We start from the raw sequence: 115343 nt of genomic DNA on the forward strand, positions 1-115343 counted from the left end.
GCGCAGGCGGCCAAGCATGCCGCCGCGGAAGAGCAGGCCCGCCGGCAGGCCGAAGAGGCCGCCGCCGCGGCAGCCCGGCAGCCGAAGGCACCCCCGGCTGCCGCCCCCGCTCCGGCACCCCCTGGAAGTCCCGCCAACCCCGTACCGGACCCATCTGTGCCGGACGCACCTCCGGTGGCGGCGGTGCCAAGCCCGCCGCCCGTCGTCGTACCTTCCCTTCCCGGCAGCGCTGTCAATGATCCGGCCGGCGCGAAGAACTATGCCTCCGGGCGCCTGGGCGCGTACGGCTGGGGCCAGGAACAGTTCCAGTGCCTGGCGCAGCTCTGGACAAAGGAATCCGGCTGGCTGACCACTGCCACGAACCCCTACTCGGGTGCCTACGGCATCGCGCAGGCGCTGCCGCCGGGCAAGTATGCAAGCGCCGGCAGTGACTGGCTGACCAGCTACCGGACGCAGGTCGACTGGGGACTGGGCTACATCCGCGACCGCTACGCGACCCCCTGCGGTGCCTGGAGCCACTCCGTCGCCCTGAACTGGTACTGATGTGGCGCTAGGCTTTCCCTATGCCAGACGTTGAACGCTTCCGGGTGCTCCTGGAGCAGGAGCGGGAACGGAGGTCGGCTTTGCTGCCGGCTCTCCGGGCCGACATCGCGGCGGCGAATTCGGCGCGGCAGGACTCGAATGTTGACGACGAGCACGACCCCGAGGGCGCCACGATCGCCTTCGAACTCTCCCAGGCGTCGGCCCTCCTGAAGCAGAGCACGGCAGGGCTGGACCAGGTGGAGGCGGCTCTGGCAAGGATCGACGCCGGCACCTACGGCGTGTGCGCGGTATGCGGGGACCCCATCGCCGAAGGCCGGCTGGAGGCGCGGCCGTGGACCCCGTTCTGCATCCGGCACGCCGCGGCGGGGCGCGGACGGTGACCGGCGCCGCGGACACCGTGGCTGCGGCGGCGGAGTTCATCGACCGGACGCTTCGGAATGAGGGCACCTGGTACCGGGCGGACGACGTCGGCAACCGGCTGGGCGGCACCCTCGCCTCCTACGGCTCGTCCGTGGGGGCGGTCCGGGGAACAGTGCGCGACGCCCTGCGCAAATTCAAGGACCTGGACCACGACACCCTGGTCATGCTTGCCTCAGCCCTCTGGGCCCAGCCGAAACCCGGCGCCCGGCCCGTCTTTGAACGCCGCCTGGCCGCCGTGGTGCTGCTGCAGTCCAGCGTCCGCCTGCTCCGGCATTCGGACCTGACCCGCCTTGAGGGGTTCCTCCGCTCGGTACGGGCGCAGGAACTGGTGGCGCCGCTGCTCGCGGACGTCCTGGTTCCCCTGCTGGCGGGGCTGGGTGGGCGCGAACGGCAGCGCGCCGACGTTATCCTGTCGAGATGGCGGGAGGACCCGGAGCCGCAGCTGCAGGCCGCGGCGGACGCCCTTGCCAGGGAGCCGACCCTTTGAAACCTGCGTGGAGGATCCAATGAATGAGCCGTTTGACCTTGACCGCTTCGTCAGCGCCCAGAACAGCGGGGAAACCTATGGGCAGGCCCTGGAAGAGCTGCGGGTCGGCAACAAGACCGGACACTGGATGTGGTTCATCTTTCCGCAGATCGCCGGCCTGGGGCGCAGCGCCACGTCGCGCACCTACGCTATTTCGTCCCTGGCCGAAGCCCGCGCCTACCTGGACCACGACGTCCTCGGCCCCCGGCTGCTCGAATGCGCACAGGCCCTCACCAACCACGCCGACCGGTCCGCGGCGGACATCCTGGGCGGCATTGACGCGCAGAAACTGCGTTCGTGCATGACACTGTTTCTCCGGGCGGCGCCCGGAGAAACAGTGTTCAAGACGGTCCTGGCCCAGTTCTTCGACGGCCAGCCGGATGAAGCCACCGACGCCCTGCTTGCCGAGCAGGAACCGGCCGGGTAGGCAGCCGTTTACGGGGTGGGGCTGCCGCCGTTGACGTTCAGCGTCTCGCCCACCACGAAGCTGGATTCCGGCGATGCCAGGAAGACGTAGGCAGGAGCGAGTTCGGCGGGCTGCCCGGCCCGGCCCAGGGGAGTGGACTGGCCGAACTCCGGCAGCTCCTCCTTGGGCTGGCCGCTGCTGACTTGCAGCGGGGTCCAGATGGGGCCCGGCGCCACCGCATTGACCCGGATCCCCTTCGGTGCCAGCTGCTGGGCCAGGCCCTTGGTGAAGTTGTTGATGCTGGCCTTGGTGGTGGCGTAGTCCACAAGCGTGGGTGACGGGTTGTAGGCCTGGATCGAGGTGGTGTTGATGATCGTGGAGCCCGCCGGCATGTGCGGTACGGCAGCCTTGGTCAGCCAGAACATGGCGTAGACGTTGGTCTTGAGCGTGTGGTCGAACTGTTCGTCGGTGATGTCCTCGAGGTCCTTTTGAGCCACCTGCTTCCCGGCGTTGTTGACCAGGATGTCCACGCCGCCCAGGACGGCCACGGCCGTGTCCACCAGGTCCCGGCACGCTGCCGCATCCTTGAGGTCGCCGGGCACCTTCACCGCTTTGCGGCCGGCGGCCTCGATGATCCCGGCGATCCGGGACGCGTCTTCCTCTTCCTGCGGCAGGTACGACAGGACGACGTCGGAGCCCTCGCGGGCGAAGGCGATCGCCGTCGCGGCCCCGATTCCGGAGTCGGCGCCCGTGACGATGGCGCGTCGGCCTTCCAGCCGGCCGGTGCCGCGGTACGTTTCCTCGCCCAGGTCGGCCTTTGGTTCCAGGTCGGCGTCAAGCCCTGGCTCGGACTGGTGCTGCTCGGGCGGGGAAATCTTTTCGTAGGCAGTCACGGGGTTGCGGAACGTGTACTGGTCGGTCATGCGGTCCTCCTCTTCGTGCGGAACAACTAAGCATGCTTATGTTTTCCAGCCTAGGCAATCATTCCGTCACTGCCAACCCGCCCAGCCGCGCTGCACCTCCACCAGCCGGACTTCGGCGAGCCGGCCGCCGTCGAGCACGGCTTCCAGGTAGGTGCAGGCGGGCTGCCTGCGGCGGTCTGTGGGGGAGCCGGGGTTGAGCAGCCGCAGCCCGGCGGGGGTGGTGGTATCCCACGGGATGTGGCTGTGCCCGAAGACCAGGACGTCGGCGTCCGGGTACAGCGCCTCGCAGCGCAGTTCGCGGCCCTTGGCCGGCCCCGTGTCGTGGACCATCGCAAAGCGGACACCGTCGAGGGTGATGCGTGCCGTCTCCGGAAGCCGCCGGCGCAGTTCGTGTCCGTCGTTGTTTCCGTGGACGCCCAGCAGCAGCCTGCTCCGCGCCTCGAACGCGTCCAGCACCGACGGTTCCACCCAGTCACCGGCGTGGAACACGACGTCGGCATTTTCGACGGCGGCCCACACCTGCTCCGGCACGCTCCGGGCACGCTTGGGCACATGGGTGTCGGCGATGATGACCAGTTTCAGCGGCATACCGGAATCCTGCCACGCCGCCCTGTTCCCGCAGGCCGCCGAGTCGTAATCTGGGGGCTGGAGGTGATTGCCATGGAGGCAGCCCAAGGCGACCGCATCATCGTGCACGGAAGGACGGTGGGGTCCTCGGACCGGCACGGGGTAATCCTGGAAGTCCGCGGCCAGGGCGGGGCCCCGCCCTATGTTGTCCGCTTCGACGACGGGCACGAGACCGTCATGTATCCCGGCGGTGATTTCGCCGTCGAGCGCGGCAACAGCACCTGACGCCCGCCGGTTCGTAGCACCCGCCAGGCAGGTGCTCCTGCCAGCGGGGCGCACCTGTCAGACTGGAGCCATGGAACATTTTCCGGCTTCCGCCGCGTCCCCAACACCTCCGCACCGCGCGGGTCCCCGCGACCCGGGCGATGCCTGGGTGGAAGGCGACCGCGGCCGGTACTGGGGCAGGTTTGGTGCGGCCGGGGTGCTGGCCTACGACCCCGCCAAGGGCGTCCTCCTGCAGCACCGCGCAGTGTGGAGCCACAACGGCGGAACATGGGGCCTGCCAGGCGGGGCCCTGCACGAAGGCGAAGAAGCCGTCACCGGTGCGCTCCGCGAAGCCTACGAAGAGGCTTCGGTGCCGTCGGAGAGCGTGGAGGTCCTGTTCACCTCGGTGCTGGACCACGGCTATTGGTCCTACACCACGGTGGTGGTCCGGGTCCGGGAATCTTTCGACCCCGTGATCAGCGACCCCGAAAGCATCGCGCTGCTCTGGATTCCGGTCGCCGAGGTGGACGGGCTGGACCTGCACCCCGGCTTTGCCGCGTCCTGGCCCGGCCTGCTGGCCAGGCTGGACGTGGATGATTCCTGGTAAGCAGGTCAAGCAGCAGCACGAGGGAGCATAGTGAGCGACGAGAGCATTGCCCGGCCACAGACGCCCAGGGGCGTGGTGTTGATTACCGGAACGTCGACGGGGATCGGCCTTGCCACAGCGGTCGAGGCCGCGCGGGCAGGCTGGACGACCGTTGCCACCATGCGCGACCTGCAGCGTGCGGAGGCGCTGCGGTCTGCCGCCGACGCCGCGGGAGTGGCGGTGGATATTCGCCGGCTGGACGTCACGAACGCTGCCGACATCGACCGGGAGGTTGCCCACTGCATCAGTGCCTACGGCCGGCTGGACGCGCTGGTCAACAACGCCGGGAGTGCAGCGGTGGGGACGGTGGAGCTGCTGCCGGTGGAGGATTTCCGCGAGGCCATGGAAGTGAACTTCTTTGGCGTGGTTGCCCTGACCCGTGCCGCCATGCCGCACCTGCGTGACAGCGGCGGACGCGTGGTTACCATCAGTTCGGTGGGCGGGATCGTGGGCCAGCCGTTCAATGAGGCGTACTGTGCCGCCAAGTTCGCCGTGGAGGGGTTCATGGAGAGCCTGCAGCCCGTGGCCAGGACCGTGGGCGTGGGCGTGCACGTCATTGAACCCGGTGCGGTGTCCAGCAACTTCGTCGAGAACGCCGGGATCGACGTGCCGGCCCTGATGGCGTCGGCCGGCAGCTACGGTCCCGCCATTTCAGCCTACCTGGCACGGACCAGCTCACAGTTCGCCAGCAGCAACGCCCAGCAGCCGGCGGACGTTGCCGCCGTGGTCCTGGCCGCCCTGGAGGACGGCAATCCTCCCTTCCGGATCCAGACGTCGGACTGGGCGCGCGGTTTCGTGGGCACCAAACTTGCCGATATGGACGGAAGCCGGGTCACTGGCCTGACCGCCGGCTGGGTGGCCCGGACGGCCGGATGATGCCCTAGACGTCGGCGACGGCGGGCGAGTTGCGGAAGTGCCCCACCGTGATCAGGATTGCTCCGGCGATGGCCCAGCCGGCCAGCACCAGCCAGGGAAACGCCGTGGCGGCATCGGGGAAGTACGAGAGATCGCGCAGCAGCGTCCCGGAGGCCCCGGGGACCAGCCACTGGCCCACGTCACCCCACGGCGCGGGGAGGAATTCCTTGGGCTGGGTCAGCGAGGACAGCGGGTTGCCGATGAACAGGGTGATGACGGCGCCAACGGCGATGCCCGGCTGCCCGATGAGTGCGTTGAGGCCTACGATGATGGCGGCGGTGGCCATGATGCCCAGCCCGATGGCGGCGGTGTTGGTCCAGTAGTTCCCGTCCAGAATGTGGAACCAGCCCTGCAGGATCCCGGCCAGGCCCAGCCCTGCGATGATGCCGTAGGCGAGGATGGCGCCCAGGCGGCGCCACGTTCCGGAGACGAGCAGGGAAATGAGGACGCCGCCGATCATGCCGCCCATCGCCAGGGGGAGTCCGGCAACCGCGAGCCCGGTGCCGCGCGGATCGTCGGTGGAGAGGGGCACGACGTCGGTCACGGTCACCTGGGGGACGGCGCTTGGCTGCGCGCCGTTTTGGCCGCCCTGGGCCGGTTGTGTCCCTTGGGCCTGGGCATTCGCCGGGGCCTGCGCCTTCGCTGCCGCCTGGGCCAGGGCGTCCTGGAGCCTGGCGATGGCCTGGGTCTGGATCTGCGACTGCATCTGGGCGCCCATCTGGGTCAGGGCCTGCGATGCCACCGGGCTGCCGGCGCTGGCGACGAGGATTTCCGGGGAGGCGCCCAGGACAATCGCGCCGTAGACCTCGCGCTGCCTGATGAGGTTGACGGCGTCGTCCCGGCTTGATGCCGTCCGCACGTCCAGTGTCCCTGCAGGCGCCTTGGACGTGATCTGGGAGATCTGCTCTGCGCTGCCCACGGCTGCGATGGGGACGTTCTGGACTTTTGCGGTGACGCTCGGCCACGCAAAGGCAAGCAGGACGGTGCAGACGGCCGCTGCCGCGAGCAGGGCGGTGCGCAGCGCGTGCGGCCAGGGGGTGTGCGGGCCCGCTGCCGGCTCCTGCCGGCGACCGGGAGCGTGGGTGCGTTCAGTGGTGGACATGGAACTGGTGACCTCCCGGGGCGAAGAAAAAGAATGCTCGTTCTCCATTCTCGGCCTATTGTGATTTGGCGTCAAGAATGATCATTCGTTTTCTTTCGCTATAGGATGGATCCATGCCGAAAGTGAGCGAGGAGCACCGGGTCGCCATGCGCGAGCGCATCCAGCAGGCTGCGCTGGCGTGCGTGGCGGAGAAGGGCTTCTCCAACGTTTCCATGGGTGACATCATCGCGGAGGCCGGCCTCTCCGCGGGAGCCGTCTACGTGTACTACCGCAGCAAAGAGGAATTGATTGTCGACGCCGGCCAGCGCGTTTTCGCCGAGCGGATGGCGGCGCTTGAGGAGCTCGGCGGACAGGGTTCCATCGCGCCGCCGGAACAAGCCATTGTGGCGCTCATGGCTGGCCTGATGCAGATGGATTTCTTCCCGGGAGTCGCGGTGCAGGTCTGGGGTGAAGCCGTCCGCAACGACCGCCTTGGAGAGGTGGCGCGCAGCATCCTTGCCCAGATCCGGGGGCACATCGAGGCATACCTGGAGGCCTGGCTGCGTGCCACGCGGCCGGCCGAAGACGCGGAGCGGAAAGCCCGGCTGCTCGCCCCTGCGGTCATGGGCCTGATACAGGGCTGCGCCATCCAGTCGGCGCTGGCGGGAGAGGATGTTGAAGCCGCATACCTCGAATCCGCCCGGACCCTCCTCGCCGCTATCTAGCCTGCTGGCCTAGTAGCCCTCGCCGTATTCGGCCGTCACCAGGATGGGCAGGTGGTCGGAGTTCCCGCGGGGCAGGGTCTCCACGCTTGCGATATCCAGTCCCAGCGAGGTGGCGAAGTCGAAGTGGCCCTTGAACACCTTGTAACGGGTGTAGGTGCGGCGGTTGCTCAGGGACAGCGCGTACCCGGAGTTCTTCATGTGCATGTCCAGGTTCTTGGTGAAGAACGGGTAGTTGAAATCCCCCACCATCAGCGTCATCAGGCCCCGGCCCATGCTCAGCAGTTCGGCGTGCGCCGCGTGGATCTGCTTGCGCCGCAGGGAATTGGAGGCGGTCAGCGGCGCGGCGTGGAACGAGCCAATGACCAGTTCGTGCTGGGTATCGTTGTCCATCACCCGCGTCCCGATCAGGCGCTCATGGGCGGGCGCCAGGACGCGGTCGTGCATGGACTTCTTCAGCGCGAACGACTGCGTGTCCAGGGCCGTGAACCGGCTTGTCCGGTAGTAGATGGCCAGCCCCAGCCGGTTGCCCTTGGTGGCATCCGCCAGGTGCAGCGGCCCCAGTGTCTCCGGAAGGTCGCTGGCGTCCACCTCCTGGAGGCAGAGCGCATCGATGTCGTGATTCCGTGCCAGGGCGAGAAGTTCGCCGCTCGCCTTGTGCTTTCGGAGGTTGTAGCTGATGACGCGCATGAAACACCTCTTTTGAGGTTGCTGACAGGACCAGTTCCTGAGTCTAGTCCGATGCCTCCGCACAGGCCCCAACATTTCGCCGTCTGCCCGGCGTGCCGTTCGGGCGCGGGATAGAGTTAGGGCCAATTCACCGAAAATTTGAAGGGGTCAGTGTTGACTGCAGATCTGCCCGGGCTCGCCGAAGGCAACTCTTACTACCAGTCGCTGGGGGACGGGCGGTTCCGCTCGACCATCCACGCGCAGGGGGCCTGGAATGCCCACGAACAGCACATGGCTCCCGCCTCGGGACTGATGGCAGAGGCCCTGGAACGGCACGAGCCGCGGGCGGACATGCGGATGGCGCGGCTCAGCTACGAGATCCTGGGCCTGATCCCCGGCGGGGAATTCCACATCGGCACCACCACCCTGCGGCCGGGCAGGACCATCGAACTGGTGCAGGCTGAACTGGTGGCCGGTGGCCGGACGACCATCCGGGCCACCGCCTGGCGGATGGTCACCAGCGACACCGGTGACGTTGCCGCCGTCGAGGACCCCGCGATTCCGGGCCCGGACGAATGCAAACCCTATGACGGCTCCGCCGTCTGGCCAGGAGGATTCATTCGCTCGCTGGAAATGCGGGTGGCCGAAGGCCACCGGCCGGGCGCTGGCAAAGTGTGGCTGCGCACTGAACATCCCCTGACGGACCGCGCCGACAGCGGCGATACTGCCCGGCTCATGGGACTGGTGGACACCGCAAACGGCATCGCCGCGCGGGTCCCGCCCGGGAAGGACAGCTATGCCTTTCCCAACCTGGACCTGCAGATCCACATGTACCGCAGGCCCGAGGGGGAATGGCTGGGACTGGACAACGCCGTGTCATTCGGGCGTGACGGCATCGGTCTTACCTCCACCGTGCTGCACGACCGCCAGGGGCCGTTTGGCCGGGCTGAGCAGATCCTGACGCTGCGCAGGACCTGAACCTGCAGCGGCAACGCGGCGGATGTATCGTTGTATATCGTTGGCGTTTCACAGAGGAGATCACCATGCGTGGTTCATTCCCGGCAGGCGGATTCGGCGGCAACAATATCGAGGGCATGTGGCAGGCCGTCGAAGAGCTGCGCTCACGGTTTGAAAAACGCGGCGCCCCCGGCGCCACCAGGGCCGGCAAGGGCGAAGTCCGCGCCGCCGTGCTGGCCCTGCTCGCAGAACGCCCCATGCACGGCTACCAGATCATCCGCGACATTGAAGAGCGCAGCCGAGGCGCCTGGAAGCCGAGCGCCGGTTCCGTCTATCCCACCCTGCAGCTGCTCGCCGATGAAGGCGCCATCAAGGCCGAGGAAGCCAACGGCCGCAAAGTCTACTCCCTGACCCAGGCCGGCCGGGAGGAAGCCGCCGCCCACCACGGACCCGCCCCCTGGGACGCCGCGGCGGCCGGCCCGGGATCCCTGCCCAGGGCCGCCGTCGAGCTTGCCCAGGCCACCGCCCAGGTGGGCCGGACAGGCTCGCCGGAGCAGGTGCAGGAGGCGGCCGCGGTCCTTGATGACGCGCGCCGCCGGATGTACGCGATCCTCGCCCGGAACTGACCCGGGTGGGGCCAACCGTCCAGGACCCCGGCGCGCCGGTTCCCGGGGACATGCCTGCGCCGGTGCCCGCTGGCGCCGGTGCCCAAACCGGCGGCACCCGTGCCCGCTACCGCCGTATCCTGCGCTTCGCCGCCCTGAACCTGGCCGCCATCTGGTGGTTCGAGCTGTTCCTGCCCAGGATCGGGCTGGGCAGGGTGGCCGAACGGAACCGGTCGCGCCGGATGCAGCAGTTCGCCCGGCGCTTCCATGACCTCGCGGTGGAACTCGGCGGCCTGATGATCAAAGTGGGCCAGTTCCTCTCCTCCCGGCTGGACGTCCTGCCGCCCGAGATCACGAAGGAACTCGAAGGGCTGCAGGACGAGGTGCCCCCGGTACCGTTTCCCGCCATCCGCGCCCTGGCCGAGCAGGAACTCGGCGCATCCCTGGCCACGGTCTTTGCCGCACTGGACGAGGCACCGATTGCGGCGGCGTCGCTGGGACAGGCGCACCTAGCGCGCCTGAATGCCCCGGACCGCGCGGACACGGGGCTGGACAGGGTGGTGGTGAAAGTGCAGCGCCCCGGCATCGGAGCCATTGTCGACGTCGACCTGGCCGCCCTGCGCAGGGTAGGCGGCTGGCTGAGCCGGTTCCGGGTGGTTTCCGAACGGGCGGACGTTCCGGCCCTCGTGCGAGAATTCGCCCAGACGAGCCTCGAAGAGATCGACTACCTCCACGAGGCAGCCAACTGCGAGCGCTTCGCGGAGGATTTCGCCGGGGACGCGAAAGTGGCCGTGCCGGGGGTCGCCTGGGAGCGCTGCACGCGCCGCGTGCTGACCCTGGAGGACGTCACCGCCGTCAAGATCACCGATACTGCGGGGCTCCGGGCGGCGGGAATCGACCCCGTGGAGGTGGCCCCGGTCTTCGCAGCCGTCATGTTCGACCAGTTGTTCACCAACGGCTTCTTCCACGCTGACCCGCACCCAGGCAACATCTTCGTGACACCCGTCGCTGCCCGGCCCGGGGAACGCCCATGGAAACTGACGTTCATCGACTTCGGCATGATGGGCCAGGTGACGCCCGCGACGCGCAGCGGCCTGCGGAAACTGCTGATTGCCGCCGCGGCCCGCGACGGCAAGGGGCTCGTGGCCGCCATCCGCGAAGTGGGAGTCCTGGTGCCCACCGCGGACACGGTGGAACTGGAACGGGCCATGACGCGCCTCTTCGCACGGTTTGGCGGGATGGGCTTCGCCCAGCTGCGCGAGGTGGATCCGCGGGAGTTCCGCGACTTCGCCATGGAGTTCGGCGATGTTGTGCGTTCGCTGCCTTTCCAGCTGCCGGAAAACTTCCTGCTGATTATCCGCGCCATGTCCCTGACATCGGGGGTCTGCAGTTCCCTGGACCCACAGTTCAACCTGTGGGATTCGGTGGAACCCTATGCCGCGCAGCTGCTGCGGGACGAGCGTGGCAACTTGCTCCAGGACGCGGCCCGGCAGGCCGTCGACGTCGCCGGGATCGCCCTGGGCCTGCCCCGCCGGCTGGACGCCCTCGCTGCCCGTATCGAGGAAGGATCGCTGCCCCTGGCCGTCCCCCGCCTGGAACGCCAGGTGGCGCGGCTGGACCGGATGGCCAGGCGGTCGGCGTCGGCCATGGTGTTCGGTGCCCTGCTGATCGCAGGGGCCGTGGTCCGCGGGGCGGATCCCGTGCTGGGCAGCGTGCTGATGATCGCGTCGGCGGTTCCGTTGCTGCACGGCGTGTGGGCGGGCCGCCGGGGTCGCTGACCGGGCGAGGGTGGCGGAGACTGGCGGGGCCACGGCGTAACCTAGGGTTGGTTGTCCGGCCGAACGGCGGCCAGGACCACGAACAGGAGCTGGGCAGGATGCACGACGCCGGAACAGGCCGGACAGCTGAACGGACGGCCGACATGAACGCACTGCCGGCTTTGACCGTCGTGCGGCAGGATGTGTCCCTCGGCGCGGGCCGTGACCTTGAGTTCGGCCTGGAACTGCTGGCGCGGGCAAAAAACGGGGAGATCGGGCCAACCCTGCGGCTGTACCGGCCGGCCCCGACCGTTGCCTTCGGGCAGCGGGACACCCGACTTCCGGGCTTCGAGGCAGCGGCCCGGGCATGCGCCGACAACGGCTTTGAGCCCTTGGTCCGGAGGGCCGGCGGGCGTGCCGCGGCCTACCACCAGGGGACCCTGGTGGTGGACCACATTGAGCCGGACGCCGACGCCATCGCCGGATCAAAATTGCGCTTCGGCTATTTTGGCGAAATGTTCGCGCAGACCCTCAGGGCCGTGGGGGTGCAGGCCGGTGTGGGCGAAATCCCGGGCGAGTACTGCCCCGGGGAGTTCAGCGTGCACGGCACCGACCCAGCGGACAGCACGCGCCAGATCAAGCTGGTCGGCACCGCGCAGCGGGTGGTGTCCGGCGGCTGGCTCTTCAGCTCCGTGATCGTGGTGGAAGACTCAGCGCCGATCCGCAAAGTCCTCACGGAAAGTTATTCGGCCCTTGGCCTGGAATGGGACCCTGCCACCGCCGGCGCCGCCAACGACCTGGTGCCCGGCCTCAACGTGGACGTGGTGGAGCGGGCCCTCCTGGAAACGTATGCGGGCCATGCCACCCTTGGCTCTGCTCCATTCAGCAGCCTGGGGGCATGACCCGCATCACGTGGTGTCCGGTGGGTGCCTATGCGGCCAGCCGGGTTTTGACCTCGGCCGCCGACGGGTTGGTGGCCGCCGTGCCATCCGGGAAGAGGACCGTGGGGACGGTGCGGTTGCCGCCGTTGAGCTGCTCGACGAGTTCGGCAGTGCCATCGACCTCTTCGATGTTGATCTCGGTGTAGCCGATGCCCTGCGCGTCCAGCTGCTTCTTCAGGCGGTTGCAGTAGCCGCACCAGGTGGTCGAGAACATGGTGATCGTGCCGGATTCGGGAGTGAAGTCCACAGGGCTCTCCTAAGGTTGCGTGAAAGGTTTCCTTACCGTCAACGGTAGCGTGCAGGCCCGTATTCCCCGTCCTCTGCGGCGCGATCGGCCGCCTGCATGACACTGTATGGCGCCGGTGGCATGCTGGTGCCATGTGTGGACGCTATGTGATGGCACGGGCCGTGGGGGACCTCCTGGCCGAATTCGACGCCGAACTGGAGGAGGAGGTCAGCATTCCGCCCTCGTGGAATGTGGCGCCCACCGATGCGGTCCCGATCGTCCTGGAGCGTGTCAAGGACGGCCAGGACGTCCGCCAGCTGCACGTTGCCCGCTGGGGGCTTGTTCCGTCCTGGGCCAAGGATCCCGGCATCGGCTCCCGCATGATCAACGCGCGCAGCGAAACCGTGCTGGAAAAACCCGCATTCCGCAAAGCCGCACAGTCCCGGCGCTGTGCCGTGCCGGCGGACGGGTACTACGAATGGAAGCAGGGCCCCGGAAAGTCGAAGCAGCCCTACTACGTGCATCCGGGCCAGGGCCGCGGCCTGGTGTTCGCCGGCCTCTACGAGTGGTGGAAGGACCCCTCGGTGCCGGAAGGCGACCCCGCGCGGTGGCTGCTGTCCACCTCCATCCTCACGGCGGACACGCCGCCGCCGGGAACAGAAGCCACCGTCTTCGGGAAACTCACGGCGCTGCATGACCGCGTTCCGCTGCCCATGGACAAGGCCACGATGGAAGCGTGGCTTGACCCGCAGGCGGACGACGCCGCCGCACTGGTGGACCTGGTCCGTGCCGGGGTGAAGGACGCCGCGGCGGACTGGCAGGTGGAATCCGTGGGCAAGGAAGTGGGCAACGTGCGCAACAACGGGCCGGAACTCATCCGCCCCGTGGAGGCCCTGTTCTAGCAGCCCTGCCCATGGCGGGCTGGCCTCAGACGGTGACCGTACCGGCGTCGTCCACTGTCCAGTTGGGGTTGTACGCCACTTCCCAGCGGAAGCCGTCCGGGTCCGCGAAATACCCTGTGTAGCCGCCCCACGGCTGCGTGACCGGTTCTGCGATGATTGGGGCGCCGGCCGCCGCGGCCTCTTCCATCACCCGGTCCACGTCTGCTGCGCTGGCCACATTGTGGCTCAGGGTGATGCAGGGAATGCCGTCCGGCGGGCTGACCCCCGCCTCGGCCCGCATCTGCCGCACGTCCCAGAGCGACAGCACCAGGCCATGGTTCACCTGGATAAACAGGACTTCATCGGCAACTTCACGGTGGACCGGCCAGCCAAGGCCGTCCACATAGAACGCCCGCGAGCGGGAGACGCTGCGGACGCCGAGGGAGATAAAGTCGACTCTGGGCTTCATGCTTCGATAGTGTCAGATGATGGCGACAATTCAAGGAAACGATAGGGATGCCCGTGCCGACAGGGAACAGCTCGCTGCCGTTCGGATTGCCGTGGACGAGGTCGATGAACAGATCGTCACGCTCATTGCCCGCCGCGAACGGCTGATCCGGATTGCCGGAACCCTCAAGGGGGACGACGCCGAGGTGCGGGCGCCTGGCCGGGTGGAACGGATCATTGAGAACGTCCGGGCCGCAGCGGAGAAAAAGGACATTGACCCGGACATCGTTGAATCAACCTACCGGGCCATGATCTCCGCGTTCATCGAACTGGAACTGCGGATCCACAAGGAAAGCAGCTGACGCTACAGCGCTTCCTCCACCGGAACCCCGTGCTGGAATTCGCGGCCGTCAGCCTCGCTGAAGGCTGACAGCACGTGCCCTTTGCCGAGCCCGTTCAAGGCCGTGCGGGGAAAGCTTCCCGTGATGGTGGAATCGGAGTGCGTTACGCCCGACAGGTCGTAATCCTCTTCGATTCCCTGGTCACGGTTGAACGAGTAGCAGGCGATGGCCTTCCCGTTCATGAATTCGATGCACAGGCGGCGCTGCGCGGAATAGTCCGGTGCTGCCCCCATCAGCCCCACTACGTAGGCGCCGGAACCCGGAATGGTCCCGTCGATGTCAAACGTGGCCAGGAGGGTGGAGTCCTGGGTTTTGATGGTTGCCTGCTTCAGAAGTGCTTCATCGCTTTTCATGCCATCATCCTGCTCCCTGCCGGACGGTCCGTCCACCCCTGCCTAGGTTTAACCTCCCGCCCGGCGTAGACTTGAACTGTTCGAACATATTTTCGAATAGTGGTTTTGGCAGAGGTTCCATCCGGGGAGGCGCTTATGGGCATGTTCAGCGAATCCGTGGAGGTGCTGTGCTCCGTCTCGGGCCAGCCGGAAACCATCACCTGGGCGGGGACTGACTACAGGGTCTGCGCCGAACCCCTCCGCTGGTATGAACGCCGGCAATGGTGGGCAGAGGACAGCAGGGCCCCCTTGGGCACGGGCCCGGGCGTGGTGGACCATGAAATCTGGCGGGTTCAGGTCCTGCCTTCTTCCGCCCCTGCCGGTGCTGAAACACTCACCCTTGACCTCACCCGGCACATCCGCAGCGGACGCTGGCGGCTGCTGCGGATCCATGACGCCCTTCGGCCCAGAACTGCGTGAACCGGAACAGCATGAGCTTCACCCACCTGCACGTCTCCACAGCATTCAGCGCCCACTACGGCGTCTCCTGGCCGGAGGAACTGGCAACGGCTGCCGCCGCCGACGGCGCCACGGCACTCGCCTGCACCGACCGTGACGGCCTGTATGGCACCATCAAGCACCTGAAAGCGTGCATGGCGGCGGGCATCGACCCCATTGTGGGCGTGGACCTTGCGGTCTTTGACGACGACGGCGACCACCGCACCCTGGTCGCCGGCCGGGTGGTGGTGCTGGCCCGCGGGCGGAACAACGGCGCAGGCTACCGTGCCCTGTGCCGGCTGGTGTCGGATGCCCACGCCAGGACCTCCGGGAAAGCCGGGGGAGCAGTTCCGGCCGCCGTCACCCGCGCCGAACTGGCGTCACGGACCCTTGACCCCCACACCCTCAAACCGGTGCTGACCGTCCTCCTCGGGCCTGATTCAGACGTCGGTCGTGCCATGGGCGGCAGGCGCTACCTTCGCCCCCGGACCCTGTTCAAGCAATGGCTTGACGCCATGCCCCGCGGCACGGTGGTGGCCGAAATCGTCTCCCAGCTCAGCGCCCCGGGAACCGCCCTCAGCACTTCCCACGCGGTCCGCATGCTGCGCCTCGCCGAAGAACACCACGTCCCGGCCGTCCTGACCAACGCCGTGCGGTACAGCGCGCCTGACGGTGCGCCCACCGCCGACGTCCTGGATTCGGCAAGGACGTTGAAGTCCCTCCCCGAACTGGCAGGCGAGCCGCTGCTGCAGCCCACCGGCCAGGGCTGGCTTAAAACCCCGGACCAGATGCTGGGCCTTGGCAGGGAAATCATTTCTGCCGCCGGTTACGGAACCGCGGACCTCAAACAGCTGATGGCGCAGACCGAGGCGCTCGCCGACCTTTGCCGGATCGACCCCGTGGCAGACATGGGGTGGAAACAGCCGGTGGTCCCCGAGGCCTCGGTCATCGGCATCAGCCAGGATCCGCACGTCGAACTGGTCCAGCGCTCCCGGGCAGGAATCGGCAGGCGGTTCCCCGGAATCGCGGGATCGGACGAAACCGCCATGCAGTCCCGCCTGGACCATGAACTGCGCATCATCAGGAACCTGGGCTTCTCCTCCTATTTCCTCACCGTTGCGGAGGTGTCACGGATGATCCAGGACATGGGGGTCCGGGCAGCGGCCCGCGGTTCCGGGGCATCCAGCCTGGTCAACTACCTGATCGAGGTCAGCCATGTGAACCCGATGCAGCACGACCTGATTTTCGAACGGTTCCTTTCCAATGACCGCGCAACGCTTCCGGACATTGACATCGATGTCGAAAGCGCGGAACGGCATAACGTCTACCGCCGGATCTTTGAACGCTTCGGCTCCGAACGGGTCACCCTGATGAGCATGCAGAACGGGTACCGGGCCAGGGGAGCCGTGCGCGACGCCGGGCTGGCGCTGGGCATGGACGACGGCGAGGTGGGGGAGATCGCCAAGCAGTTGTGGCGCTTCTCGGCCCGTAAGTTCCGCGAAGCGCTGCAGGAAAAACCCGAACTGCGGGAGTTTGCCGGCCGCGTGGAACACCGCGACGCCGAAGGCAACCAGCAACTGGACCTGCTGGTGGACCTGACCGAGCGGCTGGACCGCCTGCCCCGCCATATCTCCATGCACCCCTGCGGGGTGATCCTCGGCGACGCCACCCTGCTGGACAGGACCCCCGTCCAGCCCAGCGGCCTTGGCCTGCCCATGAGCCAGTTCGACAAACACGACATGGACCCCATGGGGATGCTCAAGCTCGATGTCCTGGGCGTACGGATGCAAAGCGCCATGGCCTTTGCCGTCCGCGAGATCATCCGGATCCATCCCGGCAAAAAGGAAGTGGTGGCAGCAGGCGGCCACCAGCCAGGCCCGGACGGGGCGGGGCCCGACTACATTGCTGCGGACGGACGCATCGACCTCAACGCCGTCCCGCTGGACGACGAGGCAACCTACGAACTGATCAGGAGCACGCACACCCTGGGGTGCTTCCAGATCGAATCCCCGGGGCAGCGTGAACTGATCGGCAAAATGGCGCCCAGGGAATTCAATGACCTCATCATCGATATCTCCCTGTTCCGCCCCGGCCCCATGAAATCGGACATGGTGCGGCCCTTCCTGGAACACCGGCACGGATTCGCGCCCGAGGTCTACCCCCACCCGGACCTTAAGCCGGTGCTGCAGGAAACCCACGGTGTCACGGTGTTCCATGAACAGATCCTGAAGACCTTCGACATCATGACCGGATGCGGCCTGGCGAAAGCCGATGAGTTCCGCAGGGCGTTGAGCAGCGAGACCGGTGAGGCGCAGGTCGAGGAATTCTTCCGGCGCGAAGCCAAAGCCAAGGGGTACTCGCCGGACGTCGTCGACAAAGTGTGGGGGACCCTGAAGTCCTTCGCCAGTTTCGGCTTCTGCAAAGCCCACGGCGCAGCATTCGCCGTCCCCACCTACCAGTCCGCCTGGCTCAAAACCCACCACCCCGAGGCCTTCCTCGCCGGCCTGTGGGAGCACGACCCCGGGATGTACCCCAAACGGCTGCTGGTGGCGGAAGCCCGCCGGCTTGGCATCCCCATCCTTCCTTTGGACATCAACCTGAGCAAGGCCGAATACCGGGTGGAGCGGGTGGAGTCCGGTCCGGATGCCGGCAAGCTGGGCATCCGGCTCAGCCTCAACGGAATCTATGGCCTTTCCGGGGCGGAGCTGAAGCGGATAGTGGCCGGGCAGCCCTATGACTCCCTCGCAGACCTCCGGGAACGTTCCCGGCTCAGCAAACCCAGCATTGGCCGCCTTGCCCAGCTCGGTGCCTTCGATTCCCTGCACCGCGACGCCGGCGGAACGGCGAACCGGGCGGACCTTGTGCAGTACCTGCAAAAGCTGCAGTCCTCCACCAGCACGCGGAAAGGCGCGGAAGTCCTGGAAGGACAACTTGCCCTGCCACTGGGCGACGTCGAACTGCGGAACATCAAGCCAGGCCTGCCGGCACCCACCCTGGTGGACAACGTCCGGGCGGAACTTGACCTGATGGCCATCGATGTCAGCACCCATCTGATGGACAGCCACCGTCCCATGCTGGACCGGCTGGGCGTCACCACTGCCGACAAGCTCCTCGGGCTCCGCAACGGTACGGAGGTGCTGGTGGCGGGGGTGCGTGTTGCCACCCAGACGCCGCCCATGCGCGGTGGCAGGAGGGTGGTGTTCATCAGCATCGACGACGGCACGGGCTGCGTCGATTCCGTCTTCTTCCATGAGGCGCAGGAAAATGCCGGGCCGCTCCTGTTCGGAACGCGGCTGCTCCTGATCCGGGGCACCACGAGAAGGACCGGCCCCCGCGGCATCAGCCTGAGTGCGAGCATGGCCTGGGACCTCAGCAGGACCGAAACGCTGCCTTTCCCTGATCCCGCCACCCCTCCTGCCGCCGACGGCCCGCACCCGCTGGACGGGATCAGCAGGACACTGGCCATCACCGGTTTCAACGGCTGACCGTCCCGTGTGCCGCGTTGGTCGGCCTCTGGGGGAACCGATAGCATTGACGGTGGCTGGCTGTGGTCCCCGTATGCCACAAGCTATGAAGCCTCAACTTTGAATAGGAGACACCCGTGTCAGATGCCCAGCAGATCACCCTCGTCGTCGATGGCGAAGAGACCAAGGTGACTACCGGGACAACCGGTGCGGAACTCTTCTTTGAGCGCCGCGACGTCGTCGTTGCCCGCGTCAACGGTGAACTCAAGGACCTTGACCAGGAACTTCCCGAAGGCGCCGAAGTGGAAGGCGTCACCATCGGCTCGCCTGACGGCCTGAACGTCCTGCGCCACTCCACCGCCCACGTCATGGCCCAGGCCGTGCAGCAGCTGCGCCCCGACGCCAAGCTGGGCATCGGCCCCTACATCACGGACGGGTTCTACTTCGACTTCGACGTTGCCGAGCCGTTCACCCCCGAGGACCTCAAGACCCTCGAGAAGATGATGCAGAAGATCATCAACCAGAACCAGAAGTTCGTCCGCCGCGTGGTCAACGAGGATGAGGCCCGCGAAGCCATGAAGGACGAGCCCTACAAGCTCGAACTGCTGGGCAAGAAGAACGATGCCGCCGAGGCCGGCGAAGGCGTCAACGTCGAGGTCGGCGCCGGCGACATCACCATCTACGACAACGTGGAACGCAAGGAAGGCACCACCGTCTGGTGCGACCTTTGCCGCGGCCCGCACCTGCCCAACACCAAGCTGATCTCCAACGCCTTCGCCCTGACCCGTTCGTCGTCGGCCTACTGGCTGGGCAACCAGAAGAACCAGCAGCTGCAGCGCATCTACGGCACAGCGTGGCCCACGAAGGAAGACCTCAAGGCTTACCAGGAGCGCATCGCCGAGGCCGAGCGCCGCGACCACCGCAAGCTTGGCTCCGAACTGGACCTGTTCTCCTTCCCCGACGAACTGGGCTCCGGGCTGCCCGTCTTCCACCCCAAAGGCGGCATCATCCGCAAGGAAATGGAAGACTACTCGCGGCAGCGCCACGTCGAAGCCGGCTACGAATTCGTCTACACCCCGCACATCACCAAGGGGCACCTGTACGAGGTTTCGGGGCACCTGGACTGGTACAAGGACGGCATGTTCCCCGCAATGCACGTGGACGCCGAACTCAACGAGAACGGCACCGTGCGCAAGCCCGGCCAGGACTACTACCTGAAGCCGATGAACTGCCCCATGCACAACCTGATCTTCCGTTCCCGCGGCCGGTCCTACCGCGAACTGCCGCTGCGGCTGTTCGAATTCGGCTCCGTCTACCGCTACGAGAAGTCCGGCGTGGTGCACGGCCTGACCCGTGTGCGCGGCATGACACAGGACGACGCCCACATCTACTGCACCCGCGAGCAGATGAAGGACGAGCTCACCAAGACCCTCACCTTCGTCCTGGACCTGCTCAAGGATTACGGCCTGAACGACTTCTACCTGGAGCTTTCCACCAAGGACCCGGAAAAGTATGTCGGCGAGGACGCTGCCTGGGAGGAAGCCACCAGGACCCTGGCCGAGGTGGCCCAGGAGTCCGGCCTGGAACTCGTGCCGGACCCGGGCGGAGCCGCTTTCTACGGCCCCAAGATCTCTGTCCAGGCGAAGGACGCGCTGGGCCGCACGTGGCAGATGTCCACCATCCAGCTGGACTTCAACCTGCCTGAGCGCTTCGAGCTCGAGTTCCAGGCCGCGGACGGCTCCCGCCAGCGCCCCGTCATGATCCACCGCGCCCTCTTCGGGTCGGTGGAACGGTTCATGGGCGTCCTCACCGAGCACTACGCCGGCGCCTTCCCCGCGTGGCTGGCTCCGGTCCAGGTGGTGGGCATTCCGGTGGCGGAGGCCTTCAACGAGTACATGTTCGACGTCGTCGACCAGCTTAAGGCGGCCGGGATCCGCGCGGAGGTGGACACGTCCTCGGACCGTTTCCCCAAGAAGATCCGCACTGCGAGCAAGGACAAGATCCCGTTCGTGCTGATCGCCGGCGGCGACGACGCCGAGGCGGGCGCTGTTTCGTTCCGGTTCCGCGACGGAAGCCAGGACAACGGGGTGCCGGTCACGGAAGCCGTCAAACGGATCACCGAGGCCGTCCGGAACCGGACCAGCTAGCGGAACGGAAGCAGACAGTGCAGGAGAACACAGGAGCAGGCTATCCGGGGGATGCCGGCGTTACCGACGACTTCGCCCTCGCCGGTGTTCCGGACGCCTTCCAGCGCCTGTGGACTCCGCACCGAATGGCCTACATCAAGGGCGGCCAGCACCAGTTCAAGAACGAAGACGACTGCCCGTTCTGCGTGGGCCCGGCCCGCAGCGATGAGGAGGCCCTCATCGTCTACCGCGGGAAGACCTGCTATGTGGTGCTGAACCTCTTCCCGTACAACCCAGGGCACCTGCTGGTCTGCCCGTACCGGCACGTACCGGACTACACCGACCTCACGCTGGACGAGACCGCGGAGTTCGCCGACCTCACCCAGACGGCGATGCGGGTGCTGCGGAAGGTCTCGAACCCCGGTGGCTTCAACCTGGGCATGAACCAGGGCGTGGTGGGCGGCGCCGGGATCGCCGCGCACCTTCACCAGCACATCGTTCCGCGGTGGGGCGGGGACGGGAACTTCTTCCCCATCATCGCCCAGACCAAGGCCATCACCCAGACCCTCGATGAGGTCAGGCAGCAGGTGGCCGACGCCTGGCCCGGGGAGTCGAATGCTGAATAGGCATGCCCGCGGCTTCTTCACCGCATTGTTCACCCCGCTGGCCCGGTGGCTCCTTCGGATGGGCGTTTCCCCGGATGCGGTAACCATCCTCGGCACCGCGGGCGTAGCCGCCGGAGCCCTCCTGTTCTACCCGCTGGGCCAGCTGTTCTGGGGGACGCTGTTCATCACCGCGTTCATTTTCTCCGACGTCCTGGACGGGATCATGGCCCGGATGCAGGACGTGAAGAGCCGCTGGGGCAACTTCCTGGACTCCACCCTTGACCGGATCGCCGACGGCGCCCTCTTTGCCGGGCTGGCGGTCTGGTTTTTCACCGGCGGCAACAACACGGCAATCGCCACGGCAGCCCTGCTGTGCCTGGTGCTGGGCATGGTGGTCTCCTATGCCAGGGCCAAGGCGGAGTCGCTGGGGTTCGCAGCCAACGTCGGGATCGCCGAACGGGCCGAACGCCTCGTGTCCGTGCTGGTGGTCACCGGCCTGACCGGCCTTGGGCTGCCCCCCGTGGTGCTGCTGGTGACGCTGGTGCTCCTGGCCCTGGCGAGTCTTGTCACCGTGGTGCAGCGCGTGGTTTCCGTGCGCCGGCAGTCGCTGCAGGAGCCATCCCCAGCCGATTAAGCATGATTAAGCCGGGCGGGCGGCGGGGGACTAGTATATAAGTGCCCGGTCAAGCGACCCGGCAATCCGTGCGTGCACTTCCGGCAGCTGCCGCCGCATGCCCGGCGAAGATCATCTGTCTACCCATAGGGGTTTTTGTGTCTACACCTGATGTAAGCAACGAGGCCGGTTCGTCCGCGAACAGCGTCACGGGCAGCAGCCGCGTGAAGCGTGGCATGGCCGAGATGCTCAAGGGCGGCGTCATCATGGACGTCGTCAACGTCGAGCAGGCCCGCATCGCCGAAGACGCCGGTGCCGTGGCAGTCATGGCGCTGGAGCGTGTTCCTGCTGATATCCGCGCCCAGGGCGGCGTGTCCCGCATGTCCGATCCCGACATGATCGACCAGATCATCGATGCCGTGTCCATCCCGGTGATGGCCAAGGCCCGGATCGGCCACTTCGTCGAGGCCCAGGTCCTGCAGTCCCTCGGCGTGGACTACATTGACGAGTCCGAGGTCCTCACCCCGGCCGACTACATTAACCACATCGACAAGTGGAACTTCAAGGTTCCCTTCGTCTGTGGCGCCACCAACCTCGGTGAAGCGCTGCGCCGCATCAACGAAGGCGCGGCGATGATCCGGTCCAAGGGCGAGGCCGGCACCGGCGACGTCTCCAACGCCACCGGCCACATGCGCCAGATCCGCGCCGAGATCGCCAAGCTCTCCGCACTCCCCGAGGACGAGCTCTACGTTGCGGCCAAGGAACTGCAGGCCCCGTACGAACTGGTCAAGGAAGTCGCCGCGGCCGGCAAGCTTCCCGTGGTGCTGTTCACCGCCGGTGGCATCGCCACCCCGGCGGACGCCGCGATGATGATGCAGCTCGGCGCTGACGGCGTCTTCGTCGGCTCCGGCATCTTCAAGTCCGGCAACCCCGCCCAGCGCGCCGCCGCCGTTGTGAAGGCCACCACCTTCTACGACGACCCCGACGTCATCGCCAAGGCCTCCCGCGGCCTCGGCGAAGCGATGGTCGGCATCAACGTCGACGAAATCCCGCAGCCGCACCGCCTCGCCGAGCGCGGCTGGTAGGTTGCTTTCGGCGCCCGGTGGGCGTCGGGCGGCGCCAGTGGTCGCCTGCGTTTTGTTGTAACTGACGACGCCGGTTCCTCACCTTTGCCTGGTGGGGGACCGGCGTCGTCCGTTTTTAAGCTTTTGGAACCGTCGATTGCTCCGTAGCTGCCCTTTTGGAGGTCAAAAGGGCAGTTACGGAGCAATCGATGGGGTTAGTCCAGGCCGCGGCGCTTCAGCAGCGGGTCGAGCCGGGCGTCGCGGCCGCGCAGGATCCTGAAGGATTCCAGCGGGTCCCGGCTGTTGCCACGCGAGAGCAGCTCCCGGCGGAAGCGTTCGCCGTTGGCCCGGGACAACCCGCCGTTTTCGGTGAACCAATCCACCGTCTCGGCGTCCAGCACCTCACTCCAGATGTAGGAGTAGTAGCCCGCGGCATAGCCGGCGCCGGCGAAGATGTGCTGGAAGTATCCGGTCCGGTAGCGCGGCGGGATCAGCGGATGCGCGATTCCCACCCCGGCGAGGGCCTTGGCTTCGAACTCGAGCGCGTCATCCGGAACCTGGTCCGCTTCCAGCGTGTGCCACGCGAGATCCAGCAGGGCTGCGCCAAGGTATTCGGTGGTGGCAAAACCTTCACCCCAGAGCCGCGACCCGTTGAGCCGGTCAATGATGTCCTGGGGGAGCGGCTCCCCGGTGACATGATGGCGCGCATAGTTGGCCAGCACCTCCGGCCACATGATCCACATCTCGTTCACCTGGGACGGATACTCCACGAAGTCCCGGGGCACGGCCGTTCCGGAAAACCGGGGATACGCCACCAGGGAAAGGAGCCCGTGCAGGGCATGCCCGAACTCGTGGAACAGCGTCCGCAGCTCGTCCAGCGTCAGGAGCGCCGGTTCACCGGCGGCGGGCTGGGAAATGTTGAGCGTATTGATCACCACCGGTTTGGTGCCCAGCAGTTTCGACTGGTCAACGAGCGAGTTCATCCAGGCACCACCGCGCTTCGATTCGCGGGCAAAGTAGTCGCCAAGGAACAGGCCCAGTCCGGTGCCGTCCCCGTCGCGGACCTCCCAGATCCGCACGTCGGCGTGGTACGCCTGCAGGTCGGGCCGCTCGTGGAACGTGATCCCGTACAGCGAGGTGGCTGCGAAGAACACCCCGTCGGTGATGACCCGGTCGAGCTCGAAGTAGGGGCGCAGGGCCTGTTCGTCGACGTCGTACTTCTCCCGGCGGACTTTAGCCGAGTAGTAGGCCCAGTCCCATGCCTCCAGCGGGTGGCCCGCCACGTCGGCCAGGGCGGCCGCTTCGGCGTCGGCATTGCGCATGGCCGCGGGCGCCATTCGGTCCAGCATTGCCTGCACGGCTTCAAAGTCCGGCGCGGTCTGGCGGTCCATCACCAGCCCGGCATAGTTGGCGAAGCCCAGCAGGGCCGCCTTTTCGGCCCGCAGGCCGGCCATGGACCGTGCCAGGTCCAGGACGTCCAGGCTGCCGCCGTCGCTGCCCCGGCCTACGGATGCCTCGAACAGGCGACGGCGGACGTCCCGGTTCCCGAGCGCAGCCAATGCCGGCTGGTTGCCGGGCTGGATCAGGGTCAACAGGAACTTTCCGTCGTGTCCGGCAGCGCGGGCGGCCTCCGCAGCCGCGGCGACTTCGTCGGACGGCAGGCCTGCCAGGTCGCCCGCGGACTCCAGCAGCAGGGCCGCGGACTTCATGCCTTCCTTGACCCGCTGCCCGAATTCGGTGCCCAGCCGGGCGAGTTCGGCGTTGATGGCCCGCAGCTTCTCCTGCCCTGACGCGTCGAGCTGGATGCCGGACTGCCGGAACTCCTTGAGGTACTCCTCCACCAGCCGCGTGGACTCGGCGTCGCAACCGGCGGTGTCGATGGCCGTGAACCGCTCATACAGGGCCCGGTCCAGGTAGACCGCGTCCTGGTGGGCGGAGAAGAGCGGCGACAGCTCCGTTTCGAGGGTCCGGATCTCCTCTGAAGCGTCGGACGAGACCAAGGTAAAGAATGCCGCCGCCGCGCGGTTCAACACCTGCCCGGAGCGCTCCATGGCCACGGCAGTGTTTTCGAACGTGGCCGGCTCCGGGTTGTCCGTAATGGCGCGGATTTCGTCCAGGTGTTCGGACAGCCCGGCCTTCACCGCGGCACCGTAATCCGCGGCCTTAAGGCCGGCGAAAGGTGGAAGGCCGTAAGGCAGGGAACTGGCGGCGAGGAGCGGGTTCGTCATGGGGTAAACCTTTCACAGCAGGCCACGGTTCTCAATTGCCGCAAAATGTCCCCGCCGTCCGGACTGCCTCCCTAGAATTGCCGCTATGGGGACTATTTCGGGCCGGCTTTTCGCGCGCGGCCGGGCAGCCATCATCGGCGCGGCCTGTGCCGCGGCCCTGTTGTGTGCCGGCGGGTTGGCAGGCTGCGGGCTCGTCGCCGAACAGGGAGCAACACTGTCCCGGCCGGCCTCCAGCGCGAACTCAGCCCAGGATGCCACCGCCGCCACTGGTTCCGCCGCTCCGCCGCCTACCCCCACCCCGACGCCCACCCCCGGAAAGGGGCCTGCGTGCCCGACGCTCCGGTGCACAACAGTCACTGCTACCGGGGACATGCTGGTCCACGCCCAGCTGTGGCAGCAGGCCCAGCAGGATGCCGCAGCGGCCGGCAAGCCCGGCATGGACTTCCTTCCGCTGCTTGAAGGGCAGCGCCGCTACCTCAGCAGGAGCGACCTGGCCATCTGCCACCAGGAAACGCCCGTGGCGGGACCGGACGGCCCGTTCTCCGCCTACCCGTCCTTCAACGTGCCGCCGCAGATCATCACGGCGGCAAGGGACGTGGGCTACCAGGCCTGCACAACCGCCAGCAACCACACCATCGACCGCGGCACCGACGGCCTGCTGCGCACCCTGGACCGCATGGACGCCGCCGGACTCAAGCACACCGGCTCGTACCGGACGGAAACAGAATCCCAGGGGATCCTCATCCTGCAGACCCCCGCAGCCAAGGTGGCCGTCATCGAAGGCACTTACGGCCTCAACGGAGTCACCGCCGACCACCCGTGGCAGGTGGACATGCTGGACCCTGCAGCCATGATCGCCAAGGCCGCCAAGGCGCGGTCGCTGGGGGCCGACCTTGTGGTGGGTGTGATGCACGCGGGAGACGAATACTCCAGCACCCCCAACAGCCAGCAGCAGGACGTGGCGCACGCCCTCGTGGACAGCGGCCAGTTCAACCTGGTCTACGGCCACCACACCCACTCCGTGCAGCCCATCGAGAAGTACAAGGACGCGTGGATCGTGTATGGCCTGGGCAACGGCGTCACCGAGCTTTCGCCCTGGTACCCCGTCAACAACGAAGGCCTCCTGGTCCGCGTGCAGTTCAGCCAAAACGCGGCGGGCGGGTGGGCCGCGGATGACCTGGCCTGGGCGCCTTCGGTCATCGTCCGGGACCCCTACAGATGGTGTTCGGTCGCCTCCGACGCGCCGCAGGGATCCTGCGCAGGCGCCGAAGCCGACGCCGCGACCCGCCAGCGCACGGCAGGTGTTGTGGAGTCGATGGGAGCCGCTACAGCCGGGGCCCATGAACTGCTGATCACGAAGGAGCCCTGACCCATGGACACCCCAACAGCCGCCACGCGGCCAAGGACCGCACTGCTGGGCGTTCCCGTACGGTGGATGGGGCCCGGGGCCATCGTGTTCCTCTTTGGACTGTACGGGGTGTTCTGGTTCCTGGAACGCCCGGCCGGCGAACCTCTCCTCGGGCACCTGGGGCAACTCTTCGGCGGCGAATCCATCCTGCTGTTCTCCATCGCCCTGGTCCTGATCAGCACCCTCCCGCATGTCGAACCGGTCTTCGGCGGCATCGACCACGCCGCCATCTGGCACCGGCGGGCCGCGATCACCGCCACCGTGCTCCTGCTGCCGCATATCGGGTTCGCCGCCAACCCGGCGGCCACCAGCGTCGGGAAGACGCTCGCCGTGATCGCGGCGACCGGCCTGGCCGCGCTGGTGGTCTGGGCCATCCTGCCGCGCTGGCGGACCATGCTCCCGGCACCCGCCCGCCGCTGGGTGGTCACGGTGCTTCGGACCCGTCCCCTGCAATTGGCGGGCCGGCTGCTGGGCGGCTACGAGCGGTGGCGGGGCTTCCATCGCCTGACCGGCCTCTTCGTGGCGGCCGGCTTCCTGCACGGCCTGCTGGATGCCAGCTCCTTCGCGGCGGTGCCCGGGCTGCGCTGGAGCTACGTCGTCATCGGCGGCACGGGACTGGCGTTCTACGCCTACCGGGAACTCCTCGCCCGGCACTTCCTGTCCCACCATGACTACCAGGTGGCAGCCGTGCGTCCCCTGACGGCGGACCTTGTCGAGGTCACGCTCCGGCCCCTGGGCAAGCCGCTGGTCTTCAAGCCGGGCCAATGGGCCATGATCTACCTGGAGACGGCGGACGGCTGGCAGCGGCATCCCTTCTCGATGTCAGGGGCAGCCCACGGGGACACCATCGGGATCACCGTCAAGGCGCTCGGGGACCATACCACCAAGCTTCCCGACGTCGTCCAGACCGGAATGCCCGCGGTGGTCGGCGGCCCCTACGGCCGGTTCGACCGGCACGGCGGCACCGCGGACCAGGTCTGGATCGCCGCCGGCGTGGGCATCACGCCGTTCCTGAGCTGGCTGCGGTCACTGCACGGTGAACTGCAGGAAAACGTCGATCTCTTCGTCACCTCGGCAGGGCCCTCGCCGTTCGCCGGGGAGATCACCGCCATTGCCCGGACCCAGCCCCATCTGAAGGTGCACCTCGTGGACACCGCCGTCGACGGCCGGCTGACCCCGGAACAGATCCTGGCCTCGGTGGGCACCGAGCCGCGCCGGCTGTCGGTGTTTATGGGCGGCCCGGATGCCATGCTGCGGCAGTTCCGGAAGGACTTCCGCGCCGCGGGCGTCCGCCGTGCCAACATCCACCGGGAATACTTCCAGTGGCGCTGAGGAGACGGCCGCAGGGCACAGCCCGGGGCGTGGCCCGCGGCCGGTTGAAGGACCGTCAGCGCGGACGACGCGCGGCGTGTTCGCGCGCCAGGACGGCGAAGGAATCGTCAGGGGTGCCGGGAGTGAAGCTGCCGAACTTGCGCTCCGCCGCGGTCCGGATCAGGAAGTCGGCGATCGCCGGGTTCTTCGGCAGCAGCGAGCCGTGCAGGTAGCTGGCCACGATGTTGCGGTAGCGGGCGCCCTCATGGCCGTCGTTGCTGTTGTTGCCGGTCCCCTTGGCGGTGCTGCCCAGCGGACGCACGCCGCTTCCCAGGGTGGTCTGGCCGCTGTGGTTTTCATAGCCAAGGACCTCGCCGAACTCCGGGGTGGCCACCTTGACGTTGCCGATCAGCCGCTCGTCCCCGCCGTAGGTTTCCACGTCCAGGACCCCAATGCCCGGAATCACCGCACCCGTGCGGGTCTTGAAGAAGCGGCCGAAGAGCTGGTACAGCCCGCAGATCAGCAGCATCGGCGCCCCGTCCTCCGCGAGGTCCTTGAGGACCCCGGCCCGCGCCTGCAGGTCGTCCTGGATAACGAGCTGCCCGCTGTCCTGCCCGCCGCCGCCGACAATGATGTCCACGCCGTCCGGGAAGGGATCGCCCACGTTGTATTCCAGCAGTTCCGGCGTGTAGCCATGCCAGGCAATCCGGCGCTGCAGGACCAGGGCGTTGCCCCAGTCGCCGTAGATGTTCATGTCCCGCGGATACAGCTGCACCACACGGAGTGTGCCTTTGGACTGTTCCGCCGTTGCGGCTCCTGCCGGGTTCACGAGACAACCTCCACGGTGATGATTTTGGACAGTTCGCGGCGGATGGCCAGCATCGCCGTGTAGGTGCAGAAGATCCGCTTGGGCCTGCCCTGGCCTTCCCGGATGAAGGCCGCCAGGGCCGGGGCGATCTCCGGCTGCACGGCGCCGACCCGCACGTCGTCGTACTGCAGGCGCAGTGCCATGTCATAGGCCCGGGATCCGGTCAGCACGTCGACTCCGGCGTCCCGAAGGGAATCGAATTCCACGTCCCAGAGCCAGGACATGTCCCGCCCGTCGGCGTAGTTGTCGTTGATGGCGATCATGGTGGCGTAACCGGTGGGGGGAAAGGACTTCAGTCCCAGCCGGAAGCCGCTGGGGTTCTTCACCAGCACCAGGTCCAGCGGCTGGCCTTCCACCGTGAGGCTTTCCCCGCGCCCGAACGCCGGGGCAACCTGCGACAGTGCCTGCAGCAGCGTCTCGTGGTCTGCGGCGGCGGCGCCTGCGCCGCAGATGCTCCGCGCCAGCGTCAGGGCGGCCGCGGCGTTGAAGATGTTGTACACGCCGCGCAGCTTCATCGCGGTACTGACGGTGCCGCCGTCGTACTCAAACTCGGCGCTGTCCGCGCCCACGGAGCGAAGTACGACGTCGGCCCGCGGCTTTTCCGGCAGGCCCGCCGGGGTGGGGCTGCCGGGAGCGGCGCGCATGTCATCGTCGTTGGGGAACGTCCCGAGCAGCGCTTCGTCGAGGCCGAAGTACTTGACGTCCTGCCCGGTGAGGGTGTCGGCGATCCTGGCCACCCGCGGATCCTCGCGGTTCAGCACCACCGTCCCTGTGGTCTTGGCAGCGATGTGCTGGAGGAGTTGTGCAGTCTTGTCGATCTCGCCGAACCGGTCCAGCTGGTCGCGCAGCACATTCAGGAGCAGGCAGTACCGGGGCGGGACACTGTTGACGAAATGCACGGCGTGGGCTTCATCGAGTTCCAGGACCGCGACGTCCGCATCAAGCCTTCCGCGCCAGTCGACCTCGCCCAGGAGGGCTGCCGCCACACCCCTGGTGAAGTTGCTGCCGGTGCGGTTGGTGAAGACCTTCAGGCCCTGGCTTTCGAGCAGTTCCACCACCATTTTGGTAGTGGTGGTCTTGCCGTTCGTTCCACTGACCACGGCCACGCCGTGGGGGAGCGTGCTCAGGGTGCGCCGCATGAAACCCGGGTCGATTTTCTCGACCACCAGGCCGGGCAGGGCAGACCCGCCGCCCCGGAGCCGCGACACCCTGCGGACCAGCTTGCCGAGCGGGACACTGAAGAAGACCATGTTTTGAATATATCCCAGCAACGGCATGCAACCCCTGCGCGGTCGTGGCAGGCGGAATCCGGGCCGGGGAACTGCGCACGTATGCTGGAGGAATGACAAACTTCCCTTCAGCAGCTCCCGCGCGCCCGGGCTCAGGCCTGCGGATCGGTGTCCTTGCGCTTCAGGGCGATTTCCGCGAGCACCTCCGGGCGGCGGCCGGGAGCGGGGCCGAAGCGGTTGGCGTACGCCGGCCTGCCGAGCTCGACGGACTGGACGGGCTCATCATTCCCGGCGGCGAGTCGACAGCCATCGACAAGCTGGCCCGCGCCTTCGACCTTGCCGAGCCGCTGCGCAAGCGCATCCACGAGGGCCTTCCGGTCTACGGTTCCTGCGCCGGAATGATCCTGCTGGCAGCGGATATCGCCGACCCGGCGACCGATCTGTCCGGCGCCCCGCAGCAGACCTTCGGCGGCCTGGACATCACGGTGCGCCGGAACGCGTTCGGCCGCCAGCGCGAGTCCTTTGAAACGGACCTGGATTTCAAGGGGCTGGAGTTCAGTGCCACCGAGTCCGGTGTCGCGCCGGTCCACGCCGTCTTCATCCGCGGCCCGTGGGTTGAGCGGGTGGGCCCCGGCGTCGAGGTCCTCGCGCAGGTGGAACCGGCGGACCCGGAACACGCGTCCCACGCTGTCCCGCTGCCCGGGGCGGCTAGAATTGTCGCAGTGCGTTCGGGCCAGCTGCTGGCCACCTCCTTCCATCCGGAAGTGACCGGCGAGAAACGCGTACACGAACTTTTTATCCGCATGATCAGAGGAGAAGCGTAAAGCATGTCAGGCCACTCCAAATGGGCGACGACCAAGCACAAGAAAGCCGTCATCGACGCCAGGCGTGCAAAGTCGTTCGCCAAGCTGATCAAGAACATCGAAGTCGCCGCCCGCATGGGCGGGCCTGACCTCGCCGGCAACCCCGGCCTGGAACTGGCGGTGACCAAGGCCAAGAAGACCTCGGTTCCCAACGACAACATCGACCGCGCCATCAAGCGCGGCGCCGGCCTGACCGGTGAAGTGATCGACTACACCGAGATCATGTACGAGGCCCGCGGCCCCCAGGGCTCGGCCCTGCTGATCGAGTGCCTTACGGACAACAAAAACCGGGCGGCCTCCGAAGTCCGGCTGGCCATCTCCCGCAACGGCGGCACCATCGCCGACCCGGGTTCCGTCAGCTACCTCTTCACCCGCAAGGGCGTGGTAAACCTGCCCAAGAACGGCCTGGCCGAGGACGACGTCCTGATGGCCGTCCTGGACGCCGGTGCCGAGGAAGTCAAGGACAACGGCGAGACCTTCGAGATCCACTCCGAGCCGGGCGACCTGCCGGCCATCCGGGAAGCACTGAAGGAAGCGGGCATCGAATACGACACCGACGAGGTGGAGTTCGTGCCGTCCATGCAGGTGGAACTGGACGTCGACGGTGCACGCAAGTTCATGAAGCTCGCCGATGCGCTGGAAGACCTCGACGACGTCCAGAACGTCTACAGCAACGCGGACTTCAGCGACGAGGTCCAGGCGGCCCTGGAATCCGAGTGACGTCCCGCCTTGGCTGCTGAACCGGTCCGGGAGCCCACCCACCGGGCGCGCGCCGCAGTGGATAGTCCGTGACGCTCCGTGTCCTGGGGGTGGACCCCGGCCTGACCCGGTGCGGCATCGGCGTCGTGGACGTCGAACGGAACCGCCGGGCCACCATGGTGGCAGTCGGAGTGGTGGGCACCTCCCCGGACGAAACCCTGGACCAGCGGCTGCTGGTCATCGCCACGGCAATTGACGACTGGCTGGACCGGTTCGAACCCGAGGTGCTCGCCGTCGAACGCGTCTTCTCGCAACTGAACGTCAGCACCGTGATGGGTGTGGCCCAGGCGTCCGGCGTGGTGATCGCCGCGGCCGCCCGCCGCGGGATCCCGGTGGCGTTGCACACGCCGTCGGAAGTCAAGGCCGCTGTCACCGGCAGCGGCTCCTCCAACAAGGATGCCGTGACCAAACTGGTCACCAAGATTCTCCGCCTCGATGCCCCGCCCCGCCCGGCGGACGCCGCCGACGCCCTGGCGCTGGCCATCACGCACGCCTGGCGGGCGGGAAGCGGGGCCGCCGTGGCCACCACGGGGCCCGGCAGTTCGTCCCTGACGCCCGCCCAGCGCGCGTGGGCGGAGGCGGAGGCCAAGGCGCGCCGCGCACGGTGAATGTCCCTGCCGCTTGCTAGGGTATTCGTAGATATGTTCGGATAGCCGGTCCCTGTCTCGGGGCCGGCGGTACATCGGGAGCCCGGCCTTGATCAGTTTCCTCCGCGGAACCGTAGCCCACGTTGGCCTGTCCACGGCCGTGATCGACCTCAACGGCGCAGGGATGAGCGTGAATGCCACCCCGCAGACGCTCAGCCGCCTGCGCGTGGGCGAGGAGGGACAGCTGTTCACGTCCCTGATTGTCCGGGAGGACTCGCTCACCCTTTTCGGGTTCGCCTCCGATGACGAGCGCGAAGTCTTTGACGTGCTGCTCAGCGTGAGCGGCGTCGGGCCGCGCCTGGCCCTGGCCGTCCTGGCCGTCCACGACCCCGAGGCCATCCGCGTCGCGGCGCACACCGGGGACAGCAAGACCTTCACCAAGGTCCCCGGCATCGGCCCCAAGGTCGCCGGCCGTATTGTCTTGGAACTGGCAGGAAAGCTCGTCCCGCATGGCACGGCAGCCGCCGGGGCGGCCCCGACCGCCGCGGAGGCCGCCTGGAAGCCGCAGGTGGTGGCCGCCATGACCAGCCTGGGCTGGTCGGAGAAGGACGCCTCATCCAGCATCGACAAGGCCTTGGCGGAGGACCCCGAGGTCTCCTTCCGCGGCAATGTTCCCGAGATCCTGCGGACCACGCTCCGCTGGCTCGGCCAGGACGGCGCCCGGGCCGGCAACCGCGTAGGCAGCCGTGGCTGAACCGTCATTGGTGGCTGCGGGGGAGGAGCCGGAGGAACGGGCCATCGAGGCCGCCCTCCGCCCGAAGAACCTGGACGACTTCGTGGGCCAGCACCGGGTCCGCAAGCAGCTGTCCCTGGTCCTGCAGGCATCGAAAATGCGCGGCCGCACGGCCGACCATGTGCTGTTCTCCGGCCCCCCGGGCCTGGGCAAGACCACCCTGGCCATGATCGTGGCCGCGGAGATGAACGCGCCGCTCCGGCTCAGCAGCGGGCCCGCCATCCAGCACGCCGGCGACCTCGCCGCCATCCTCTCCTCCCTGTCCGAGGGCGAAGTCCTGTTCCTCGACGAAATCCACCGCATGTCCCGGCCGGCCGAAGAGATGCTGTACATGGCCATGGAGGACTTCCGCGTGGACATCGTGGTGGGCAAGGGCGCCGGCGCCACCGCCATCCCGCTGGAGCTTCCCCCCTTCACCCTGGTCGGTGCCACCACCCGCGCCGGCCTGCTGCCCGGTCCGCTGCGCGACCGCTTCGGCTTTACCGGGCACCTGGAGTTCTATTCGGTGGCGGAGCTTGAGCTGGTCCTGCGCCGTTCCGCGGGCCTGCTGGACCTGAAGGTGAATTCTGCCGGGTTCGCCGAAATCGCCGGACGCTCCCGGGGAACACCCCGTATCGCCAACCGGCTGCTGCGGCGCGTGCGGGACTGGGCGCTGGTGCACGGGGTCGAGCAGATCGATGCCCGGTCAGCCTCCGCCGCGCTGGACATGTATGAGGTGGACAAGAAGGGCCTGGACCGCCTGGACCGGGCTGTCCTGGACGCCCTGATCACCAAGTTCGGCGGCGGCCCCGTCGGTCTTTCGACGCTGGCGATCGCCGTCGGCGAAGAGACCGAAACCGTCGAAACCGTGGCGGAGCCATTCCTGGTCCGCGAGGGGCTGCTGGGCCGCACCCCGCGGGGGCGGATCGCCATGGCGCCGGCCTGGACGCACCTGGGGTACGCCATCCCGTCCGGAGTCTTCGCGCAGGAGCAGCTGGAGCTTTTCGACCCCGGCGACGACGCCGCCGACGCAGCAGGGCAGGCTCCGCGCAGCCAATAGCAGGCTCCCTTCAGCTTTTCCCTTTAGACTGGTATGACGCTCGGCACGTTCGGGTCTTTGTTTCGCGGGTGGCCCTGCCGCCCCCGCTGCTGGGGAAGGCAGGCTCCTGCCTGCGTGCCTGTCCCGCCCCGGCCGAAACGAAGCCGGCGCCGCCGGAAAATCTGCCAGGCACGTAAAGGAACGGAATTCCCCTTGGATCTAATGTCAATTCTCCTGTTCGTCATGCTGGGCGTGTTCATGTTCATGATGTTCCGCCGCAACAAGAAGACGCAGCAGCAGCAGGCGGAGCTCCAGTCGAAGTTCGGTCCCGGCGTCGAGGTCATGACCAGCTTCGGGCTGTTCGGCCGGATCGTGGCCATCGACGACGCCGAGAACAAGGTCACCCTTGAGCTTTCCCCCGGCAACACCGCCACCGTCCACCGCCAGGCCGTCACCAAGATCATCGAACCGGCTGCAGAGCCCGCAGCGGCGGCACCGGCCATTCCCGACGACGCCTCCTCGCTCACTGCCCCGGAAGACGGAAGCACCGTTACCGGACCCGAGACTCCCGAGGAAACCCTGAAGCGCCTCAACGACGAGGGCAAGAAGGACAGCTAGGCCCGCTGGCCCCTTTTACCCTCTACCGGTGCGGAGAACCGCCGGCGCGGGCTGCAACCCGCACCGGCGGTTTCTCCGCGACTAAGAGAAAGATCGACAATGGCACGAACTGGCCGCAAGAAACCAGGGCTGCGCGTCCTGGTCTGGCTTGGTGTACTCCTGGCGGCACTGACCGCCGTCCTGGCCGGCGGCACCATCGCCGGACAGGCCAGCTGGGCACCCAAACTGGCCCTTGACCTCGAAGGCGGGACCCAGATGATCCTGGCCCCCAAGGTTGAGGGCGGTTCCGGCATCACCGAGGAACAGCTCAACCAGGCCGTGGCGATCATCCGCCAGCGCGTGGACGGCTCCGGCGTCGCCGAAGCGGAAATCAGTACCCAGTCGGGGCGCAACGTGGTGGTCAGCCTGCCCGGCACACCTTCGGCGCAGACCCGCGACCTGATCCAGGCATCAGCGGACATGAACTTCCGTCCCGTCCTGCTCAACGGTGACGGCGCGGCAGTTCCGGCCGAGTCCCGGGTGCCCGACGACCAGCTGCCCAAGCCCACGGCCGAACCGGCCAACAGCAGTGACACCAACTGGATCACCGCGGACGTCTACAAGCAGTTCGAGGCCCTGGACTGCAACAGCGCCGACGCCGAGAAGCCCGAGCGTTCGGACCCCACCAAGCCGCTGGTGACCTGCGAGCCCGCCACCGCCAAGACCCCGGCGATCAAGTACATCCTCGGTCCGGTGGAGGTTAAAGGCAGCAACATCGTCACGTCCTCCTTCCAGCTGCAGCAGGGTGCCCAGGGTGCGGTGACCAATGACTGGGCCGTCAACATCCAGTTCGACGCCGAAGGTACGGCGAAGTTCAAAGAGGTCACCGAACGCCTGAACCAGTTCTACGTGGCCGCCGGGGGCGAGTCCGGCACCGACCCCAAGTCGCAGTTCGCCATCGTGCTGGACGACCAGGTCATTTCCGCGCCGCGGTCCCTGGCCGTCATCACCGACGGCCGGCCCCAGATCACCGGCGGGTTCACCGAACAGACTGCCAAGGCCCTGTCCGACCAGCTGCGGTTCGGCGCCCTTCCCATCAGCTTCGACATCCAAAGCGAGCAGCAGATCTCCGCCACCCTCGGCGGCGAGCAGCTCCGGATGGGCCTGCTGGCCGGACTGATCGGCCTGCTGCTCGTGGTGGTCTACTCCCTCTTCCAGTACCGTGCCCTGGGCTTCGTCACCATCGCCTCGCTGGTCGTGGCAGGTGCCCTGACGTACCTGGCCATCGCCATCCTCGGCTGGACGGAAAATTACCGGCTCTCACTCGCCGGCGTCGCAGGCATCATCGTCGCCATCGGCCAGACCGCCGACTCCTTTATCGTCTACTTCGAGCGCATCCGCGACGAACTCCGCGAAGGACGCGGGCTGGTGTCCGCCGTCGAAAACGGCTGGAAGCGTGCCAAGCGCACCGTCCTGGCCTCCAAGGCCGTCAACCTGCTCGCCGCTCTGGTCCTGTACTTCGTGGCCGTCGGCAACGTCCGCGGGTTCGCCTTCACCCTCGGCCTGACGGCCATCGCCGACCTCATCGTCGTGTTCATGTTCACCCACCCGACCCTGCAGCTCCTGGCACGCACCAGGTTCTTCGGCGAAGGCCACAAGTTCTCGGGCCTTGACCCGGAGCGCCTGGGTGCCGTCCCGTTGTACCGCGGCGCCGGCCGGGTCCGGACACCGGAGGACCGGCCAGCGCCGGTCCGCGCCAAGAACGCCGGAGCGGCGGCCGAAGCGGAGCGCCGGATGACCATCGCCGAGCGCCGGCTGGCGGAGAAACAGGACCAGCTCGCCGGCTCGTCGAAAACTTCTGCGAAGGAGAACAAGTAATGTCAGGCTTCGCGAGCTTCGGCAACGAGCTCTACACCGGAAAGCGCTCCTACGACTTCGTGGGGGCCAAGAAGATCTGGTTCATCATCGCCGCGGCAGCGGTGGCGCTGTCCATCCTCCTTCCCATCGCCAAAGGCGGTTTCAACCTTGGCATCGAGTTCCGCGGCGGGTCCGAGTTCACGGTCTCCAACGTCAGGACCACGGACGCCACGGTGGGCGAGCACGCCGTCACCGATGTTGTCCAGGGCAGCGTTCCCCGGGTGGCGAACGTGGCCGGCAACACCATGCGGATCCAGACGGACAAGCTCACCGACGACGAGACCCTGCGGATCAAGCAGGGCCTCACCACGGCGTACGGCGTCACCGACAACGAAGTGACCTCCACGTTCGTCGGCCCCACGTGGGGTGCCGACGTGACCAAGCAGGCGCTGATCGGCCTGGCGGTGTTTGTGCTCCTGGCCGCCCTGCTCATGGCCCTGTACTTCCGCACCTGGAAGATGTCGCTGTCCGCCATCGCGGGCATGGCGGTGACGATGTTCATCACCGCGGGTGTCTACGCCCTCAGCGACTTCGAGGTGACGCCCTCGGCGATCATCGGGTTCCTCACCGTCCTGAGCTACTCGCTGTACGACACCGTGGTGGTGTTCGACAAGATCCGGGAAAACACCTCCGGCATCGACGCCTCCACGCGCCGTACGTTCGGTGAGGAGGTCAACCTGGCCGTGAACCAAACGCTGGTGCGTTCCATCAACACCATGATGGTGGCTATCCTTCCCGTTGGGGCCATCCTTTTCATCGGCGCCGGCCTGCTCGGCGCCGGAACCCTGCGCGACCTCTCGCTCGCCCTGTTTGTCGGAATCCTCATCGGCACCGCAGCAACCATTTTTGTGGCTGCGCCGATGTACGCGTGGCTGCGGCAGAACGAACCCGAGCTGGTCAAGCAGGCCAAGCGGGTGCAGCAGCGCCGTGCCGGCACGGCGGAACGCAATGTACCGGCGGCTCAGGCCAAGGCCTGATCCTGCCGCCGGCGGGGTACCGCCGGCATCCGGACCGGACGAGGGGCCGGCCCCTGCAGATCATGCGGGGGCCGGCCCTTCGCCGCAGTGGAGCCGGTTACAAAAGTCGCAGCCGTGGGGAATAGACTGGAGGAATTAAACGGTGGTGAGGGGTGCTTCATTGGAAGAACGTTCGGCGTCGGCGCCAGCGGCAGAGGGTGCAAACAGTCCTGCCGGTGCACAAACCGGTGTTGCGTCGTCCGCACGCCCCGGGTCGCTGGTTCCTGTCGACAACTCGGGCTCCCGCCCGACGTTCCCCGGCCGCCGGGAACGCACCCGGTCCCGGCTTGCCAGGCTGACCGGCCGCGGAACCACCACGTACTCTCCCATTCTTGAACCGCTGCTGCGCACCGTCCGGGCCAACAACCCCAAAGAGGACTTCGACCTCATCCAGCGCGCCTTCGACGTTGCCGAGCGAAGCCACCGCGGCCAGAAGCGCAAGAGCGGGGACCCTTACATCACCCACCCGGTGGCCGTGGCCACCATCCTTGCCGAACTCGGGCTCAGCGGCACCACCCTGGCCGCCGCCCTGCTGCACGACACCGTCGAGGACACCCCCTACACGCTGGCCGACCTGAAACGCGACTTCGGGCCGGAAGTGGCCATGCTGGTGGACGGCGTCACCAAGCTGGACAAGGTCAGCTTCGGCGAGGCGGCCCAGTCCGAGACCGTCCGTAAAATGGTCGTCGCCATGGCCAAGGACATCCGTGTCCTGATGATCAAGCTCGCCGACCGCCTGCACAATGCCCGCACCTGGCGCTTTGTTTCCCCGGAGTCCTCAGCGCGGAAAGCCCGGGAAACCCTGGAGATCTTCGCGCCGCTGGCCCACCGCCTCGGCATGAACACCATCAAGTGGGAACTCGAGGACCTGTCCTTCGCGGCGCTGTACCCCAAGGTCTACGAAGAGATCGTGCGGATGGTGGGGGACCGGACCCCCGAGCGCGAAAAGAGCCTGGCCGTCATCCGCGACCAGATCACGGAGGACCTGCGCGCCGCACGGATCAAGGCCACGATCACGGGCAGGCCCAAGCACTACTACTCGATCTACCAAAAGATGATCGTCCGGGACAAGGACTTCGACGACATCAACGACCTCATGGGCGTGCGTGTCCTGGTCGACTCCGTCCGGGACTGCTACGCCGCCCTGGGCACCATGCATTCGCGCTGGAACCCGCTGCCCGGCCGGTTCAAGGACTACATCGCGATGCCCAAGTTCAACATGTACCAGTCGCTGCACACCACGGTGATCGGCCCGGGCGGCAAGCCCGTGGAAATCCAGATCCGGACGCACGAGATGCACCGCCGCGCGGAGTACGGCGTGGCCGCCCACTGGAAGTACAAGGACCAGCCGAACCGCACCGCCGTCGGCCCCGGCAGCCCCCGCGACGGTGACATGGGATGGCTCCGCTCCCTGGTGGACTGGCAGCAGGAAACCTCAGATCCCGGTGAGTTCCTGGATTCACTCCGCTTCGAGATCAACGCCCGCGAAGTCTTTGTGTTCACCCCCAAGGGTGAAGTGATGGCGCTGCCGGCAGGGTCCACCCCCGTGGACTTCGCCTACGCCGTGCACACCGAGGTGGGGCACCGCACCATCGGTGCCCGGGTCAACGGCAAGCTGGTCCCGCTCAACAGCGAACTGAACCACGGCGACTGGGTGGAAATCTTCACCTCCAAGGCTGAGGGCGCCGGTCCCAGCCAGGACTGGCAGCACTTCGTCAAGAGCGCCCGGGCGCGGAACAAGATCCGCCAGTGGTTCAGCAAGGAACGCCGCGAGGAGGCGATCGACCGCGGCAAGGAGCTGCTGACCCGCGCCATGCGCAAGCAGAACCTTCCGCTGCAGCGCCTGATGACCCACGAGGCCCTGGCCGCCGTCGCCGAGGAGTTCAAGTACGCCGATATTTCGGGCCTGTACGCCGGCGTCGGGGACGGGCACACGTCAGCCCAGTCGGTGATGGAAAAGCTCATCGAGAGCCTGGGCGCCAACGAAAGCGCTGACGACGACGTCGCCGAGGTCAGCATCCCCACGCAGGTCACCAAGACCCGGTTCTCCGATTCCGGTGTGGTGGTCCGCGGCGTGGGGGACGTCTGGGTGAAACTGGCACGCTGCTGCACCCCGGTGCCGCCGGATCCCATCCTGGGCTTCGTGACCAGGGGCTCGGGTGTGTCGGTGCACCGGACGGACTGCACCAACATCTCCGACCTGAAGGACCAGCCGGACCGGATTGTCGACGTGGACTGGGCGCCGACGCAGTCCAGCGTCTTCCTGGTGGAAATCCAGGTGGAGGCACTGGACCGGAAGTCGCTGCTGTCCGATGTGACGCGGGTGCTGTCGGACAACCACGTCAATATCCTGGCCGCCAGCGTCCATACCTCCACGGACCGCGTGGCGATTTCACGGTTCGCCTTCGAGATGGGCGATCCCAAGTACCTGAGCCACGTCCTCAGCGCCGTCCGCCGGATCGATGGCGTCTTCGACGTCTACCGCACCACCGGCAACAAGCGCCGGAGCTAGCCGGCCCAGCTTCTCCAGGGCGGCCCGCTTGTGCGGTACGCGGGGTGTAGCCTCGATGGCGCGGACCAGGAGCCGGAGGCGGACGTCCTGCTGCGGCCGGGCCAGCAATGCCGCGAGGGCGGGCACCGCCCGTTCCGGCTCGACGTGCAGGGCGATGTCCAGGGCTGTCCGCAGCGGACTGGATACCATCAGGCCGCCGAGGCTGACGACGTCGAACGGCCCAAGCTTCACCTCGTGCAGGGTGCAGCCGCGCGTACTGCGCAGGCTGGATACCCTCCGCTTGGCGTCCACGAGCAGTGCCAGCCGGTCCGGTTCCGGTGCGCAGCCGTAGATCCAGGCCGCTGTCATCCGCCCGGCGACAACCCGCTGCCGGATGGCCGCCGGTACCGCGCCGGCCGCCGCCCGCGCCCTCAGCTGCGGGGAGGCTGCCAGGCCGGGGAGGGTGTAGCCGTGCTGGTGGAAGCGGGCCAGCAGGCCATCAGCTGCAAGGGACTGGAGTTCGGGGCCGGCGAAAGGGCTGCCTGGCGCGTACAGCTCGGGGAAGCGTGGCGGCGGGGCAGGATCCGGGCCGGCCGCCGGCGCGCCGTGGCAGGGTGCGGAACCGTTCAGGTCCCTGCCCGGGCGGGCGGCGGGGGAAGCGGCTGGTATCGGCATCTCCCCATCCTGCCGCTGACCGGCACAACAGAAACAGGCCCGGTCCCGGTTATGTGGATAACCGGGACCGGGCCTGTCGCCATGCGTGAGGTCAGGAGAGCTACGTCAGTTCGCTGGCCGACCGCTGGATCTGGTCAAGCCAGGCCTGGCGCGCCTCGAGGGCTTCCCGGGCGGTCTTGATCTTGCGCTGGTCACCGCTCTGCTCGGCCTTGGCAAGGTCATCCTGCAGGCCCGCGATCGCGGACTCCAGCTGGGAGAGCGCACTGTTGGTGCGGGCCTTGCGTTCCGGGTTGGACCGCTGCCACTGCTCTTCCTCGGCGTGCCGGACAGCGTCCTCGACCTTCCGCAGGCCGGCCTCGACGCGGCCCATGTCCGCGCGCGGCACCTTTCCGGCTTCCTCCCACCGGTCGCGGATGGACTGCAGCGCCTTCTTCGCGGCGGACAGGTCCGTCACGGGCAGGATCTCGTTGGCCTCGGCAAGGAGTGCTTCCTTAACCGTGAGGTTCGCGGCGTATTCCTGGTCGATCTCGTCGTTCGCGGCCTGCCGGGACGTGAAGAAGACGTCCTGCGCGGCGCGGAACCGTGCCCAGAGCGCGTCGTCGTCCTTGCGGCTGGCACGTGGAGATGCCTTCCACTGGTCCATGAGCCGGCGGTACTCGCCGGCGGCGAAGCCCCAGTCGGTCGACGTGGACAGGGCCTCGGCCTCTGCGATCAGCTTTTCCTTGGCAGCCTTGGCGGCGGAGTTGTTGCTGTCCAGCTGGGAGAAGTACGCGCGGCGGTGCCGGTCGAACACGGTGCGCGCAGCCCGGAAGCGCTTCCAGAGCGCGTCCTCGTTGCTGCGGCCCAGCCTGACCCCGCTCTTCTGTGCAGCTTTCCAGTTCTCGAACAGCTCGTTCATGCGGGCGCTGGAGGTCTTCCACTGCGTCTGCGCCGGGTCCTGCCCGGAGATCTGCTCGGCCTCGGCGACGATCGCTTCACGGGCAGCCAGCTCGGAGGCGCGCACAGCGTCGTGCTCAGCCTTTTCGGCCTTCTCAAGCTCGGTGATCTGGCCGGCCAGCTTGTCCAGCCTGGCTTCGGCGGCACGGAGGTCGCCCACCATGTTGCGTTCGGCCAACTGTTCGCGCAGGTGCGTCACGGTCTTCTGCATGTCGGTGCTCGGCGCCTTGGAGCTGACCCGCTGCTCAAGGAGCACGATCTGGGCCACCACGTCGTCGTATTTCCGCGCGAAGTACGTCAGCGCCTCGTCGTCGCTGACGCCGGGGTACTGCCCGACGAGGTGCTCACCGCCGTCGATGGCCAGGAACACATGGCCGTCGCCTTCGACGCGCGCCCACTTGGCGGCCTCGGCAACGGACGTGCTGGGCGACGCGGGCATCGGCGCGGCCGCGGGGGCTGCAGCGGCAGGCTTCGGGCGGGACGCGAAGGCGGCGGGGGAGGGCGCTGACGGCCGGGGCCCCGGTGCGGGAGCAGGAGCGGGCACGGGGGCAGCAGCGGGTGCCGGCGTTTCCGGGGCGGCGGCCTCTTCGGGGGCTGCAGGTTCCTGGGTGCCTGCGGCGTCGCTTCCTGCGCCTTCAGCGGCTGGCGCCGCCGTTTCGGCCAGGTCTGTTGCTGTTTCGTCGGATTGCTGACTGTCTGTCACCGCTAAAAGTCTTTCGCTTGGAGGGAACTGCTCACGTTCTGCACCAGGCCGCGCGCGGCCCGGCTTCCTACTTCAGAGAAAACGAGTCTATCGTGACTGGTTGTTTTGGCGCGCCGTCCGTGTCGCTGCTGCCCGGCGTGATGCCGGCGGCGGCTATCCCGGCCACCACGTCCAGCCCGGAGGTCACCTTGCCCACCACCGTGTAGCCCCCGGCTGTGTCGGGGTTGATGACGGTGTCCTTGTAGACAATGAAGAACTGTGTCCCGTTTCCGTAGGCGTTGTTGCCTGTGCGGGCCACAGCAATGGTTCCGGCGGGATAGGTGTTGTCAGCGGGGGTGTTCTCCAGCGGGCCCCAGGTGTAGTTGGGGTCGCCTTGGCCGTCGCCGCCGGGGGAGCCGCACTGCAGCACGGCGAACGAGTCGGCGGTGGTCAGCCGGTGGCAGGTCTTGCCGCTGAAATAGCCTTCATCGCTGAGGGATTTGAAGACGGCGGCCGCTTGCGGGGCCTTGGTGCCGTCCAGTTCCACGCCCAGCGGGCTGCCGTTCAGGAGCAGCTCACCCGTGAACGTCTTTCCGGCCGCAGTATCCGCGGCCGGGATGTTCGGGCCGTTGGTGGCCTGGGCGGAGGGGGTGGCGGACGGGCTTGCCGAGGCGGAGGGGTCGGTCAGGCCAGCCTGCGCTGCAGCGTATTCGTCTTCGGTGGGGTTCCCGGCGAAGGCGGTGAGTTGAAGGACGACGGCGAGCAGCACGGCGGCGGTTCCGGCGCCTGCGGCCACAAGGTTGTCGCGCTTGCGCCGCTTCTCCTGGCCACGCCGCAGCTCACGCTTGGCCTCCATTTGCTGGACGCGCCGCTTTGCTTCGCGGGCACTGCGTGCACTGGCCGCCAAGGGTCCTCCTTCTCGTCGGACTGCGCACGGGCGGGGCATGCCCCGGGCGCAGATAACGGCCGCCAGGGTCCGCCCGTCCGCCGCATTAGAGATGCACGCGGATGGGCGCATAAACTGGCTGCCGCACATAGTTTATGCATGACTGGCCGGGCAGCAGCCCCATGGCGCCTCCAACGGCAGCCCCGGCGCACCTCTTCACCCAAAGGAGAACCTTCCCCATGGCACGCACCGCCTCCCTGTCCGGATTCCCCGAGTGGCTTCCCGAGGAGCGGCTGGTGGAGCTGCATGTTCTCGACACCCTGCGCCGGGTCTTTGAACTGCACGGGTTCGCCTCCATTGAGACCCGCGCCGTGGAAACCGTGGGCCAGTTGCTGCGCAAGGGTGAAATCGACAAGGAGGTCTACGGGCTGAGCCGGCTCCAGGAAGATGACAGCGACAACCCGGTCAAGGGCGGCAAGGCCGACCCCCACGCACTGGCCCTGCACTTCGACCTCACCGTCCCCTTCGCCCGCTATGTTGTGGAGAACGCCGGTTACCTTGCCTTCCCGTTCCGCCGCTACCAGATCCAGAAGGTGTGGCGGGGTGAGCGGCCGCAGGAGGGTCGGGCACGCGAATTCACCCAGGCTGACATCGACGTGGTGGGAGACGGCGAGCTGCCGTTCCGTTACGACGTGGAGATTGCACTGGTGATCGCCGAAGCGCTCAGCGCACTGCCGATTCCCGACTTCCGGCTCCGCATCAACAACCGCAAACTCGCCGAGGGGTTCTACCGCGGCATCGGACTCGACGACACCGCCGGGGTGCTCCGCAGCATCGACAAACTCGAAAAAATCGGTCCCGACAAGGTGGCCGAACTGCTCAAGTCCGAGCTCGGCGCAACCGACGAACAGGCCCGCAAGGCGCTCCAGCTGGCGGCCATCCGCACCGAGGACACCTCGTTCGTGGGACAGGTGCGGGCCCTGGGCGTCAGCAACGACCTCCTCGACGAAGGCCTGGACGAGCTCGAACAGGTCATCGACGCCGCCGTCCAGCGTGCCCCCGGAAAGGTCCTGGCCGACCTCAGCATCGCCCGCGGCCTGGACTATTACACGGGCACGGTGGTGGAAACCGTGCTGGTGGGCCACGAGCAGCTCGGGTCCATCTGCTCCGGCGGCCGCTACGACGCGCTGGCATCCAAGGGCAACCGCAAGTTCCCCGGCGTCGGACTTTCCATCGGCGTGACGCGCCTGGTGTCCCGGATCCTCAGCCAGGACCTGGCCAGGGCCTCCCGTTCCGTTCCCACCACCGTGCTGGTGGCGCTGACCCACGACGACAGCTGGGGCGCGGCCCAGGACGTGGCCGCCCTGTTGCGCAGCCGGGGGATCCCCACGGAGGTGGCGGCGAAGGCGGACAAGTTCGGCAAGCAGATCAAGTTCGCGGACAAGCGGGGGATCCCCTTCGTCTGGTTCACCGACGACGACGGCACGCACCAGGTCAAGGACATCCGCACCGGGGAACAGGTGCTGGCCGCCCCGGAAACCTGGATGCCGCCCGTCGAGGACCTGACGGTGCAGGTGTCGACGGTCGGGAAGGCTGCGGCCGCCGTCTAAGTGCCTGGCTGGTGCCGCCGGAAACGCAGCACCAGCCAGCGTCCCGCCACGCCCGCCCCCAGGACCGCGGCCATGGCCAGGACCGATCCCGGCGGCAGCGTGAGCGCCAGGACCAGGCAGCCGATGAACCCCACCGCGTTGAGCCAGCGCGGCGCGTAGGCGGGGTGGGCTGCGAGGGTGAACGCGGAGGCATTCGCCACGGCGTAGTAGACCAGCACGCCGAAGCTCGAGAACCCCACGACGGTCATCACGTCGGTTGTGAGCAGGAGCAGGATGACGACGGCGGCCACGCCCAGTTCCGCGGCGAACGGAACCGTGTGGCGCCCGCCCACCGCCGCGAGGAAGTTCGGCAGGTCGTGTTCCCGTGCCATCGCCAGCGTGGTCCGTCCCACGCCTGTGACCAGTGCCAGGAGCGCGCCCAGGCAGGCTGCCGCGGCTCCGGCCTGGACCAGCGGCGATCCGGCGGACAGCTCTGAGTGAAGGACCGCGTCCAGCAAAGGGGTCCCGGTGGCGGCGAGTCCGCCGCCGAGATGGTTCAGCAGGAGCAGTGCCAGAGTGAGGTAGATGGCGAAGGCCGCTGCCAGGGCCGCGAGGATGGCGCGGGGGATGGACCGGGACGGGTCTTTGACTTCTTCACCCAGGGTGGCAATCCGTGCGTAGCCTGCGAAGGCGAAGAACATCAGTCCGGCGGCCGGCAGGACGCCCCAGCCGGCGCCTTGCGGCGCTGCCGGTTCCCCTGTGGCAGGGTGCGGGCCGAGGGCCCCGGCGAGGGCGACGAAAACCAGGGTGGCCAGGACCACGGCCAGCAGGATCCGGGTGAGCAGGGCCGTGCGGGTGATCCCCAGCAGGTTGACGCCGGTGAGGCCTAGCACGGCGGCGATTGCCACGGGCACTGCGAAGTCGCGTGCCACGTAGCTGCCAAACGTCAGCGCCATCGCGGCACAGGACGCCGTCTTGCCGGTCACGAAGCCCCAGCCGGCCAGGAAGCCCGGCCACTCGCCGAGCTGTTTGCGGCCATACACATATGTGCCGCCGCTGGTGGGGTATTTCGCTGCCAGGGCCGCTGACGCCACCGCGTTGCAGTAGGCCACCGCCCCGGCGAGGGCAACGGAAACCACCAGCAGGTTCCCTGCCAGGGCGGCGGCCGGGGCGAAAACGGCAAAGACGCCGGCGCCCAGCATGGAACCAAGGCCGATGGCGGTGGCATCGAATGTGCCAAGCCGTCGTTGCAGCTGCTGCTGGGCGCTCATGCGGCGGCAGTCCCCTTCCAACGGGTAAACTCGGACGGGATCGTTCCTGGAACGATCATATTGAACTTCCCACTGTATTCCCGCAGAAAGGCGTGCTGTGCTGCGCACACATGACCTCGGATCCCTTCGCTCCGAGCACATTGGACAAACCGTAACCCTGGCCGGCTGGGTGGGCCGCCGCCGTGACCACGGTGGCGTGGCCTTCGTGGACCTGCGTGACGCCTCGGGCGTCTCCCAGGTGGTGGTGCGGGAGGAAGAGGTCTTCCACGGCCTGCGCAACGAGTACGTCCTGCAGGTCAAGGGGACAGTGTCGAAGCGGCCGGAAGGCAACGAAAACCCGGCCCTGGCCACCGGCGAAATCGAGGTCATTGCCGAGGAAGTCACCATCCTCAACACCTCGGACCCGCTCCCGTTCCAGATCGACGAGCACGTCGAAGTGGGCGAGGAAGCCCGGCTAAAGCACCGCTACCTGGACCTTCGCCGTCCCGGTCCCAGCCGGAACCTGCGCCTTCGCTCCGAGGCCAACCGCGTGGCCCGCGAATTGCTGCACCATGAGGGCTTCGTCGAGATCGAGACTCCCACGCTGACGCGGTCGACGCCGGAAGGCGCCCGTGACTTCCTGGTTCCGGCCCGCCTGGCGCCGGGTTCCTGGTACGCGCTTCCGCAGTCCCCGCAGCTGTTCAAGCAGCTGCTGCAGGTGGGCGGCTTCGAGAAGTACTACCAGATCGCCCGCTGCTACCGGGACGAGGACTTCCGCGCGGACCGCCAGCCCGAATTCACGCAGCTGGACATCGAGGCCAGCTTCGTGGACCAGGACGACATCATCCGGCTCGGCGAAAACATCGTCAAGGCTGTCTGGCAGCTCATCGGCGTGGACATCCCCACGCCCATCCAGCGGATCACCTATGCCGACGCCATGGCCCGCTACGGCTCCGACAAGCCGGACCTGCGCTTCGGCCAGGAGCTGACCGAGCTGACCGACTTCTTCAAGGACACCAATTTCGGCGTCTTCAAGGCGCCCTACGTGGGTGCCGTCGTCATGCCCGGGGGTGCCTCGCAGGCACGCCGCGCCCTGGACGCCTGGCAGGAATGGGCCAAGCAGCGCGGTGCGAAGGGCCTGGCCTACGTCCTCTACAAGGAAGACGGCGAGCTTGCCGGACCGGTCGCCAAGAACCTTACGGACATCGAACGCGCCGGCCTGGCCGACGCCGTGGGCGCCAAGCCCGGTGACTGCATCTTCTTCGCCGCCGGCGAGAAGACCCCTTCCCGTGCACTCCTTGGCGCTGCCCGCGTGGAGATCGGCCACCGGACCGGCCTGATCGACCCCACCGCCTGGGCATTCTGCTGGGTCGTCGACGCGCCCATGTTCGAGCCCGCCGCTGCCGCCGTCGCCTCCGGCGACGTCGCCGTGGGGGCAGGACAGTGGACCGCCGTGCACCACGCCTTCACCTCGCCCAAGCCCGAGTTCCTTGACACGTTCGACAAGGACCCGGAGTCGGCGCTGTCCTACGCCTACGACATCGTGTGCAACGGCAACGAAATCGGCGGCGGCTCCATCCGTATCCACCAGCGGGACGTGCAGGAGCGCGTCTTTGAGCTGATGGGCCTGGACAAGCAGGACGCCCAGACCAAGTTCGGCTTCCTGCTTGAAGGTTTCAAGTACGGCGCCCCGCCGCACGGCGGAATCGCTTTCGGCTGGGACCGCGTGGTGTCTTTGCTGGCGGGCGTGGAGTCCATCCGCGACGTGATCGCCTTCCCGAAGTCCGGTGGCGGCCACGACCCCCTGACGGAGGCCCCGGCACCCATCACGCCGCAGCAGCGCAAGGAAGCCGGCGTGGACTTCAAGCCCGAGGCCAAGAAGCCGGAAGTGAAGAAGCCCGAAGACAAGCAGTAGTGCACGGCTAGTGGCCCCAGGCCGTAGACATTGGAGGTTCCCCGGTCCGCCCGGGGGACCTCCTGTCGTTAAGAAAGGAACAACCCCGTGACCACACCGTGCCAGCACCAACCCGCCCCCGTGGGCCTTGAAGCCGCCATGGACGCAGCGTGGCCCGCACTGGACCGCCAGGATGTCGGCGGCTGGACGCTGCGGGCGGCCGCAGGCGTCACCCAGCGAGCCAATTCCATCTGGCCGCGCACCACCAGCGGGGACCCGGCCCTGCAGCTGGCACAGCTGCGCGAAGCCCGCGCCTGGTACCGCAGCCGCCGGCTGCCCGTGATCTTCCAGGTCTTCGAGGGGCAGCATGCTGCCGGCCTCAACGACCTGCTCGACGCCGAGGGGTTCACCAGGCAGGCCGAAACGTTGGTGATGACCCGCGGACCGCTGGCCGGAACAGCTGAGAACCCGGCAGTGGAGATTTCCCGGGAACCTACCGCCGACTGGCTGCGGGTTTGGTGGGACGTGGACGGCCGCGGCGGACCGGACGCCCTGGCAACGGCCCGCGATATCCTGGCGGGCTGTCCCGCGATGTACGCGCTGGTGCGCGGCGGGGACGGGCTGCCCGCCGCCGTCGGCCGCCTCGCCGTCCCCGCCGGCGGCACGCACGGCGGCCTGTACTGCATGGCCACCCTGCCGGGGGAGCGCCGCCGGGGCTACGGCACGGCCATCCTCCGGGCCCTGCTGAACGCCGGCGCCGAGCAGGGGCTGTCCGGCTACTGGCTGCTGGTGACGGCGGCGAACCATCCGGCGCAGGACCTGTACGCCAAGGCCGGGTTCACGGAAGCGGGCCGCTATCTGTACCGGCAGGAGCGTCCCCGCCGGGCCTTGATTGGCTGCTGAACGGCGCGTCCGCGCGGCAGGAAAATGAGTGGCGGACAGAAGCGGCACCTACCTGCCCGGGTCCGTAATGGTGACCCGCACCGCGCACGCGTCCGTTGCGGCCTTCTTCAAGATGGCCGCCCTGGGCTCCGGTACGTCGAGATAGGCGAGGCGGGGCAGTTGGGCATATGGGCGCAGGGGAGGTTGCTGGAGGACAAGGTCAGCCAGGGCCCTGTCGCCGCCTGGCACCACGTACTCGAACGCCGCACCACCGAACACCTCAGCTGCCTGCCCAGCCACAGCCGCCACCAGGGCGTCCGCCTGGTTGGAACGGCGCCGGGCGAAACGCTGCTGGGACTGTCCGCCCGCGGCGGTGCGCGGCTGGACGTACCGTGTGCCCGCTTTCGACGCCAGCAGCGTGCCCTCGGTTGCCACGCCGATGCCGTAGCCGCCCCGCCGCACCAGCAGCAGTCCCAGTCGGCGCGGCTGGGACGCGAGGGCCGCCAGGCGCTCCAATGGACCGGTGCCCCGTCCCGGCCGCCCGTCTGTAGGCCACGGCGACTGCAGCAGCGCGACGGTGCCGTCCGTTGCAAGAAGGCGGAGGCCGTCGTCGTCATCCTGCAGCCGGTAACCACCATGGGACGCGGCAAACCGCCCTGCCCAGCCCTCCAGCCGGGCCCCGGGCACGAACGCCGTCCGGACGGACGGCGGGCCGCCGGCGGAATCAGTGGCGGGCATGGGCGATCCTTCGCTGTCGGGAGCCGGGGAAGAGCAGGAGTGGACTGGAAGTAGCCTATCTATGTGGATGATCTCTTCGGGCACGGCCCAGAAAACGACGACGACGACGGTCCCGTCGCCGGGGCAGGCGCCGGTCCCGGGGGACAGGGTGCGCGGGGGCAGGGGTCGCCGCGCAGTCCGCTCGCCGTGAGGATGCGGCCGCGCAGCGTGGACGAAGTGGTGGGCCAGCAGCACCTCCTGGGCCAGGGGTCGCCGCTGCGGCAGCTGGCGGCGGGAGCGGATGCCGGCGGCCCCGCCGGGCCCAGTTCGCTGATCCTGTGGGGACCGCCCGGTACCGGCAAGACCACGCTGGCGCACGTGATCGCCCGTGGGCCGGGGCGCAAGTTCGTGGAGCTGTCTGCCATCACCGCCGGCGTCAAGGACGTGCGCCGCGTCATGGACGACGCCCTCACCGCCCGCGACCTGTATAAGACCACCACCGTCCTGTTCCTGGACGAGATCCACCGCTTCAACAAAGCCCAGCAGGACGCCCTGCTGCCCGGCGTCGAGAACCGCTGGGTGGTCCTGGTGGCGGCCACCACCGAAAACCCGTCGTTCTCGGTGGTGTCGCCGCTGCTGTCCCGTTCTCTGCTCCTCACGCTCAAGCCACTGACCGACGCCGACATCGAGGGCCTGCTGGTGCGGGCCGTGGCGGATCAGCGGGGCCTGGGCGGCAAGGTGCAGCTCAGCGATGAAGCGCTGGAGCACCTGGTGCGGTTGTCCGGCGGTGATGCCCGCCGGGCCCTCACCGCGCTGGAAGCTGCCGCGGGCGTCGCTTTCGGGGACGCGGACGACGTCGAACGTTCCGTCGGTGAGGAAGGTACGGCGGGGGAGCCGGGCACCGAGGAGCCGGTTGCCGTGGAGCTTCGCCACACCGAGCGCGCCCTGGACGCCGCGGCCGTCCGCTACGACCGCGCCGGGGACCAGCACTACGACGTGGCCAGCGCGTTCATCAAGTCCATCCGCGGCTCGGATGTGGACGCGGCGCTGCACTACCTGGCCCGGATGCTCGAAGCGGGGGAGGACCCACGGTTCGTCGCCCGGCGCATCGTCATTTCCGCTGCCGAGGACGTGGGCATGGCGGATCCCACCGCCCTGCAGACGGCTGTCGCGGCGGCCCAGGCAGTCCAGCTGATCGGCATGCCCGAAGGCAGGATCATCCTCGCCGAGGCGGTGGTCCACCTGGCCACCGCACCCAAGTCCAACGCGGCCTACATGGGCATCAACAAGGCCATCGCGGACGTTCGGGCCGGCCTGGGCGTGGGCATTCCCGCGCACCTGCGCGACGCACACTACCCCGGGTCCAAGCAGCTCGGCCACGGGGTGGGCTACCAGTACGCCCACGACGCTCCGCACGCCGTGGCCACCCAGCAGTACCCGCCGGACGACCTCGTGGGCCGCGACTATTACCAGCCCACCGGCAACGGTGCCGAACGTGAGATCGCGCAGCGGCTGGAGCGGCTGCGCAGGATTGTCCGCGGCAAGTAGGCCCGTGGTAGGCTGGATCTTTGTCTGGCAAGGCGCGGACGCACAATCTCCCCAATTTCAGGTTGGAAGGGTTATGCCCTGCGCCCAGTAGCAAAAGGCAGCGGTTGGCCGATGCTCTCCATCGTGGAGGCCAGTAACACTGACACACCGCAGATATTGGAAGGACACAAGTGGCTAACAACACTCGTGCTCGCCGTCAGGCCCGCCTCTCGCGGTCCCTCGGCATCGCCCTGACCCCCAAGGCCGCCAAGTACATGGAGCGCCGCCCGTACGGCCCCGGTGAGCATGGCCGCGCCCGCAAGAAGCAGGACTCCGACTACGCAGTCCGCCTCCGCGAAAAGCAGCGCCTGCGCGCCCAGTACGGCATCCGCGAAGCACAGATGACCCGTGCCTTCGAAGAGGCCCGCCGCACCAAGGGCCTGACCGGTGAAAACCTCATCGAACTGCTCGAAATGCGCCTCGACGCCCTGGTCCTGCGTGCCGGCTTCGCCCGCACCATCGCCCAGGCCCGCCAGCTGGTTGTGCACCGCCACATCATGGTTGACGGCGTCCGCGTTGACCGTCCGTCGTTCCGCGTCGGCGAGGGCCAGCTGGTCCACGTCCACAGCCGCAGCGAGACCATGGTTCCGCTCCAGGTTGCCGCAGCCGGCGCCCACCGCGACGTCCTGCCCGCCGTTCCGGCGTACCTGGACGTCAAGCTGGAGGCACTGCAGGCCCGCCTGGTCCGCCGCCCCAAGCGCTCCGAAATCCCGGTGACCTGCGAAGAGCAGCTCGTCGTCGAATTCTACGCACGCTAAACCCCAGCAGCGTATCCAAAGAAGCCCGTGGCAAGCGCCGCGGGCTTCTTTGTATGTAAGGTACTTGGGGGACATCTGCGCAACACGCTTTTCGGGGCCCGCGCGCGATGGCAACCAACCACGGAACTTCGAGGAGATGAAACGTCTATGTCTGGTGGCGATATTGCCGGCCTGATCGCTGCCGGAGTGTTCGCACTCCTGGTGCTGCTGCTCGCAGTACCCATCCTGAAGCTGGGGAAGGTCTTCGATGAGGTACGCACCGCCATCAAGTCCATCAGCGACGGCGCCACACCCCTGATGGACGAGGTCACCGCCACCGTCTCCACCACCAACCAGCAGCTGAAGAAGGTGGACGGCATCTCGTCCAACGTCTCCGACGCGTCCGCCAACATTTCGGCCCTGTCCTCGCTGGTTGCCGCGACGGTCGGTTCCCCGCTCATCAAGGTCGCCGCCTTCAGCTACGGGGTCCGCACGGCCCTCGCCAACCGCCGGAAGCCCGCCGCCGGGCGCCGCAGCCGCTAGATTCGGAAAGAACGCGAATGAAACGACTTGTCTGGATGGGAATCGGTGTGGCCATCGGCGTCATCGCCTTCCGCAAAGTGACCCAAGCCCAGTCCAGCCTCGGCCCGGAAGGCCTTAACCGCGCCGTGGGCCGGCTCGCCGACGGGGTCTACGACTTCGCCGACGCCGTCCGCGCAGGGATGCGCGAACGGGAAACGGACCTGCGGACGGCCCTCGGCGTCGAACCGGCAGACGCGGTCCGCCGCTGAACCCGCGGGCCCGGCCCGCATAAGAACCAAACCGGCAGGGACTACCCCAAGGATCCGGCCATCTGAACGAACTTTCCGCGCCGCCCGGCGGCGCGGACCACGAAGGGTAAGAAAACAGCTCATGAAGTCGCAGGAGATCACCAAGCGCTGGGTGGACTTTTTTGTCAGCAAGGGCCACACCGCGGTTCCTTCCGCATCACTGGTCTCCAGCGACCCCTCGCTGCTGTTCACGGTGGCCGGCATGGTTCCGTTCATCCCCTACCTCACTGCCCGCGAAGAGGCGCCCTACTCCCGCGCCACGAGCGTGCAGAAATGCATCCGCACCGGCGACATCGAGGAAGTGGGCAAGACCGCCCGGCACGGCACGTTCTTCCAGATGTGCGGCAACTTCTCCTTCGGCGACTACTTCAAGGAAGACGCCATCAAGTTCGCCTGGGAGCTCCTCACCAAGGCCGTTGACGACGGCGGCTACGGCCTTGAGCCCGAGCGCCTGTGGGTCACGGTCTACGAAGAGGACGACGAAGCCCGCGACCTCTGGCTGAAGAACACCGGCGTCCCCGCCAGCCGGATCCAGAAGATGGGCAAGTCGGACAACTACTGGTCCACGGGCCAGCCCGGCCCCGCCGGCCCCTGCTCGGAGATCTACTACGACCGCGGCCCCGCCTACGGCATCGAGGGCGGCCCGGAAGCGGACGACAACCGCTATGTCGAAATCTGGAACCTCGTGTTCATGCAGTACCAGATCGACAACGTCCGCTCCAAGGTGGACTTCGATATCGTGGGTGAGCTGCCGAAGAAGAACATCGACACCGGCCTGGGCATGGAACGCCTCGCGATGATCCTGCAGGGCGTCGAGAACATGTACGAGACCGACCAGGTCCGTCCGGTGATCGACAAGGCGGCCGAGCTGTCCGGCAAGGAATACACCTCCGCGGAGTCCGACGACGACCCCCACCACACGGACGACGTGCGGATGCGCGTGGTCGCCGACCACATCCGCTCCTCCCTCATGCTGATCTCCGACGGCGTGGTCCCCTCCAATGAGGGCCGCGGCTACGTGCTGCGCCGCCTCATCCGGCGCGCCGTGCGCGCCATGCGGCTCCTCGGCGTCGAACAGGCCTGCCTGCCGGAACTGCTGCCCGCCTCCCGGGACGCCATGAAGGGCGTCTACCCCGTGGTTGAGACCGACTTCGACCGGATCAGCCGGATTGCCTACGCCGAAGAGAAGGCGTTCCTGCGGACCATCGCCTCCGGAACGGCACGCCTGGAGGAAGCCGTGGTGGCCTCCAAGGCCGCCGGCAGGCCGCTGTCCGGCGATGACGCCTTTACCCTGCACGACACCTACGGTTTCCCCATCGACCTCACCCTGGAAATGGCCGAAGAAGCCGGGCTGAAAGTGGATGAGCCCGCTTTCCGCAGCCTTATGCAGGAACAGCGCCAGCGCGCCCAGGCCGATGCCAAGTCCAAGAAGGGCGGCCACGCGGACCTCACCGTCTTCCAGGACATCCTCGCCCAGGGTGAGACCGTCTTCACCGGCTACACCGAGCTCGACGGCGAGTCCCGCGTCCGCGGCCTGCTCACCGGCGGCCGGCAGGTCCAGCAGGCCTCCACCGGCGACGAGATCGAACTCGTCCTGGCCGAGACCCCGTTCTACGCCGAGGCCGGCGGCCAGGCCGCCGACACCGGCCTGATCACCGGCGACGGATTCGTCGTCGAGGTCCTGGACGTCCAGCGCCCGCTCAAGGGCCTCAGCGTGCACAAGGCGATCGTCCGCGAAGGCGAGATCGGGGCCGATTCCCTGGTGCGCGCCGCCGTCGACCGCGAACGCCGCCACGCCGCCGAGCAGGCGCACACCGGCACGCACATCGTGCACGCCGCCCTGCACCAGATACTCGGCCCGGAAGCGACCCAGCGAGGCTCCTTCAACAAGGCCGGCTACCTGCGCTTCGACTTCGCCTGGGGTGAAGGCCTGAGCACGGCCACCCGCTCGGAGATCGAAGAAGTCTCCAACCTGGCCATCCGCAACAACTACGCGGTGGAAACAAAGATCATGGGGCTGGCCGAGGCCAAGGCCATGGGCGCCATGGCGCTCTTCGGCGAAAACTACGGCAGCGAAGTGCGCGTGGTGGAGATCGACGGCGCCTGGTCCCGTGAACTGTGCGGCGGCACCCACGTCGCGAACACGTCACTGATCGGCAGCCTGTCGCTCCTCGGCGAACAGTCCGTCGGCTCGGGCAACCGGCGCGTGGAGGCGTTCGTGGGCATGGAAGCCTTCCGCCACCTGGCAGCCGAACGGGCGCTCGTCACCGAACTGACCGACCTGCTCAAGGTGCCGTCCGGGCAGCTGGCTGACAGGATTTCAGCCACCCTGGCCAAGCTCAAGGCCACCGAGAAGGAACTCGACCGGCTGCGCAAGGAACAGCTGGCCGCCGCCGCCGGCCAGCTGGTGGACACCGCCGTGGACGCAGCAGGCGTCCGCGTCATCGCCCACGACGCCGGAACCGTCAGCGGCGCGGACGACCTCCGGGGCCTGGCGCTGGACCTGCGCAACCGCCTCGGTTCGCAGGCCGCTGCCGTGGCTGTCGCCGGTGTTGCCAACGACCGTCCCCTCATCCTGGTGGCCACCAACGAGGCAGCGCGCGGTGCGGGCGTCAAGGCCGGTGCCTTGGTGCGCGTCGCGGCCGGCGTGCTCGGTGGTGGTGGCGGCGGTAAGGATGACGTCGCCCAGGGCGGCGGAACCGACGCCGGAAAGGTCGGAGCGGCCCTGGCCGCCGTAGTCGACGCCATCACCCGGCGCTGACCCTGCCATGACCAATCCTGCAGCTGCCGGCGGCTACCCCCAGGGCGTCAAACTGGGGGTGGACGTCGGCACCGTCCGGGTCGGGGTGGCCATCTGCGACCGCGACGCGATCCTGGCAACGCCTTACAAAACGCTGGACCGGAACACCAGGAAGAACTCCGATGTCCGCGTGATCGCCAATCTGGCGGAGGAACTCGGCGCCGTCCAGGTCATCGTGGGCCTGCCCCGGACCATGAAAGGCGAGGAACGGACCTCCGCCACCATGGCCAGGGACTACGCGGAGCTGCTCGCGGCCGAGCTCGCCGGACGCGGACTGGCGGTCCCGGTGAACCTCGTGGACGAGCGGCTCAGCAGCGTGGCGGCCCACCGCAGCCTGCACGAAGCTGGCATGAGCAGCCGGAACCACCGTAAAGTAGTTGATCAGGTCGCGGCGGCGGGTATCCTTCAGCACGCCATCGACATGCAGAAAGCCAGGGGAGCGGATGTCGGCTCACGCGTGACGCCGCCTTCCCCTGCCGAGGACCTGGGGGTCAGCGCCAAGGATGAGTCTGTCCGCGCCACCCCGGGGGACACGGCCCAATCTTCAGATAATGGAAGGCAACAGTGAGCCCTGCCAACATTGACGACACTTCCGGTCCGGTGGACCCCGCGCTGGGGCGGCCGCTGACCCGCAAGGAACTGCGGGCACGCGAGAAGAGCCTCAACACCGGTGGCCACGACTCGGTCCCCCCGCAGGCGTACGAGACGGGCGAGGTTCCCCCGCCGCCTGCGGCGCCGCCCGCAGCATCCCCCGCGCCGGAGACCACTTTCGCCCCGCTTCCCGACGCAGGCACGGTTCCGGCGGCTCCCGACGCCCCGCCCTCCATCCAGGAGGAGCACCCTGCCGCCGGTTTCCGTGAAGACTTCCCGCAGCAGCCGCAGATCCGGCAGCAGGGGGAGCCCCTGCACGAGGAGACGCACCCGCTTGCGGACCTCCCGCACGAAGAAGCGCACCCGGTGGACCTCCCGCTCGACGACACCCACGCTGCCCATGCGGTTCCCGTGCTCGCCGGGCACCGGCACGCGCCGGAACCACACCACGCGGACGACATCCACTACGCCGACGGGCACGACTACCAGGACGGCGTGCACGACGACCACGCCTACACGCCCTCCGGTTACCACGAGGACATCCACCTCGAGCCTGCACACACCGAAGCAGGGCATGCAGACGCCGGACACCCCCTGCTCCCCGGTTCCCCGGAAGCCCAGGCAGAGCCCCGGCCCTCCAAGAAGGTCCGGCGCCGCCGCCGGCTCCTGGCCCTCTTCCTCACCCTCGCTGTTTTCGTCACGGCCGTGGCAGTGGGAGCCCAGTTCCTCAAACCGCTGCTGGGCGGGGGCAAGCCCTCCGACTACCCGGGTCCGGGCACCGGTGAAGTCCAGGTGACGGTGGACAACGGCGAGGGCACCCGCTCGGTTGCCACGGAGCTGGAAAACCAGCACGTCGTCGCCAACGCGGACACCTTCCTGCAGGCGTTCCACGCGTCCGGCGGAACCCTGTCCCCGGGCGAGTACACCTTCAAGACCGAGATGAAGAACGCGGACGCCGTCAACGTCCTGCTCGGCAAGGACAAGACGAAGGTCATCTACTTCGCGCTCAGCGCGGGCCTGCGCATCAGCGAGTCACTGCAGGCCATCTCCGAAGGGTCCGGAGTGTCCGTGCAGCAACTGCAGGCACTCAGCGACCAACCCACGCAGTTTGGCCTGCCCGCCAACGCCAAGAACCTCGAAGGCTACCTGGCCCCGGGCGAATACCGCTTCCCCCTGGGCACCCCCGCCAAGGACATCCTGCAGTCGCTGGTGAAGGCCACCGTTGACGAACTGGTCTCCCAGGGCATCACCGACCCCGCCAAGCAGTACGAGGCCGTCATCGTGGCGAGCATCGTCCAGGCCGAAGGCGGCCAGGCCGACTACGGGGACGTGGCCGGGGCCATCTACAACCGGCTCAAGCCCAACGACCAGACCGGCGGCTTCCTGCAGGTGGACTCGGCAGTGACCTATGGCCTGGGCACCCGGAGCTTCAACTTCACCGAAGAGCAGCGCCAGGACAAGTCGAACCCGTACAACACCTACGCGAACCCTGGCCTGCCCCCGGGCCCCATCGGTTCGCCGGGCAAGACCGCCATCGACGCCGCGGCCAGGCCCAAGTCCAACGACTACCTGTACTGGGTGACCATCAACCTGGACACGAAGGAAACCAAGTTCGCCAAAACCCTGGCGGAGCACAACGCCTACGTCGAGCAGTACAACGCGTGGTGCAAGGCCAACGCGGGGCGCTGCACGTGAGCCTGCGTGCTGCCGTCCTGGGCCATCCGATCAGCCATTCAAAATCACCCGCGCTGCACCTCGCGGCGTATGGGCGGCTGGATGCCGGCATCAGCTACACGGCCATCGACGTAACCGAGGAACTGCTGCCGTCCTTCATGCGCCAGATCCGGAACCAGCCGGGCTGGCGCGGGCTTTCGGTGACCATGCCGCTGAAGACCGCCATGCTGGACCAGGTGGATGAAGTGCGCGGCGTGGCGCGGACCCTGGGCGTGGTCAACACGGTGTCCTTCGAGGACACCGGCGACGGTCCGCGCGCCATTGGCTCCAACACGGATGTCACCGGGATTGTGAACGCCCTCAGGCACGCCGGGACGCGCACCGCCACGTCCGCCGTCATCCTGGGCGGCGGCGGAACGGCGGCGTCAGCCGTTGCGGCGCTGCAGGAACTCGGGACAACGGCTGTGCAGGTCTTTGTCCGTGACGCGTCCCGCACGGCCGATGTCCGTGCGGCGGCCAACAGCCTCGGCGTTACCTTGGAGATCCGTCCGCTGGCCGCCGCTGCACGCCACACCGCGGAAGCCGACGTCGTGATCTCAACCCTGCCGCCGCGCGCGGCAGACGGGCTCGCCGCCGAAATCGCCGCGCTCAAGACGCCCACCCCCGGGGTCCTGCTGGATGTGGCCTACGACCCGTGGCCCAGCCTGGTGGCCTCCGTGTGGCAGTCCGGCGGCGGCCGTGTGGTGCCCGGCCTGGAGATGCTGCTGTACCAGGCAGTGGAGCAGGTGCGACTCTTTTCCCGGCGCGGGGAAGACGTTAATGCAGCTGTCATAGATGTGATGTGTGACGCAGTCGGCCTTGCCCGGCGGGCGTTGTGACCGCCCTACGTGGCAGGATGGAAATTATGCGTTGGTTGACTGCCGGTGAATCCCATGGCCCGGCTCTGATGGGAATTATTGAGGGCGTCCCCGCCGGTGTCGAAATCACCAGCGGGCACATCGCTGACTCTCTGGCACGCCGCAGGCTCGGATACGGACGCGGCGCCCGTATGAAATTCGAGCAGGACGTCGTCACCATCACCGGTGGTGTCCGGCACGGCCGCACGCAGGGCGGTCCCGTGGCCATCCAGGTGGGAAACACCGAGTGGCCCAAGTGGGAACAGATCATGTCTGCCGACCCCGTGGACCCCGAACTGCTCGCAGACCAGGCCCGCAACGCGCCGCTGACCAGGCCCCGGCCCGGCCACGCAGACTTCACGGGCATGCAGAAGTACGGCTTTGACGAGGCGCGTCCGGTGCTGGAGCGAGCCAGCGCCCGTGAAACCGCCACCCGGGTAGCCCTGGGGACGGTGGCGGCCCGCTTCCTCAACCAGCTCGGCATCGAACTCGTCAGCCACACGGTCTCCATCGCCAGCGTCACGGTCCCGGAAGGGCGCCCGCTGCCCGTTCCCGCCGACGTCATCGCCCTGGACACCGATCCGCTGCGCTGCTTCGACCGGGAAACCTCCGACGCCATGGTGGCCGAAGTGGACGCCGCGCATAAGGAAGGCGAAACGCTCGGCGGCGTGGTGGAAGTCCTCGCCTACGGGCTCCCGCCGGGACTGGGCAGCTACGTGCACTGGGACCGCCGGCTGGACGCCCGGCTCGCGGCAGCGCTCATGGGCATCCAGGCGATCAAGGGCGTGGAGGTCGGCGACGGCTTCCTGACCGCAGCCCGCCGCGGTTCGGCCGCGCACGACGAGATCCTCCGGGACGGCGACGGCCGGATCGTCCGCGCGAGCAACCGTGCCGGCGGTATCGAGGGCGGCATGAGCATCGGCGACGTCCTGCGGGTCCGCGCCGCCATGAAACCCATCGCCACCGTTCCGCGCGCCCTGCGGACCATCGACGTCAGCACCGGGGAGCCGGCCAAGGCCCACCACCAGCGCTCTGACGTCTGCGCCGTCCCTGCCGCCGGCGTGGTGGCCGAAGCCATGGTGGCACTGGTCCTCGCCGAAGCCGTCATGGAAAAGTTCGGCGGTGACTCCGTGGCGGAAACCGCCCGCAACATCAAGGGCTACCTGGACAACATCCCGGCATCCCTGGACTCGATCGGACAGTAGTGCTCCACGGCAGCAAAACTGGACCCGTCGGCGGCCGGCCGATCGTCCTGATCGGCCCCATGGCCGTCGGCAAGTCCGCCATCGGCCAGCAGCTCGCCCAGCAGCTCGGTGTCCCGTTCGTCGACACCGACGCTGTCATCGTGGCGGGCCACGGTTCCATTGCCGGTATCTTCGCGGGCCGCGGCGAACACGCGTTCCGGGAAATCGAGGCCCGGACTGTCGCCACCGCCGTCGAAGAAGCTGACGGCACGCCCACGGTCATCTCACTGGGCGGCGGTGCAGTGCTCGACTCGGGCACTCAGCAGCTCATCGGCCGCTGCACCGTGGTCTACCTCGAATGCGACGCCGACACCGTGGCCGACAGGATCGCACGGAACTCGGGCCGGCCGCTCCTTGCCGGCGATGCGATGGCCCGCTGGACAGCAATGTTTGCCACCCGGCGTCCCATCTACGAGAGGCTCGCCGACATCACCCTGGACGTCCGCCACGGCTCGATCCCCGAGCTCGGCGAACAACTGGAAGCAGCACTGCGGCACCACGCAGCTGCCAAACAGGAAGTTGACAAGTGAAAACCCAATCAACAGTCATCAAGGTCACCGGCGAGGGCGCCGGCAACAACTACGATGTCGTCGTCGGCCGCGGACTGCTGGGCGCCCTCCCCGGGCTGCTCGGCGAGCGGGTCCGCCGCGTACTGGTGATCCACCCGCGCGCGCTGCGCCTCACCGGCGACACCGTCCGTGACGAACTCGCGGCTGCCGGGTTCACCGCCCTGACCGCGGAAATCCCGGACGCGGAAGAGGGCAAGCACATCCAGGTGGCGGCCTTCTGCTGGCAGGTCCTGGGGCAGAACGACTTCACCCGTTCGGACGCCATCGTCGCCGTCGGCGGGGGAGCGGTCACGGACCTTGCTGGCTTCGTCGCCGCCACCTGGCTGCGCGGCGTGAAGGTCATTCACATGCCCACCAGCCTCCTCGCCATGGTGGATGCGTCCGTGGGCGGCAAGACCGGCATCAACACCGCCGAAGGCAAGAACCTGGTGGGCGCCTTCCACCCGCCGGCCGCGGTCCTGGCGGACCTGGACACGCTGGACACCCTGCCGAAAAACGAGATCATTTCCGGCATGGCCGAAGTCATCAAGTGCGGCTTCATAGCCGACCCCGCCATCCTTGACCTGGTCGAAAAAGACCCGGAAGCCGTGGCGGACCCCCGCTCGGACGCGCTGCGGGAACTCATCGAGCGCGCCATCGCCGTCAAGGCCAAGGTGGTCTCCGAGGACCTCAAGGAATCCGGGCTGCGGGAGATCCTCAACTACGGCCACACCCTGGGCCACGCCATAGAGCTGGTGGAGCGCTACTCCTGGCGGCACGGCGCCGCGGTTTCCGTGGGCATGATGTTCGCCGCCGAGCTTGCCCGCAGTGTCGGCCGGCTCAGCGATGCCGACGCCGACCGGCACCGGAGCATCCTCAACGGACTTGGGCTCCCGGTCACCTACCGCCGCGACCGGTGGCAGGGACTGCTGGACGGCATGCGCCGCGACAAGAAGTCCCGGGGCGACCTGCTGCGGTTCGTGGTGCTCGACGGAATCGCCAAACCGGGCATCCTGGACGTCCCGGACACGTCGCTGCTGTTCGCGGCCTACCAGGAAATTGCTTCCTGATGCAGGGCGCCATCAACGGAACCACGGACTGGCCGGAGGCAGGGTTCCCCGGCATACGGATCAACCCGGACACCCTGCTGCCGCAGATCGTGAACCGGGAGGCCTGCGATACGGCCCTCGCCGCCTCCATCGACCCCGCGGACCACATCTTCGTGCTCCTGGTGGAAGGCCACGCCTCCGAGGCCGCCGAGCTCCTCGTCGAGGCCCGGTTCAAGGATCCCGAATCCTTCCGGCTGCGCGTTTTCGAGGCCGAGGTGCTCCGCGTCACGCACCGGACGGACCGCGCCATTGAACTGTTCCGCCAGCTTCTCGCCGAGGTGCACGGCACCGCCCGCGAGGCATCCGCGCTGCACTTCCTGGGCAAGGCGCAGTACACCGCCGGCCAGATCGCGGCCGCCGTGGAGTCCTTCACCCGCTCGCTCGACCTGCGCGTTGCGCAGTCGGCCGACGCGGCGATGATCTACTCCTCAACGGTGGCGCTGCAGCGGGCCCGCGACGTGCTCGAACTCGCCTGCTGAGCCAGCCGTTCCCGCCCCGGGAAGGGACCCTGGCATTTACCGGTAGAATGGACGTGGGATTTTTGCGATCCCGGCGATTCTTGACAAACACGGGCAGCCCGGCCATCCGGCATGACCGCCCGGCATACAGCATCTGACCCGCACGGCCAGACAAAGAAACCAGAGGAAACCAGTGGCAACCACTAACGACATTAAGAACGGAACGGTCCTGAAGCTTGAGGGCCAGCTCTGGAACGTCATCGAGTTCCAGCACGTCAAGCCGGGCAAGGGCGGCGCCTTCGTGCGGACCAAGATGCGCAACGTAATGTCCGGCAAGGTTGTGGACAAGACCTTCAACGCCGGACTCAAGATCGAGACGGCGACCGTGGACCGCCGCGACTACCAGTACCTGTACCAGGACGGCGCAGACTTCGTCTTCATGGACACCTCCGACTACGACCAGATCACGGTCTCCGGCGCCACCGTGGGCGATGCCACCAACTTCATGCTCGAGAACCAGATGGTCAACATCGCCATCCACGACGGCACCCCCCTCTACATCGAACTGCCGCCAAGCGTCGTGCTGGAAATCACCTACACCGAGCCTGGCCTGCAGGGCGACCGCTCCTCCGCAGGCACCAAGCCGGCCACCCTGGAAACCGGCTACGAGATCCAGGTGCCGCTGTTCATCGAGAACAACACCAAGGTCAAGGTGGACACCCGTGACGGCAGCTACCTGGGCCGGGTCACCGAGTAGTGAGCGCCCGCGGTAAAGCCCGCAGCAGGGCTTTGGATGTTCTTTTCGAGGCGGAGCAGCGCTCCGTTTCGGCGTTCGACGTGCTCCGCGCACGCCGGGAAAAGACCGACCAGATAGTCAACCCCTACACTGTGGAAATCGTCGAGGGCGTGCTCTCGCAGCAGGCTGCGATCGACGAATTCCTCGAAACCTACTCGCAGGGCTGGAGCCTGGAGCGCATGCCGTCTGTTGACCGCATCATCCTGCGCATCGGCACCTGGGAGCTTCTCTACAACGACGACGTCCCCGACGGCGTAGCGGTCAGCGAGGCCGTCGCACTGGCCAAGACGTTGTCCACGGACGAGTCGCCGCAGTTCATCAACGGCCTCCTCGGCCGCCTGCAGCAGCTGAAGCCCTCGCTGCTCGCCTAGCAGTCCCCGCAGGACGCAGCCAGGCTGAACGCCACAAGGGCCCCGCCGGAAGGCGGGGCCTTTTGCGTTGCCAAGCGGCCGAAGCGCATGGGGCGTGGGTCAGCGCGTTACCGATTCGCGGAGCGCGACGATCCGCTGGAGCTGCTGCCGTTCCTCTGCCTGGTGCAGCGGTACGTCGCGTCCGCTCAGGATGCGCTGCCGCGTGTTGGCAAGTTGCGTGGCTGCCTTGAGGAATTCCTTCATCTGCCCCCTCCTGCCGGCGTACCGCCCACGCCAGGGCGGTACGCCGGCCCGCCCGGGTAGCCAGGAGCTGGACCTCGGCTGGCGTGAACCACCCGGCGGCGGAGTACTCGGTCAGCCGCTGGCGGGTGAGGCGCTTCTCCGCCGCCCGCAGGAGGATGATCCCTGCCACGGCGAGTACGAAGATGGGCACCTGGACCATGATGTAGTCCAGCAGGAAGCCCTGGCCCATGCTGTTCCACCGGTTGTGCAGGAACATGGCCGGCAGCAGGCCGACAAAGAACGCCGCCACCGAGGCGCCGGCATGCCAGCGCCTCGCCGCGAACCCCATGATGATTCCAGTGGTGCCGGTGAAGATCGCGTGGGCGAACGGGGACATCACGCCCCGAAGGAAGAAGACCTGGGCAAGGTCGGTGGCCGGGCTTGAGGATTCCGCGATGGCCCTGCCGAAGTACAGGATGTTTTCCGTGAAGGCGAAACCTCCGGCGATGGTGAAGGCAAACACCACCCCGTCCACGGGGCCGTCGAAATGCCTCCGCGCGGCCAGCAGCAGGATCAGCAGGCCCAGTGACTTGGCGAACTCCTCGACGACGGGTGCCTGGACGGTGGCCATGTAGGTCTGCAGGTCCGGCACGTCCGAGAACTGGAAGGCGATCACGAAGAACGGCTGGATCAGGAGGGTGACGGCCACGGATACCGCCGCGCCCCAGGTGAAGGCGAAGAACAGCAGCCGCTTGGGTTCGGGCTCCCAGCGGTCAATGATGTGCACCGAAAGCAGCACCGCCGACAGCGGGACCAGGGAAGCCAGGAATCCGACCAGGAAACCCGCCGCCCCCGTGTTGGACAGCAGGAACGGCACCACCAGGAAAAGACTCAGGAACGCCAGGGTGCTGCCGGCCACCGTCACTCCCACCAGCCCGCTCCGGGTGCGGGCCGCCCGTACCAGGCTTCCCTGGACCTGCGGCGGAACCACGGGGGCCAGCGGGCTGCCCTGGTGCCCCGGTGCCGCACGGTAGTTGCCCGGCTGCACGTGGCCCATCCAGCTCGGGTTCGCTTGGCCAGGCATATAGGCGCCGGCTCCGCGGTAGGGATCGTCGGGTGGCCCGGGCGAGGGCTCCTGGGGATACGTCGGCATACCCGAAAGCCTAAGCGGGTGCCGGCAAGGGTCCAAGGATGGCGCCCGGAACAGGCGACGCGCCCGTGCCGGTGTGACCATTAACGCACCGGCCGCCCGTCGGGACGGTGCGGGCCGTGTGGTAATTTTGAAAGGCACATGATTCCTTTTTTAATTCCGTCCTGTGAGGCGGGGAAAGGGGAGACGAGCGTTGACTTCTGTCACCAGCGCACCGGTTCCAGCCAGGGTTGTCCTCACCCAGGCTGACATCGACCGGGCCCTGACTCGTATCGCCCATGAGATCCTCGAGGCCAACAAGGGATCCCGGGACCTCGTCCTGCTGGGCATCCCGCGCCGCGGTTATCCGCTGGCCGTCCGGCTGGCCGAAAAAATCGCCGCCGCAGACCACACCGTCGATGCCGCCGCGATCGTAGGCCAGCTCGATGTCACGATGTTCCGCGACGACCTTTCCCACCAGGGGACCCGGCCGCCGTACCCCACCCGGCTGCCCCGGACCGGCATCGACAACAAGGTAGTGGTCCTCATCGACGACGTCCTGTACTCCGGGCGCACCATCCGCGCTGCGCTGGACGCCCTCGTGGACCTCGGCCGGCCCCGCATCGTGCGGCTCGCCGTGCTGATCGACCGCGGCCACCGCGAACTGCCCATCCGGGCCGACCACGTGGGAAAGAACCTGCCCACGTCCTCCGCCGAAAAAGTCCGCGTCCGGCTCGAGGAGACCGACACCCCCGACGGCGGCGCACCGGTCAACGAAGTCGTGATCGAAGGCGGTACGGCGTGAAGCACCTTCTGTCCACCGAGGACCTCAGCCTTTCCAACGCCATCCGCATCCTCGATACCGCGGAGGAAATGTCGGCCGTGGGGGAGCGGGAAGTCAAAAAGCTTCCGGCACTGCGCGGGCGCACGGTCGTCAACCTGTTCTTCGAAGACTCCACCCGCACCCGCATCTCTTTCGAGGCCGCGGCCAAGCGGCTGTCGGCAGACGTCATCAACTTCGCCGCCAAGGGCTCGTCGGTATCCAAGGGCGAATCCCTGAAGGACACCGCCCAGACGCTGTCCGCCATGGGCGCGGACGCCGTCGTCATCCGCCACTGGGCCTCGGGCGCACCCCACCGGCTCGCCGCGACCGACTGGATCGACGCCGCCGTCATCAACGCCGGGGACGGCACCCACGAACACCCCACCCAGGCCCTCCTCGACGCCTTCACCATGCGCCGGCACTGGGCACGCCTCGCCGGGACCCCCTCGGAAGGCACGGACCTCAAAGGCATGCGGGTCGCCATCGCCGGGGACGTCCTGCACTCCCGCGTCGCGCGGTCCAACGTGTGGCTGCTGCGCACCCTCGGCGCGGAAGTGACCCTGGTGGCCCCGCCCACCCTGCTGCCCGTCGGCGTCGAAAAGTGGCCCTGCAGCGTCAGCTACAACCTGGACGAGACCCTCGTGAACGGCGTCGACGCCGTGATGATGCTCCGCGTCCAGGGCGAACGCATGAACGCCTCGTTCTTCCCCAGCACCCGGGAATACTCACGCCGCTGGGGTTTCGACGACAACCGGCTCCGCGCCCTGGACGACCTCGGCATGACGGACACCATCATCATGCACCCCGGGCCCATGAACCGCGGCCTGGAAATCAGCGCGGCCGCGGCCGACTCACCGCGGTCCACCGTCCTGGCGCAGGTCCGCAACGGCGTGTCCGTGCGGATGGCTGCCCTGTACCTGCTGCTCTCCGGGGACACCCGGGAACCAGCCACCACCCGGGTTCCTGCCTACGCCGGCGCCCAATCCAGCAAGGAGAGCAACTGATGGCCGCCAACACCGGAACCTACCTGATCCAGGGCGCCGCTGTCCTGGGCGGCGACCCCGCTGACCTGCTGATCCGCGACGGCATCATCGCCGAGATCGGCACCGGACTCTCCGCTAACGGCGCCACCGTCATCGACGCCGCCGGCCTGGTGGCGCTGCCCGGCATGGTGGACGTTCACACCCACCTGCGCGAACCCGGCCGCGAAGACGCCGAAACCGTCGAGACCGGCACCCGCGCCGCGGCGCTTGGCGGCTACACCGCGGTCCACGCCATGGCCAACAGCACGCCGGTGGCGGACACCGCCGGCGTCGTCGAGCAGGTCTACACCCTCGGCCAGGCGGCAGGATGGGTGGACGTCCGCCCCGTGGGCGCCGTCACCGTGGGCCTGGCAGGGGAGCAGCTGGCCGAACTGGGCGCCATGGCCGATTCCCGCGCCCGGGTCCGGATGTTCTCCGACGACGGCATCTGCGTCCACGACCCCGTGCTGATGCGCCGCGCCCTGGAATACGTCAAGGCGTTCGACGGCGTCGTGGCCCAGCATGCGCAGGAACCGCGCCTTACCGCCGGGGCACAGATGAACGAGGGGGACGTCTCCGCGGTCCTCGGCCTCACCGGCTGGCCGGCGGTGGCCGAAGAGAGCATCATCGCCCGCGACGTCCTGCTGGCCCAGCACGTCGGCTCACGGCTGCACGTCTGCCACGTCTCCACCGCGGGCTCGGTGGAAATCATCCGCTGGGCCAAGGAACGCGGCATCGACGTCACCGCCGAGGTCACCCCGCACCACCTGCTGCTCACCGACGACCTGGTCCGCAGCTATGACCCCGTCTTCAAGGTCAACCCGCCGCTGCGCACCGACGCCGACGTCCAGGCGCTGCGCGCCGGGCTGGCGGACGGGACCATCGACGTCGTGGGCACCGACCACGCCCCGCACCCCAGCGAGCACAAGGAATGCGAGTGGGCGCAGGCCGCCATGGGCATGACCGGGCTGGAAACCGCCCTGTCCGTGGTGCAGCACGCCATGATCGAGACCGGACTGATGACCTGGGCGGACTTTGCCAGGGTCACCTCCACCACCGCCGCCAGGATCGGCCGCCTCAGCGACCAGGGCCGGCCCATCGAGGCCGGGGAACCGGCCAACCTCATCCTGGTGGACCCCGCCGCCCGCTGGACCGTGGACCCCTCCACGATGGCCACCATGGGCCGCAACTCGCCGTTCAAGGGCCGCGAACTGCCCGGCAAGGTGGTTGCCACGTTCTTCCGTGGACACCCCACGGTCCTGGACGGCGCGCTCAACACCCCGCACCCCGACGCCGCAGCCACCCCCGCAGGCGCGGCCTGATGGACACCAAGCTGCTCTCAGCGGTGATCACGGCGGCGATCATCGCCGTCGTGCTTGCCATGATGTGGATTGGCTGGCGGAACCGCCTCAGGCGCCAGTCCGACGTCGAACAACTGCCCCAGGTGCCCGCGGCACCCGGGGAGCCCACCGCCGTCGCCGAGGGCCAGTACGTGGCCACCACCACCGGCGGCGACTGGCTGGACCGGATCGCCGTGCACGGCCTCGGCATCCGCACCAACGCGACCCTTGCGGTCTACCCGCACGGCGTCATCTACGACCGGTCCGGGGCGGCTGCCCTCTACATCCCTGCGGCATCGCTCACCGGCGTCCGGCAGGACAGCGGCATGGCAGGCAAGTTCGTGGAAAAGGACGGCCTCCTGGTGCTGGCCTGGACGCTCGGCGCGCACGCGCTGGACACCGGGTTCCGCACCCGCCGCGCCGCCGACAAGGACGTGCTGTACCAGGCCCTTCAGGAATTGATTTCGTCAGCCCCCGCGGCTGGTGCCACCAGTGGAAAGTAAGACAGTGAAAGCGAATACAGTGACAGCAACCACCTCCGCACCGGCAGCGCTGGTCCTCGAAGACGGGCGCATCTTCCGCGGGACCAGCTACGGCGCCACCGGCACCGCCCTCGGCGAGGCAGTCTTCGCCACCGGCATGACCGGCTACCAGGAAACCATCACCGACCCGTCCTACGCCCGCCAGCTGGTGGTCCAGACGGCCCCGCACATCGGAAACACCGGTGTGAACAGCGAGGACGCCGAGTCCCGGCGCATCTGGGTGGCCGGGTACATCGTCCGTGACGCCGCCCGCCGCCCCTCCAACTGGCGCTCTGAGCGCTCACTGGACGAGGAGCTTGTGGCGCAGGGGATCGTGGGGATCCAGGGCGTGGACACCCGCGCCATCACCCGCCACCTGCGCGAACACAAGACCATGCGCGCCGGCATCTTCTCCGGCGAAGCCGCCCAGGCCACGGACAAGGAACTGCTCGACGCCGTCCTGGCTAGCGCCCCCATGGAAGGCGCACGCCTGGCGGAAGAAGTCAGCGTGGACGAGGCCTATGTCGTGGAACCGAAAGACCACGGCTGGGACGGCGAGCCCCGCTTCAGCATCGCCGCCATCGACCTCGGCATCAAGGCCATGACCCCGGTCCGGTTCGCCGAGCGCGGTGTCCGCGTCCACGTGCTGCCGGCCACCGCCACCCTCGAGGACGTCAAGGCCGTCAACCCGGACGGCTTCTTCATGTCCAACGGCCCGGGCGACCCCGCCACCGCCGATGCCCAGGTAGCGCTGCTCCGCTCCGTCCTGGACGAAAAGCTGCCGTACTTCGGCATCTGCTTCGGCAACCAGATCCTGGGCCGCGCCCTGGGCTTTGGCACCTACAAGCTCCGTTACGGCCACCGCGGCATCAACCAGCCCGTCATGGACCGCCGCACCGGCAAAGTGGAAATCACTTCCCAGAACCACGGGTTCGCCGTGGATGCCCCGCTCGACGGCGCCACCAAGGCTCCCGAGTCACGCTACGGCCGGGTGGAAGTCAGCCACGTCAGCCTGAACGACGACGTCGTGGAGGGCCTCGCCTGCCTCGACATCCCCGCGTTCTCCGTCCAGTACCACCCCGAAGCGGCCGCCGGCCCGCACGACGCCGCCTACCTCTTCGACCGCTTCATCGACCTCATGGAAGGCACGCGCGACGGCCGCACCGCCAACCTCTCCAAGGACCCGGTGGACGCCGCCCACCCCGCGCAGGCGGACAACGCCGGATCTGACCGCATGAACGACAACAAGACTGAGGACAAGAAGTAATGCCGAAACGTACAGATCTCAAGAGCGTCCTCGTCATTGGTTCCGGCCCGATCGTCATCGGCCAGGCCGCCGAGTTCGACTACTCCGGCACCCAGGCGCTGCGCGTGCTCAAGGAGGAGGGCCTGCGCGTCATCCTCGTGAACTCCAACCCGGCCACGATCATGACCGACCCCGAGTTCGCCGACGCCACCTACGTGGAGCCCATCACTCCCGAGGTGGTCGAAAAGATCATCGCCAAGGAACGCCCCGACGCCGTCCTGCCCACCCTCGGTGGCCAGACCGCGCTGAACACCGCCATCGCCCTGGACAAGAACGGTGTCCTGGAGAAGTACAACGTCGAACTGATCGGCGCCAACATCGCCGCGATCGAGCTCGGCGAGGACCGTGAGAAGTTCAAGGGCGTCGTGGAACGCTGCGGCGCCGAGTCCGCCCGCAGCCACATCATCCACACCATGGACGAAGCACTCACGGCCGCAACGGACCTGGGCTACCCGATGGTGGTCCGCCCCTCCTTCACCATGGGCGGGCTGGGCTCCGGCCTGGCCTACAACGAGGAGGACCTGCGCCGCATCGTCGGCCAGGGCCTGCAGTACAGCCCCACCAGCGAGGTCCTGCTCGAAGAGAGCATCCTGGGCTGGAAGGAATACGAGCTCGAGATGATGCGGGACAAGAACGACAACGTGGTTGTCGTCTGTTCCATCGAGAACTTCGACCCCGTGGGCGTGCACACCGGCGACTCCATCACGGTGGCGCCGGCGCTGACCCTCACCGACCGGGAGTACCAGAAGCTGCGCGACGTGGCCATCGCGGTCATCCGCGAAGTCGGCGTGGACACCGGCGGCTGCAACATCCAGTTCGCCATCGATCCCAAGACCGGCCGCGTGGTGGTCATCGAGATGAACCCGCGCGTTTCCCGGTCCTCGGCGCTGGCGTCCAAGGCCACGGGCTTCGCGATCGCCAAGATCGCCACCAAGCTCTCCCTCGGCTACACCCTGGACGAGATCCCGAACGACATCACCCAGAAGACCCCGGCGTCCTTCGAACCGACCCTCGACTATGTCGTGGTCAAGGTTCCGCGGTTCGCGTTCGAGAAGTTCCCGGCAGCGGACAACACCCTCACCACCACCATGAAGTCGGTGGGTGAGGCCATGGCCATGGGCCGCAACTTCACCGAGGCCCTGCAGAAGGCCCTGCGCTCCCTGGAGCAGAAGGGTTCCCAGCTGGACTTCAGCAGCGTCCCGGAATGGGAAGTTGCCGAACTCATCGAAAAGGCCAAGCGGCCCACCACCGAGCGGCTGCACCAGGTCCAGCGTGCCCTGCTGGGCGGCGCCACCGTGGAACAGCTCTTCGAGGCCACCAAGATCGACCCCTGGTTCCTTGACCAGCTCCAGCTGCTCAACGAGATCTCGCACGAGATCCGGCAGGCGGGCGCCCTGACGGCCGACATGCTCCAGCGCGCCAAGCGCCACGGCTTCTCCGACGAGCAGATCGGCGCCCTGACGCATAACTCCGAGGCAGTGGTCCGCGGGGTGCGCCAGGCCCTGGGCATCCGTCCGGTCTACAAGACCGTGGACACCTGCGCCGCCGAGTTCGCCGCGTACACGCCGTACCATTACTCGGCGTACGACGAGGAGGACGAGGTTGCGCTGCACTCCAAGCCGTCCATCCTGATCCTCGGCTCGGGTCCCAACCGCATCGGCCAGGGCATCGAGTTCGACTACTCCTGCGTCCACGCCTCCATGGCGCTGCGCAAGGCCGGCTACGAGACCGTCATGGTCAACTGCAACCCGGAGACGGTGTCCACCGACTACGACGTCTCCACCCGCCTGTACTTCGAGCCGCTCACGCTTGAGGACGTCCTGGAGGTCATCGCGGCCGAGGAACGCACCGGCGGCGTCATGGGCGTGTTCGTCCAGCTCGGCGGCCAGACCCCGCTGAAGCTCGCCCAGCAGCTCGCCGATGCCGGCGTGCCCATCCTCGGCACCTCCCCGGAAGCCATCGACCTCGCCGAGCACCGCGGCGCCTTCTCCCGCGTGCTGGACAAGGCCGGACTCGTCTCGCCCAAGAACGGCACCGCGGTGTCCTTCGAGGACGCCAAGAAGATCGCCGACGAGATCGGCTACCCGGTCCTGGTCCGCCCGTCCTACGTGCTGGGCGGCCGCGGCATGGAGATCGTCTACGACGAACCCAACCTCTCCCGCTACATCGCCAACGCCACCGAGATCACCCCGGACCACCCGGTCCTGATCGACCGGTTCCTCGAGGACGCCGTCGAAATCGACGTCGACGCCCTCTACGACGGCACCGACCTGTACCTGGGCGGCATCATGGAGCACATCGAGGAAGCCGGCATCCACTCCGGCGACTCCGCCTGCGTCCTGCCGCCCATCACCCTGGGGAGCAACGTCGTCGAACGCGTCCGCGTGGCCACCCGCGCCATCGCCGAAGGCGTGGGCGTCCGCGGCCTGATCAACATCCAGTTCGCGCTGGCCTCCGACGTCCTCTACGTCCTCGAAGCCAACCCCCGCGCCTCCCGGACCGTGCCGTTCGTGTCCAAGGCCACCGGAGTCCAGATGGCCAAGGCGGCCGCCCTGATCGGCACCGGCGTGACCATCAACCAGCTGCGCAGCGCCTACAAGATGCTGCCGGAAACCGGTGACGGCTCCACCCTGCCGCTGAACGCCCCCGTGGCCGTCAAGGAAGCGGTGCTGCCGTTCAGCCGGTTCCGCACCCTCGAAGGCAAGGTGGTGGACTCGCTGCTCGGCCCCGAGATGCGCTCCACCGGCGAGGTCATGGGCATCGACAAGCACTTCGACACCGCCTTCGCCAAGAGCCAGGCCGGCGCCAACAACGCCCTGCCCACCGAGGGCAAGGTGTTCGTGTCCGTCGCCAACCGGGACAAGCGTTCGGTGATCATGGGCGTCAAGCGGCTCTCGGACCTCGGCTTCGAAATCGTCTCCACCGGAGGCACCGCCGATGTGCTGCGCCGCAACGGCATCCAGGCCACTCCGGTCCGCAAGGTCGCCGAGGGCAGCAGCGCCGAGGGCGAGGGCACCATCGCGGACCTGATCGTCGCCGGCGAGATCGACATGGTCTTCAACACCCCGTCCGGCGGGGAGGCCCGCAGCGACGGCTACGAGCTCCGTGCCGCGGCCACCTCCATCGGCATCCCCTGCATCACCACGGTTGCCGAGTTCAACGCCGCCGTCCAGGCCATCGAAGCCATGCGCACCTACGAATGGTCGGTCACCAGCCTGCAGGAGCACGCCGCGGCGCTTGCCGAGTCACAGAAGGCGGCCCTCCAGCATGCCTGAGCAGGCAGACGCCGCCGGCCGGGAGTCCTTCGGCTCCCGGCTCGGCGCGGCCATGGCAGCCCGCGGCCCGCTCTGCGTCGGCATCGACCCGCACCCGGCCCTCCTGAAGAGCTGGGGATTGGCGGACGACGCCGACGGGTTGCGCCGCTTCTCGCTGGCCGTCCTGGAGGCGGTGGCTCCACTCGCTGCCGCGGTGAAGCCCCAGGTGGCGCTCTACGAGCGCCACGGTTCGGCGGGCATCGCGGCATTGGAAGAGGTGCTGGCCAGCGCCAGGGACGAATCCGTCCTCACCATCGCCGACGCCAAGCGCGGGGACATTGGTTCCACCATGGCCGCCTACGCCGACGCCTGGCTCCGGGATGACTCACCGCTGGCAGCTGACTCCGTCACCCTTAGCCCCTACCTCGGTTTCGAATCGCTGCGTCCGGCCCTTGACCTGGCGGCGGAGACGGGGCGCGGGGTCTTTGTCCTCGCCCTGACCTCCAACCCCGAAGGGGCGTCCGTCCAGCACGTCGGTGGCGCGGACTCCGTGGCGCGGCGGATCACCGAAGCGGCAACCGCGGAGAACTCCCGCTACGGCGGCAGCCTCGGCTCGGTGGGCCTGGTGGTGGGTGCCACGGTGGGGGCAGCCCTCACGGACCTCGGACTGGACCTGGCCGGCCTCCGCGGCCCCATCCTGGCCCCGGGCCTGGGCGCGCAGGGGGCCACGCCGGCTGACCTTCGGGCCACGTTCGGTGCGGCCTACCCGCAGGTGCTGGGGACCTCAAGCAGGGACATCCTCCGTGCCGGTCCCGGCCTGCAGGGGCTCCGTGATGCCGCGCTGCGGACGCTGGAGGGGCTGCGGGGGCAATAGCTGCCCGTTTGCCCGGATCCATTGATTCGGGCAGCACCAGAGGGTAGTTTCAGGACAGGTCCAAGGGCGGCCGCCCTTGGAGAAGTCCGGCGAACCCCGGGGGTGTCCTTGATGGTCCTGCGACCTTTATCAGCGTCGGAACGGGCTGAGGCCCTGGGCAAGGCCGCAGCGGCCAGGGCCACCCGGGCCGCAGCCAAGGAAAGCCTCAAGAACGGCGACCGGTCCGCGGCGGACATCATCAGTTCCGCCGGGGAGGACGACGCCCTGGCCCGCATGCGGGTTTCCGAACTGCTTGAAGCCCTTCCGGGCATCGGAAAGGTCCGTGCAGCAGCCATCATGCAGCAGCTGGGAATCGCGGCCTCCCGCCGCGTCCGGGGCCTGGGCGTCCACCAGCGCCGGGCGCTGGTAGATTTTATAGACGAGCAGTAGGGCAGGCCAGGCGGCCGCCCTTCCCCAACCTCCGGCAAAGGAATACGTGAGCAAGAAACCGGGACTGACAGTCCTCGCTGGTCCGACGGCTGTTGGCAAAGGCACCGTGTCCACCTACATTCGTGACAACTATCCCGAGGTCTGGCTATCCGTTTCGGCCACCACCCGTGCGCCCCGGCCCGGCGAGGTGGACGGCGTCCACTACTTCTTCAAGTCCAACGAGGAGTTCGAGCAGCTGATCGCCGACGGCGAGCTCCTTGAGTGGGCGGTGGTCCACGGGCAGAACACCTACGGCACCCTCAAGAGCACGGTGAACCGGGCCATCGCCGAAGGCCGGTCGGTGCTGCTGGAAATCGACCTGCAGGGTGCCCGCCAGGTCAAGGCGGCCGTCCCGGACGCCCAGTTCGTCTTCCTTGCCCCTCCCACCTGGGACGAAATGGTGCGCCGGCTGGTGGGCCGCGGCACAGAAACTCCCGAAGAACAGCAGCGCCGGCTGGAAACCGCTAAACTTGAACTTGCTGCTGAACCGGAGTTTGACCACACCGTCATCAACGATGACGTCCGCCGGGCAGCGGACGAGCTTGTTTCACTCATGGGGCTGACACCGCATCCACACCTGCCCGAACCGTCAGCCCGCTAGGAATTTGGAGAAATTCGTGTCCACGAACCTTGAAGGCATCATCAACCCGCCGATCGACTCGCTGCTTGAGGCAGCCGATTCCAAGTACGGCCTGGTGATCTTCGGTGCCAAGCGTGCTCGTCAGATCAACGCCTACTACGCCCAGCTGCACGAGGGCCTCTTCGAGTACGTCGGCCCGCTGGTTGACACCAAGCTGAACGAAAAGTCACTCTCGATCGCCCTGCGCGAGATCAACGAAGGCAAGCTGGTTTCCACGCCGATCGAAGCCGCAGAGTAACCCTGCGCTCAAACTGACTCGCTGCTGACGGAGGTCGCGTGCGCATAGTCCTCGGAGTCGGGGGAGGGATTGCCGCCTACAAGGTGGCATCGCTCCTCCGGCTTTTTACTGAAGCCGGCCACAACGTCACGGTGATCCCCACGGAGGCATCCACCCGCTTCGTGGGTGTCGCCACCTGGGAAGCGCTGTCCGGCAACCCGGTCAGCAACAGCGTTTTCGACGACGTCCACCTGGTCAACCATGTCCGCCTGGGCCACGAGGCGGACCTGGTGGTCGTCGCCCCGGCCACGGCCGACCTCCTGGCCAAGGCCGCCACCGGCCAGGCCGGGGACCTGCTCACCAACACCCTGCTGATGGCGCACGGGCCGGTGCTCTTCGCACCGGCAATGCACACGGAAATGTGGCAGCACCCCGCCACCCGGGCCAACGTTGAAACCCTCCGCGGTCGTGGTGCAGCAGTCCTCGAGCCCGCCTCCGGCAGGCTCACCGGTGCCGACTCCGGCCCGGGCCGGCTGCCGGAACCCGAGGCGATCTTCGAAGCGGCCATGGCCCTGGTCCAGGGCCGCACCGATTACCAGCTCCCGCTGGCCGGCCGCACGGTCACGATCAGCGCGGGCGGCACCCGTGAACCGCTGGACCCCGTCCGCTTCCTTGGCAACAGGTCCTCCGGCAAGCAGGGCGTCGCCCTCGCGGCAGCCGCGCGCAACGCCGGCGCCACCGTCCGGCTGCTTTCGGCCCACATGGATGTCCCCGCCCCGTCCGGGGTGGAAGTGGTCCCGGTGGAAACTGCCCTGCAGCTGCGCGAAGCCGCATTGCAGGCGGCCGCCGATTCCGACGTTGTCATCATGGCCGCCGCCGTCGCCGACTTCCGGCCCGCCGATGTCTCAGACACCAAAATCAAGAAGCGGGACGACACCGCCGATCCCGTCATCACCCTGGTCCGGAACCCGGACATCCTGCAGGAACTGGTGGAGCAGCGCAACGCCGGCAGTTCCGGGCCGCGCACCCAGCTGATCGTGGGATTCGCGGCGGAAACGGGGGACAGCGACGGCAGCGTCCTGGCCCACGCCGAAGCCAAACTGCAGCGCAAGGGCTGCGACCTGCTGGTGGTCAACCACGTGGGGACGGACAAGGTCTTCGGGCAGGACACCAACTCCGTGGTCATCCTTGCCCGCGCCGGCTCCGAACCACAGGAAGCGTCAGGAACCAAGGCTGAGGTTGCCGACGCCGTCATCAGCCGCATCAGCTTTGAACTGAACCATGTTTCGCCACGGACCTGAGTGTTCCGCACCACGTTTGCTTCGCGGGAAGACATCTCCCGCGGGGCGGCCGTGCTTCAACCAGTAAGGTAGTTGAGTGACTTTACCGCTGCACCTTCCCCAGACCCATGGGGCCACGCCCTCCGCGCTCCGGCTCTTCACGTCCGAATCGGTCACCGAAGGCCATCCGGACAAGATCTGCGATCAGATCAGTGACGCCATCCTGGACGCGCTGCTCGCGGCGGACCCGGAGTCCCGCGTGGCCGTCGAAACCATGGCCACCACCGGCCTGGTCCACGTGGCCGGCGAAGTCACCACCGACGCCTACGTCGAAATCCCGCAGATCGTCCGCGAGACCATCCTGGGCATCGGATACGACTCCTCGGCCAACGGCTTCGACGGCGCGCGCTGCGGTGTGTCCGTCTCCATCGGCCAGCAGTCCAACGACATCGCCGGTGGTGTCTTCAACTCGCTCGAGGCACGCGAAGGCCGCCAGGAGGACGACTACGACCTCCAGGGCGCAGGCGACCAGGGCCTGATGTTCGGCTACGCGAGCGATGAAACCCCGTCGTACATGCCCACCCCCATCTGGCTGGCGCACAGGCTCTCCGAACGCCTCACCGATGTCCGCAAGACCGGGCAGCTGCCGTACCTGCGCCCGGACGGCAAGACCCAGGTCACCGTGGGCTACGACAAGGACAAGCCCGTTTCCGTGGAGACGGTGGTGATTTCCAGCCAGCACGCCGAAGGCGCCAGCCTGGAGCAGCTCCGGGCCGACCTCGCCGCCGTCGTCATCGAGCCGGTGCTGGCCGCTGCGAACCTGGACATCTCACGGGCCGCCAACATCCTCAACCCTGCCGGTGAATTCGTCATCGGCGGGCCCGTCGGCGACGCCGGGCTGACCGGACGCAAGATCATCGTCGACACCTACGGCGGCATGGCGCGCCACGGCGGCGGTGCCTTCTCCGGCAAGGACCCGTCCAAGGTGGACCGCTCCGCCGCGTACGCCATGCGCTGGGTCGCCAAGAACGTGGTCGCGGCAGGGCTGGCAAAGCGCGCCGAGATCCAGATCGCCTACGCCATCGGGCAGGCACGGCCCGTGGGCACCTACGTGGAGACCTTCGGCACCGAGACGGTGGACCCGGCACGCATCAGTGCCGCGATCGCCGAGATCTTCGACCTTCGGCCCCGCGCCATCATCGACGCCCTTGACCTGAAGCGCCCGATCTACGCCAAGACCGCAGCGCACGGACACTTCGGCCGTGATGAGCCCGACTTCACCTGGGAACGGCTGGACCGCGTTGACGACCTGAAGGCATACTTCAACGCCTAGGCCGCTCCTTCCCACGAACGGAGCACCAGTGTCAGTGCCCCGTGATTGGCTGTCCGTGTCCAACCGGCAGCTGAACGGAGGTGTCCACGGTGGTTGCTGACAGCGCTACAGACCATGCCGTCCAGCCCTCCCTCCTGCAGGGCTTCCCGGCCGGCCCCGCGCCGGGTGGCAGTGCGGTGGCGGAACAACTTCCGGTGGCGCGGGTGCTCGTGGAATCGTCACTGCCGCATCTTGACCGCCCCTTCGACTATGCCGTGCCCGCCTCCCTGGACGAAGCGGCCCAGCCGGGCGTCAGGGTGAAGGTGAAATTCAACGGGCAGGACCTCAGCGGATTCCTGCTCGAACGGCTGGCCGGGTCCGATGCCGGGCACGCGCTGGTGCCCCTGGCCAAAGTTGTGTCCCCGGTCCCCGTCCTCACGCCTGCCGTGCGCACCTTGGCCGGTGCCGTCGCCGCCCGGTATGCCGGGACGCTCAGCGACGTCCTCCGCCTGGCCGTGCCGCCGCGCGTCGCGAAACTGGAAAAGGACTTCCCAGTGCCTGCGTCCGGCGCCGCGGAACCGGAGGGCCCGGCGCGGGACACGGGCGCCACTCCGTCCGCCTGGGCCACTTACCGCGCAGGCCCCGCGTTCCTGCGGCACCTGGCCGCCGGGGGCGCCCCGAGGGCCGTGGTCAACCCGGCGCAGGGCTTTGGGCCAGCCGGGTGGCCGCAGCTGCTGGCCGAGGCCGCGGCCGCTGCCTACACTGCAGGCCGCGGCGCCCTGCTCGTGGTCCCCGACTACCGGGACCTGGACCGGCTCCACGAGGCACTCAACGCCGTGTTGCCGGAGCATGCGGTGGCCAGGCTCGCCGCCGATGACGGACCGACGCCCCGGTACCGGAACTTCCTGCAACTGTTGTCCGGCGCCGCGAAAGTGGCGATCGGCACCAGGGCGGCTGCCTACGCCCCGGTTCAGGACCTGGGGTTCGTCGCCTGCTGGGACGACGGCGACGATCTCCACATCGAGCAGCGGGCACCGTACGCCCACACACGCGAAGTCCTGCTGCTGCGCGCCGAACAGGAAAACGCCGCCTGCCTGCTTGCCGGGCATGCGCGCAGCACCGAAGTCCAGCGTCTCGTTGATGCCGGCTGGGCCGTTCCAATCGGCACCGACCGTCCCACCCTCCGCGCCACGGTTCCCCGGGTAGTCAACACGGCGGACAGCTTCGAACAGGGCCGGGACCCGCTGGCCAGCATCGCCCGGCTGCCGGGAGCCGCCTGGAAAGCGGCCAAGGAAGGACTGGAGCGCGGCCCCGTCCTGGTGCAGGTGGCCAGGTCCGGCTACGCCCCGTCCCTGGTCTGCGAGACCTGCCGCGAACCCGCACGGTGCAACGCCTGCCAAGGGCCGCTGGCGCTGGCAGGCACGTCGGCCCCGCCCCAATGCCGCTGGTGTTCCACGCCCGCCCCGGCCTGGCGGTGCACCCATTGCGGCGGGAAGCGGCTGCGGAAAGGGGCCACGGGGGTGCTGCGCACGGCCGAGGAACTGGGCCGCGCCTTTCCCGGTGCGACCGTCATCACCTCCTCCGGCGACCAGGTAAAGGCCCGCGTCGGCGCCGCGAAGGCGCTGGTGGTGGCGACCGTGGGCGCCGAACCGGTGGCCGAGGGCGGTTACGCCGCCGCCCTGCTGCTGGACGGGGACTCCCTGCTGCGCCGCGAGACACTGCGGGCGGCCGAGGATACGGTGCGCCGATGGTTCAACGCCGCCGCCCTGGTCCGGCCGGCACCGGACGGCGGCCTGGTGGTGGTCACGGCGACGGACGCCGCCGCCACCGGCGCCCTGCTGCGCTGGGATCCTGCCGGCTACGCGGAGCGGGAGCTGGCGCTGCGGACCGAGCTTGGGCTGCCGCCTGCCGTCCGCATCGCCTCCGTAACCGGGCCGCGTGCCGCCGTCGACCATTACACCGGTGCCGTGGAAGCCGGCCTTGGTGCGGCGGGCATCGTGGTGCGCAGCGCAGGGCCCGCGCCCCTGCTCCTGAACGGGCCGCCGTCGGCGCGCCGCCCGGGCGAGGACGTCCGCACCCTGCTGTTCTTTTCCTACAGCCAGGGGGCGGCCGTCGTCCGTGTCCTGCGCGCCGCGCGGGCGGCAGCGGCCGCCAAACGCACTACCGAGCCCGTGCAGGTGCGCCTGGACGGGGTCGACGTCCTGTAGCGCGGGTGCGCCTTAGCGCCTCCGCCGGGCCACGATCTCGTGGGCCACATCCACGAGCTGGCGCGCGGAATCATCCCAGCTGAACTCCCGGGCGCGCGCCACCGACCGGCGGGAGATCGCCTGCCACCGGGCCCCGTCATGCAGGGCATCGACCGCTTCCGCGAACTGCTCCGGCGATGACGGATCGACGTAGCTGGCCGCGTCAGCCCCCACCTCGCGGAAAATCGGAATATCGCTGGCGATGACCGGGGTCCCCAGCGCCATCGCCTCCACCAGGGGAAGGCCGTACCCCTCGGCCCGCGACAGGCTCACCAGCGCCGTTGCCCGGCGCAGCAACGCGTCGTACTGCTCATCCGTGACGCCGTTGTGGAACACCACCGATGCCCCGGCCGGCACTATCTTCTCCAGCTCCGCCCGCCGCTGCGGGGTGATCCGGCTGAGCAGGTGGAGCGTGTACCCGGGCAGCCCGGCCATGCCGGCCACCATGGTTTCCACGTTCTTGTAGGGCATGAAGGAACCCATGTAGACGATCGTCTTGTCCGCCCCGTCCTCGGGCCGGCGCGGTTCCTGGGCAGGTTGCGGGGCGTTGGCGATGATCCGAACGGGACGGCGGGTCAGGCGGTACTTGGCGATCAGGGCTTCGGTGGTGCGGCTGATGGTGGCCACGGTGTCGGCCCGGTTGAGCAGCAGCCGCTGCGGCCAGAACGCTTTGTGGTAGAGCCGCCAGAGCACCCGGACCGGGGCCGGCAGGAACCCCGGGGGAGCGGGGTGCTCGTAATAGATCAGGTCGTGAAGCGTCAGTACCAGCCCGTATTTGCGGCCCCAGGTTCCCATTGTCTGCATGGGGCACACCACAACGTCCGGCTCCAGGGCGTTGACCTTCCGGGCAACGAAAAGTTCGAGCGGCGACAGCGGGCTGCTGATCAGCGTGTATGGAACGTCGGGCAGCAGGGCGAGCTGCCGTTTGTCCGAGACCAGCATGGACACGTCCGCGATTCTCGCCGTTGCGGCGATCAGGCTGGCGCCGTAGCGGCTGATGCCGTCGTGGTGGTCGGTGCGGGTGAAACGTGCATCGATGACGATCTTCACGCGGGGTGGTCCTCCAGGAAGCTTCGGATGTGGCGGGCCGCCGGTTCCGGCGTTTCGTAGTGGATGAGGTGCCCGACGCCGGGAATCACCTTGAGGTGGCCGTCCGGCAGGAGTGCCAGGAGGCGGTGCTGGTCGGGCAGGGTGGCGATCTCGTCCTTTTCCCCCGCGATCAGCAGCACCGGCAGCTTGAGCTCCGCGGCCACCTCCGCCACGTGGTGGCTGACCGAAGCGGTGAACGACTCCAGCAGGCTGTCGCGGTCGGCGAAGGAACTGAAGTAGGCATGGTGCTGGCCGTGGATGAAGGCCCGCAGGTCCCGGTCGCGCGTCTTGGCCATGGTTTCGCTCATGACGCGGACGATGGCCGGATTGCGCAGCAGGGCCAGCCCAAGCCGGCGGGGCAGGCGCGCGGCAAGCCGGTAGTACAGCACCGCCAGCCGCGTCATCACCCCTTTCGGGCCCTCGAGTGCGGGAGCCGCGATCGGGTTGACCAGGACCAGGGGGTGCACCGCACCGGGATGGGTGGCCACGAAATGGGCCGCGACGATGGAACCAAACGAGTGCCCGAGCAGCACCGTGTCGGGCCCGAGCTCCAGGGCCGCCATGAAATCCGCAATGAACCGGCCGTAGCGCTCCACCGTGTGCGGGTCCTGGCTGAATGCGTCGGAACTGCCGAACCCCGGAAGGTCGGGCATGATGAGCCGCATTCCCGGCAACTGGTCGGCAACCCGGAGGAGCCCGTGGTGGTCACCCCGGAACCCATGGACCACCAGGATGGTGCGCGTCTGCGCCGTGGCCTCCAGGGGTTCGTACGTCCAGTAGGCGACCGTGCCGCCCCCGACGGTGACGGAGGCCGCGTGGGTGCGGGCCTCAAGGTCCGCGCTGAGGTAGGCGGGCGCGGCGGGGCCCGCCGGGTTGATCGTGTTCATACCGGCCTAGTTGACGTTGTCGGGGTGGGAACCGGTGCGGTGGCCGCGGTCCAGGGCGTTGATTGCCGCCATGTCCCGGTCGGAGAGCTGGAATCCAAAGACGTCGAGGTTCTCCCTGATCCGCGCCTCGGAGCTGGCTTTGGGGATGACAATGTTCCCCAACTGTACGTGCCAGCGCAGGATCACCTGTGCAGGGCTCCTGCGGTGCTCGGCCGCGCAGGCCTGGATCACGGGGTCCGCGAGGACCTGGCCGCGGCCCAGGGGACTCCAGGCCTCGGTATGGATGCCCAGTTCCGCGTGCTTGCGCCGCAGGTCCTCCTGCTGCAGCCACGGGTGCAGTTCCACCTGGTTGACGGCGGGCACCACTTCCGCGCCCTGCAGCAGGCGGTCCAGGTGCGCCGGCTGGAAGTTGCTCACTCCGATGGCACGGACCCTCCCTTCCCGGTACAGGGTCTCCAGGGCCCGGTAGGTATCCGGGAACAGCCCGCGCCGCGGACAGGGCCAGTGGATCAGGTACATGTCCACGTAGTCCAGGCCAAGGTTGACCATCGAGTCATCGAACGCCCGGAGGGTGGCGTCGTAGCCGTGGTGGTCGTTCCACACTTTGGTGGTGATGAACACGTCTTCCCTGGACAGCGGGGGAAACAGTTCCCCGGACCCGCCGCTGCCGGTTCCGTCGCCAAGCTGGGAGCTGATGCCGCGTGCCACCCCGGTTTCATTGCCGTACATGGCGGCGGTGTCGAAGTGGCGGTAGCCGGCGGCCAGGGCCGTGGCCACGAGTCCTTCGGCGTCCGCGGGCGGCACCTTGTACAGCCCGAAGCCGAGCTGGTCGATGAGTACGCCGTTGTTCAGGCTCAACCGGGGAGAGGTTCTCATGGCAATGACTCTACCCACATCAGTTGGTGAGGCCCTCGTAATCGACCAGCCGGCGCGCGGTGGCCTCGTCCACGATCAAGTCGGTGGCGAGCTGCGCGGCCAGCGCCCCCCGCAGCCCGTTGATCTTGGACGCCCCCGAGACCACGCAGATCCTGCGCCGCACCTGGCGGAGCTGGGAAAGCGCAGGGCCGGTGGACCTTTCGTTCAGGACGATCCCGTCGGATGACCCGTCCTCCCTGAAGAAGACGGTGGCGACGTCGCCCACGACGTCCGAGTTCGCCAGTGCGTTCAGGTCGTCCTCGTCCAGGTATCCGCCCGCGTACACATGGCTCGGAAAGTCCGCGTCCACCGAGCCAACGCCGAAAATCGCGATGCCCATCTTCGACTGCAGCTCAAGGACGCGCTGCACGCTGCGTTCATTCCACATCGCGGTCTTGGTGGCCGCATGGTCGAAAAACGCCGGGACGGGAAACTGTTCCACCCGTGCACCGTACGCGGTTCCGAACCTGCGCATGATGTCGCTCGCATAGGTGATGCCGGTGGTGTGCATGTTGCCGGCGCCGTTGAGCTGCACGATCACGCTGTCATGGGTGATCTTCCGGGTGAGGTGGCGGCTGACCGCGCTGATGGTGGAGCCCCAGGCGACGCCAATGATGGCACTGGAGTCCACGATGGGCCCGATGGTCCGCGCCGCCTGCATGGCCACGCGGTCCAGCGTCTCCGCATCGTTCAGTGTTCCGGGGACCGGCACGACATGGACATCAAGGTTGAACCGGCGCCGGATCATGCGCTCCAGTTCGGGTCCGGTATCGAGGGGATTGCGGATCTGGACCTGTACCAGGCCGGACTCGCGGGCGGACGACAGCAGCCGCGAGACAGTGGACCGGGAGGTCCGCAGCTCGCGGGCGATGGCATCCATCGTCAGGTCCTGCAGGTAGTACATCTGTGCAGCCCGGAGGGTATCGGCCTCCCGCGATGGTGCCATCATCATTCCATTCTGCACGTTTGTGCATAGCGCTTGACTCTATTTTCCATGACTTCCAAGAATAGAACAGAACCGCGGCGCGCCCCTTGCCGGCAGCCGCACCGCACGAAGCCCTACGGGAGTTGTTTTGGAACCCAAGGATCCAACTGTCCATCCGTCCGTTCCTGCGCCTGAGTCCGGAGCCGAGCGCTCCCCGGTCCACAACCTGCGGCGCCGCCCGCACGCACAGGTGCTGGTGGTCGGCGGCGGCATCAACGGCGTGGGGACCTTCCGGGACCTGGCCCTGCAGGGTGTCGACGTTGCACTGGTGGAACGCGGGGACTACTGCCAGGGAGCAAGCGGCGCCTCCTCGCACATGATCCACGGCGGCATCCGGTACCTGGAAAACGGCGAATTCCGGCTGGTCCGCGAATCGGTGGTGGAACGCAACCGGCTGCTGCGCCTCGCCCCGCACTACGTCAAGCCCCTGCAGACCACCATCCCGATCTTCAGCACCTTCTCGGGGGTCCTGTCGGCGCCGCTGCGCTTCCTGACCCACAAGCAGCAGGGCAAGCCCAAGGAGCGCGGCGCGTTCCTCATCAAGGCCGGGCTCAGCCTCTACGACTCCTTTTCGCGCGACGGCGGCACCGTCCCGCGGCACCAGTTCCGGACCTCCAAGCGCGCCCTGGCGGAACTGCCAGCCCTGCGTCCCGACGTCAAGTACACCGCCACGTACTTTGATGCCTCGGTGCACAACCCGGAACGGCTGACCCTGGACGTCCTGCAGGACGGTGAAAAGGCCGGCCGGGCCAAGTCGGGCGGCACCCTGGGCCAGGCCAGCACGGCCCGGGCCAGTAACTACGTTTCGCTGCAGTCCCTCACTGCGCAGCCCAACGCGGGCACCGGGCGCGGCGGCACCGTGCGGCTCCGTGACGAACTGACCGGGGCGGAATTCGATTTCACGGCCGATGTCATCGTCAACACCACGGGCGCGTGGGTGGACCTCACCAACCAGGCCATGGGGTCCCCCTCATCCTTCATGGGGGGCACCAAGGGCTCCCACATCGTGCTGGACCACCCCGCATTGCTCGAAGCCTGCCGCGGCCGGGAAATCTTCTTCGAACACACCGACGGCCGCATTGTCCTGATCTACCCGATGGGGGACCGGGTCCTGGTGGGCACCACCGATGTGGACGCCGACATGGCGCAGGACGCCGTCTGCACCGATGAGGAAATCGACTACTTCTTCGACCTGATCGGCCACGTCTTCCCGGACATCGCCGTGAGCCGGGACCAGATCGTCTACACGTTCTCCGGTGTCCGGCCCCTGCCCCGGCATGACGCCACCCAGCCAGGCTTCGTCTCGCGTGACTACCGGATCGAACGCCGCGGCCCGGCACCCGACGGGAGCGGCGCCGTCGTGATGAGCCTGGTGGGCGGCAAATGGACCACTTTCCGGGCGCTGGCAGAACACATGGCCGACGACGTCCTGGCGGAACTCGGTGTCCGGCGCAAGGTTTCCACGGCCCAGCTCCCCATCGGCGGCGGTGCCGCGTTCCCGGCCGACGAGGCGGCCGAGCAGAAGTGGATCAAGGCGCACATGGGAGCCGGCCGCGGCGCCGACCGGACCGCCGCGCTGTTGACCCGCTATGGAACCCGTGCCGAGGCCGTCATGGAATACCTGGACGCCGGGCCCGACCACCTGCTGCGCTCCACCCGCGAACTGAGCGTCCGCGAGCTGGAGTACATGGCAGCGCACGAACAGGTGGGACACTTGGTGGATGTCCTCATCCGCCGCACTTCCCTGGCCTTCCGTGGCCTCGTCACGGGGGAGCTGCTGAACGAGATGGCGGAGGTGCTCGCCGTCCCGCTCACATGGGACGCCGCCGCCCGTGCCGCCGAGATCAAGCACGCCCAGGACGTGCTGCAGCGGTTCCACCGCGTGGAAACGCACAGCCTGGTCGCCTGAGCGCCCCCGGCTACCGCCACCCACCGACAAGGACGTCATCATGAACCAGTACGTAATCGCCATCGACCAGGGCACCACCAGCACCCGTGCCATCATCTTTGACCACAGCGGCGCCATCGTCTCCTCCGGCCAGCTGGAGCACGAACAGATCTTCCCGCAGGCCGGCTGGGTGGAGCATGACGCGTTGGAGATCTGGGACAACACCCGCGAGGTCATCGGCTCGGCGCTGTCCAAGGCGAACCTGACGCGGCACGACATCGCCGCCGTCGGCATCACCAACCAGCGCGAAACCGCCGTCGTATGGGACAGGACCACTGGCAAGCCGGTGTACAACGCCATTGTCTGGCAGGACACCCGGACCCAGGACATCGTGGACGAGCTGTCACAGGACGGCGGGGTGGACCGTTTCAAGCAAAAGGTGGGCCTGCCACTGGCAACCTACTTCTCCGGCACCAAGATCAAATGGATCCTGGACAACGTGGACGGGGCACGCGAAAAAGCCGAGGCCGGTGACCTGGTCTTCGGCAACACCGACGCCTGGGTCCTGTGGAACCTCACTGGCGGAGTGGAGGGCGGCGTGCATGCCACCGACGTCACCAACGCCTCCCGGACCCTCTTCATGGACCTCGAAACCCTGAAGTGGGATGACGAAATCCTCGGCATCTTCGGCGTACCGCGCAGCATGATGCCGGAGATCAGGTCCTCCTCGGAGGTGTACGGCACGGTCCACAGCTCGCAGTTGCTGCGGGAAACGCCGGTGGCCGGCATCCTGGGCGACCAACAGGCCGCCACGTTCGGCCAGGCCGCCTTCGACGCCGGGAAAGCCAAGAACACCTACGGCACCGGCTGCTTCCTGATCTTCAACACCGGCGAAGACATTGTCCACTCGAAAAACGGGCTGCTCACCACGGTGGGCTACCAGCTGGGCAACGCCAGGCCGCATTACGCCCTGGAAGGGTCCATCGCCGTCACCGGCTCGCTCATCCAGTGGCTGCGCGACAACCTGGGCATGATCAGCAGTGCGCCCGAGGTGGAGACCCTGGCGGCGTCCGTCAAGGACAGCGGCGGCGTCTACATCGTCCCGGCCTTCTCCGGGCTGTTCGCCCCGTACTGGCGCTCCGACGCCCGCGGCGCCATCGTCGGCCTGACCCGGTTCGTCAACAGGAACCACATCGCCCGGGCCGCCCTGGAAGCCACCGCCTTCCAGACCCGTGAGGTGCTCGACGCCGTCAACGCGGACTCGGGCGTTCCGCTCACCGAGTTGAAGGTCGACGGAGGCATGGTCGCCAACGACGCCTTGATGCAGTTCCAGGCGGACATCCTGGGCGTCCCGGTGATCCGCCCCCGGGTCATCGAGACCACCGCGCTGGGGGCTGCCTACGCCGCGGGCCTGGCGGTCGGCTTCTGGAAGGACCTGGGCGAGTGCTCGGCCAACTGGTCCGAGGACAAGCGCTGGGAACCGCAGATGGACCAGGCCGAACAGGACCGCCAGATGCGGCTCTGGAAGAAGGCTGTCACGAAGTCCATGGACTGGGTGGACGAGGACGTACGGTAGGCAGGCACGCTATCCCGGCAGCACCGTGCCTGCGCTGCCGTCGACAATAACGGGCTGGCCGGTGTACAGGACCTGCGTGGCCCTGCCCGTGCCCACCACAGCGGGAATGCCGTACTCGCGGGCCACGAGTGATGCGTGGGCCGCAAGGTTGCCGCCGTCTGTCACGACGGCGGCAGCCAGGGCAAAGAGCGGCGTCCAGGCAGGCGCGGTTGCTTTGGCGACCAGGACCCCACCGGGCAGGAAACCGGCGAAATCGTCCGGTCCTCCGAGAATGCGCACCTTTCCGCGGGCCCGGCCGGGGCTGGCCGGATGGCCCACCAGGGCTTCCGGCGGAACCGCATGGGTGCTGCGGGCGCTTCCGGCGATCCGGTCGAACATGTCGCCAACCAGAGGCAGCCTGCCGAGGGTGAGGGGTGCGTCCAGTTTCCGCTGGCGCAGCCATTCCCGGCGCCTGCGCTCGACGGCTGCGTGCCGGGGAGGCACGTCGGGGCGCAAATCCTCCCTCGTCAGGAAGTAGACATCGTCCGGGTCGGCAATGATCCCCGCCTCCTGCAGCAGCGTGCCGATTCCGGCGGCGCAGCGCCGGAGCAGTGGCCAGCCGAGGGTGAAGTCACGTGCCTGTTCCTCCCTCAGCACCGCATAGTGCTGGGCGGCGGCGAGGAGTGCATCGAAGCGGGCCAGGCGGAAGCTTCCCCGCAGGACCAGCCGGCAGGCTGCCTCGGCCTCCCGGCGCCGGGCTGCGGACGGGAGCGCCGCCTGCGGGTCCACGCCGTTGGCAGCGTCCTGGCCGTACAGCGGGTCCTCTCCGGCCGTCCTGAAATACCAATCCAGGCTGTACACGGCATGCGGGACCCTCTTCGGAGTGGATGGCAGCAGGCCTCCCAGCAGGACCTGGTAGCCGCCCGCGGCCGCCCCGTGGCCATCCAGCGCCGAAGCGAGATGCCGGCGCCAGAACCGGGCCAGCGCCATTTCCATCTTCCACGCGGCGCCGCCGGTGACGGAGAAGAACCAAAGGTAGTTCCCGGTATGCCGTGCCACCTCCTCCACGACCTGCAGCAGTCCGGACAGGGCCATGTCCTGGCGGGCCGGTGCGTACGCGTCCACCAGGTTCCGGTACGCCTGGAGCTGCCCGGTCCGCCATTCGTCCTCCAGCCGCCGGAGCACAGCGTGGTCGGCACCTGCCGGATCGAACATCGGACGGACGACCGCGTTGAAGACATAGGGGAGTGAACGCAGGCTGCCGCCGAACAGCAGGTGGGGGAGTGCGCGCGGCGAAGGCGGTGCGACGTAATACCAGCCGTTGACGGCAGCGTGGCCCATCGGAATGCTCACGCCGGCATCACGCTGGACAGCGGCGTTGTAGGCAGCGTCAATGGCCGGGATGATCCAATCCATGAAAAGCGGGGTCACCGGCTCCGGCAACCACTCGCCAAGCCGGAAATTTCTGACCCACACTCCCTTCCCGGGGCGCGGCCAGGTCACCGGATCCGGCAGTGCAGTCATCGGGCGGGCCTGCAGGATGTGTATCTGCCCGGAACGGTCCAGGGCCCACTCCACGTCCTGGGGGCAGCCAAAATGGCCGGCGACCCTGCCGGCGGCCTCTGCCACCGCCGTCGCGCTGTGCTCACTGAGCACCGCAAATCCGCCGGGCGACCTGCGGGGCCCGCCGACGCCCACTACCCAGTTTTCACCGTCGACCGTGCTGGCGACCAGGTTCTCGCCCAGTCCGGCCACGGCCGACACAACGGTTTCATCCCGTGCACCGGTCATGGGGTTGGCAGTGAAGGCGACGCCAGCTGCCGCAGGATCCACCATTTGCTGGACCAGCACCGCCATGGCGCTTGTTCCGGCCGCTGCACCCGGCGCCGGGAGCCTGTCTTGGTGCCCCCGGGCTGCCTCATAGGCCGCCACACGCCGGGTACGGGCCGATTCAAAGCAGCGGGCCACCATGGCCGGAAGATCCTCGGCGGCGACGCCGAGGTAGCTTTCGTAAATGCCGGCGTAGGAAGCGCCGGGAAGGTCCTCGGCGGCTGCGCTGGAACGCACCGCGTACGGGCCGGGGCCGACGCTGCGGGCTGCCGCCTTAAGCCGTTCCTCCCAGCCCGCCCGGTTGCCGCCGGGCGCGGCGGCGGTGACAACGAATCCGGGCGGCACCCGGAAACCTGAGGCCAGCAGGGCCGACAACGCCGCAGCCTTGCTCCCGGCTTCTTCACTGACCAGCGGAACAGGGCCGCCGAGGCGGGGGAAACCGACATCCTGGTATGCGTCACTGGCCATGGTTCCACCTGTGGGTGCGGGGCCGGGAAGGCCTGGATCCAAGTCTAGTAGCGTGCCGTCCGGCGGAAGCCTTCGTCCGGCTAAGTTCCGTCCACGCCGGTGCGCTAAAGTAGATTTATGCGTGCGATCCTTCTGCTTAGCTAGCCGCCGGGTGTCCGAAACGACGGACAGCTGAGCGGCAGCCCCTCCATGGAGAGGGGCTTTTGTGTGTCCGGGGTTGTGCCGCCGGGCCGGCAGCAGGAGGATCAGGCCGTTATGGCAGCACAGATGCCGTAACAGAACAGAAGAGGGCAGCAGTGGGCGTTCAGCCGGAGACAGAGACCGGAACAGCAACAGCAGTGTCGGCGGAAGTGCCTGAAGAGGGCACCTACAGTTTCGCCGCGATGGAGGCCAAGTGGCCGCAGGTGTGGGAGGACCTTAAAGTCTTCACGCCGGTGGACGACGGCTCCCGGGAACGCCGGTACGTGCTGGACATGTTCCCGTACCCCTCAGGCGACCTGCACATGGGCCACGCCGAAGCGTTCGCGATGGGCGACGTGGTGGCCCGTTACCTGCGCCAAAAGGGCTACGACGTCCTGCACCCCATCGGCTGGGACTCGTTCGGCCTGCCCGCGGAGAACGCCGCCATCAAGCGCAACGCGCACCCCAGCGAGTGGACCTACGCCAACATCGACACCCAGGCCGCCTCGTTCAAGCGGTACGCGATTTCGGCGGACTGGTCCCGCCGGCTGCACACCTCCGACCCCGAGTACTACCGCTGGACCCAGTGGCTGTTCAAGCGCTTCTACGAGCGCGGCCTGGCCTACCGGAAGAACTCCCCGGTCAACTGGTGCCCCAAGGACCAGACGGTGCTCGCCAACGAACAGGTCGTCAACGGCGCCTGCGAGCGCTGCGGCACCACCGTCACCAAAAAGTCGCTGAACCAGTGGTACTTCAAGATCACCGACTACGCCGACCGCCTCCTGGACGACATGGAGCAGCTGCGCGGCCACTGGCCCGAGCGCGTCCTGGCCATGCAGAAGAACTGGATCGGCCGTTCAGAAGGTGCCCACGTCACCTTTGTCGTGGAAGCCGACGGCGGCAAGCCCGCCAAGGACGTCACGGTCTTCACCACCCGCCCGGACACCCTGTACGGCGCCACTTTCTTCGTCGTGGCCGCTGACGCGCCGCTCGCCGTCGAACTCGTCACTGACGAGCACGCCGCGGCCCTGGACGACTACCGGGAGCAGGTCAAGGCGCTCTCGGAAATCGAACGCCAGTCCACCGAACGCGAAAAGACCGGCGTCTTCACCGGCCGCTATGCCATCAACCCGCTGAACGGTGAGAAGCTGCCCGTCTGGGCGGCGGACTACGTGCTCGCGGACTACGGCACCGGTGCGATCATGGCCGTGCCCGCCCACGACCAGCGCGACCTCGACTTCGCCCGCACGTTCGACCTGCCCGTCCGCGCCGTCCTGGACACCGGCGAAGAGGACCCCGCCGTGTCAGGCACCGCGACGGCGGGGGAGGGCACCCTGATCAACTCGGGCGAGCTTGACGGACTGCCCAAGGCCGAGGCGATCCCCGCCGCCATTGCCATCCTGGAACGCCAGGGCACCGGCGAGAAATTCGTGAACTTCCGCCTCCGCGACTGGCTGCTGAGCCGCCAGCGGTTCTGGGGTACGCCGATCCCCATCATCCACTGCCCGGCCTGCGGCGAAGTGCCGGTCCCGGACGAGCAGCTTCCCGTCACGCTGCCCTCCGACCTGCGCGGCGAAGACCTGGCACCCAAGGGAACCTCGCCGCTGGCCGCCGCGGAGTCCTGGGTCAACGTCGAGTGCCCCTCCTGCCATGGCCCCGCCAAGCGGGACACGGACACGATGGACACCTTCGTGGACTCGTCCTGGTATTTCCTGCGCTTTGTTTCCCCGCAGTACACCGAGGGTCCGTTCGATCCGCAGAAGATCAACGACTGGATGCCGGTGGGCCAGTACGTGGGCGGCGTGGAGCACGCCATCCTGCACCTGCTGTACGCCCGGTTCTTCACCAAGGTCATCAACGACCTCGCCATGATCGACGCCAACGAGCCCTTCAGCGCCCTCCTGAACCAGGGCCAGGTGCTCAACGGCGGCAAGGCCATGAGCAAGTCCCTCGGCAACGGTGTGGACCTGGGCGAACAGCTGGACAAGTACGGCGTGGACGCTGTCCGCCTGACCATGGTGTTCGCGTCCCCGCCCGAGGATGACGTCGACTGGGCGGACGTTTCCCCGTCCGGTTCCGCCAAGTTCCTGGCCCGCGCCTGGCGCCTCGCCCAGGACGTCACCAGTGCGCCGGGTGCGGACTTTGCCGCCGGTGACCGTGCGCTGCGTTCCGTCACGCACCGCACCATCGCCGACGCCGCCGAACTCCTGGACGCCAACAAGTTCAACGTGGTGGTGGCGAAGCTGATGGAGCTGGTCAACGCCACCCGCAAGGCGATCGACTCCGGTGCCGGCAGCGCCGACGCCGCGGTCCGCGAAGCCGCTGAAGCCGTTGCCGTCATCCTCAGCCTGTTCGCTCCGTACACCGCCGAGGACATGTGGAGCGTTCTGGGCCACCCGGCCTCGGTGGCCAACGCGGGCTGGCCTTCGCACGATCCGGCGCTGCTGGTACAGGACACCGTCACCGCCGTGGTCCAGGTGCAGGGCAAGGTCCGTGACCGGCTCGAGGTCTCGCCGCAGGTTTCCGAGGACGAACTGCGCGAACTGGCCCTGGCGTCGGATAACGTGCAGCGCGCCCTGGATGGCCGTGGCATCCGCACAGTGATCGTGCGGGCCCCTAAGCTGGTGAACATCGTTCCGGCCTGACGGCCGTTTCACCGCACGGACACACCGGCCACCGGACCAGCTCCGGTGGCCGGCCACCCAGGAGGCGCCTCTTGCCAGACACTAATGCCGCAGCCTGGGCCTGGTTCCGGTCCAGGATGGCCGCCCTCCGGCAAACGTCCCGCCCCGCCGTGCCGGTACGCACGGCCGTAGTGACGGACTCCGGTGCGGCCCTGCCGGCACAGTGGCTTGCCGGCCCCGTGGGCGACGGCGTGCTGACCGTAGTTCCGATGCCCGTCATGGTGGGGGCGGAAATCTACGGTGAGGGCGAAGATGACATCCTGGATACCATCGCGGTTGCCCTGGCGGCCGGGACTCCGGTGAAAACGTCCCGGCCGTCGCCCGGGCAATTCGAGCAGGCGTACCGGGCGGCCGAACGCCGCGGCTTCGACGCCGTCGTGTCCGTCCATATCTCTGGGGGACTTTCCGGAACGGCTGACGCCGCGCGCCTTGCGGCCGCCAAGGTCGGCATCCCGGTGGAAATCGTCGACTCGCAGACCGTTGGAATGGCGCAGGGCATGGCAGTCCAGGCCGCCGTGAAGGCGGCCGCAGCCGGCTTGGACGCCGCCGCCGTTGCCGCCGCGGCCCGCGCCCAGGCCGGGCAGACCCGAGTGTACTTTTTTGTTCCCAGCCTGGAGCAGTTGCGCCGCGGCGGCCGGATCGGGGCGGCTGCGTCGCTGCTGGGCACCATGTTCGCCATCAAGCCCATCCTGGCGGTCGACGGCGGCAGGATAGTCCCGCTGGAGAAGGTGCGGTCCGCAGCCAGGGCCATTGCGCGCCTTGAGGAGATCGTTGTCGCCGATGCCGCCGCCCGGGCCGGCCAGTCCGTACGCCTGGCCGTGCACCACTTCGGCAACCCGGCGGAAGCCGAGAGCCTGGCTGCCCGGCTGGCAAAGGCACTTCCCGATTGCCCGCCCGCCCAGATCAGTTCCCTGCCCGCGGTGCTGGCCGCACACGCGGGGCTGGGCGTGCTTGCCGTTATTGTGGGCGCGGATGCGCCCTCCGGCAGCAGCGCAGGGGAACGTTAGGCCCCTGCCCCATGCCGACGCGGCGCCGATACTGTCCACATAGCCCGTTCCTGCCCTGTTGCTGGCCCGGTCCATGTCCCTAGCGTGGAGGGATGTCACGCCGGGATGCTGGAGCAGCAGGTCAGCGGGCGCGCCACGCCAGCGAGCGGCTCCAGGCAACCCTGGGCGACGGGTCCCGGGGACTTTTGCGGGCCGGCGGGGGAGAAGAGCGCTTCGAATACCGGAGCCCGGAAGCCCACGCAGCCTCAGGAACCGGAGCCGCCCGTCCCGGCGATGGTGGTGCCGGTGATCCATCAGGGCAGCCTGCACGCCCCGGCCCGGCCCTGCGCTGGCGGATCGGTCTCCGGCTTGCCCTCCTGGCAGGCATCCTGGCCGTCCTCGCCTGTTCCTGGTTCTGGTGGCAGGCCGCAGCGGACCGGCCCGAGATCCTTCCCCTGAACGGCGCCACCCCGGGCGGCGCACCGGCGGAAGCGGCCGGGACTGCCCCGGGTGGGGCTGCGGAACCCGACAGCACCGGCGGTCCCGCGGTACCTCCGGGATCGCCCGGCGCGCTCGTCGTGGTCCACGTGGCCGGCGCGGTTGCGCGGCCCGGCGTCGTGCAGCTGCCGCAGGGAAGCCGTGTCCACGACGCGATAGCCGCGGCGGGCGGCGGAAGTGCGGGCGCAGACCTGGACCGGCTTAACCTTGCCCTTGTCGTGGAGGACGGCAGGAGGATCTACGTGCCGCAGGCCGGCGAGGAACTGCCGGACGCATCAGCGGGTGTGGGGCCGGAGGCGGCCGGAGAAACTGCGGGCGGCGGTGCCGGGCCAGGCCCGGCCGCCAAGGTCAACCTCAACACTGCGGACGTCGGGGAGCTGGACGCCCTGCCGAAGGTCGGTCCGGTGCTGGCGCAGCGGATCGTGGACTGGCGGAAGGAACACGGACCCTTCAAGAGCATCGAAGAGGTGGACGCCGTGGATGGTGTGGGGCCGAAGATGCTCGAAGCGCTGCTGCCCTTGGTGACGGTCTGAAGCCGCATGGCGGGGGAACGCTGGGAGCGGGGGATGGCGAACCGGTCGGCGGGGCCTCGCCGGAGCGCCTTGCCCCGGATCAGCCACGGCCGGCGCGAAGCGGCCCGGACCAGTCCGTGGAGCAGTTTCGTGGACGCCGCGGTCCGCGGGGCGGGGGAAGGCATGCCGGGATCAGCCGTGCGGGAACGCCGGCCGGGACCCGGGTCCGCGGAAGAGTCCCCCACCCGCCAAGTGGCATTGACCGCCCGGGGGCGCGGCGTCCTGCGGGGCTACCGGGTACGTTGTCTCGAGGCGCTGCGGAACCGGTTGGGAGGAGAATCCAAGGCGGGGAAGGAAGCGGGGACGGGCCGCACCGGGGCACTGCGGCGGCCCGATGTCCGCCTCATCTTTCCGGCCCTGGTGGTGTGGGGTGCATGCGCGGCCGGGGTGTGGTTGCCGCCACCGGGGCTGGCGGTGCTCTGCGGCGTTATGGCAGGACTGGCCGGGCTGCTGGTCTTCCTTACGGCCAGGGGCGCCCGCGCGGCGAGGGGGCATCCCGTGGCAGCCAATCCCCGCGGCGCCCTTAGGACCGCCTGCCGCAGCTTCCGGGCCACCGTTGCCCTCGCCCTGCTGCTCGGTGCGGCTGGCGCCGCACATTTGGCGGGCGCCGCCAGCCAGCGCTCCGACGGACCGCTTGCGGACGCGGCAGCAGCGGGCCGTACCGCCGTGGCCGTCGTCGAGGTGGCAGGCGCCCCGCACGCCCTTTCCGGGCCCGGCGGCACGGCACAGCGTTGGTCCGTTCCCGTGTGGACCCGGGAGGTGGCAACCGGCGGCCAACTGGTGCGCACACGGGCCCGGCTGGTGGTGACGGGTGCCGGTGGCTGGGGCACGGTCCTGCCGGGGCAGGTCGTGCGCGCCTCCGGCAAGCTGAAGCCGGCGGAGCCCGGGAGCCAGGAGGCCGGGGTGCTCGTGGCTTCGTCGGTTCCCGGCAGGGCCACCGGAGGGTCGGTGCTGGAGGGCTCCGCGGCGGAACTGCGCGAACGGTTCGTAGCCGCTGCGGCCTTCCTTGGACCGGACGCCCGAGGGCTCCTGCCGGGCATGGTCACGGGCGACACCAGTGCCCTTGACGAAGGGCTGGACTCGGCGATGAAGATCGTGGGCATGACGCACCTGACGGCTGTCAGCGGGGCCAATTGTTCGCTGGTCCTGGGTGCCCTGCTGCTTGTGTGCCGGAGCTGCCGTTTGGCGCGGCCAGCGGCGGCGGCAGCCGCCCTCGCGGGACTCGGCCTGTTTGTGGTCCTGGTGGGTCCGGACGCCAGTGTCCTGCGCGCTGCCCTGATGGGCGCCGTTGCCGTCGCGTCCCTGGCGGGCGGCCGGTCCGGCCGGGGCTTGAGCTTCCTGTGCCTCACCGTCATCGGGCTGCTGCTGGCCGACCCCGCGCTGGGCACGAGCTTCGGATTCCTGCTGTCCGTCCTGGCGACATTGGGGATTATCGTCCTGGGGCGGCGCATCATCGACTGGATGCCCGGGACGGTACCGCGCTGGGCAGCTGGTGCCGTTGCCGTCCCGCTCTCAGCCCAATTGTTGTGCGCCCCGGTCATCGTGCTCCTGCAACCACAATTCGCCACCTACGCCCTCGCAGCGAACGTCCTTGCATCGCCCTTGGTGGCCCCTGTTACCCTGCTCGGTACGGCCGCGGTGCCGCTGGTGGTGCTGCTGCCCTGGCTGGCCACCGCCCTGATAGCCGTGGCGGGTACTTTCAGCGCTGGTGTCGCCGCGACGGCCAGGTTCGCGGCGCAGCTGCCGGGCTCGGCCCTGCCCTGGCCGGAAGGCGTTCCAGGCCTGCTGTCCATGGCATTGCTGTCGCTGTTGACACTGACCGCGTTATGGGCAGCCACCCGTCCACGACGCTTCCTTGGTGCGGTCCGGGCTGCCCACAGGTGGATCGAGGCCCGGATCGGACGGCTGGAGGACAGGCTGGGTTCACCCCCGGCCAAAAACCGGCACGGCGTTCCCCGCAGACGGCAGGAATGATGGCTTCCTCGCGGGCGCTGCTGTTCCGGGCCACACGGGACTGCCCCGGAACAGCGCCGGCCCTGTCATGCTGCCTTTGACTGTGCCACCATTCGTCCATGCCCGAAAATCACATGACACCGGAGCAGCAGCTCGCTGCGGCGGGCCTGACGCTGCCGCCGCCACCCCCGGTGGTCGGAGCCTTTTCGCTGGTCGCCCAGCAGGGCGACGTCCTGTATGTTTCCGGCCACGGGGTGTTTGCGGATGGCGAGCCGATCCATCGTGGCAAGCTGGGCTCGGACCTTACAACGGGGGAAGGCCGTGCGGCCGCCCGGGCAGCCATGCTGGCCCTGCTCGGTACTGTGCGCGGCCACGTTGGCGGGCTGGACCGGGTCAGTCGTGTCCTGAAGGCGCTCGTCTTTGTGAACAGCACAGCCGATTTCACCGAGCACCATCTTGTCGCAAACGGTGCCACCGAGGTGCTGGCTGTCGCCTTCGGCAAGGAGCGGCTGCCGGCCCGGTCGGCCATCGGAGTCAGTTCACTTCCACTGGGCTTTGCAGTTGAAGTCGAGGCGATCATCGGGATCACCGGGATTCCCTGAAGACCCAGTGTCCGCCGGCACGGCTTGGACCGCGGCCATGGACATGGCAGGCTGGGATACTCCGCTAAAACTTCCGAAAGGACCCCCGATGGCCGCCGCGCAAAAACGAGCACCCCGCGCTCCGGTGTCGACTACCGCCTCCTGGCGCGACGCAGTGCCCGCCCCCGTGGTGCTGGTCAGCGGGCCGGAGGACTATCTGGGCATCCGCGCCATGGACAAGGTCCGCTCCCAGGTCCGGGCCACGGCACCGGACGTGGAGCTTAGCCGCATCAATGCCGCCGCGTATGAACCCGGAACCCTGGCCATGCGGGTGAGCCCCTCACTGTTTGGTGAGAGCAAGCTGATTGAAATCGAGGCTGTCGAAGGCATGAACGACGTCTTCCTTGCCGACGCCCTGGACTACCTTCAGCATCCCGAGCCTGACGCGGTGGTGGTGCTCCGGCACGCCGGGGGAACCCGTGGCAAAAAACTCCTGGACGCGGTCAGGAAGGGCGGCTGGCCGGTGGTCGACTGCCAGCCGCTGAAGAAGGATTCGGACAAAGCAGCGTTCGTCATGGCGGAATTCAAGGCCGAGGGCCGGCGCATCAACCAGGACGCCGTCCAGGCCCTGGTGAACGCGGTGGGGGCCGACTTGTCGGAGCTTGCCGCAGCCTGCAGCCAATTGATCGCCGACGCCGGCAGCACCGTCACCTCCGAGGTGGTGGACCGGTACTACGGTGGACGGGTCGAAGCCACCGCGTTCAAAGTAGCGGATGCGGCGATGGCGGGAAACGGGCCACTGGCCTTGTCCACGCTGCGCCATGCGCTGGCCACCGGAGCGGATCCCGTCCCTCTGGTGGCTGCCCTTGCGGCGAAGCTCCGGACTGTGGCCCGGGTGGCGGGCGCGTCCGGGTCCGCTGCCCAGATCGCGGCGGAACTTGGGATGCAGCCCTGGCTGGTGGAACAGGCGCAGCGGGACGTCCGCCGGTGGACTCCAGAAGGGTTGGTCCGCGCGATCCAGGCCACGGCTGAAGCGGACGCGCAGGTGAAGGGACTTTCCCGTGACCCCGTGTACGCCGTCGAACATGCTGTGACCGTGATCGCCATGTCCGTCCAGGGCCGGTAGGCCGTCTGCACTTGGCCCGGCGTGCCACGAAAGGGTAGTTAAAAGGCGTGTGGCCGGTACCCGAGGGTACCGGCCACATCCATCAGTTCGTGGGAACTGGAAACCTTACAGGGCGTTGACCTTCTTGGAGATCGCCGACTTGCGGTTCGCTGCGTTGTTCTTGTGCAGAACACCCTTGCTGACTGCCTTGTCCAGCTTGCGGCTGGCAGCAACGAGCGCAGTAGTAGCAGCTTCCTTGTCGGAGGACTCAACGGCGGTGTTGACGGCGCGGATGGCAGTCTTCAGCTCGGACTTGACTGCGTTGTTGCGCAGGCGTGCCTTTTCGTTGGTCAGGATGCGCTTCTTCTGGGACTTGATATTCGCCACGTGTGAACTCTCTTTGTAATGCGGAAATGGTCTAGAGGGCTTTCAGGCTGGCCTTGACTGAGCGGCGTGGGGATACCTATGGCGGCCAACCATCAGTGACCGTCGACCTGCACGGACACACAGCTAAAAATATTAGCAGGTCAGCGGCCTGTCCCGCCATTCTTGCTGCCGGTCCAGCCGTGTCGGCGGCGCAGGCCCGCGGCGACGGCTTCGAACCGCGCCCGGTCCAGCACCGCTCCTTCCCTGCGGATGCTGTCGGGGCGGATCTGCAGGATCCGGTCCAGCCGGGCCTCGCTGGGCCTGTCCTGCCGGTCCCAGCCGCCGGCGCCGAGGTCGATGTAGTCGCGGCTGGCCGAACCGGCGGGAACCCGGTCCCGGCTGGTGAGCATCAGCGCCAGCAGGTGGGGGCCGTTGTGGCCCACGATGAGCACCGGCCGGTCCTTGCCCTGGCTGTGGTCCTCTTCGTAGGGAACCCAGGTCCACACCACTTCGCCCGGGTCCGGGTCTCCGTCGGGCTTTGGCGCGTAGCTGATGGCGGCGCGGCCGCGGAAGTCCCCGGGATACGGGAAGGCATCCGGAGCCGGGCCGGCGCTGCGGGCTGCAGGCCGGTGTCCCGGGGCCGGTTTTCGCAGCAACCGCAGGCCTGCCCGGACGGCGTTCCCCAGGCTGCGCAGATTCATTGGCATGCCGTCACCCTACCGCCACGGCTGCCACCAGGTGGCGCCGGTCAATGATGCGGTGCAAGCGGCCGGGACGTGGGACACTGGAGGTTGAAGAAAAGCGGTTCATCCGCGGGCGCCCCCGGCGTGCGCGCTGGAGGGCCGTGGAAAAGCCAACAGTAAGGACCCTGCGTGTCTCCCATGGCCCGCACCGCACCGGTGCCCGCCGCGACAGATCCGGCCGTTATTCGGAACTTCTGCATCATCGCGCACATCGACCACGGCAAGTCCACCCTGGCCGACCGCATGTTGCAGTCCACCGGAGTGGTGCAGGCACGCGACATGAAGGCACAGTACCTGGACCGGATGGACATCGAACGCGAACGCGGCATCACCATCAAGTCCCAGGCCGTGCGCATGCCCTGGGAAGTGGACGGCGTGAACTACGCGCTTAACATGATCGACACCCCGGGCCACGTCGACTTCACCTACGAAGTCTCCAGGTCCCTGGCGGCCTGCGAGGGCGCGGTCCTGCTGGTGGACGCCGCGCAGGGCATCGAAGCGCAGACCCTTGCCAACCTCTACCTGGCCATGGAAAACGATCTCACCATCATCCCGGTGCTGAACAAGATCGACCTTCCCGCCGCGCAGCCGGAAAAATACGCAGCGGAACTCGCCAACCTGATCGGCGGCGACCCCGACGACGTCCTGCTGGTCTCCGGCAAGACCGGCGTGGGCGTCGAGGCCCTGCTGGACAAGATCGTCACCGACCTGCCCGCACCTGTCGGCGACGCCAACGCCCCGGCCCGGGCCATGATCTTCGACTCCGTTTATGACACCTACCGCGGCGTGGTGACCTACGTGCGGGTGGTGGACGGCATGCTGCACCCGCGCGAACGCATCCAGATGATGTCCACCAAGGCCTCCCACGAGCTGCTGGAAATTGGCGTCAGTTCACCGGAGCCCACCCCTTCCAAGGGGCTCGGCGTCGGCGAGGTGGGGTACCTCATCACGGGCGTGAAGGACGTCCGCCAGTCCAAGGTCGGTGACACGGTCACCAACCTTGCCAAGCCGGCGTCGGAATCGCTCAGCGGCTACGCGGATCCCAAGCCCATGGTGTTCTCCGGCCTCTACCCGCTGGACGGCACCGATTACCCCGTCCTGCGTGACGCCCTGGACAAGCTGAAGCTCAACGACGCCGCCCTGGTCTACGAGCCCGAGACCTCCGCTGCTCTGGGCTTCGGCTTCCGCGTCGGCTTCCTGGGCCTGCTGCACCTGGAAATCGTCCGCGAACGCCTGGAGCGCGAATTCAACCTGGACCTGATTTCCACGGCCCCCAACGTGGTGTACGAGGTGACCCTGGAGGACAAGAGCGTCCTCACTGTCACCAACCCCAGCGAATTCCCGGCCGGGAAAATCAAGGAAGTCCGCGAACCCATGGTGTCCGCCACCATCCTGGCGCCCAATGAGTTCGTGGGGGCCATCATGGAGCTGTGCCAGGGCCGGCGCGGCCAGATGAAGGGCATGGACTACCTTTCCGAGGACCGGGTGGAGCTGCGGTACTGGATCCCGTTGGCCGAGATCGTCTTCGACTTCTTCGACATCCTCAAGTCCAAGACGCGCGGCTACGCCTCGCTGGACTGGAAGGCCGACGGCGAACAGGTGGCCGACCTGGTCAAGGTGGACATCCTGCTCCAAGGCGAACAGGTGGACGCCTTCAGCGCCATCACGCACAAGGACAAGGCGTACGCCTACGGCGTGATGATGACCAGCAAGCTGCGCGAGCTCATCCCGCGCCAGCAGTTCGAGGTGCCCATCCAGGCGGCCATCGGCTCCCGGATCATCGCCCGCGAAAGCATCCGCGCCATCCGCAAGGACGTGCTGGCCAAGTGCTACGGCGGCGACATCTCCCGTAAGCGCAAACTGCTGGAGAAGCAAAAGGAAGGCAAGAAGCGCATGAAGATGGTGGGCCGCGTTGAGGTTCCACAGGAAGCCTTCATCGCCGCGCTGACCACCGACGAGTCCAAGGACAAGGCCAAGAAGTAGTGAACACCGCGTCCGGGTGCACCGGAGGCCCCTGCAATGCCTAGTACTCTTCCCCTCGGCGACCCGGCGCCGTCGGACGGTCTCCTCCCTGCCCAGGCGGCGGACCGTGCGGCGGAGCGGGCTTTCGGGCTCTACGTCCACATCCCGTTCTGCGCCGTCCGCTGCGGATACTGCGACTTCAACACTTACACCGCCACGGAACTTGGCGGCGGCGCGTCCCAGGACGCCTACGCCCAGACCGCTGTTTCCGAAGTCCAGCTGGCCCGCAGCGTTCTTGCAGCGTCAGGCCTGCCGGACCGCAGGCTCAGCACGGTCTTCTTCGGCGGCGGCACACCCACCCTGCTGCCCGCGGACGATCTTGCGCAGATCCTGCGCTCCGCCGTCGACCAATGGGGAATGGAACCCGGCGCCGAGGTCACCACCGAAGCCAACCCGGATTCGGTGACTCCCGAGTCGCTCGCCATCCTCAAGGACGCCGGCTTCACCCGGATCTCGTTCGGCATGCAGTCCGCTGTCCCGCACGTGCTTAAGGTACTGGACCGGACGCACACCCCGAGCCGGGTGCCGCAGGTGGTCCACTGGGCCCGGGAGGCCGGCCTCGACGTCAGCCTCGACCTCATCTACGGAACGCCCGGCGAATCCCTGGCGGACTGGCGCTTCTCGCTGGAGACCGCGTTGTCCTACGGGCCCGACCACATCAGCGCCTACGCGCTGATCGTGGAGGAGGGCACCAAGCTGGCAGCGCAGATGCGCCGGGGTGAAGTTCCGGGGATTGACGACGACGACCACGCCGACAAGTACGAGCTCGCCGACCAGCTGATCACCGAAGCAGGGCTCGGCTGGTACGAGGTCAGCAACTGGGCGCGCACACCCGAGCAGGCATGCCGGCACAATCTCGCCTACTGGCGGGGCGATGACTGGTGGGGGATCGGTCCCGGTGCGCATTCCCACGTCGGCGGGGTCCGCTGGTGGAACGTCAAGCACCCTTCCGCCTACGCCAACCGCCTGTCGCAGGGCCTGTCACCGGCGGCAGGCAGGGAAACCCTGGACCCGCAGACCCGGCAGCTGGAACGGGTGATGCTTGAGGCGCGCCTGCAGGCCGGCCTCGAGGTCTCCGCGCTCAGTGCGGCGGGACGCCACGAGATGGCCGGGCTCATCGCCGACGGGCTGGTGGAACCGGCCGCGGCGTTCCACGGCCGCCTGGTCCTGACCCTGAAGGGCCGGCTCCTGGCGGACGCGGTGGTGCGGCGGATCCTGCCGGACTGACTGGGCCCACGCCCGTAGGGTTCCCTGGCCGAGCTTGCGGTGGCCGGGTGCTGGCGGGTGGGCCCACGCCCGTAGGGTTCCCTGGCCGAGCTTGCGGGGGCCGGGTGCTGGCGGGTGGGCCCACGCCCGTAGGGTTCCCTGGCCGAGCTTGCGGGGGCCGGGTGCTGGCGGGTGGGCCCACGCCCGTAGGGTTCCCTGGCCGAGCTTGCGAGGCTAGGGAACGGGCGGGGACTACTTGATCCAGCGCAGGTTGTACGGGTAGCGGTGCGGTTGGCCGCGGTTCACGTGGATGCCGGCAGCCACCGAGAAACAGGTCAGGGCAACCCAGATCAGGGTGGCGATCACGGCGAAGATGTTGCCCACCACGGGAATGAACACCAGGATGTTGGCCAATACCGCGGCGATCGTGGGTGGCAGGCTGAAGTTCAGCGCCTCTTTGGATTCCTGTGCCGTGAAGGGGCCGCGGTCCCGGAAGATCAGGTAGATCAGCAGCGAGGGAACACATCCGAGGATGCCGCCAAAGTGCGCCAGGGTTGCCCATTGGCGGTCTTCGCTGGCCGTAAGCGGCAGGGCGTTGGCCGGCACGCCATGGTACTCGGAACGGCCCTGGCCGTCCCTGTGATCACGTGCGTTTTCTGCCACAGTCTGTTCCTTCTGACATGCATTGGTGCTGACTAAGTGCTGGTGCCTTGCTCGCGGGGACGTCGACTGGACGTTCCCCGGCAGTATCAAGAATACTGGTTCGCTGCCCCCTTGGAGGTCCTTCAGGGCACCGTGAGGAAGTCGATCACTTCCTCGACCCTGCCCAGCAGTGACGGTTCGAGGTCTGCGTAGGTGCGTACCGCGCCCAGCAGCTTTTGCCATCCCAGCCCGATGTCCTCCTTGGTTTCATGCGGCCAGCCGAAGGCCTTCAGGATCCCCGTCTTCCAGTCCTGTCCCCGCGGGATGGCAGGCCATTGCCCGATGCCGAGGACGGAGGGCCGGATCGCCTGCCACACGTCCACGTAGGGGTGGCCGACGATCAGCACGTTCCCGGCGGCGCCGGGCGAAGCCATCACGGCATCGGCGATGCGGGATTCCTTGGAATCGGGCACCAGGTGGTCCACCAGGACGCCCAGGCGCCTGCCGGGGCCGGGCCGGAAGTCGGCCACCGCGGCGGCCAGGTCGTCGATGCCGTGCAGCGGCTCGACGACGATGCCCTCCACGCGGAGGTCGTCTCCCCACACCTTCTCCACCAGTTCGGCGTCGTGCTTGCCTTCCACCCAGATCCGGCTCGCCTTGGCCACCTGCGCCCGCTGGCCCTGGACCCGGACCGACCCCGAGGCGGTCCTGCCGGGGGCTGCCCCGGCCGCCGCGGCCTTCGGTGCGGGCGGGACCAGGCGGATAGGCCGGCCCTCCAGGAGGAAGCCGAAGCCCAGGCGGAAGGAGCGGGACTTGCCGCGGCGGTCCTCGAGTGCCACCACATGCATGCCGCCGGACTTCTCCACCCGGGTCACGGCCCCCACCCAGCCGGACTGGACGTCCTCCAGCACCATTCCCCGTTCGACGGGAACTTCGGGCAGTTCCGTGCGGGCTGGCGCGGACATGTCGCGGGGGCCCCAGTTCTGGTAGTCCATGGATGTGATCCGCCTAGCGCTAGGTAGTAAACACCGGAATTTCGCCCGGAGCGGTACCAATGCTAACAACGCGCCAAGGCATAATAGACTGTTAGCACTTAGGCATGTCGAGTGCTAACCCTGGTGGAGTCAGCATGCAGGCGGGGCGGAGGCCCCGGACCATGGATGGAGGTGGAGTGTGAGCGAGCCACGCAAACTGGAAGTGCTGCGGGCCATCGTGGAGGACTACGTCCACTCCCGCGAGCCGGTCGGCTCCAAGGCCCTGGTTGAGCGGCACCATCTCGGCGTCTCCAGCGCGACCATCCGCAATGACATGGCCGCCCTGGAAGACGAGGGGCTGATCACCGCGCCGCATACCAGCGCGGGACGCATCCCCACCGACAAGGGCTACCGGCTGTTCGTGGACCAGATTTCAGCGGTGAAACCCCTCTCCGCGGCTGAGCGCCGGGCCATCCAGTCCCTGCTGGAGGGCTCGGACGATCTCGACGACGTCCTGGACCGCACCGTGCGGTTGCTGGCCCAGCTGACCAACCAGGTGGCGGTGGTCCAGTATCCGCACCTGAGCAGGGCCCTGGTCCGGCACATCGAATTCGTGCTGCTTGCCCCGCGCAAGGTGCTCGTCGTCCTGATTGCCAACAGCGGCAAGGTGGAGCAACGCGTGATCGACGTCGGGCAGGACCTCGGCGATGACGCCGTGGCAGCCCTGCGGACACGGTTCCTCGCCGCGCTGGCCGGCACCCCGTTGAGCGAGCTCGCGCAGGCGCTTCCCGCCGTCGTTGCCGCTGCCGCCCCCGCCCAGCGGCAGGCGGCGCACGCGCTGGCCCACGGCCTTGAGGCCCTGGCGCACAACAGCCGGGAGGACCGGATGGTGATGGCCGGGACCGCCAACCTTGCCCGGTCCAACGTGGACTTTCCGCTCAGCATCGGGCCGGTCCTTGAGGCGCTGGAGGAACAGGTGGTGATGCTGCGGCTGCTGAGCGAAATGGCGCAGGACCACCGCGGCGTAGCTGTCAGCATCGGGAGGGAAAACCCGTACGACGGGCTGGCCGAGGCATCAGTGGTGGCCACCGGGTACGGGCCCGGCAGCGCCGCGAAAGTGGGCATCCTCGGCCCCACCAGGATGGACTATCCAACCACCATGGCTGCGGTCAGGGCCGTGGCGCGCTACCTTTCCAGGATTCTGGGCCCCTGACCGTCCCGCGCCCGCCGGATCCTGCAGCGGGCGCGGGCGGGACAGCCCCAGTACACGCAGTACAACAAGGAAGAGATACGAACTTTGAGCAGCCACTATGACGTCCTTGGAGTCTCGCCGGAGGCAACCGGGGAAGAGATCAAAAAGGCCTACCGCAAGCTGGCCCGCACCCTTCACCCGGACGTGAACCCCGGTGAGGACGCCGCGGAGCGCTTCAAGGCAGTAACTCACGCCTATGAGGTCCTGTCCGACCCGCAAAAACGCCGGGTCTACGACACCACCGGCAACGAAAACGGAACCGACAACGGCTTCGGCGGCGCCGGCTACGCGGGCCAGGGCTTCGCGTTCCAGGACATCTTCGACACCTTCTTCGGCGCCGGCGGCACCTCCGGGCCCGCCTCCCGGGTGCGCCGCGGCCAGGACGCCCTCATCAGCGTCCGGATCGACCTCCGGGACGCCGTCTTCGGCGTGAACAAGAAGCTCGAGGTGGACACCGCGGTGGTCTGTCCCACCTGTGACGGGTCCTGCTGCCGCCCCGGGACACAGCCTGAGCGGTGCGATATCTGCGGCGGCAGTGGCCAGGTCCAGCGGGCAGTCCGGTCCATCCTGGGACAGGTCATGACGGCGGCGCCCTGCGGCACCTGCGAAGGGTTCGGCACGGTCATCAAGGACCCCTGCAACGAATGCAGCGGCCAGGGCCGCATCCGCAGCCGCCGGTCGCTGACCATCAAGGTCCCGGCCGGCGTCGCCACCGGAACCCGGATCCAGCTCTCCGGGCAGGGCGAGGCAGGTCCCGCCGGCGGCCCCGCCGGGGACCTCTACGTGGAGATCCGCGTCAACAACGACGCCACCTACGTCCGGGAAGGCGACGACCTGCACGCCACCTTGCATATCCCGATGACGGCGGCCGCGCTGGGCACGGACGTCAGCCTGGAAACGTTCGACGGAACCCAGGAGATCGACGTCAAGCCCGGAACACAGTCGGGGGAAATCATCACACTCCGCGGGCTGGGGGTCACCCATCTGCGCGGCTACGGCCGCGGCGACCTCAAGGTCCACCTCCAGGTGGACACCCCCGCCAAACTGGATTCCCAGCAGGAAGACCTTTTGCGGCAGCTCGCCAAGCTGCGCGGTGAACAGATCACCGAGGGCAAGCTCGCGGCCAGCGGCGGTGTGTTCGCCAAGCTCCGGGACCGGCTCGGTAACCTGTAGCGGTGAGCAACCCCGTCTTTTTCACCGCCGCAGGCTCGCTGGACGCCGTGTCACCGGGAGACGTCTTCGTCCTTGAGGGGACCGAGGCGAGGCATGCGGTCACCGTCAAGCGGCTGGCGCCCGACGAGGCTGTCGACATCGTCGACGGCGCCGGCACCCGCATGACCGGGAAGGTGGTGTCGGCCGCTGCCTCACTGCTGGAGGTGGAGTGCGGTTCCGTTGCAGTGGAGCAGCGCCCGGACATCCGCCTGGTAATGGTCCAGGCCCTGGCGAAGGGCGACCGGGACGAACTGGCCATCGAGACGGCCACCGAACTGGGCATCGACGCCGTCGTGCCCTGGCAGTCCGAACGCTCCATCGTGCGGTGGAAGGGTGACCGGGCGGCCCGCGCCCACGCCAAGTGGCAGTCCGCCGTCGCCGCGGCGGCGAAACAGGCGCGCCGCGCATGGATCCCGGACGTCCGGCCCGCCGTCGAGACCGCGGGGCTGTGCGCCGCTGTTGAAGCGGCGGACCTTGCCGTGGTCCTGCACGAGGACGCCGTCCGGCCGCTGCGGTCCGTACTCGAGGGGTGGCAGGGGCGGGAGGCCCAGGGCCCCCGCGAGGTGCTGCTGATCGTCGGCCCTGAGGGCGGCATCAGCCCCCGGGAAGTCACCAAACTCTGCAGCGCAGGCGCCGTGACCGCCCTGCTGGGACACCATGTCCTGCGGTCGTCGACGGCAGGACCCGCCGCCGTCGTGCTCGCCAGCGACGTCCTGGGCCGGTGGGCCGCTAGCGCACCTTAAAGGTCCGCGTGTCCTCGTTGCGGTCGGGTTCGCCGCCGGACCCGGCCTGCGCCACCCGCAGCTCGTAATCACCCGGCGGCAGGCTGAGGGCCAGCGTGAACGCGCCCGCCTGCCCCTGCTCCGAGGCCGCCGTCGTCTCGCCGGTCAGGAAGGGCGTCTTGCTGCCGCCGTCCGCCGTCTGCAGGATCTGCCAGTGCAGTTTGCCGCCGGGGGAGGTGCTGCGGCCGGTGATCTTGACGCTGCCGCCGGCGACCTCCGCGTCCTCCTGCGGATCGATGATCCACACCGGAGCCACCAGCCCTGCGGCCCGGGTCATCAACGCCCCCAGCTGGACATGCCCGAACGCCACATAGTCGGTGTGTCCATCCACCAGGATCCGGACGCGGATCTGCTGGCCCGTGTCGATGAGCCCTGAACTGGCCGCAGCTGCAGTGGCGGTGTAGATCAGCTGCTGGATGGCGCGTGCGGCCATGTCGGCGTCAAGGTTGCTGTTGAACGCATCGGAGGAGACGTCCACGGTGATGACGTCCTTGCCCGAGATCGACGTGGCGAGCTTGCCCGGGTTCTGCCACGGCGTGAAGAAATCCGGGTCGAGTGGTTTGTCCGACATCATGGCCCGCAACGCACGGGTTACCGGGTTTTCCTGCTCCGGGACGTCGCGGAATTCGCGGTACAGGAAGATGTTCCCGCCGCTGCGGCCGATCCAGTAGACCGGCGCCTTGTTCGAAGACTGGGTGGTCTCCAACGGTGCGCTGGTGGCCGGCCCGTCCGGCATGGTCCCGCCGGTGGCGGGTACGGAGGCGAGCGAGCGGGAGGGGGCCGGGCCGCCTTCAGCCGTGCACGCCGACAGCACCGGAACGAGGACAAGGACTCCAGCCAGGACGGCCGGGCGCACCCTTCCCACCATTCGTCCAGCCCATGAGGGCGCAGAGGTTTCCGGCACTTCCCTGCCCTTGTCCTTTCGTGGCGTGTCGGGCCGATCCCCTTGCGGCCTGGTGTCCCAGCAGGCGCTGGGGTTTCCAGCATTGCACAGCCGCCGGGCCGTCCAGGCGGTGTTATGGCTGCAGGCGCCCAACTGCAACGGGAACGATATGAGGACGATATGAAGTTGATACCTAAGGCCGTTTCTGACCGGCGGTGCCGGCCGCAGCCGGGACCGACGGCGTCCCGGCTGCAGGCCCCGTACCCGGTGCGCGGTACCCACCCGGTGTGCCCGCTGGCGTAAGATAAAGGGATCGCTGAACCGGCAGCGCCGTGCAACGGCCGCCGGCCAGCCACAGCAAACACATATCGGACTTCGAGGGGACCACAGGCCTGCGGGCCAGCACCATGACTGAATCAGCGAACGGCAAGCGGAGGCTCAACACGGGCGACGGCAGCCCCGGGGAATTCCCCCATTCCCTTCCCGGCATCCGCACCGAAGTGGTCCTGTTCGAGAACTCCGACCAGATGGTTCAATCCCTCGGCAGCCATGATGAGGCCCTGCGCTTCATCGAGGAGCAGTTCCCCGACGTCAACTTCCACGTGCGCGGCAACGAGCTGTCCATCAGCGGCCCCGCCACCGACGTTCCCCGGATCATGCGGCTCCTCCAGGAAGTCCGCGGCCTGGTGGCGCGTGGGACAGTGATCACTCCGGCCGTCCTGCAGCAGCTGGTGGCCCTCCTGCGCACCCAATCCCTGCAGAACCCGGTGGAGGTTCTGACCCACGACATCCTGTCCAGCCGGGGGAGGACCATCCGCCCCAAGACGCTGAACCAGAAAAACTACGTCGACGCCATTGATGCCAACACCGTCATCTTCGGCATCGGTCCAGCCGGAACCGGCAAGACCTACCTGGCCATGGCCAAGGCGGTCCAGGCGCTGCAGCAAAAAGAGGTCAGCCGCATCATCCTGACCCGTCCCGCCGTCGAGGCGGGGGAGCGCCTCGGGTTCCTGCCCGGGACGCTGAGCGACAAGATCGACCCCTACCTTCGCCCGCTCTACGACGCCCTGCACGACATGATGGATCCCGAGTCCATCCCGCGGCTGATGGCCGCCGGCACCATTGAAGTGGCACCGCTGGCCTACATGCGCGGGCGGACCTTGAACGACGCCTTCATCATTCTCGACGAGGCCCAGAACACCACGCCGGAGCAGATGAAGATGTTCCTCACCAGGCTTGGCTTCGGCTCCAAGATGGTGGTCACCGGCGACGTCACCCAGGTGGACCTGCCGTTCGGCACCCGCTCGGGGCTGCGCATCGTGGAGGAAATCCTGCAGGGCATCGAGGGTGTCAGCTTCTCCGTCCTGGACGCCGCCGACGTCGTCCGGCACAGGCTGGTGGGCGACATCGTCAACGCCTACAGCATGTGGGACGAAATCCAGCGGAACAGGGTTAAGCATTCGGCAAGCAGGGAAAAGCGGGGGGAACACGCGTGAGCATTGAGGTCAACAACGAATCCGGTGTCCAGGTCGAGGAAGCCGAACTCGTTGCCTTGTCGCGTTACATTTTCGAGCAGCTCTACATCCACCCCCAGGCCGAACTCTCCATCCTCCTGGTCGATGAACCGGCCATGGAAAAGCTGCACATCGAGCTGATGGACGAGCCAGGCGCCACCGACGTCCTGTCGGTGCCCATGGACGAACTCACCCCGGGAACCCCTGACCGGCCCACGCCCCAGGGCATGCTCGGCGACATTGCGATCTGCCCGCAGGTCGCCAAGGTCCAGGCCAAAAACGCCGGCCATTCCCTGCAGGACGAAATGCTGTTGCTGACTACCCACGGTATCCTGCACCTGCTCGGCTACGACCACGCCGAACCGGAAGAGAAGGCGGAGATGTTCGGCCTCCAGCGGGAATTGCTCTCCGGCTTCACCGGCAAAGAAGCCCCCGCCGAGACAACCCAGTGACACAACTGCTCCTGGTCGCGATGGCACTGGTGTTCCTTGCCGTCGCGGCAGTCCTCACGGCCGCCGAAGCCGCCTTCAGCTTCCTTCCCCGCCACGATGCCGAACAGGCACTGCTCCGAAGCCGCGGAACGGCCATGCGCCGGATCCTCGCCGAACCGGTCGCGCACACCCGGGCGCTGCGGTTCTGGCGGGTCTGGTTTGAAATGGCCTCAGCGGTCGCCGTTGCTGTCCTCATTTCCAGCCTGCTGGACAACGTCTGGCTTGCGGGACTGGTGGCCACCGGCGTCATGGCCCTGCTCGGTTTTGTCATCGTGGGTGTTTCACCACGCCAGCTTGGCCGGCTCCACTCCACGGCAGTGGTCCGGTTCACCGCCCCGATGGTGCGCTTCCTGACAGGTGTCCTGGGCCCCATACCAGGCTGGCTCGTGGCCCTGGGCAGCTCCGCCGCCCCGGGCGCACCTGGCGGCGATGACGCCTTCTTCAGTGAGCAGGAATTCCGTGAGCTCCTGGACCGGGCCAGTGAATCCGACATGATCGAGGACACCGAGGTGGAGATGATCCAGTCGGTCTTCGATTTCGGTGACACCCTGGTCCGCGCGGTCATGGTGCCCAGGACGGACATTGTCAGCATCGACGCCGGCTCCAGCCTCCGCCGGGCCATGTCGCTGTTCCTGCGCTCCGGCTATTCCCGGATCCCCGTGATCAGCGAAAACACGGACCACATCCTCGGCATCGTCTACCTCAAGGACGTCGCCGCAGCCATCCACCAGCTGGGTGCGGATGAAGAACCGCCCGTGGTGGAGTCCCTGGCCCGCGAGGTGCGGTATGTGCCGGAATCCAAGCCCGTCAGCGATCTGCTGCGGGAGCTGCAGAAGGAATCAACGCACGTGGCCATCGTGATCGACGAGTACGGCGGCACCGCAGGGCTGGTCACCCTCGAGGACCTGATCGAGGAAATCGTCGGCGAGATCGTCGATGAATACGACACCGAGAGCGCTGAAGCCGTCGCCCTGGGCGACGGCTCCTACCGGGTCAGTGCGCGGATGGGCATTGACGATCTTGGCGAGCTGTTCGACCTCGAGCTCGACGACGACGAGGTGGACACCGTGGGCGGCCTCCTCGCCAAGGCACTGGGCCGTGTTCCGATCGTGGGAAGCAGCGTGCAGGTACAGGGCGTGTCGCTGCGCGCCGACAGGCTGGAAGGCCGCCGGAACCGCGTCAGCCACATCATTGCGGCGCCGGCACCAAGAGTAGAGACTGACCTTGAAGGCCTCCTGGAAGAGGCCGACGCAACCCAGCAGGGAGTTCCTCGTGAGCAAGAAAAATAAGGATGCAGCCGCGGACGACTTCGGCGGCTTCCGCGCCGGGTTCTCGGTCCTCGTCGGACGGCCCAACGCGGGCAAGTCCACGCTGACCAACGCGCTGGTGGGCAAGAAGGTCGCCATCACCTCCGCGAAGCCGCAGACGACGCGCCACACCATCAGGGGCATCGTGCACCGCGAGGACGCCCAGTTGATCCTGGTTGACACCCCCGGCCTGCACCGCCCGCGCACCCTCCTCGGCAAACGCCTCAACGACCTCGTTGCGGACACGCTGGCCGAGGTTGACGCGATCGGATTCTGCCTCCCCGCCAACGAAAAGATCGGCCCCGGCGACAAATTCATCGCCGCCCAGCTGGCCGCGGTGGGGCGCAAACCCGTGGTGGCCATTGTGACGAAGGCGGACCTCGTGGACCGCCAACAGCTCACCGAGCAACTCCTGGCCGTCGCCGCGCTCGGACGCGAAGTCATGGGCGAGGACGGCTGGAAGGACATCGTCCCCGTCTCCGCAAGCGACGGCTTCCAGGTGGAAACGGTCGCCGACGTCCTCATCAGCCACATGCCGCCGTCGCCGCCGCTGTACCCCGACGGTGAACTGACAGACGAACCCGAAGCCGTCATGGTCGCCGAGCTGATCCGCGAAGCGGCACTGGAGGGGGTCCGGGACGAACTTCCCCATTCCCTTGCCGTCGTGGTCGAGGAAATCGTCCCCAGGGAGGACCGCCCGGAGGACAACCCCCTGCTGGACGTACGCGTCAACCTCTATGTGGAACGTCCCTCCCAGAAGGCCATCATTATCGGCAAGGGCGGCAGCAGGCTGCGCGAAGTGGGCACCAACGCCCGCAAGGGCATCGAAGCCCTCCTGGGCACGCGCATCTACCTCGACCTGCACGTCAAGGTAGCCAAGGACTGGCAGCGGGACCCGAAGCAGCTCGTCAAACTGGGTTTCTGATCCCGCCGCGGGGCGCCCCCGCCGGGCCAGCCCCCGACATTCACAGACTGGACCACTAAAATGGACCGGATTCGTCTTTAGAGGAAGGTTCACCACGTGGGTCGAGGCCGCGATACACGCGACAACGAGGCTGACTTGCACGCCGGGCCGGGACCGGTATCCCGCCACGCCAATGGCGCGGGCCTGGGGGCAGCCCGCCACCTGGGCCCGTTCCGGGGCATGCCGGTGTGGTTGAGGGCCATCACGGCGGTGGTGGCCGTGGTTCTCGTCGCCGGTCTGGCCTTTGCAGGATTCTGGTTCTTCCGCCTGCAGAACAACATCTCCAAGGCGCCGCTGAACGCCGGGGGTGAGAGCACCGAGTCCCCCGTGAGCGATGCCACGGGCAGGATGCAGATCCTGATCCTGGGCTCCGATACGCGGGACGGCAAGAACTCCGAGTACGGCACCTCGGACGACTCCACCGGCTACGGCAAGTCTGACGTGATGATGCTGATGGACATCTCCGAGGACAACAAGCGCGTCAACGTCATCAGTTTCCCCCGCGACCTGCTGGTCGACATTCCCGAATGCAAGGACCGGAAGACCAACAAGGTCTTCCCGGCCCGCACGGGCGTCATGATCAACGAGGCCATGAGCGAGGCCGGCATCGGCTGTGCCGTTGACACCGTCAACAAGATCACCGGCATGCAGGTGGACCACTTCATGATGGCGGACTTCAACGCGGTCAAGGAACTTTCCAACGCCGTGGGCGGCGTGGACGTCTGCATCAGCGACGCCGTTTACGATCCCGATTCCCGGCTGCGGCTCCCGGCCGGAACCTCCGCCGTCCAGGGTGAGATGGCACTTGCCTTCCTCCGCACCCGGCACGCCTTTGCCGACGGCGGCGACCTGGGCCGGATCAAGGCCCAGCAGGGCTTCCTGTCCTCGCTGACCCGCAAGATCAAGGACGAGGGGACGTTGTCCGATCCCGCGAAGATGCTGAAGATCGCCGACGTCGTCACCCAGAACCTGACGGTAGATGACGGGCTGGCTTCCATCCCCACGCTGCTGACCATCGGCAACCGGCTCAAGGACATCGACATCGGCAAGGTGGCCTTCGTGGCGGTTCCCACCACGCCCGCGCCCGTCGACCCGAACCGGCTGGTGATCGCCGAGCCTGCGGGCGCCCAGCTCTTCTCGGCCCTGCGGAAGAATGTGGACCTGACCGACCCCACCGCGCCGTCGCCCGCTCAAACGGCAACGCCTTCCGCGGAACCGACCGAGACAGCCACCCCGGCGCCGAGCTACAACAAGGCCATCCAGCCGGTGACCGTTGCCAACGGAACCGGCATCGCCGGCCGCTCCCAGGAACTGGTGCAGGCCCTGGTGGCCGGCGGCTTCACCCAAACGGGACAGTTCCTGGCCCAGCCGGTGGCCAAGACGGCGGTGTACTACGGCAACGGCTTCGCCGACGTGGCCGCCGACGTCGCGGCGATGCTCGGCATCCCGGCAACCCTGATGATCCCTGCCCCCGGCGTCACGGGCGTGCAGCTCTATGTCGGAAGCGACTTCACCACCGGCGCCACCTTCGGGGCCGGGGCCGGCGCAGGGGCGGCCGCCCTGCCGGAGGACATCGTCAACCAGACTGCCGGGGACAAGACCTGCCAGCAGGCAAATCCTGCGCTGATCGTCCGGCAGTAACTGCCGCCGCACCGGTGGTCATGCTGAAGACCCGCCGGACGCACACAGGGGCCCCGCCGCAAGGAGGGGCCCCTGTGTGCTTTCCAGCTACCAGATGCTGACGCGCTCCGCGGGCGGCATCCACATGCCGTCTTCCTCGGTGACCTCGAACGCCTCATGGAACGGATCCAGGTTCTTGGCGATGGCGTTGGTCCGGAACTCGTTGGGGGAGTGCGGATCGGTGGCAAGCCGGCGGATGGCCTCCTCCTGCCGGATGACCTGGCGCCAGCCGGCCGCCCAGGAGGCGAAAAAGCGCTGCTGGCCGGTCAGGCCGTCAATCACTTCCGGCTCCCGGCCGTCAAGGCTGATCAGGTAGGCCTTATATGCGATGGTCAGGCCTGCGAGGTCTCCGATGTTCTCGCCCAGGGTGAGGCGGCCATTCACATTGTGCCCGGGTGCCGCGCCGGGGGTGAGGGCGTCATACTGGGCCACGAGCCGGGCCGTGAGCGTCTCGAACGCCTGGCGGTCCTGCTCCGTCCACCAGTTGCGCAGCGCCCCGCCGCCGTCGAACTGTGAGCCCTGGTCGTCAAAACCGTGTCCGATTTCATGCCCGATCACCGCGCCGATGCCGCCGTAATTCACGGCGTCATCGGCCTCGGCCGTGAAGAACGGCGGCTGCAGGATCGCTGCCGGGAACACGATCTCGTTCATCATGGGGTGGTAGTAGGCATTGACCGTTTGCGGCGTCATCAGCCATTTGTTCCGGTCCACCGGTTTGCCGACCTCGTCAAGGTGCCTGTCCACGTCAGCGTTGTGCGCGCGCTCCACATTGCCCAGCAGGTCGTCAGGCTCTATCACTACGGCCGAATAGTCGATCCACTCCTCGGGGTAGCCGATCTTCGCCCGGAAGGCCTCCAGTTTGCGCAGCGCCTCTGCTTTGGTGGCCTCACCCATCCACGGGACATCCGTGATGCTGCGGCGGTAGGCCTCGATGAGGTTCGCCACCAGCGACTGCATCCGCGCTTTGTGTGTTTCCGGAAAATGCCGGGCAACATAGATCTGGCCCACGGCTTCACCCAGGGCGGCTTCCACCACTGCAACCCCGCGCTTCCAGCGGTCCTTGTTCCGGGGGGTGCCGCTGATGGTGGTGCCGTAGAACGCGAAGCCTGCATCCACGAACGCCGCAGACAAATACGGCGCCGCAGCGCTGACCACACGCATCGCCAGCCACTCCTGCCACGTGGACAGCGGCACCGAGTCGAGCAGCCCTGCAGCTCCGGCGAAGAAGTCAGGGGTGCTGACGACGAGTTCGGTGCGCTTGTCGGCTCCGATCCCGGCGGCCTCGAACCAGGTGGGCAGCAGCGGGAACAGCGCCTCTGCTTCGTCTGCCGACTTCAGGTTGTAGGTCTTTTGCGGGTCACGCAGGGTGACGTTGTCCCAATGGTGGGAGGCGAGCCTGGTTTCCAGGTCAACGACGCGGCCGGCCGCCCCGTTCGGGTCGGGCAGCCCGGCGAGCCCGAACATCTTTTCCACGTGCGCCGTGTAGGCCGCCACGATCGGCGCGAATTTCTCTTCCCGGTAGTAGGACTCGTCGGGCAGGCCAAGGCCGCCTTGTCCCGTGTACAGCAGGACCCGGTCCGGGTTACCGGCATCCGGGGCGGGATAGATGTAGAAGAGCCCGCCCACGTCCGCCCGGAAC

Annotated in this window: 106 protein-coding genes (2 of these 106 cut by a window edge); 79 read left to right on the forward strand and 27 right to left on the reverse strand. The window is 67.9% G+C overall.

The window, feature by feature from the left end:
* The 4 genes in view from ACYSM9_RS08080 to ACYSM9_RS08095 are tightly spaced (at most 20 nt apart) and all read left to right on the forward strand, a layout consistent with a single transcriptional unit that may run on beyond the window.
* Window positions 1–543, forward strand: the 3' portion of a protein-coding gene (locus ACYSM9_RS08080; RefSeq protein WP_461856463.1) for an aggregation-promoting factor C-terminal-like domain-containing protein. 774 nt of this gene lie to the left of the window's left edge; the window shows 543 of its 1317 coding nt (coding positions 775–1317); its start codon lies beyond the left edge, outside the window; its stop codon occupies window positions 541–543.
* A gap of 20 nt (window positions 544–563) precedes the next feature.
* Window positions 564–923, forward strand: coding sequence for a TraR/DksA family transcriptional regulator (locus tag ACYSM9_RS08085; protein ID WP_461856464.1), 360 nt, complete (start codon window positions 564–566; stop codon window positions 921–923).
* A complete protein-coding gene (locus tag ACYSM9_RS08090) occupies window positions 920–1450 on the forward strand; it encodes a DNA alkylation repair protein (protein ID WP_461856571.1) in 531 nt (176 codons plus the stop codon). Before ACYSM9_RS08085 ends, ACYSM9_RS08090 begins: the two co-directional genes overlap by 4 nt.
* Before the next feature lie 19 nt (window positions 1451–1469).
* Complete coding sequence (locus ACYSM9_RS08095; protein ID WP_461856465.1) at window positions 1470–1916, forward strand: DUF1810 domain-containing protein; 447 nt, start codon at window positions 1470–1472, stop codon at window positions 1914–1916.
* 8 nt (window positions 1917–1924) lie between these two features.
* Here the strand turns inward: ACYSM9_RS08095 and ACYSM9_RS08100 are convergent, their stop codons facing one another.
* Window positions 1925–2818, reverse strand: a complete 894-nt coding sequence (locus ACYSM9_RS08100) for a glucose 1-dehydrogenase (RefSeq protein WP_461856466.1) — start codon at window positions 2816–2818, stop codon at window positions 1925–1927.
* Window positions 2819–2884: 66 nt separating this feature from the next.
* Window positions 2885–3406, reverse strand: coding sequence for a metallophosphoesterase family protein (locus ACYSM9_RS08105; protein ID WP_461856467.1), 522 nt, complete (start codon window positions 3404–3406; stop codon window positions 2885–2887).
* A 72-nt stretch (window positions 3407–3478) separates the two neighbouring features.
* Between ACYSM9_RS08105 and ACYSM9_RS08110 the strand changes: the two genes are divergently transcribed.
* From ACYSM9_RS08110 to ACYSM9_RS08120, 3 genes are all read left to right on the forward strand, one after another.
* The gene (locus ACYSM9_RS08110) at window positions 3479–3670 is read left to right on the forward strand and encodes a DUF1918 domain-containing protein (RefSeq protein WP_461856468.1); all 192 of its coding nucleotides are present in this window, start codon (window positions 3479–3481) and stop codon (window positions 3668–3670) included.
* 70 nt (window positions 3671–3740) lie between these two features.
* Window positions 3741–4256, forward strand: coding sequence for an NUDIX domain-containing protein (locus ACYSM9_RS08115; protein WP_461856469.1), 516 nt, complete (start codon window positions 3741–3743; stop codon window positions 4254–4256).
* Between the two features lie 30 nt (window positions 4257–4286).
* Window positions 4287–5171: an SDR family NAD(P)-dependent oxidoreductase gene (locus tag ACYSM9_RS08120; RefSeq protein WP_461856470.1), complete on the forward strand. Its 885-nt coding sequence runs from the start codon at window positions 4287–4289 to the stop codon at window positions 5169–5171.
* A gap of 4 nt (window positions 5172–5175) precedes the next feature.
* On the opposite strand, the gene ACYSM9_RS08125 is transcribed toward ACYSM9_RS08120, so the two are convergent.
* On the reverse strand, window positions 5176–6312 hold the full coding sequence (locus tag ACYSM9_RS08125) for an ABC transporter permease (protein WP_461856471.1): 1137 nt from the start codon (window positions 6310–6312) through the stop codon (window positions 5176–5178).
* Between the two features lie 113 nt (window positions 6313–6425).
* On the opposite strand from ACYSM9_RS08125, the gene ACYSM9_RS08130 reads away from it, so the two are divergent.
* A complete protein-coding gene (locus tag ACYSM9_RS08130) occupies window positions 6426–7016 on the forward strand; it encodes a TetR/AcrR family transcriptional regulator (protein WP_461856472.1) in 591 nt (196 codons plus the stop codon).
* A 9-nt stretch (window positions 7017–7025) separates the two neighbouring features.
* Here ACYSM9_RS08130 and ACYSM9_RS08135 read toward each other — a convergent pair whose 3' ends face one another.
* Complete coding sequence (locus ACYSM9_RS08135; RefSeq protein ID WP_461856473.1) at window positions 7026–7703, reverse strand: endonuclease/exonuclease/phosphatase family protein; 678 nt, start codon at window positions 7701–7703, stop codon at window positions 7026–7028.
* Between the two features lie 153 nt (window positions 7704–7856).
* Here ACYSM9_RS08135 and ACYSM9_RS08140 point away from each other — a divergent pair, with 153 nt between their 5' ends.
* The 4 genes from ACYSM9_RS08140 (at window position 7857) to ACYSM9_RS08155 (ending at window position 11903) form a co-directional block, all read left to right on the forward strand.
* Complete coding sequence (locus ACYSM9_RS08140; protein ID WP_461856474.1) at window positions 7857–8660, forward strand: thioesterase family protein; 804 nt, start codon at window positions 7857–7859, stop codon at window positions 8658–8660.
* 65 nt (window positions 8661–8725) lie between these two features.
* A complete protein-coding gene (locus ACYSM9_RS08145; protein ID WP_461856475.1) occupies window positions 8726–9265 on the forward strand; it encodes a PadR family transcriptional regulator in 540 nt (179 codons plus the stop codon).
* Between the two features lie 50 nt (window positions 9266–9315).
* Window positions 9316–11022: an ABC1 kinase family protein gene (locus ACYSM9_RS08150; protein ID WP_461856572.1), complete on the forward strand. Its 1707-nt coding sequence runs from the start codon at window positions 9316–9318 to the stop codon at window positions 11020–11022.
* 143 nt (window positions 11023–11165) lie between these two features.
* Window positions 11166–11903 carry a lipoate--protein ligase family protein gene (locus tag ACYSM9_RS08155; RefSeq protein WP_461856476.1) on the forward strand — a complete coding sequence of 246 codons (738 nt, stop codon included), beginning with the start codon at window positions 11166–11168 and terminating at the stop codon, window positions 11901–11903.
* 28 nt (window positions 11904–11931) lie between these two features.
* Here the strand turns inward: ACYSM9_RS08155 and ACYSM9_RS08160 are convergent, their stop codons facing one another.
* A complete protein-coding gene (locus ACYSM9_RS08160; RefSeq protein WP_454485301.1) occupies window positions 11932–12189 on the reverse strand; it encodes a mycoredoxin in 258 nt (85 codons plus the stop codon).
* Between the two features lie 131 nt (window positions 12190–12320).
* Between ACYSM9_RS08160 and ACYSM9_RS08165 the strand changes: the two genes are divergently transcribed.
* On the forward strand, window positions 12321–13070 hold the full coding sequence (locus tag ACYSM9_RS08165) for an SOS response-associated peptidase (RefSeq protein ID WP_461856477.1): 750 nt from the start codon (window positions 12321–12323) through the stop codon (window positions 13068–13070).
* Between the two features lie 25 nt (window positions 13071–13095).
* Here ACYSM9_RS08165 and ACYSM9_RS08170 read toward each other — a convergent pair whose 3' ends face one another.
* Window positions 13096–13518 (reverse strand): VOC family protein, encoded by a 423-nt coding sequence (locus ACYSM9_RS08170; RefSeq protein ID WP_461856478.1) that lies wholly within the window; start codon window positions 13516–13518, stop codon window positions 13096–13098.
* Window positions 13519–13534: 16 nt separating this feature from the next.
* On the opposite strand from ACYSM9_RS08170, the gene ACYSM9_RS08175 reads away from it, so the two are divergent.
* A complete protein-coding gene (locus ACYSM9_RS08175; protein ID WP_461856479.1) occupies window positions 13535–13858 on the forward strand; it encodes a chorismate mutase in 324 nt (107 codons plus the stop codon).
* A gap of 2 nt (window positions 13859–13860) precedes the next feature.
* Here ACYSM9_RS08175 and ACYSM9_RS08180 read toward each other — a convergent pair whose 3' ends face one another.
* Window positions 13861–14250 carry a hypothetical protein gene (locus tag ACYSM9_RS08180; protein ID WP_461856480.1) on the reverse strand — a complete coding sequence of 130 codons (390 nt, stop codon included), beginning with the start codon at window positions 14248–14250 and terminating at the stop codon, window positions 13861–13863.
* 135 nt (window positions 14251–14385) lie between these two features.
* Between ACYSM9_RS08180 and ACYSM9_RS08185 the strand changes: the two genes are divergently transcribed.
* The 6 genes from ACYSM9_RS08185 (at window position 14386) to pdxS (ending at window position 22620) form a co-directional block, all read left to right on the forward strand.
* On the forward strand, window positions 14386–14709 hold the full coding sequence (locus ACYSM9_RS08185) for a DUF6504 family protein (RefSeq protein WP_461856481.1): 324 nt from the start codon (window positions 14386–14388) through the stop codon (window positions 14707–14709).
* A gap of 11 nt (window positions 14710–14720) precedes the next feature.
* Window positions 14721–18212: a DNA polymerase III subunit alpha gene (locus tag ACYSM9_RS08190; protein ID WP_461856573.1), complete on the forward strand. Its 3492-nt coding sequence runs from the start codon at window positions 14721–14723 to the stop codon at window positions 18210–18212.
* Window positions 18213–18328: 116 nt separating this feature from the next.
* Window positions 18329–20338 (forward strand): threonine--tRNA ligase, encoded by a 2010-nt coding sequence (gene thrS / locus ACYSM9_RS08195; RefSeq protein WP_461856482.1) that lies wholly within the window; start codon window positions 18329–18331, stop codon window positions 20336–20338.
* A gap of 17 nt (window positions 20339–20355) precedes the next feature.
* Complete coding sequence (locus ACYSM9_RS08200; RefSeq protein ID WP_461856483.1) at window positions 20356–20943, forward strand: HIT family protein; 588 nt, start codon at window positions 20356–20358, stop codon at window positions 20941–20943.
* Window positions 20933–21556: a phosphatidylinositol phosphate synthase gene (gene pgsA / locus ACYSM9_RS08205; RefSeq protein WP_461856484.1), complete on the forward strand. Its 624-nt coding sequence runs from the start codon at window positions 20933–20935 to the stop codon at window positions 21554–21556. The genes ACYSM9_RS08200 and pgsA overlap by 11 nt, the downstream gene beginning before the upstream one ends.
* Window positions 21557–21693: 137 nt before the next feature.
* Complete coding sequence (pdxS, locus tag ACYSM9_RS08210) at window positions 21694–22620, forward strand: pyridoxal 5'-phosphate synthase lyase subunit PdxS (RefSeq protein ID WP_454485287.1); 927 nt, start codon at window positions 21694–21696, stop codon at window positions 22618–22620.
* Window positions 22621–22814: 194 nt separating this feature from the next.
* On the opposite strand, the gene ACYSM9_RS08215 is transcribed toward pdxS, so the two are convergent.
* Window positions 22815–24827: a M3 family metallopeptidase gene (locus ACYSM9_RS08215; protein ID WP_461856485.1), complete on the reverse strand. Its 2013-nt coding sequence runs from the start codon at window positions 24825–24827 to the stop codon at window positions 22815–22817.
* 85 nt (window positions 24828–24912) lie between these two features.
* Here ACYSM9_RS08215 and ACYSM9_RS08220 point away from each other — a divergent pair, with 85 nt between their 5' ends.
* Together ACYSM9_RS08220 and ACYSM9_RS08225 are read left to right on the forward strand one after the other, a co-directional pair.
* On the forward strand, window positions 24913–26196 hold the full coding sequence (locus tag ACYSM9_RS08220) for a CapA family protein (protein WP_461856486.1): 1284 nt from the start codon (window positions 24913–24915) through the stop codon (window positions 26194–26196).
* Between the two features lie 3 nt (window positions 26197–26199).
* Entirely contained in the window at window positions 26200–27567 is a 1368-nt protein-coding gene (locus tag ACYSM9_RS08225) for a ferredoxin reductase family protein (protein WP_461856487.1), read from the forward strand.
* A 55-nt stretch (window positions 27568–27622) separates the two neighbouring features.
* Here the strand turns inward: ACYSM9_RS08225 and ACYSM9_RS08230 are convergent, their stop codons facing one another.
* On the reverse strand, window positions 27623–28375 hold the full coding sequence (locus tag ACYSM9_RS08230) for a type 1 glutamine amidotransferase (RefSeq protein WP_461856488.1): 753 nt from the start codon (window positions 28373–28375) through the stop codon (window positions 27623–27625).
* The gene (locus ACYSM9_RS08235; RefSeq protein WP_461856574.1) at window positions 28372–29664 is read right to left on the reverse strand and encodes a MurT ligase domain-containing protein; all 1293 of its coding nucleotides are present in this window, start codon (window positions 29662–29664) and stop codon (window positions 28372–28374) included. The genes ACYSM9_RS08230 and ACYSM9_RS08235 overlap by 4 nt, the downstream gene beginning before the upstream one ends.
* Before the next feature lie 92 nt (window positions 29665–29756).
* Between ACYSM9_RS08235 and pdxT the strand changes: the two genes are divergently transcribed.
* The 9 genes from pdxT (at window position 29757) to ACYSM9_RS08280 (ending at window position 39705) form a co-directional block, all read left to right on the forward strand.
* Window positions 29757–30467, forward strand: coding sequence for a pyridoxal 5'-phosphate synthase glutaminase subunit PdxT (pdxT, locus tag ACYSM9_RS08240; protein ID WP_461856489.1), 711 nt, complete (start codon window positions 29757–29759; stop codon window positions 30465–30467).
* Window positions 30468–30470: 3 nt separating this feature from the next.
* Complete coding sequence (locus ACYSM9_RS08245) at window positions 30471–31226, forward strand: YebC/PmpR family DNA-binding transcriptional regulator (RefSeq protein ID WP_461856490.1); 756 nt, start codon at window positions 30471–30473, stop codon at window positions 31224–31226.
* A gap of 68 nt (window positions 31227–31294) precedes the next feature.
* Window positions 31295–31873, forward strand: a complete 579-nt coding sequence (ruvC, locus tag ACYSM9_RS08250) for a crossover junction endodeoxyribonuclease RuvC (RefSeq protein WP_461856491.1) — start codon at window positions 31295–31297, stop codon at window positions 31871–31873.
* Between the two features lie 88 nt (window positions 31874–31961).
* Entirely contained in the window at window positions 31962–32606 is a 645-nt protein-coding gene (gene ruvA / locus ACYSM9_RS08255; protein WP_461856492.1) for a Holliday junction branch migration protein RuvA, read from the forward strand.
* A complete protein-coding gene (ruvB, locus tag ACYSM9_RS08260) occupies window positions 32599–33684 on the forward strand; it encodes a Holliday junction branch migration DNA helicase RuvB (RefSeq protein ID WP_461856493.1) in 1086 nt (361 codons plus the stop codon). Before ruvA ends, ruvB begins: the two co-directional genes overlap by 8 nt.
* Before the next feature lie 201 nt (window positions 33685–33885).
* Complete coding sequence (gene yajC / locus ACYSM9_RS08265) at window positions 33886–34281, forward strand: preprotein translocase subunit YajC (RefSeq protein WP_461856494.1); 396 nt, start codon at window positions 33886–33888, stop codon at window positions 34279–34281.
* 99 nt (window positions 34282–34380) lie between these two features.
* Window positions 34381–36138, forward strand: coding sequence for a protein translocase subunit SecD (gene secD, locus ACYSM9_RS08270; protein ID WP_461856495.1), 1758 nt, complete (start codon window positions 34381–34383; stop codon window positions 36136–36138).
* Entirely contained in the window at window positions 36138–37154 is a 1017-nt protein-coding gene (gene secF / locus ACYSM9_RS08275) for a protein translocase subunit SecF (protein ID WP_461856496.1), read from the forward strand. Before secD ends, secF begins: the two co-directional genes overlap by 1 nt.
* A gap of 160 nt (window positions 37155–37314) precedes the next feature.
* Window positions 37315–39705: a RelA/SpoT family protein gene (locus tag ACYSM9_RS08280; protein WP_461856497.1), complete on the forward strand. Its 2391-nt coding sequence runs from the start codon at window positions 37315–37317 to the stop codon at window positions 39703–39705.
* Here ACYSM9_RS08280 and ACYSM9_RS08285 read toward each other — a convergent pair.
* The 3 genes from ACYSM9_RS08285 to ACYSM9_RS08295 form a co-directional block, all read right to left on the reverse strand.
* Window positions 39586–40359, reverse strand: a complete 774-nt coding sequence (locus tag ACYSM9_RS08285) for a hypothetical protein (protein WP_461856498.1) — start codon at window positions 40357–40359, stop codon at window positions 39586–39588. The genes ACYSM9_RS08280 and ACYSM9_RS08285 overlap by 120 nt on opposite strands.
* A gap of 100 nt (window positions 40360–40459) precedes the next feature.
* Window positions 40460–41998, reverse strand: a complete 1539-nt coding sequence (locus tag ACYSM9_RS08290; RefSeq protein WP_461856499.1) for a DUF349 domain-containing protein — start codon at window positions 41996–41998, stop codon at window positions 40460–40462.
* 67 nt (window positions 41999–42065) lie between these two features.
* Window positions 42066–42884 carry a peptidylprolyl isomerase gene (locus ACYSM9_RS08295; protein WP_461856500.1) on the reverse strand — a complete coding sequence of 273 codons (819 nt, stop codon included), beginning with the start codon at window positions 42882–42884 and terminating at the stop codon, window positions 42066–42068.
* A 218-nt stretch (window positions 42885–43102) separates the two neighbouring features.
* On the opposite strand from ACYSM9_RS08295, the gene hisS reads away from it, so the two are divergent.
* Complete coding sequence (gene hisS, locus ACYSM9_RS08300; RefSeq protein WP_461856501.1) at window positions 43103–44473, forward strand: histidine--tRNA ligase; 1371 nt, start codon at window positions 43103–43105, stop codon at window positions 44471–44473.
* On the opposite strand, the gene ACYSM9_RS08305 is transcribed toward hisS, so the two are convergent.
* Window positions 44470–45723, reverse strand: a complete 1254-nt coding sequence (locus tag ACYSM9_RS08305) for an APC family permease (RefSeq protein ID WP_461856502.1) — start codon at window positions 45721–45723, stop codon at window positions 44470–44472. The genes hisS and ACYSM9_RS08305 overlap by 4 nt on opposite strands.
* Window positions 45724–45820: 97 nt before the next feature.
* Here ACYSM9_RS08305 and aspS point away from each other — a divergent pair, with 97 nt between their 5' ends.
* Together aspS and ACYSM9_RS08315 are read left to right on the forward strand one after the other, a co-directional pair.
* Window positions 45821–47617, forward strand: a complete 1797-nt coding sequence (gene aspS, locus ACYSM9_RS08310) for an aspartate--tRNA ligase (RefSeq protein ID WP_461856503.1) — start codon at window positions 45821–45823, stop codon at window positions 47615–47617.
* Between the two features lie 138 nt (window positions 47618–47755).
* Window positions 47756–48499, forward strand: a complete 744-nt coding sequence (locus ACYSM9_RS08315; protein ID WP_461856575.1) for a GNAT family N-acetyltransferase — start codon at window positions 47756–47758, stop codon at window positions 48497–48499.
* 48 nt (window positions 48500–48547) lie between these two features.
* Here ACYSM9_RS08315 and ACYSM9_RS08320 read toward each other — a convergent pair whose 3' ends face one another.
* Window positions 48548–49216, reverse strand: a complete 669-nt coding sequence (locus ACYSM9_RS08320; protein ID WP_461856504.1) for an acVLRF1 family peptidyl-tRNA hydrolase — start codon at window positions 49214–49216, stop codon at window positions 48548–48550.
* A 63-nt stretch (window positions 49217–49279) separates the two neighbouring features.
* Between ACYSM9_RS08320 and ACYSM9_RS08325 the strand changes: the two genes are divergently transcribed.
* The 14 genes from ACYSM9_RS08325 to nusB all read left to right on the forward strand — a co-directional run bounded on the left by ACYSM9_RS08325 (window position 49280) and on the right by nusB (window position 62836).
* On the forward strand, window positions 49280–50743 hold the full coding sequence (locus ACYSM9_RS08325) for a replication-associated recombination protein A (protein ID WP_461856505.1): 1464 nt from the start codon (window positions 49280–49282) through the stop codon (window positions 50741–50743).
* A 170-nt stretch (window positions 50744–50913) separates the two neighbouring features.
* Window positions 50914–51540: a 30S ribosomal protein S4 gene (gene rpsD / locus ACYSM9_RS08330; RefSeq protein WP_009357431.1), complete on the forward strand. Its 627-nt coding sequence runs from the start codon at window positions 50914–50916 to the stop codon at window positions 51538–51540.
* A 147-nt stretch (window positions 51541–51687) separates the two neighbouring features.
* Window positions 51688–52062, forward strand: coding sequence for a DUF948 domain-containing protein (locus ACYSM9_RS08335; RefSeq protein ID WP_461856506.1), 375 nt, complete (start codon window positions 51688–51690; stop codon window positions 52060–52062).
* Between the two features lie 17 nt (window positions 52063–52079).
* Window positions 52080–52310, forward strand: a complete 231-nt coding sequence (locus tag ACYSM9_RS08340; protein WP_461856507.1) for a DUF6167 family protein — start codon at window positions 52080–52082, stop codon at window positions 52308–52310.
* A 121-nt stretch (window positions 52311–52431) separates the two neighbouring features.
* On the forward strand, window positions 52432–55110 hold the full coding sequence (gene alaS, locus ACYSM9_RS08345; RefSeq protein WP_461856508.1) for an alanine--tRNA ligase: 2679 nt from the start codon (window positions 52432–52434) through the stop codon (window positions 55108–55110).
* A 7-nt stretch (window positions 55111–55117) separates the two neighbouring features.
* Window positions 55118–55717 (forward strand): Holliday junction resolvase RuvX, encoded by a 600-nt coding sequence (gene ruvX / locus ACYSM9_RS08350; RefSeq protein ID WP_461856509.1) that lies wholly within the window; start codon window positions 55118–55120, stop codon window positions 55715–55717.
* Window positions 55714–57435 (forward strand): endolytic transglycosylase MltG, encoded by a 1722-nt coding sequence (gene mltG / locus ACYSM9_RS08355; RefSeq protein WP_461856510.1) that lies wholly within the window; start codon window positions 55714–55716, stop codon window positions 57433–57435. Before ruvX ends, mltG begins: the two co-directional genes overlap by 4 nt.
* Window positions 57432–58292 (forward strand): shikimate dehydrogenase, encoded by an 861-nt coding sequence (locus ACYSM9_RS08360; RefSeq protein WP_461856511.1) that lies wholly within the window; start codon window positions 57432–57434, stop codon window positions 58290–58292. The genes mltG and ACYSM9_RS08360 overlap by 4 nt, the downstream gene beginning before the upstream one ends.
* Window positions 58293–58315: 23 nt before the next feature.
* Complete coding sequence (gene aroC / locus ACYSM9_RS08365; RefSeq protein ID WP_461856576.1) at window positions 58316–59515, forward strand: chorismate synthase; 1200 nt, start codon at window positions 58316–58318, stop codon at window positions 59513–59515.
* Window positions 59515–60084 (forward strand): shikimate kinase, encoded by a 570-nt coding sequence (locus ACYSM9_RS08370; protein WP_461856512.1) that lies wholly within the window; start codon window positions 59515–59517, stop codon window positions 60082–60084. Before aroC ends, ACYSM9_RS08370 begins: the two co-directional genes overlap by 1 nt.
* On the forward strand, window positions 60081–61172 hold the full coding sequence (aroB, locus tag ACYSM9_RS08375; RefSeq protein ID WP_461856513.1) for a 3-dehydroquinate synthase: 1092 nt from the start codon (window positions 60081–60083) through the stop codon (window positions 61170–61172). The genes ACYSM9_RS08370 and aroB overlap by 4 nt, the downstream gene beginning before the upstream one ends.
* Entirely contained in the window at window positions 61172–61690 is a 519-nt protein-coding gene (locus ACYSM9_RS08380) for a tetratricopeptide repeat protein (RefSeq protein WP_461856514.1), read from the forward strand. The genes aroB and ACYSM9_RS08380 overlap by 1 nt, the downstream gene beginning before the upstream one ends.
* A 172-nt stretch (window positions 61691–61862) precedes the next feature.
* Window positions 61863–62426, forward strand: coding sequence for an elongation factor P (gene efp / locus ACYSM9_RS08385; RefSeq protein WP_043454411.1), 564 nt, complete (start codon window positions 61863–61865; stop codon window positions 62424–62426).
* Window positions 62426–62836, forward strand: coding sequence for a transcription antitermination factor NusB (gene nusB / locus ACYSM9_RS08390; RefSeq protein WP_461856515.1), 411 nt, complete (start codon window positions 62426–62428; stop codon window positions 62834–62836). The genes efp and nusB overlap by 1 nt, the downstream gene beginning before the upstream one ends.
* On the opposite strand, the gene ACYSM9_RS08395 is transcribed toward nusB, so the two are convergent.
* Entirely contained in the window at window positions 62784–64211 is a 1428-nt protein-coding gene (locus ACYSM9_RS08395) for a PrsW family intramembrane metalloprotease (protein ID WP_461856516.1), read from the reverse strand. The two genes, nusB and ACYSM9_RS08395, sit on opposite strands and share 53 nt — an antisense overlap.
* Before the next feature lie 190 nt (window positions 64212–64401).
* Here ACYSM9_RS08395 and pyrR point away from each other — a divergent pair, with 190 nt between their 5' ends.
* The 13 genes from pyrR to ACYSM9_RS08460 all read left to right on the forward strand — a co-directional run bounded on the left by pyrR (window position 64402) and on the right by ACYSM9_RS08460 (window position 79451).
* On the forward strand, window positions 64402–64992 hold the full coding sequence (pyrR, locus tag ACYSM9_RS08400; protein WP_461856517.1) for a bifunctional pyr operon transcriptional regulator/uracil phosphoribosyltransferase PyrR: 591 nt from the start codon (window positions 64402–64404) through the stop codon (window positions 64990–64992).
* Window positions 64989–66014, forward strand: a complete 1026-nt coding sequence (locus tag ACYSM9_RS08405; RefSeq protein WP_461856518.1) for an aspartate carbamoyltransferase catalytic subunit — start codon at window positions 64989–64991, stop codon at window positions 66012–66014. Before pyrR ends, ACYSM9_RS08405 begins: the two co-directional genes overlap by 4 nt.
* On the forward strand, window positions 66014–67354 hold the full coding sequence (locus ACYSM9_RS08410) for a dihydroorotase (protein ID WP_461856519.1): 1341 nt from the start codon (window positions 66014–66016) through the stop codon (window positions 67352–67354). The genes ACYSM9_RS08405 and ACYSM9_RS08410 overlap by 1 nt, the downstream gene beginning before the upstream one ends.
* Window positions 67354–67875 (forward strand): PH-like domain-containing protein, encoded by a 522-nt coding sequence (locus ACYSM9_RS08415; RefSeq protein WP_461856520.1) that lies wholly within the window; start codon window positions 67354–67356, stop codon window positions 67873–67875. Before ACYSM9_RS08410 ends, ACYSM9_RS08415 begins: the two co-directional genes overlap by 1 nt.
* Entirely contained in the window at window positions 67856–69160 is a 1305-nt protein-coding gene (gene carA / locus ACYSM9_RS08420; protein WP_461856521.1) for a glutamine-hydrolyzing carbamoyl-phosphate synthase small subunit, read from the forward strand. The genes ACYSM9_RS08415 and carA overlap by 20 nt, the downstream gene beginning before the upstream one ends.
* Window positions 69160–72474 carry a carbamoyl-phosphate synthase large subunit gene (gene carB / locus ACYSM9_RS08425; protein WP_461856522.1) on the forward strand — a complete coding sequence of 1105 codons (3315 nt, stop codon included), beginning with the start codon at window positions 69160–69162 and terminating at the stop codon, window positions 72472–72474. The genes carA and carB overlap by 1 nt, the downstream gene beginning before the upstream one ends.
* On the forward strand, window positions 72467–73327 hold the full coding sequence (gene pyrF, locus ACYSM9_RS08430) for an orotidine-5'-phosphate decarboxylase (protein ID WP_461856523.1): 861 nt from the start codon (window positions 72467–72469) through the stop codon (window positions 73325–73327). The genes carB and pyrF overlap by 8 nt, the downstream gene beginning before the upstream one ends.
* Before the next feature lie 111 nt (window positions 73328–73438).
* Window positions 73439–73756, forward strand: a complete 318-nt coding sequence (gene mihF, locus ACYSM9_RS08435) for an integration host factor, actinobacterial type (RefSeq protein WP_461856524.1) — start codon at window positions 73439–73441, stop codon at window positions 73754–73756.
* A gap of 46 nt (window positions 73757–73802) precedes the next feature.
* Entirely contained in the window at window positions 73803–74396 is a 594-nt protein-coding gene (gmk, locus tag ACYSM9_RS08440) for a guanylate kinase (RefSeq protein ID WP_461856525.1), read from the forward strand.
* A 16-nt stretch (window positions 74397–74412) separates the two neighbouring features.
* On the forward strand, window positions 74413–74673 hold the full coding sequence (rpoZ, locus tag ACYSM9_RS08445) for a DNA-directed RNA polymerase subunit omega (protein ID WP_003800778.1): 261 nt from the start codon (window positions 74413–74415) through the stop codon (window positions 74671–74673).
* 38 nt (window positions 74674–74711) lie between these two features.
* Window positions 74712–75953, forward strand: a complete 1242-nt coding sequence (gene coaBC, locus ACYSM9_RS08450; RefSeq protein ID WP_461856526.1) for a bifunctional phosphopantothenoylcysteine decarboxylase/phosphopantothenate--cysteine ligase CoaBC — start codon at window positions 74712–74714, stop codon at window positions 75951–75953.
* A 76-nt stretch (window positions 75954–76029) separates the two neighbouring features.
* A complete protein-coding gene (gene metK, locus ACYSM9_RS08455) occupies window positions 76030–77265 on the forward strand; it encodes a methionine adenosyltransferase (protein WP_461856527.1) in 1236 nt (411 codons plus the stop codon).
* A gap of 89 nt (window positions 77266–77354) precedes the next feature.
* A complete protein-coding gene (locus tag ACYSM9_RS08460; protein WP_461856528.1) occupies window positions 77355–79451 on the forward strand; it encodes a primosomal protein N' in 2097 nt (698 codons plus the stop codon).
* A 12-nt stretch (window positions 79452–79463) separates the two neighbouring features.
* Here ACYSM9_RS08460 and ACYSM9_RS08465 read toward each other — a convergent pair whose 3' ends face one another.
* The 4 genes from ACYSM9_RS08465 to ACYSM9_RS08480 are packed head-to-tail and all read right to left on the reverse strand — an operon-like array spanning window position 79464 to window position 83327.
* Window positions 79464–80540 carry a glycosyltransferase family 4 protein gene (locus ACYSM9_RS08465; RefSeq protein ID WP_461856529.1) on the reverse strand — a complete coding sequence of 359 codons (1077 nt, stop codon included), beginning with the start codon at window positions 80538–80540 and terminating at the stop codon, window positions 79464–79466.
* Window positions 80537–81466: an alpha/beta fold hydrolase gene (locus ACYSM9_RS08470; RefSeq protein WP_461856530.1), complete on the reverse strand. Its 930-nt coding sequence runs from the start codon at window positions 81464–81466 to the stop codon at window positions 80537–80539. The genes ACYSM9_RS08465 and ACYSM9_RS08470 overlap by 4 nt, the downstream gene beginning before the upstream one ends.
* Window positions 81467–81472: 6 nt before the next feature.
* Window positions 81473–82342, reverse strand: coding sequence for an aldo/keto reductase (locus tag ACYSM9_RS08475; RefSeq protein WP_461856531.1), 870 nt, complete (start codon window positions 82340–82342; stop codon window positions 81473–81475).
* 19 nt (window positions 82343–82361) lie between these two features.
* The gene (locus tag ACYSM9_RS08480) at window positions 82362–83327 is read right to left on the reverse strand and encodes a sugar-binding transcriptional regulator (protein WP_461856532.1); all 966 of its coding nucleotides are present in this window, start codon (window positions 83325–83327) and stop codon (window positions 82362–82364) included.
* Window positions 83328–83532: 205 nt separating this feature from the next.
* On the opposite strand from ACYSM9_RS08480, the gene ACYSM9_RS08485 reads away from it, so the two are divergent.
* Window positions 83533–85275, forward strand: coding sequence for a glycerol-3-phosphate dehydrogenase/oxidase (locus ACYSM9_RS08485; RefSeq protein ID WP_461856577.1), 1743 nt, complete (start codon window positions 83533–83535; stop codon window positions 85273–85275).
* A 40-nt stretch (window positions 85276–85315) separates the two neighbouring features.
* A complete protein-coding gene (gene glpK, locus ACYSM9_RS08490; protein WP_461856533.1) occupies window positions 85316–86830 on the forward strand; it encodes a glycerol kinase GlpK in 1515 nt (504 codons plus the stop codon).
* Window positions 86831–86839: 9 nt separating this feature from the next.
* Here the strand turns inward: glpK and ACYSM9_RS08495 are convergent, their stop codons facing one another.
* Window positions 86840–89107 carry a PEP/pyruvate-binding domain-containing protein gene (locus tag ACYSM9_RS08495; protein ID WP_461856534.1) on the reverse strand — a complete coding sequence of 756 codons (2268 nt, stop codon included), beginning with the start codon at window positions 89105–89107 and terminating at the stop codon, window positions 86840–86842.
* A 296-nt stretch (window positions 89108–89403) separates the two neighbouring features.
* Here ACYSM9_RS08495 and leuS point away from each other — a divergent pair, with 296 nt between their 5' ends.
* The 6 genes from leuS (at window position 89404) to holA (ending at window position 97687) form a co-directional block, all read left to right on the forward strand.
* On the forward strand, window positions 89404–91932 hold the full coding sequence (gene leuS / locus ACYSM9_RS08500; protein ID WP_461856535.1) for a leucine--tRNA ligase: 2529 nt from the start codon (window positions 89404–89406) through the stop codon (window positions 91930–91932).
* A 71-nt stretch (window positions 91933–92003) separates the two neighbouring features.
* Entirely contained in the window at window positions 92004–92978 is a 975-nt protein-coding gene (locus ACYSM9_RS08505) for a DegV family protein (RefSeq protein ID WP_461856536.1), read from the forward strand.
* Between the two features lie 92 nt (window positions 92979–93070).
* A complete protein-coding gene (locus ACYSM9_RS08510; RefSeq protein ID WP_461856537.1) occupies window positions 93071–93988 on the forward strand; it encodes a helix-hairpin-helix domain-containing protein in 918 nt (305 codons plus the stop codon).
* 69 nt (window positions 93989–94057) lie between these two features.
* Entirely contained in the window at window positions 94058–96001 is a 1944-nt protein-coding gene (locus ACYSM9_RS08515) for a ComEC/Rec2 family competence protein (RefSeq protein ID WP_461856538.1), read from the forward strand.
* A gap of 113 nt (window positions 96002–96114) precedes the next feature.
* Window positions 96115–96582 carry a RidA family protein gene (locus tag ACYSM9_RS08520; protein WP_461856539.1) on the forward strand — a complete coding sequence of 156 codons (468 nt, stop codon included), beginning with the start codon at window positions 96115–96117 and terminating at the stop codon, window positions 96580–96582.
* An 88-nt stretch (window positions 96583–96670) separates the two neighbouring features.
* The gene (gene holA / locus ACYSM9_RS08525) at window positions 96671–97687 is read left to right on the forward strand and encodes a DNA polymerase III subunit delta (RefSeq protein WP_461856540.1); all 1017 of its coding nucleotides are present in this window, start codon (window positions 96671–96673) and stop codon (window positions 97685–97687) included.
* A gap of 105 nt (window positions 97688–97792) precedes the next feature.
* On the opposite strand, the gene rpsT is transcribed toward holA, so the two are convergent.
* Both rpsT and ACYSM9_RS08535 read right to left on the reverse strand, forming a co-directional pair.
* Complete coding sequence (rpsT, locus tag ACYSM9_RS08530; protein ID WP_461856541.1) at window positions 97793–98053, reverse strand: 30S ribosomal protein S20; 261 nt, start codon at window positions 98051–98053, stop codon at window positions 97793–97795.
* Window positions 98054–98193: 140 nt separating this feature from the next.
* A complete protein-coding gene (locus ACYSM9_RS08535) occupies window positions 98194–98739 on the reverse strand; it encodes a type II toxin-antitoxin system PemK/MazF family toxin (RefSeq protein WP_461856542.1) in 546 nt (181 codons plus the stop codon).
* Between the two features lie 165 nt (window positions 98740–98904).
* Between ACYSM9_RS08535 and lepA the strand changes: the two genes are divergently transcribed.
* Together lepA and hemW are read left to right on the forward strand one after the other, a co-directional pair.
* The gene (gene lepA / locus ACYSM9_RS08540; RefSeq protein ID WP_461856543.1) at window positions 98905–100758 is read left to right on the forward strand and encodes a translation elongation factor 4; all 1854 of its coding nucleotides are present in this window, start codon (window positions 98905–98907) and stop codon (window positions 100756–100758) included.
* A gap of 36 nt (window positions 100759–100794) precedes the next feature.
* Window positions 100795–102024 carry a radical SAM family heme chaperone HemW gene (gene hemW, locus ACYSM9_RS08545; RefSeq protein WP_461856545.1) on the forward strand — a complete coding sequence of 410 codons (1230 nt, stop codon included), beginning with the start codon at window positions 100795–100797 and terminating at the stop codon, window positions 102022–102024.
* A gap of 231 nt (window positions 102025–102255) precedes the next feature.
* Here the strand turns inward: hemW and ACYSM9_RS08550 are convergent, their stop codons facing one another.
* On the reverse strand, window positions 102256–102666 hold the full coding sequence (locus tag ACYSM9_RS08550) for a DUF4870 domain-containing protein (RefSeq protein WP_461856546.1): 411 nt from the start codon (window positions 102664–102666) through the stop codon (window positions 102256–102258).
* Window positions 102667–102788: 122 nt separating this feature from the next.
* Entirely contained in the window at window positions 102789–103640 is an 852-nt protein-coding gene (locus tag ACYSM9_RS08555) for a DUF3097 domain-containing protein (RefSeq protein ID WP_461856547.1), read from the reverse strand.
* 178 nt (window positions 103641–103818) lie between these two features.
* On the opposite strand from ACYSM9_RS08555, the gene hrcA reads away from it, so the two are divergent.
* From hrcA to ACYSM9_RS08570, 3 genes are all read left to right on the forward strand, one after another.
* Window positions 103819–104832 (forward strand): heat-inducible transcriptional repressor HrcA, encoded by a 1014-nt coding sequence (gene hrcA / locus ACYSM9_RS08560; protein WP_461856548.1) that lies wholly within the window; start codon window positions 103819–103821, stop codon window positions 104830–104832.
* A gap of 84 nt (window positions 104833–104916) precedes the next feature.
* On the forward strand, window positions 104917–106044 hold the full coding sequence (gene dnaJ, locus ACYSM9_RS08565) for a molecular chaperone DnaJ (protein WP_461856549.1): 1128 nt from the start codon (window positions 104917–104919) through the stop codon (window positions 106042–106044).
* Between the two features lie 2 nt (window positions 106045–106046).
* Window positions 106047–106826, forward strand: coding sequence for a 16S rRNA (uracil(1498)-N(3))-methyltransferase (locus ACYSM9_RS08570; RefSeq protein WP_461856550.1), 780 nt, complete (start codon window positions 106047–106049; stop codon window positions 106824–106826).
* Here ACYSM9_RS08570 and ACYSM9_RS08575 read toward each other — a convergent pair.
* Window positions 106813–107730 (reverse strand): GerMN domain-containing protein, encoded by a 918-nt coding sequence (locus tag ACYSM9_RS08575; protein ID WP_461856578.1) that lies wholly within the window; start codon window positions 107728–107730, stop codon window positions 106813–106815. The genes ACYSM9_RS08570 and ACYSM9_RS08575 overlap by 14 nt on opposite strands.
* Before the next feature lie 425 nt (window positions 107731–108155).
* Here ACYSM9_RS08575 and ACYSM9_RS08580 point away from each other — a divergent pair, with 425 nt between their 5' ends.
* The 5 genes from ACYSM9_RS08580 to ACYSM9_RS08600 all read left to right on the forward strand — a co-directional run bounded on the left by ACYSM9_RS08580 (window position 108156) and on the right by ACYSM9_RS08600 (window position 113665).
* Window positions 108156–109244: a PhoH family protein gene (locus ACYSM9_RS08580; RefSeq protein ID WP_461856551.1), complete on the forward strand. Its 1089-nt coding sequence runs from the start codon at window positions 108156–108158 to the stop codon at window positions 109242–109244.
* Window positions 109241–109714, forward strand: a complete 474-nt coding sequence (gene ybeY / locus ACYSM9_RS08585) for an rRNA maturation RNase YbeY (protein WP_221384949.1) — start codon at window positions 109241–109243, stop codon at window positions 109712–109714. The genes ACYSM9_RS08580 and ybeY overlap by 4 nt, the downstream gene beginning before the upstream one ends.
* Window positions 109711–111042, forward strand: a complete 1332-nt coding sequence (locus ACYSM9_RS08590) for a hemolysin family protein (protein ID WP_461856552.1) — start codon at window positions 109711–109713, stop codon at window positions 111040–111042. The genes ybeY and ACYSM9_RS08590 overlap by 4 nt, the downstream gene beginning before the upstream one ends.
* Window positions 111026–111985 carry a GTPase Era gene (gene era, locus ACYSM9_RS08595; RefSeq protein WP_461856553.1) on the forward strand — a complete coding sequence of 320 codons (960 nt, stop codon included), beginning with the start codon at window positions 111026–111028 and terminating at the stop codon, window positions 111983–111985. Before ACYSM9_RS08590 ends, era begins: the two co-directional genes overlap by 17 nt.
* 96 nt (window positions 111986–112081) lie before the next feature.
* Window positions 112082–113665, forward strand: coding sequence for an LCP family protein (locus ACYSM9_RS08600; protein ID WP_461856554.1), 1584 nt, complete (start codon window positions 112082–112084; stop codon window positions 113663–113665).
* Between the two features lie 87 nt (window positions 113666–113752).
* Here the strand turns inward: ACYSM9_RS08600 and ACYSM9_RS08605 are convergent, their stop codons facing one another.
* Window positions 113753–115343, reverse strand: partial view of a M13 family metallopeptidase gene (locus tag ACYSM9_RS08605; protein ID WP_461856555.1) — the 3' portion only. 362 nt of this gene lie beyond the right edge of the window; only the last 1591 of its 1953 coding nucleotides appear in the window; the start codon falls outside the window, past its right edge; the stop codon is at window positions 113753–113755.

The organism is Arthrobacter sp. C152 (assembly GCF_054890965.1).

Bases quoted from the DNA above. Each gene is read 5' to 3' on its own strand.
- ACYSM9_RS08180 (WP_461856480.1), bottom strand. From the start codon at position 14,250: ATGAAAAGCGATGAAGCACTTCTGAAGCAGGCAACCATCAAAACCCAG.
- ACYSM9_RS08340 (WP_461856507.1), top strand. From the start codon at position 52,080: ATGAAACGACTTGTCTGGATGGGAATCGGTGTGGCCATCGGCGTCATC.
- ACYSM9_RS08480 (WP_461856532.1), bottom strand. From the start codon at position 83,327: ATGGCACCATCGCGGGAGGCCGATACCCTCCGGGCTGCACAGATGTAC.
- ACYSM9_RS08410 (WP_461856519.1), top strand. From the start codon at position 66,014: ATGGCCGCCAACACCGGAACCTACCTGATCCAGGGCGCCGCTGTCCTG.
- secD (WP_461856495.1), top strand. From the start codon at position 34,381: ATGGCACGAACTGGCCGCAAGAAACCAGGGCTGCGCGTCCTGGTCTGG.
- ACYSM9_RS08495 (WP_461856534.1), bottom strand. From the start codon at position 89,107: ATGGCCAGTGACGCATACCAGGATGTCGGTTTCCCCCGCCTCGGCGGC.
- ACYSM9_RS08225 (WP_461856487.1), top strand. From the start codon at position 26,200: ATGGACACCCCAACAGCCGCCACGCGGCCAAGGACCGCACTGCTGGGC.
- ACYSM9_RS08395 (WP_461856516.1), bottom strand. From the start codon at position 64,211: ATGCCGACGTATCCCCAGGAGCCCTCGCCCGGGCCACCCGACGATCCC.
- ACYSM9_RS08535 (WP_461856542.1), bottom strand. From the start codon at position 98,739: ATGCCAATGAATCTGCGCAGCCTGGGGAACGCCGTCCGGGCAGGCCTG.
- ACYSM9_RS08095 (WP_461856465.1), top strand. From the start codon at position 1,470: ATGAATGAGCCGTTTGACCTTGACCGCTTCGTCAGCGCCCAGAACAGC.
- ACYSM9_RS08555 (WP_461856547.1), bottom strand. From the start codon at position 103,640: ATGGACTACCAGAACTGGGGCCCCCGCGACATGTCCGCGCCAGCCCGC.
- ACYSM9_RS08150 (WP_461856572.1), top strand. From the start codon at position 9,316: ATGCCTGCGCCGGTGCCCGCTGGCGCCGGTGCCCAAACCGGCGGCACC.
- pyrF (WP_461856523.1), top strand. From the start codon at position 72,467: ATGCCTGAGCAGGCAGACGCCGCCGGCCGGGAGTCCTTCGGCTCCCGG.
- ACYSM9_RS08245 (WP_461856490.1), top strand. From the start codon at position 30,471: ATGTCAGGCCACTCCAAATGGGCGACGACCAAGCACAAGAAAGCCGTC.
- ACYSM9_RS08335 (WP_461856506.1), top strand. From the start codon at position 51,688: ATGTCTGGTGGCGATATTGCCGGCCTGATCGCTGCCGGAGTGTTCGCA.
- ACYSM9_RS08165 (WP_461856477.1), top strand. From the start codon at position 12,321: ATGTGTGGACGCTATGTGATGGCACGGGCCGTGGGGGACCTCCTGGCC.
- yajC (WP_461856494.1), top strand. From the start codon at position 33,886: ATGTCAATTCTCCTGTTCGTCATGCTGGGCGTGTTCATGTTCATGATG.
- secF (WP_461856496.1), top strand. From the start codon at position 36,138: ATGTCAGGCTTCGCGAGCTTCGGCAACGAGCTCTACACCGGAAAGCGC.
- pdxT (WP_461856489.1), top strand. From the start codon at position 29,757: ATGACAAACTTCCCTTCAGCAGCTCCCGCGCGCCCGGGCTCAGGCCTG.
- ACYSM9_RS08175 (WP_461856479.1), top strand. From the start codon at position 13,535: ATGATGGCGACAATTCAAGGAAACGATAGGGATGCCCGTGCCGACAGG.
- mihF (WP_461856524.1), top strand. From the start codon at position 73,439: ATGGTCCTGCGACCTTTATCAGCGTCGGAACGGGCTGAGGCCCTGGGC.
- ACYSM9_RS08155 (WP_461856476.1), top strand. From the start codon at position 11,166: ATGAACGCACTGCCGGCTTTGACCGTCGTGCGGCAGGATGTGTCCCTC.
- ACYSM9_RS08170 (WP_461856478.1), bottom strand. From the start codon at position 13,518: ATGAAGCCCAGAGTCGACTTTATCTCCCTCGGCGTCCGCAGCGTCTCC.
- ACYSM9_RS08235 (WP_461856574.1), bottom strand. From the start codon at position 29,664: ATGGTCTTCTTCAGTGTCCCGCTCGGCAAGCTGGTCCGCAGGGTGTCG.
- glpK (WP_461856533.1), top strand. From the start codon at position 85,316: ATGAACCAGTACGTAATCGCCATCGACCAGGGCACCACCAGCACCCGT.
- ACYSM9_RS08190 (WP_461856573.1), top strand. From the start codon at position 14,721: ATGAGCTTCACCCACCTGCACGTCTCCACAGCATTCAGCGCCCACTAC.
- ACYSM9_RS08145 (WP_461856475.1), top strand. From the start codon at position 8,726: ATGCGTGGTTCATTCCCGGCAGGCGGATTCGGCGGCAACAATATCGAG.
- ACYSM9_RS08285 (WP_461856498.1), bottom strand. From the start codon at position 40,359: ATGCCGATACCAGCCGCTTCCCCCGCCGCCCGCCCGGGCAGGGACCTG.
- ACYSM9_RS08085 (WP_461856464.1), top strand. From the start codon at position 564: ATGCCAGACGTTGAACGCTTCCGGGTGCTCCTGGAGCAGGAGCGGGAA.
- ACYSM9_RS08415 (WP_461856520.1), top strand. From the start codon at position 67,354: ATGGACACCAAGCTGCTCTCAGCGGTGATCACGGCGGCGATCATCGCC.
- ACYSM9_RS08185 (WP_461856481.1), top strand. From the start codon at position 14,386: ATGGGCATGTTCAGCGAATCCGTGGAGGTGCTGTGCTCCGTCTCGGGC.
- ACYSM9_RS08580 (WP_461856551.1), top strand. From the start codon at position 108,156: ATGACTGAATCAGCGAACGGCAAGCGGAGGCTCAACACGGGCGACGGC.
- ACYSM9_RS08475 (WP_461856531.1), bottom strand. From the start codon at position 82,342: ATGAGAACCTCTCCCCGGTTGAGCCTGAACAACGGCGTACTCATCGAC.
- alaS (WP_461856508.1), top strand. From the start codon at position 52,432: ATGAAGTCGCAGGAGATCACCAAGCGCTGGGTGGACTTTTTTGTCAGC.
- ACYSM9_RS08380 (WP_461856514.1), top strand. From the start codon at position 61,172: ATGCAGGGCGCCATCAACGGAACCACGGACTGGCCGGAGGCAGGGTTC.
- ruvX (WP_461856509.1), top strand. From the start codon at position 55,118: ATGACCAATCCTGCAGCTGCCGGCGGCTACCCCCAGGGCGTCAAACTG.
- ACYSM9_RS08130 (WP_461856472.1), top strand. From the start codon at position 6,426: ATGCCGAAAGTGAGCGAGGAGCACCGGGTCGCCATGCGCGAGCGCATC.
- pgsA (WP_461856484.1), top strand. From the start codon at position 20,933: ATGCTGAATAGGCATGCCCGCGGCTTCTTCACCGCATTGTTCACCCCG.
- ACYSM9_RS08510 (WP_461856537.1), top strand. From the start codon at position 93,071: ATGTCACGCCGGGATGCTGGAGCAGCAGGTCAGCGGGCGCGCCACGCC.
- ACYSM9_RS08115 (WP_461856469.1), top strand. From the start codon at position 3,741: ATGGAACATTTTCCGGCTTCCGCCGCGTCCCCAACACCTCCGCACCGC.
- ACYSM9_RS08105 (WP_461856467.1), bottom strand. From the start codon at position 3,406: ATGCCGCTGAAACTGGTCATCATCGCCGACACCCATGTGCCCAAGCGT.
- ACYSM9_RS08305 (WP_461856502.1), bottom strand. From the start codon at position 45,723: ATGAGCGCCCAGCAGCAGCTGCAACGACGGCTTGGCACATTCGATGCC.
- hemW (WP_461856545.1), top strand. From the start codon at position 100,795: ATGCCTAGTACTCTTCCCCTCGGCGACCCGGCGCCGTCGGACGGTCTC.
- carB (WP_461856522.1), top strand. From the start codon at position 69,160: ATGCCGAAACGTACAGATCTCAAGAGCGTCCTCGTCATTGGTTCCGGC.
- ACYSM9_RS08520 (WP_461856539.1), top strand. From the start codon at position 96,115: ATGACACCGGAGCAGCAGCTCGCTGCGGCGGGCCTGACGCTGCCGCCG.
- ACYSM9_RS08315 (WP_461856575.1), top strand. From the start codon at position 47,756: ATGGACGCAGCGTGGCCCGCACTGGACCGCCAGGATGTCGGCGGCTGG.
- ACYSM9_RS08215 (WP_461856485.1), bottom strand. From the start codon at position 24,827: ATGACGAACCCGCTCCTCGCCGCCAGTTCCCTGCCTTACGGCCTTCCA.
- ACYSM9_RS08125 (WP_461856471.1), bottom strand. From the start codon at position 6,312: ATGTCCACCACTGAACGCACCCACGCTCCCGGTCGCCGGCAGGAGCCG.
- ACYSM9_RS08220 (WP_461856486.1), top strand. From the start codon at position 24,913: ATGGGGACTATTTCGGGCCGGCTTTTCGCGCGCGGCCGGGCAGCCATC.
- ACYSM9_RS08135 (WP_461856473.1), bottom strand. From the start codon at position 7,703: ATGCGCGTCATCAGCTACAACCTCCGAAAGCACAAGGCGAGCGGCGAA.
- ACYSM9_RS08110 (WP_461856468.1), top strand. From the start codon at position 3,479: ATGGAGGCAGCCCAAGGCGACCGCATCATCGTGCACGGAAGGACGGTG.
- ACYSM9_RS08100 (WP_461856466.1), bottom strand. From the start codon at position 2,818: ATGACCGACCAGTACACGTTCCGCAACCCCGTGACTGCCTACGAAAAG.
- hisS (WP_461856501.1), top strand. From the start codon at position 43,103: ATGGCACGCACCGCCTCCCTGTCCGGATTCCCCGAGTGGCTTCCCGAG.
- ACYSM9_RS08320 (WP_461856504.1), bottom strand. From the start codon at position 49,216: ATGCCCGCCACTGATTCCGCCGGCGGCCCGCCGTCCGTCCGGACGGCG.
- ACYSM9_RS08470 (WP_461856530.1), bottom strand. From the start codon at position 81,466: ATGAACACGATCAACCCGGCGGGCCCCGCCGCGCCCGCCTACCTCAGC.
- holA (WP_461856540.1), top strand. From the start codon at position 96,671: ATGGCCGCCGCGCAAAAACGAGCACCCCGCGCTCCGGTGTCGACTACC.